Raw genomic sequence first — 115,343 nt, forward strand, 5'->3', positions numbered from 1 at the left:
ACGAGATCGGGGTCGGCGGCAAACCAGCGATGACATAAGTGTTATAGGGCGTTGGCTCTTTCAGGGAAGCACGGGTCAACTTGCCGTTGTAACGCTCACCGAGGCCGTAGATCACGGTAGGATCGGTCTGCAACAACATCCCCATCTGCAGGCGCCGGACAAAAACGCCGGCGATTTGCGCACGCTCCTGAGGCACGCCGGTTTCTTTTTCGACCAGCGAGGCCATGATCAACGCATGATACGGGTCGACATAAGGCACCTCAGCCGCACGTTTGGTCCACTCCTCCGCCAGGACTTCATCCAGGCGGTTGTACGCCTGCTTGAGCAAGTCGACGTCGCTCATGCCGCGTACGTAACGGTAGGTGTCAGGGAAGAAACGACCTTCAGGGAATACATCGGCGTGGCCCAGCCTGGCCATCAACTCCGTGTCGCTCAACCCGGCCAGGTTCTGCTCAAGCTTGAGCTGCTTGGCCAAGGCCGCACGGACCTGACGGAAATTCCAGCCTTCAACCAGTGTCAGGCTGTATTGCACCACCTCGCCACGATGCCACAACCCCAGTAGCGCCTTGGCATTCATTGCGGGTGTCATGCGGTATTCGCCGCTGTGGAACGATTGATCCGACAGATTAAAACGCCAGTAAAGACGCAACCAGAAGGCGTCCTTGATCACCCCGTCGGCCTGCAAACGATTAAGCACGCCAGTGGGCGTGGAGCCTGCGGGGACGTCGAGTAACTGTTCCTGAGTCAGGTTCAAGGGCTGCTTCAGCGCTGCATCCTGTTGCCAGACAGACAGGCCCAGCAGTAACCCTGCCAGGACCAGACAACCTTCGAACAACACCAATAATTTACGAATCACCGATCAAACATCCAGAAGCGCGCGAGCAATGCCCTGCAGTTTACGGGTGAGCGGGCCAACCGGCCAGTTCAGCCGTGCAACCCCTCGCACGGGCCACACACCGTAGACACTGTTGCTCAGAAAAACCTCGTCCGCCTGCTCCAGATCGAGCCACTGGATGTCGCGTTCTTCAGTGCCAATGCCCAGCGTCCGGGCTTGAGCCAGCAGTTCTGCGCGCATCACACCGGCCACGCCGCAACGGCTCAGGTCGGCGGTCAGCAGCACACCCTCCTTGATCAGAAAGACATTGCTGTACACACCCTCGATTATCCGCCCGGAGGTATCGCACATCAGCCCTTCGGCGTATGCGCTGTCCTGCCACTCGCTACGCGCGAGCACCTGCTCCAGCCGATTCAGATGCTTGAGCCCGGCCAACAGGGGTTGTTCAGATAAACGAGTAAGGCATTCAAACAGGCAGATACCCTGCTCGGCATGAGCCGCCGGATAGGCTGGCGCCGCGCCGCCCTGAAGGATGCGCCGTGGCTCGGCCATGGGTGCGGGTGCGTAGCCACGCAAGCTGTCGCCACGGGTGAGAATCAACTTCATCACGCCCTCGCCCAACTGCGCAGCAAACGCCAGCAATTCGCTGCGGATCAATGATTGATCCGCAGCAATCGCCAATCGACTGCAACCTGTCGCCAGGCGCTGCAGGTGACGTTCGAACAGCAAGGGTCGCCCGGCCTTGACGGCAATGGTTTCAAACAAACCATCGCCGTAAGCCAGACCCCGATCCGTCACGGGCAGGGTCTCAGCTGGACGACCATTGATCCAGCTCGGCATCAATCAGCGTACCGACGGAACACCAGCGAGCCATTGGTGCCGCCAAACCCGAAGGAGTTGGAGAGCACGACATCGATAGGCATGCTTCGAGCCTCGTGCGGGACAAAGTCCAGATCGCAGCCTTCGCCCGGCTCATCAAGGTTGATCGTCGGCGGCGCAACCTGGCCGTTGATCGCCAGAATACTGAAGATCGCCTCGACCGCCCCTGCGGCACCGAGCAAGTGGCCGGTCATCGATTTGGTCGACGTGATGGCCAGCTTGTAGGCATGGTCGCCAAAGACAGTCTTGATCGCCGATGCTTCGGCCAAATCGCCCGCCAGGGTCGATGTGCCGTGAGCGTTGATATGCTGCACTTCATCGACATTGATCCTGGCGTCACGCAGCGCGTTGGCAATGCAACGTGCAGCGCCGGCACCGTCTTCGGGTGGCGAGGTCATGTGATAAGCGTCGCCACTCATGCCAAAGCCGATCAGCTCTGCATAGATGGTCGCGCCACGCGCCTTGGCGTGTTCCAGCTCTTCAAGCACCAAGGCTCCAGCGCCATCGGACAAGACGAAACCATCACGGCCTTTGTCCCACGGACGGCTTGCCCGTGCAGGGTCGTCATTGCGGGTAGACAGCGCCCGCGACGCACCAAAGCCACCCATGCCCAGACCACAGGCAGCCATTTCCGCGCCCCCGGCGATCATCACGTCAGCTTCACCGTAGGCGATGTTGCGTGCGGCCATACCAATGCAATGGGTGCCGGTGGTGCACGCCGTTGCGATGGCGTAGTTAGGCCCCTGTGCACCCAGATGGATCGACAGGAAGCCAGAGATCATGTTGATAATCGAGCCCGGTACAAAAAACGGAGAAATCCGCCCCGGCCCTTGCTCATGCAAAGAACGACTGTTGTTCTCGATATTGGTCAAGCCACCGATGCCCGCACCCATGGCAACGCCAATGCGCTCACGGTTAGCGTCGGTCACTTCAAGCCCGGAGTTGCGCACGGCTTGAAAGCTCGCGGCCAAACCGTACTGAATGAAAAGGTCGAGACGCCGTGCCTCTTTGGGCGCCAGATATTCCTCAACGTTGAAGCCTTTTACCGAGCCGCCAAAACGGGTGGTAAAGGCCGAAAGGTCCGTGTGTTCGATCAGACCAATGCCACTGCGACCAGCCAGAATGCCCTGCCAGGAACTCGGAACGTCCGTGCCCAATGGCGACAACATACCCATACCGGTGACTACGACGCGTCTACGCGACACAGCACTCTCCTTTAATCTATTGACGACTCTTTACATCACTTCTAAAGAAAAAACCGCACGCCGTGATGGCAGTGCGGTTTTTCCCGACAGCAAGCGACGACTACAAACCATTACGCCTGGTGGGCAGTAACGTAGTCGATAGCTGCTTGAACGGTAGTGATTTTTTCGGCTTCTTCGTCAGGAATTTCGGTCTCGAATTCCTCTTCCAGAGCCATCACCAGCTCCACGGTATCAAGGGAGTCAGCGCCCAGGTCTTCAACGAAAGAAGCAGCATTTGTCACTTCCTCTGCCTTGACGCCAAGTTGCTCCATAACGATTTTCTTGACGCGCTCTTCGATGGTGCTCATACCTTGTTTTAACTCCTAGTGGACAAATTCAGGCAGCTGGCCGGTGGGTAAGTGTATCGAAGAGGTTTTACGCATTTCAAGCTCAATGCTCATCCTCTGTAACCACACCCGCCTTCCGCCTATTAATAGATTGCAGCTTTATAACGGATTTTAGACCGCCCGTATGACATTTTTTTGAAGCGATCCGTCACATTCAACTCATGTACATGCCGCCATTCACCGGGATTGTAGCCCCGGTAACGTAGGCCGCACCTTCAGATGCAAGAAAAGCGACCACGTGTGCGATCTCTTGCGCCTGCCCCAAACGTCCCAAAGGAATCTGGGTAATCAATGCGTCACGTTGCGCTTCTGGCAGCTCGCGAGTCATATCAGTATCGATAAAACCAGGCGCAACCGCGTTCACGGTGACCGCACGCGAACCGACTTCACGGGCCAGGGCCCGGCTGAAACCTTCCAGACCAGCTTTCGCAGCCGCATAGTTTACTTGGCCTGCGTTGCCCATGGCACCCACTACCGAACCAATACTGATAATTCGACCCCAACGAGCCTTGGTCATGCCACGCAAAACACCCTTGGACAACCGAAATAGACTGTTCAGGTTGGTGTCGACAACGTCATGCCATTCGTCATCTTTCATTCGCATCATCAGGTTGTCACGGGTGATACCGGCGTTGTTGACCAGAATCAACGGGGCGCCAACGCGTTCCTGAATCAATGCCAGTGTCGCACTGACCGACGCATCGCTGCAGACATCGAGCGCCAGCCCGAAGCCTTCAATGCCGTTTTCCTTGAAGGTCGCACTGATACGCTCGGCGCCGGACTCGGACGTTGCCGTCCCGACCACGGTCGCACCGTTACGTCCCAACTCAAGAGCAATGGCTTGGCCAATACCGCGGCTCGCACCGGTGACCAGTGCAACTTTACCTTGCAGGTTCATGCAAGCTTCTCCTAATCAGGCCAATGCCGCACGGGTGGCGGCGAAGGCGTCTGGGGTATTGAGGTTGTAGGTTGTCACACCTTCGGCGCAGCGCTTATTCAAACCCGCCAACACTTTTCCCGGCCCGCACTCGACCAACCGGGTCGCGCCATGGGCTGCCAGGAACTGGATAGATTCGACCCAACGCACAGGTTTGTACAATTGTTCTAACAGATCGCGCTTGAGGGTATCGAGGTCGGCCACCGATGACGCGCTGACATTCTGTACCAGCTTGATCTGCGGTGTCTGCCAGGCAATCGCCGCGATGGATTCGGCGAAGCGCTCAGCGGCCGGACGCATCAATTCGCAATGTGACGGCACACTCACAGGCAGTGGCAATGCACGCTTGGCGCCACGGGCCTTGCAGGCCTCAATGGCACGTTCGACAGCGGCGGCAGAACCGGCGATCACGACCTGGCCCGGCGAATTGAAATTCACCGCGCTGACGACATCGCCCTGGGCAGCCTCGGCGCACGCCGCCAGCACATCGGCATCGTCCAGCCCCAGAATGGCAGCCATACCGCCCTGGCCCGCAGGCACAGCCTGTTGCATCAACTGACCCCGACGCTCCACCAACTTGACCGCATCGCTCAAGGTCAGGCTGCCTGCCGCTACCAGCGCGCTGTATTCACCCAGGCTGTGCCCGGCGACATACGCAGGGCGCAAAGCGCTTTCAGACAACCACAGGCGCCACAGCGCCACAGAGGCTGTCAGGATCGCAGGCTGGGTTTTATCGGTTTGATTGAGTTGTTCTTCCGGCCCTTGCTGGGTCAGCGCCCAGAGGTCGTAACCCAAGGCTTCGGAAGCTTCACTGAAGGTCTCGAGGATCAGTTTGTGCTGAGCGCCCTGCTCGGCGAGCATGCCGAGGGACTGCGATCCTTGACCCGGAAAGACGAATGCGAGGGATGCAGACATTGATCAAGCCCCTAATGATTTGTCGTCGAAAATTGACGCCCGGCCAGGCCAGGCGCGAAACTCAAAATTAACTGTCCGTGAATGGACAGTTGGATGACTGACCAGTCACCAGCGTCACATTTGCGCAACTCGCGCCCGGAGACAGCCTAAAGCAGCCCCTCAAGACGCCCACCCAAGCGTTGCGGGAGGTTTTCCTGTATTTCGATCAGCGCTCGTTGAATCGCGCTCTGGAAGCCTTGCACGCCTGCGGCGCCGTGGCTTTTCACGACAATGCCCTGCAAACCCAAAAAACTCGCGCCATTATGCCGTGCAGGCGCCAGGTCGGCCCGCAAACGCTTGAGCATGGGCAACGCTAAAGCACCCACCACCCTTGTAAATACATTCTGCTGGAACAGCGATTCGATCCGTGCGCCGATCATTGTCGCCAGCCCCTCGCTTGACTTGAGCAGGATATTACCGACAAAACCGTCGCACACCACAACATCAGCCTCGCCACGGTACACCCCATCACCTTCGACGAAGCCGATGTAGTTCAAACCCGGCGCAGCCTGAAGCAGAGTAGCCGCCAATTTGACCTGCTGATTACCCTTGATGTCTTCGGTGCCAATATTGAGCAACGCCACCCGAGGCCGGGGAACACCCAAGGCCTCAGCCGCGACAGCACCCATGACGGCGAACTGATAGAGGTTTTCGGCACTGCAATCGACATTTGCTCCCAGGTCCAGCAACTGGCAATAACCACGCTGAGTCGGGATGGCTGCGATCATCGCGGGTCGATCAATGCCTGGCAAAGTCTTGAGCACAAAGCGTGACAGCGCCATCAGCGCCCCGGTATTACCCGCACTCACACAAGCCTGAACCTGGCCCTCGGCCAACAACCCCAACGCCACCCGCATCGACGAATCAGGCTTACTGCGCAAAGCCTGCGAAGGCCGCTCATCCATGGCGATCACTTCGCTGGCGTTTACAACACGCAGACGTGAGCGATCCACACCGGAATGGCGAGCAATCAATTCTTCAAGAAGGGGGGCTTGACCGACGAGGGTCAGGTGCAGCGAGGGCGTAGCGAACAAACAAGCGATACTGGCCTGCACAATGCTGCGGGGACCGAAGTCCCCACCCATTGCGTCAATCGCGATGATCGGAGCGGACAAGAAATTACTCGTCAGCGCCCTTGTCGATCACTTTGCGACCACGATAAACACCTTCCGGCGATACGTGGTGACGCAGGTGAATTTCACCTGTGGTTTTTTCTACAGACAGAGTGCTTGCCACAAGAGCGTCGTGCGAACGACGCATGTCACGGGCAGAGCGGGATTTTTTGTTCTGCTGAACAGCCATAATTGATTAACTCCTAAACGTTTGGGTCACGCTTTAACTGCGCCAATACACTGAACGGGTTGGACCGCGTTACCTCGTCCACGCTCGGCTCGGACTCGTTAAGGTCCGCCGGCTGCTGGCATTCTTCCGGATGATGAGCAGGCACAATGGGCAAGGCGAGCAACAGCTCCTCCTCGATCAATGCCAGCAGATCCAATGGATCTTCGCCCAGTTCCAGCACGTCATAACCTTTCGGTAACGACTGGGTATTCGCACCCTCTTTCACCACAGCGTAACTGCATTCGCTATGGATCGGCAGGGTGACCAGCTCAAGACAACGCTGGCAAACCATTTTGACCTCGGCGTCGATGGAACTGTGGATGACCACAGATCTGCGCTCGTCTCGCTCAAAAATGAATTTAGCCTGCACCGTACCGAGGTTATCGGAAAGCGGGTCGCAGAGTCTCTCCAAATCAGCCAGCAGTACTTCTCCCTGAAGAGTAGTGCCACGATCAGCTAATTTGCGCGGGTCAACGTGAGGTGGAATCGGGTCATTCAACATAGGCGCAGCATTCTAGGGACGAGCCCTCCCTCTGTCAAAGGAAATTCAGGCCTTTCAATCTGTTGAAACTACTGCACTCGGCAATGCTGCGTTGAGAGCAGGCTCGAAATGCTCATTTACAGCCCGTAAACTCCGCATTCTCGCCTGCTCTCGCCTTGCCTTGCCTTCGCTCGCTACGTTTCAGCAGACTGAAAGCTCAATATTGAGTGCTGACTAGAATGACCTTTCACCTTTCGGAGAACAGCATGCCGCCCCTGCTACTCGCATCGAGCTCGCCCTACCGCCGTGAATTACTGGCTCGCCTGCGCCTGCCGTTCACCTGCTGCTCACCTGATATCGATGAAAGCCGCCGACCTGAAGAGCCCGCGATCGAACTGGTTCAGCGCCTGGCTCGAGAAAAGGCGCTGGCGCTTGCCGACAGCCACCCAGACCACCTGATCATAGGCTCGGATCAGGTCGCGGCCCTCAACGGCCAGATTCTAGGCAAACCCCACACGTTCGAACGCGCCCTGGAGCAGCTGTCAGCAGCCCGCGGCGCCAGCGTGACGTTTCTGACCGGCCTGGCACTGCTCAACAGCCGTACAGGCCACTGCCAGGTCGATTGCGTGCCGTTCACCGTCCACATGCGCGATCTGGATCAGGCCAGCCTTGAGCGCTATCTGCGCGCCGAGCAGCCCTACGATTGCGCAGGAAGCTTCAAGGCCGAAGGGTTGGGTGTAAGCCTGTTTCGCAGCACCGAAGGCAGCGACGCTACCAGCCTGATCGGCCTGCCCTTGATTCGCCTGATCGACATGCTACTGATGGAAGGGATCGCGATTCCTTAATCGTTGAAATGAAGAAGCCCGACCAATGGCCGGGCTTCTTTGCACGTACCGCTGATTTCGTTAACGCAACGACGGCCCCTGGAAGCCCATCCACATCGCTATCTGGTTAGCCATGCTGACACCCAGCTTCTTGGAGAAGCGATCAAACGATGACTCTTCGATGGTGTAATCGACTATTTCCTTCTCACCGATGATCTCACGCGCCACATAGCTGGCACTGCCGAGACCATCAACCAGGCCTAGCTGTTGCGCCTGCTCACCGGTCCACACCAACCCGGAGAACAACTCGGGATGGTCCTTGTCCTTCAGGCGATCACCGCGACCCTGCTTGACGCTGGCGATGAACTGGCGATGAGTGGTGTCCAGCACGCCTTGCCAGAATTGAGTTTCATCAGCCTTCTGTGGCTGGAACGGATCAAGGAACGCCTTGTGCTCGCCCGACGTGTAGGTACGACGATCAACGCCCAGCTTGTCCATGATCCCGACGAAACCGAAGCCGGCCGCCGTCACCCCAATGGAACCCACGAGACTCGCCTTGTCGGCATAGATCTGGTCGGCGGCACTGGCAATGTAATAAGCACCCGAAGCGCCGAGATCGGTGATGACCGCATAAACCTTGATATCCGGCTTCTCGGCGCGCAGCCGACGTATTTCGTCATAGATGTAGCCGGACTGTACCGGGCTGCCGCCTGGACTGTTGATACGCAGGATCACGCCCTTGGTCTTCGAATCCTCGAATGCCGTACGCAGACTGCCAACGATGTTATCGGCGCTGGCCGTTTCCTTGTCCGCGATCATCCCCCGCACTTCAATCAACGCAGTATGGTTCTTCCCGCGAGAAACACCTTTTTCGACACCCATCAGCGGCGTAAACAACATCAACGCACCAATGAGATAAGCGAATGTCAGCAGCTTGAAGAAAATGCCCCAGCGTCGTGAGCGGCGCTGCTCTTGCACACCGGCCAACAAGGTCTTTTCCAGCAGTTTCCAGCTTTTGTCGTCGGAACTACCGCCCTCGACTTCAGCCTTGCTGCCTTTCCATTCGTCCGACATGTTCAATCACCCTAAAAAATCAGCGCGCGCCCAACCAGGCGTGCAACTCTGGAAAACTCTCGATAGCCAGACGCGGCTCGAATTCGCGCAGCGATGCCAGTGTTTGCGCACCGTAACCCACCGCCACCGAATCCATGCCAGCGTTACGCGCCATCAATAAATCAAACGATGAATCGCCGATCATCAGCGCTTCCTCGGGTGCGACGTCGCAGTGCCGAAGGATCTCGTGCAGCATCAAAGGGTCCGGCTTGCTCGCGGTCTCATCGGCGGCACGCGTGATCTCGAAGTAATCCTCCCAACCATGCGCGCTCAGCACCCGGTCCAGGCCACGGCGCGACTTCCCCGTGGCAACTGCAAGCTGATACCCCTGAACACGAAACGCCTCGAGCGACTGCACGACACCCGCGAACAACGGCGAAGGCTCGGCCTCCAGCGCGATATAACTTTGCGCATAGTGATCACGAAAAGCTGTCATCAGGCTCGGAGAAATTTCGGGGTACAACGTGCGAATCGCTTCAGGCAAACCCAGACCAATGATGCCCTTGATCGAAAAATCATCGCGCGCGGCCAGATCACTAAGATGCGCCGCAGTACGCATTGCCTCGACGATACGACCAATGGAATCGGCCAGCGTGCCGTCCCAATCGAAAATCAGCAATTTATAATCAGGGCGCACTCAAACGCTCCACGGTTTTGGCCCACATGTCATCGACTGGCGCTTGCAGCTTCAGCTCACCACCGTCGGGCAACGGCACGGTCAGCATGTAGGCGTGCAAGAACAGGCGCTTGCCGCCCAGATCACGAATTTCACGACTGAAGTCTTCATCGCCGTATTTGGTGTCGCCTGCGATGCAATGTCCGGCGTGCAAGGTGTGGACACGAATCTGGTGCGTACGCCCGGTGACGGGTTTAGCCTCGATCATGGTGGCAAAATCACCGAAGCGACGCAGCACCTTGAAAATCGTCAGCGCCTCCTTGCCCTCATCGTTGACCTCGACCATGCGCTCGCCGGACCGCAGGTTACTCTTGAGCAATGGTGCGTTTACGCGCTTCTGAGTCGTCTCCCAGTGGCCACGGACCAAGGCCATATAACGTTTATCAACACCATCACCGCGCAATGCTTCATGCAGATGACGGAGCATGCTGCGTTTTTTTGCAATCATCAGCAGGCCAGACGTGTCCCGATCGAGCCGATGGACCAGCTCCAGCTCCTTGGCGTCCGGACGCATCTGACGAAAGGCTTCGATCACCCCGTAATTCAGACCGCTACCGCCATGCACAGCGATGCCGGCAGGCTTGTTCAGCACGATCAGCGCCTTGTCTTCGTAGACAATGGCCGCCTCCAGGCGCTGTAACAGCCCCTGAGCCACAGGCACGGGTTCGTCACGCTCAGGCAGGCGCAAAGGCGGGACGCGAATGATGTCGCCACCTTTCAGCTTGTACTCAGGTTTGATCCGACCTTTGTTCACCCGCACTTCGCCTTTGCGCAAAATGCGATAAATCAAGGTCTTGGGAACGCCCTTGAGATAGGTGAATAGAAAGTTATCGATGCGTTGACCGGCAAGTTCCGGCGCAACCTCAACCAGCTGGACGCCGGAGGTTGGGGGGGCAATATTCGTCATGCGGCAAATCATAACAATTTTTATGGATTTGAAGCACTTAATGATTACTGTTATAGTCGCGAACGTCGCCAAAAGCGGCCTGGCCAGCGGACAAACGGTATAACCACCGGCCCTGACCATCGCAATTACAAGGACGCAAGGCCGTCCGACGGGGCTTTCGCTGGATAACGGAAGGTCTGGAAACGTAACGAGCGCAGGTGACATGAGGCCTGAAACAAGCCAGATCGCAGAGTTATCACTCGCCTTCGGAGCCCATATTCACGGCCAGTTCACAAAGTGCAGTCGTTTGCAGACACTCAGGCGAATGCTTCGGAAATAAAGCCTCTAGCAATGATGCGCGATCTTCCCTATCGAAGACCGCGGTAAATGCCAACCCGTTGCGGATTCTGCGCGCGGCAGCACCCGAATTATCAGGGATACGTGCGGGGTGGAGACGCACAACCATCGGACCGTGTAGCACTAGGCTTTATTCAAGACGCTTCATATCGTCCGCTGCCGATGGTTGATTCCTCCTCCTGACAAAGCTTTTGCTGACAGGGTGTCTTTTGTCACCACAGCAAGCAGGAAACGTCGTCGCGACTCCGACCCCTCTGGTCGAAACTCGTTAGACACGGAGTGGCCAACCACTCCTGACGCGCCCTGACACCGACCGTGAGAAGTCGTGTGTGCCGAACGCCGTTTCCGGCAGCCCGGAAACCGACGGTACTACATGAAAAGAATGCTGATTAACGCAACCCAACCCGAAGAGTTGCGTGTTGCACTGGTAGATGGCCAACGCCTCTACGACCTGGACATCGAATCAGGTGCGCGCGAGCAGAAGAAGGCCAACATCTATAAAGGCCGGATTACTCGCATCGAACCAAGCCTCGAGGCTGCCTTTGTCGATTTTGGCTCTGAGCGCCATGGCTTCCTGCCACTCAAAGAAATCTCCCGCGAATACTTCAAGAAAGCACCTGAAGGCCGCGTCAACATCAAGGACGTCCTGACCGAAGGCCAGGAAGTTATCGTTCAGGTCGAAAAAGAAGAACGTGGCAACAAGGGCGCAGCCCTGACCACCTTCATCAGCCTGGCCGGTCGTTACCTGGTGCTGATGCCGAACAACCCGCGTGCCGGCGGCATTTCGCGCCGCATCGAAGGCGAAGAACGCAATGAATTGCGTGAAGCGCTGAATGGCCTGATCGCTCCGGCCGACATGGGCTTGATCGTGCGCACTGCCGGCCTTGGCCGCAGCAGCGAAGAAATGCAGTGGGACCTCGACTACCTGCTGCAACTCTGGACCGCTATCAAAGAAGCGTCGCTTGATCGTTCCGCGCCGTTCCTGATCTATCAGGAAAGCAACGTCATCATCCGCGCCATCCGCGATTACCTGCGCCAGGACATCGGCGAAGTGCTGATCGACAGCGTTGAAGCTCAGGAAGAAGCCCTGACCTTTATCCGCCAGGTGATGCCGCAGTACGCCAGCAAGATCAAGCTCTACGAAGACAGCGTACCGCTGTTCAACCGTTTCCAGATCGAAAGCCAGATCGAGACCGCTTTCCAGCGGGTCGTCGAATTGCCTTCCGGTGGCTCCATCGTCATCGATCCGACCGAAGCTCTGGTGTCCATCGACATCAACTCGGCGCGCGCCACTAAAGGCAGCGACATCGAAGAAACCGCACTGCAAACCAACCTGGAAGCGGCTGAAGAAATCGCCCGCCAGTTGCGTCTGCGTGATATCGGCGGCCTGATCGTCATCGACTTCATCGACATGACGCCAGCCAAGAACCAGCGCGCCGTGGAAGAGAAAGTCCGCGAAAGCCTGGAACAAGACCGTGCCCGCGTCCAGGTGGGTCGCATCTCGCGTTTCGGCTTGCTGGAAATGTCCCGTCAGCGCCTGCGTCCATCGCTGGGCGAAAGCAGCGGCATCGTTTGCCCTCGTTGCAACGGCACCGGCATCATTCGTGATGTTGAATCGCTGTCGCTGGCAATCCTGCGCCTGATCGAAGAAGAAGCCCTGAAAGATCGCACTGCAGAAGTTCGCGCTCAGGTGCCAATCCCGGTGGCGGCGTTCCTGCTCAACGAAAAACGCAACTCGATCACCAAGATCGAACTGCGTACTCGTGCTCGCATCGTCATCCTGCCGAACGATCACCTCGAAACGCCGCACTTCGAAGTGCAGCGTCTGCGTGATGACAGCCCGGAAGCCCACACCAACCAGTCCAGCTACGAAATCGCTGCGGCTGCCGCTGAAGTGGAAGAAGTGCCGCCAGCCCCGGCCGCGACCCGCACCCTGGTTCGCCAGGAAGCTGCAGTCAAAACCGCTCCGCCGCGCGCCAACGCGCCGATGCCGGTTGAAGCCGTTGCCGTTGCACCGACACCTGCTCCCGTTGCTCACGAACCAAGCCTGTTCAAAGGTCTGGTGAAGTCGCTGGTCAGCCTGTTCGCCACCAAGGAAGAGCCTGCAGCACCGGTCGTGGTCGAAAAACCAGCCGCTGCTGAACGTCCTGCTCGCACCGAAGAGCGCCGTAACGGTCGTCAGCAGAGCCGCAGCCGCACTGGCCGCCGCGATGAAGAACGCAAACCACGCGAAGAACGCGCCCCTCGCGAGGCCCGTGAAGAACGCGCACCGCGCGAAGAGCGTGCCCCTCGTGAAGAACGTGCGCCACGTGAAGTGCGTGAAGTGCGCGAAGAGACTACAGCCCCTCGCGAAGAGCGCGCACCTCGCCCGCCTCGTGAAGAACGCGCTCCACGTGCGCCACGTGAAGATCGCAAGCCACGCGAAGAGCGTCCGGTCCGCGAACTGCGCGAGCCTCTGGATGCTGTTGCTCCAGTTGAAGTCCGTAGCGAAGAGCGTCCTGAGCGCGCACCGCGTGAAGAACGCCAACCGCGTGCACCGCGTGAAGAGCGTCAGCCACGTGCCGAACAGGCCGTAGCTGTCAGCGAAGAAGAAGTGCTGCCTAACGAAGAGCTGTTGCAGGATGACAATCAGGATGACACCGAAGGTGATCGCCCTCGTCGTCGTTCACGTGGTCAGCGTCGTCGCAGCAACCGTCGCGAGCGTCAACGTGATGCCAACGGCAATGTGATCGAAGGTTCGGAAGGCGCTGAAGAAAGCACCACCGAAGAAACCACCTCCGATCTGGCTGCCGGTCTGGCAGTCACTGCCGCCGTTGCCAGCAGCGTGATCAGCGCACCGGCCGAAGCCGATGCACACCGTCAGGCTGAACGCGCCACTGCCGCAGTAGAAGCAAGCGATGCGCCAGCCGTCGAGACCCCAGTGGTTGAAGCGCAGGCCGCAGACGTTGCACCGAGCGCAGCAGAAGCCGCTCCGGACGTTGAAGTCCAGGCTGTAGTACCACGCGAAGAGCCCCCAGCACCGGTTGAACAACCAGCAGCCGCTCAGGCTGAACTGTTCAGCGCACCGGTCGTCGAGCACGCAGCGTCGTACCACAAAGCACCCGTAGCGCCTGTTCAGGAAGAGGTTCAGGCAACTGAATCGTCAGCACTGCCGACCGAAGCACCTGCTGCGCCGGCCGTCGCTGAACCTGTCATCGCCGAACCCGTGACGCCTGCTCCGGAAGTCAAAGCCGAACCAGCACCTGAAGCAGTGGTTGAAGCCATCGCTGAAGAAGCCCCGGCTCTTCCAGTCAGCAGCACTGGCCGTGCGCCGAACGATCCTCGCGAAGTGCGTCGTCGCAAGCGTGAAGCCGAGCGTCTGCTGAAAGAAGCTGAAGAAGCAGCTGCCAACGCTCCACAGGTTGTCGCTGTAGAACCGGCTCCAGTCGTTGCTGAAATCGAATCGACCCAGCACGTTGAAAGCACCGAACAAGTGCCGGTCATCGATGAGAACCTGCGTTCGATTGAAGACGTTGTGAAGCAGCACCCTGAAGTACTGGAAGAAAGCAAAGAGCCTAAACCGCTCGCTTAATCCCGGCTGATGAAAAAGCCCCCACCTGCGCGAGCAGATGGGGGCTTTTTCATGCCTGCGAAACGGGTTTACCCAGCGGACGCGAAGGTGGTAATCCAGGCACATCAGTCAATCAAGGCGTGAACACCAACGATGCAGGTGTATCGACGTCCCACAGCACGCCGGGGTCGTCGACCGGCACTTCCCGCACCCGCCCAGCCTGAAACAAGCGTCTTGCGCCCCGCTCGCCCGCCAATGCCATCAACGGCAGGCAAAACTGACGGCCGAATGCTACGGGATGACCGTATTCTCCAGCGCTGACCGGCACACTGACGGACCCTTCTTCCAGCGAGCCAATCACCCGAACCAGGGTGTCGGGCAAGATAAATGGCATATCCCCCAACACAACCAGCCAACCACGATGATCGGGCTGAGCGGTAACCGCCGCCGCGATGCTGTCGCCCATACCGCCTGACGCCAGCAACTCCACCTGGCAGCCATAACGCAGTCCCAGCTCAATGACCTCAAGACGCTCGGGACGGGTCAGTAGCACACAGTTATCCACAGCCCCTTTATCCACAGCCGCTTGCAAGTTCAGCAACACCTGCTCAAGCACCGGGCGCACAATTCCGTCGCGCCCGACACACGGAGCCAGTAACTTATCTTGATCCGCACCGGCAACGGCCCGATAGCGACTGCCCTGCCCTGCGGCAAGCACCACAGCACACAGGGTTGTGCTCAATGCGCCGTCTCTGCGCTGAGGGGTTTTTTCTGCTTCAAGGGAATGCCGTTTTTAAGGGCCACGATCTCTGCCATCAATGACAGCGCGATTTCTGCGGGGGTATGGCTGCCAATGTGCAGACCGACAGGCCCATGCAAACGTCCGATAATCTCAGCATCCATGCCCAGTTGAGCAAGATTTTCCCGACGCTTCTGGCTGGTGGCCCTCGACCCAAGCGCGCCCACGTAGAACGCGTTGGAACTCAATGCCGTGAGCAGGGCCATATCATCCAGGCGCGGGTCATGGGTCAGGGCAACGATGGCGGTGCGCTCGTCGGGCTCGATGGTCAACACGGCATCATCCGGCATTCCGGGCACGAAGCGCGCTTGCTGATCCTCCCAACCGTAGGCAAATTCTTTGCGCGGATCACAGATCAGCACGTCGAAATCCAGCAGACGGGCGATCTCGGCGACATACCGCGACAATTGCCCCGCGCCAATCAACATCAAACGCCAGCGCGGCCCATAGATTGTGCGCAGGGTCTGCCCATCGAACGTCACCCCCTCTTCACGACTGGCCGGGTGCAGGCTGACAGCGCCAGACTGCAGATTCAGCTCGCGAGCGACGATCTGGTGATCCCCGCAGCGCTGCAATACGTCGGCAACCCACTGCACATCGCCGACCCACTCTTCGGCCAAACGCAGCGTGCCGCCGCACGGCAGACCAAATCGGGCGGCCTCTTCGCGGGTCACGCCATAGGTCACCAGGTGCACGCCATTACTGGCGTGTACACGCCCCTCCTGCAAGCGCGCGATCAGGTCGTCCTCGATGCAGCCACCCGATACGGAGCCGATGACTATGCCGTCTTCGCGCAAGGCCAGCATCGCGCCGGGTGGCCGAGGCGCGCTGCCCCAGGTCTGCACCACGCTGTACAACAGCACGCGATGCCCCGCGCGGCGCCATTCGAGCACGCTGCGCAGGACATTCAGGTCAACGCTGTCCATCAGACTTTGGCCTGTTTCGCCTGCCAGCCGTTGAGCTGATAGCGAATCGGCAGGCTGCGGATCCGTTGGCCTGTGGCGGCGAAGATCGCGTTGCACAAGGCCGGCGCAATCGGCGGTACACCTGGCTCGCCAACACCGCCCAACGGCACCTCACCGGCAGGCGTCACCAGATGCACGGCGACGTGCTTGGGCGCCAGCGACATGCGCGCAACTTCGTACATGTGGAAGTTGTCCTGCTGAACCTTGCCGTCCTTAAAGCTGATTTCCCCCAGCACTGCGTTGCCCAGGCCCATCACGCAAGCACCTTCGAACTGCGAGCGAATCCGCTCCGGGTTGATCTGCGGCCCGCAATCCACGGCGATGTCGGCTTTGTGCACGATCAAGGTCCCGTCATCCTTGACCTCGACCTCGATCACTGCCGCCACATAGGTGACGAAGCTGTAATGCGCGGCCAGGCCAAGGCCACGGCCCTTGGGCAATTTACGCCCCCAATCGGCTTCCTTGGCGGCCCGCTCGATCACTGCACGCAAGCGCGCGGTATCAATCGGGTAACGCTCTGGCGATTCACCGTAATTCCACTCTTCACTGAGGGTACGTGGATCGATCTGCCGATCCGGGCCCAGGAGTTTGAGCTGGTACTTCAAGGGGTCTTGCTTCGCTTTGGCTGCCAGTTCATCGATAAAGCTCTGCACCGCAAACCCGTGGGGGATGTTCGATACCGAGCGGTACCAGCCCACACGGGTATGCGCCACGGCCTCGGGGTTTTCCAGGCGGACATTGGGGATTGCGTACGGCATGTTGGTGAAGCCCATGCCCAGTTCGAACGCACCTTCGTTCTTGACCCCCGGCGCAAACAGCGCGGTGATGCTCGGCGCTACGGTGCGGTGCAACCAGCCAGACGGCATGCCGTCCTTATCGAGGCTGGCCTTGAGGTATTCCGCCGACACCGTGTGGAAGTAAGAGTTATGAACATCGTCTTCCCGCGTCCATTGGACCCGCACCGCTTTACCGGGCATGGCTTTGGCAAGGATCGCCGCTTCGATCACGAAGTCCGGTTTCGACTTGCGCCCGAAACCGCCGCCCAGCAGGGTGACATTGACCGTGACCTTGTCGAAGTGGATGCCCAGACGGTCCGCGATCCGCGTGCGGGTCACTTGCGGCGCCTGGCTCGGTGCCCAGGCTTCGCATACGCCATCCTGGAAACGGGCAATGGCAACCATCGGCTCCATCGGCGATTGCGCCAGATGCGGCAAGTAATACGAAGCGTCGAGCGTGCTATGAGCCTTGCTCAGGGCGGCGTCGATATCACCCGTGCTGCGGACCACTTTGCCTGATTTCTGCGCGGCAGCTTCAATTTCCTTGCGGTAAGCGACCGAGTCGTAACTGGCGTTGACGCCATCATCCCACTCGATTTTCAGCGCATCACGGCCTTTGATCGCAGCCCAGGTGTTGCTGGCGATCACCGCCACACCGCCCAGCGGCTGGAACTCGGAAGGCAGCGGGCTGCTCTCGATTTCCATGACTTTGATCACACCGGGCACTTTCAGGGCAGCGCTGGAGTCAACGGATTTAACCTTGCCGCCATACACCCGTGGCCGCGCAATGGTGGCGTAGAGCATGCCGTCGAAATGCACATCAGCGCCATAAATCGCCCGGCCATTGACGATGTCATCACCATCGAGGGCGCGCGTTGCTTCCTTACCGATATAACGGAACTCGGAAGGCTGCTTGAGGCGCAAGCTGTCACGGGCAGGCACGGCCAATGCACCGGCCGCCGTGGCCAACTCGCCATAGCCCAACTCACGGCCTGTCGGCCTGTGGATAACTTTATGCAGCTGCGCGTGGCATTCGGCCAATGGCACTTTCCATTGATCGGCAGCGGCTTGTTCGAGCATGGTCCGCGCGGCAGCACCGCAGCGGCGCATAGGCTCATACCAGTGGCGCATGCTGCGCGAACCGTCGGTGTCCTGGTTGCCGAAGCGTACCTCGTCGCCGGGTGCCTGCTTGACCTTGACCCGCGTCCAATCGGCTTCCAGTTCGTCCGCGACCACCATGCTCAGGCTGCTGCGAATACCCTGACCCATTTCGGAACGGTTGCACGTCACCGTCACAGTGCCGTCGGCGTCGATGCTGACGTAGACCTTCGGGTCATCGATCCAGCCGTGCGGCATGCCGTCGGCGCCGAACTTCTTCTCATCGGCGAAAGCATCCTGCCAACCCCAACTGGCAGCCAGTACCAGTGCGCTGGTTGCGCCGACACCTTTAAGGAAGCCGCGACGGCTCAAATTATTCAGGGCGAAATCGTTCAGGGACTGGCTCATGCCTTGGCCTCCTTCAGGTGAGTCGCGGCCTGATGGATCGCGGTTTTGATCCGGTTATAGGTACCGCAACGGCAGATGTTGCCAGCCATATAGTCTTCAATCTGGGCATCGCTAGGTGCCGGATTGCTCTTGAGCAAGGCGGTCGCGGACATGATTTGCCCACCCTGACAGAAGCCGCATTGGGCCACGCCATTATCGAGCCAGGCTTGCTGTACCACTTGACCGACCGGATCGCTGTGCAGGTTATCGATGGTGGTGACCGGTTGACCGACCACGCTGCCAATCGGGGTGACACATGAGCGCGCCGGCTCACCATTGATGTGGATGGTGCAGGCACCGCACACGCCCATGCCACAGCCGAATTTGGTCCCGGTGTAACCCGCGATGTCCCGGATAGCCCACAGCAGTGGCATATCGTCAGTCGCATCCAATTGGTGATCTTTGCCATTGAGATTCAGGGTAATCATGGAGCACGCCGCCTATTTATCAGGGGTTCGAGACGAGCGATCTTTCTCTGGATTCAGCTCTTTGGCTGAGGCAGATCGGCTCAGGCTAATACAGGACCGTGTCGCACAGCCCCTCGGTTCGGATGCATCAACAAGTCGCTCGCCTTACATCGATAGCAAGCTAACTAAAAAGCGTTTAAGCGAACGAGTCCGCCTCAGGGATTCTGATGGTTCTAATGAAACAGGAGCAAAGCGAGGGTAGAGAATAGCCCTAAAAACAACCGAACCTTAGTAAAGGTTCGGCTCCATTTCCAATTGCACGTTATAGCGCTGGGCAATGTCATTTTGAATACGTTGCGCCAGGTTCAGCAGCTGCAACCCGGTGGCGTTGCCATAATTGACCAACACCAGTGACTGCAGGCGATGTACCCCCGCCCCGTTGCCCGCGTCGCGATACCCTTTCCACCCCGCGTGCTCGATCAGCCAGCCCGCAGCCAGCTTCACTTGACCATCAGCCTGTGGATAAGCAGTCAGACCCGGATATTGGCGCTTCAGTTCAGCTGCCAATGAAGCGGGTACCAATGGATTTTTGAAAAAACTGCCCGCATTACCCAAGACGGCCGGGTCCGGCAGTTTTTCGCTGCGGATCGCACAGATCGCCAGACTGACATCCTTGGGCGTCGGCTGAACGATGCCCTGTTCATCCAGACGCTGACGTACAGGCCCGTATTCCAGATGCAGGTGCGCCGCGCGACTCAGTAAAAAGCGCACGCGCAGAATCACCCAGTGCCCCGTGTCGCGCTTGAACACGCTGTCGCGGTAAGCGAAAGCGCAGTCGCCAAGGGAAAACTCACGCAGCTCACCTGTCTGGCGGTCCAGCGCAGTCAGGCTGTGGAATACATCCTTGATTTCGACACCATAGGCACCAATGTTCTGCATCGGCGCAGCGCCCACGGTGCCAGGAATCAGGCTGAGGTTTTCCAGGCCGGACAGGCCCTGCTCAAGGCTCCACAGCACAAAGGGATGCCAAGCCTCACCCGCCTCGGCTTCCACGATGACCTGCTCGCCATCGTCGGCAAGTAGACGAACGCCGCGACTGGTCATGCGCAGCACCAGTGCCTGAATATCGGCCGTCAGCAACAGATTGCTGCCGCCGCCAATGACCAGCAATGGCAGCCCGTGTTCAGCCGAAAACGCCAATGCCTGGCGCACCTCATCGTCGTTGTGGGCTTCGGCGAACGCTTTGGCGCTCACGTCCACGCCAAAGGTGTTGAACGGCTTGAGGGAAACCGCGGACTGCACCTGCAAGGCCATCAAACCTCCAGCAAGCGGCGCACGCGCTCAAGGTCTTCAGCGGTGTCGACACCGGCTGGCGGCGCTTCCACTGCATCGGCGACGTGAATACGCACGCCATGCCACAGGGCACGCAGTTGCTCCAGGCTCTCTGTATCTTCCAGCCAGCACGGGCCCCAACTGACGAAGTCGTGAAGGAAACCCGCACGGTAGGCGTAGATCCCGATATGTCGGCGATACGGGACGCCGGCCGGCAACTGATCGCGATCCTTGGCCAGGGCGTCACGCGCCCACGGCAATGGTGCGCGACTGAACGTCAGGGCCAGGCCATTGAGATCAGCCACGACTTTGACCACGTTCGGATTAAACAGGCTGGCCACATCGTCGATCGGTTCGGCCAGGGTCGACATCCGCGCTTCCGGGTGTGCCGCCAGGTTGTCCGCCACTTGATCGATCACCGCAGGCGGGATCATCGGCTCATCACCCTGCACGTTGACCACGATGGCGTCGTGCGCCAGGCCCAGTTGAGCGGCGACTTCGGCCAGGCGGTCGGTACCGGAGTTGTGGTCGTCACGGGTCAGCAGCACTTCGGCGCCAAAAGCACGGCAAGCCTCGACGATGCGCGCATCATCAGTGGCCACTACCACGCGCTCAGCGCTGCTTTTACGCGCCTGTTCCCAGACGTGCTGGATCATCGGCTTGCCAGCGATCATTTTCAGGGGCTTGCCGGGGAAACGGCTGGAGCCGAAACGCGCCGGAATAACAACCGTGAACGCTGCAGTCATTTATCCAGACGCTCTTCGGTGGACAGGGTGCGCGCTTCGCTTTCCAGCATCACCGGAATGCCATCACGAATCGGATAGGCCAGGCCAGCGCCTTTGCTGATCAGCTCGGTTTTGTCGGCGCTGAGCTTGAGCGGCCCTTTGCAGATCGGGCAAGCGAGGATGTCGAGCAATTTGGTGTCCATAAAAAATCCTGTGATGTTGCTGTTATTTACGGAGAAAGTGGCGAAATGGGCAACAGGCGTAACAACTGCGAATCGAACCAACTGACGAAGGCGGCTGAAGGCTGCGCATCCACAGCCAGATACCACCAATCGTCAGCGGCGAAGGTCCGGCACTTCACGGCATCCTTCTCGGTCATGATCAGCGGCAACGACGGTGTGAACGTCAACGCCTGCGCACTGTAGACTGCGTGATCGGCGAACGCGTGGGGAACAGGCTGCCAGTGTAGCCCTTCGAGGGTGTTGAAGAAACGTTGTGGATTGCCAATTCCGGCCACCGCATGCAGCGCTTGTCCGGCCGGAAAGTGATCCAGCGGCAGACGCTCGCCGCTGCGCAGGTTGACCAGGGCGGTGGGTTTGAGAACAAATGCGAAGCCGTCCTCGCGGTCGCTGACGGCGCCGTTATAAAGCACCGCATCGACGCTATTCAGGCGCTCCATCGGTTCGCGCAAGGGGCCTGCGGGCAGGCAGCGGCGATTACCCAGGCCGCGAACGGCATCGATCAATACCAGTTCCAGATCCCGGGCCAGGCGATAATGTTGCAGGCCATCGTCGCTCAGGATCAGGTCCAGCGGCTCGGCATCGAGCAAGGCACGCACGGCGCGACTGCGGTCCGGGTCGATCATCAGGGCTACGCCGCTGCGCTGCACGATCAACAACGGTTCGTCACCGGTTTCGCTGGCACTTTGCCCGACACGGACCCGCCACGGGAAACTCGGCGGTGTAGCGCCGTACCCCCGGCTGACCACCCCGACCCGCAGACCCTGGTTGCGACAGTGCTCGATCAACCACAGGATCATCGGCGTCTTACCTGTACCGCCCACCGTGACGTTACCCACCACCAGCACCGGGACCGACGCCTTATAGATGTCGCCTTCACCGGCCAGGAAGCGCGCCCGTTTTTTCTGCACCACTCGCCGGTACACCCATTCCAGCGGGCGTAGCAGGCCAAGCGCAGGATGGCCGGTGTACCAGGCATTGAGTAAACGGTCGGTCAGCGCCATCAGTTAGCCGTTGGCGCCTCGACGGTGGTCATGCGCAGGTGGCTGAAACCCAGCTTGCCCGCTGCATCCATCGCTGTGATAACGGCTTGGTGAGGGGTTTTTCCGTCGGCGCTGATCGAGAGCGGCAGTGTCGTATCACCAGCCGACTCCTTCTGCAGCGCGTCGATCAGCGTTGGCAGATCATTCTTGGGCAGCAACCGGTTATTCAGCGAATAGACGCCATCGGCACTGATTGCGATGTCCAGGTGTTTAAGTTCTGAATCGGCTTCCGGAGTGCCGGTGACCGCTTGCGGCAATTCGACACGCAACTGGGTCTCACGGGTAAACGTGGTGGTGACAACGAAGAACAGCAGCAGGATAAACACCACGTCGATCAACGACACGAGGTTGATGTCGATGATCTCCCGCGGTTTACGGCGGCGGAATTTCACGCTTTACCCTCGGTCAGATCGACGTCACGGTCGCCCTGCACCACTTCGACCAGCTTGATCGCTTCCTGCTCCATGCCCACCACCAGTTCATCGACCCGACTTTGCAGGAACCGGTGGAAGAAGATGGCAGGAATACCGACCATCAGGCCGGAAGCGGTACAGATCAGCGCTTTGGATATACCGCCAGCCAGTATCGCCGCATTGGTAGTCATGCCTGAGTTCACGAACGAACCAAAGATATCGATCATGCCCAGCACCGTCCCCAGCAAACCGAGCAACGGCGCCATGGCAGCAATGGTGCCCAACGCACTCAGGTAACGCTCGAGTTCATGAATGACCCGCGCCGCAGCCTCTTCGATGCACTCTTTCATGATCTCGCGACCATGTTTGGAGTTCGCCAGACCCGCCGCGAGAATCTCGCCCAGCGGTGAGTCGGCGCGCAGCTCTTTGAGCTTGTCGCTGTTAAGTTGCTTGTCTTTGATCCAGCGCCACACCTGACCGAGCAAATGCGGCGGGGTGATGCGGCTGGCACGCAACGTCCAGAGCCGCTCGATAATGATCGCGACAGCAGCGATGGAACTCAGAATGATTGGCAGCATCATCCAACCGCCTGATTTGACCAGTTCCCACACAGTGACGACCCCTTGAAAAAAGTGGCGTCACTCTACCATAGGGCCGCCCGCACGCCGAACCCCGCGATGAATAACCGCCCTGATCAATCGCGCCAGAAGCGCCGTCGGGCACGCTCTCCTTGCGCCTCACCGAATACCCCCAGTTGCAGACGAATCGCGCCCAGTTCGGCGCTGTCATAAGGCTGCACGGCCAAGGCTGCATAGCGCGCCATTACCTGTGGGTGCGGGTGCCCGAACGCATTGTTGCGCCCACGGGAGATCAATACTCTTTCAGGCGCCACCGCCTTGAGAAACGCCGTGGATGAGGAACTGCGGCTCCCATGATGCGGCGCCTGCAACCAATGCGCGCGAACATCGAACCCGCTGTCGAGCACGGCACGTTCGGCTCCGGCTTCAATATCGCCAGTCAACAACAAACGCTCACCATTGGCCTCGACCCGCAGTACGCAGGAAGCCTCGTTACTCTCTGTCGCGTGTTCCCAGCGCCAGGTCGAGAAATGCACACCATCCCACTGCCATTGCTCACCGTTCTGACAGGACTGAGCCTGCAAGAGTGGCGGCAACTTGGCTACCTCGCCAGCCAGTACGCGGGCAACAGGCAAGCTTTTATAGACGGCCTGCGCCCCACCCGCATGGTCGGCATGCGCATGACTGATCAACATCAAATCGAGCTGGCGTACGCCGGTCTTGCGTATCGACGGCAGCACCACGCGCTGGCCAATATCGAAATCACCGAAGCGCGGGCCTGCGTCATACAACAGCGTGTGCTGGCGCGTCCGCAACACAATCGCCAGGCCCTGTCCCACATCCAGCTGCATCACCTCGACCTGACCATAGGGCACGCTCTTCACTGGCGGGAACACGCACAGCAGCAACAGCGGCCAGCCCAACAGACGCAATGGCACGCCCTTGGGCAGCAGCAACAAGACGCCGCCAAGCATGCTCAGCCACCACGCCCACCACGGCACCGCACTGCCGATCCAGGCCGGGACCCACCCAGCGACCCACGCCAACCCCTGAAACAGCCACCCCAGCAGACCTCCAGCCAGCCACAGCAAACCCTCGCCAATACCGGGCACCGGCAATAACACAGTGCCGAGCAGCGCCAGCGGCAACACGACGACGCTGATCCATGGCACCGCGAGCAAATTGGCCAATGGCCCGCTGAGACTGACCGGCAGGTTCAACGCGAGCACTACCGGGAGCAACCCGATGGCGATCAACCATTGCGCACGGGTCCAGCTTTGCAGCCAGCTCCAGGCGCCCAGCCGACCACTGAATACCAGAATCAGGATCGCGACGGCGGCAAAGGACAACCAAAAACCGGGTTGCAAACTGACCAGCGGTTCGACGACCAGTACCGCGTTGAGTGACAACAACAAGGGCCACCACACACCCAGGTGACGGAAGCGCAGACGCCAGAGCAGGACCATACCGATCATCGTGCAGGCTCGGCGCACCGGCACTTCAAAACCAGCCAGCAAGCCGTAACCGAGCGCTGCGGCAAACGCCAGGCCACACGCACAGGGCAACCACGGCAAACGGCGCGGCCACAGCCCCCAACGCGCCAGCCCGGCGACCAGCGCGTAAATCAACCCGGCCAGTAACCCGATATGCTGGCCCGAGATCACCAGCAGATGCACAGTGCCGGTGTCCTGCAGCACTTGCCAATCAGCCGGCGTCAGCCCTGAATCGTCGCCCAGCACCAGCGCCGCCAGCCCGCCTTGACGTCCTTGTGCATCGACTGCCAGCAACCGCTGACGCACCGCATCGCGCCAAGCTGAACGCGCAGGCGCGAGCAATTGCCCATCCGCCACGGTACCGGTCGCGCCAATGCGCTGCGCCAACAACCAGGCTTCGTAGTCGAATGAATCAGGATTAATCAGGCCCGCCGGACGCTTGAGCTTGACCGCCAGCCGCCAGTGCTCGCCGCTGCGCACACCAGAGCCGCCGTACCACGCCAGACGCATGTGCTCAGGCAACCGGGCACGACGTGATTGCGCACCGTCGAGTTGAAAACGCACCACGCCGTCACTCGACTGCGGCAAGCCGACCACCTTGCCTTGCACCCATAGCGTCTGGCCGTCGAGTCGAGGCAGCAGGCGATCATCCAGCGCCCATTGCGCCGACACACACGCCCAACTGAAGCCGAACAGAAAAAACGCCAGCGGATAACTTCGAAACGGCAACAGCATCAGCGCCAAGACGGGCGTCAACAGCAACAGCCAAAACGGTGGCAATGCCGGCATGAAACGAATAGCCAAAAGACCCAGCGCGAGCGCCACCATCCCTGTGCGCATAAGTCTGTCCTTGAGAAGTCCACCCCTTGGATTAGCGCACCCTGCCAGACCCCGCTTTTATTAATTGTCACAAAGTCTGAATTTGATGTAGGCAGAATCTAGGCATACTGACCCACACACCCGGGACGAGACCCCCTATGCCGCGTCGTCTATTCAAACGCTACATGCCTGACCCGACCCGCATCAGGGAACACAAATCCTTACGTTTTCTCGGTCGTCTTCTGCATGATCCGAACCTCTGGCACCTCAATCGCCACTCCGTCTCGCGTGCGATGGGCATCGGGCTGTTCGCAGCATTTATGCCCATTCCCTTGCAGATGTTGTTGGCGGCCATGCTGGCCATCGCGGTGCGCGGCAATATGCCGATTGGCGTCAGCCTGGTCTGGCTGACCAATCCAGTCACGATGCCTCCGGTGTTTTATTGCACGTACCGGATCGGTGCCTGGCTGATGCAATTGCCACCACGCCACCTGCCGCCTGAACTGTCCTGGGAGTGGATCAGCGGGCAGTTATCAACCTTGTGGCAGCCCTTCTTGCTGGGCTCTGTAGTGACAGGCATCGTATTTGGCACACTGGCATACGGCCTGACCCAGCTGTATTGGCGCTGGTGGGTCAGCAGGCAGTGGCGTTTGCGGAGGGAGAAGAGGAAGTGAAGCTGTCAGGCTGACGCAATCCGTGGGGGCAAATAAATTCGCTTCCACGGATTGAGTACACCGCCTGTACAGAGGAAGCCTACTGACGCATCCCGCGCCCGCTGATCAGCAGACGCGCACAGCCCAGGTACAAAATAACGGTCGCCACGACCATGAACGTCAGGGCGATGCTGATGCGGATGTCCGACACACCCAGGATGCCGTAACGGAAGGCGTTGACCATGTGCAGCACCGGGTTGGCCATGGACACGGTCTGCCAGAACGGCGGCAGCAGGTTGATCGAGTAAAACACCCCGCCCAGGTAGGTCAACGGCGTCAGGACGAAGGTCGGAATAATCGAGATATCGTCGAAGTTGCGCGCAAAGACGGCGTTGATGAAGCCCAGCAGCGAGAAAATCGTTGCCGTCAGCACGACCACCACTATCGTGATCCCCAAGTGATGGACCTGCAGGTCAGTAAAGAACATCGACAACAGGGTCACGATCAGGCCCACCATCAAACCGCGCAGTACGCCCCCAAGGGTGTAGCCGATCAGAATGGTGTGCGGCGAGACCGGCGAGACCATCAACTCTTCGATCGAACGCTGAAACTTGGCGCCGAAGAAGCTCGACACAACGTTGCCATAGGAGTTGGTGATCACCGACATCATGATCAGGCCCGGCACGATGTACTGCATGTAGGTGAAGCCACCCATGTCGCCAATCTGCCGGCCGATCAGGTTGCCGAAGATTACGAAGTACAACACCATGGTGATCGCTGGCGGCAGCAACGTTTGCGGCCAGATACGGGTGAAACGACGGATCTCGCGATAGACGATGGTTTGCAGGGCAATCAGGTTGGGACGCAGCTCGGAGCCAGGATTGGAACTCATACCGCCACCTTCGCCAGGTTTTTTTCCACCAGAGAAACGAACAGCTCCTCAAGGCGATTGGTTTTATTACGCAGGCTCAGCACTTCGACTTTCTGCGCGGCCAACTGACCGAACAGCGCGGTGATGCCAACGGTCTTGTCCACTTGCACTTCCAGGGTATGGCTGTCGACCAACTTCGCCGGGTAACCAATCAAGGTCGGCGCCACCTGATACGCATCCCTCAGATCAAGCAAAAACGTCTCGACGTGCAGCGTATTCAGCAGTTGCTTCATGCCCATGTTCTGGACGATGACGCCGTGATCGATGATCCCGATATTACGGCACAGGTGCTCAGCCTCTTCCAGGTAGTGCGTGGTGAGGATGATGGTGATGCCTTTCTCGTTCAGCTCGGTGAGGAAGGTCCACATTGAGCGACGCAGCTCAATGTCCACGCCCGCCGTCGGCTCATCAAGAATCAACAGACGCGGTTCGTGGATCAACGCCCGAGCGATCATCAGACGGCGCTTCATGCCGCCGGACAACGCACGCGATGGCACGTCGCGTTTGTCCCACAAGCCCAGTTGAGTCAGGTATTGCTCGGCCCGCTCTTTGGCGATTTTGGGTGGGATACCGTAGTACCCGGCTTGGGTTACCACAATGTCGAACGTCTTTTCGAACTGGTTGAAATTGAATTCCTGCGGCACCACACCGATGCACCGCTTGAGCGCTGCGGGCTCGCGATCCAGGTCATGACCAAAGATATTCACTGTACCGCTGGTTTTGTTGACCAGGGTCGAGATGATGCCGATGGTGGTGGATTTTCCGGCGCCATTGGGGCCGAGCAATGCGAAGAAATCACCTTCAGCGACATCCAGATCGATACCACTCAGGGCCTGGAAACCGTTGCCGTAGGTTTTGGTTAGCTGCCGGATGGACAGAGCGGAACTCATATCTGAAATACGCACCAAGAAGGGGGAAGGAAGAATAAATAAGGTCGAGCGCAATCAATAACAACTGCGGCCAACCGGACAATGGTGCTTGGCAACGCCGCGCAAGTACAGCGACATGTGTTGATAGTCAGTATTAACTCAACGCGGTCATCACTGCTTTTCGATAGGCCGGCCGCGCTTTCAAGCGCTCATACCAGGCTTGAAGATGGTGCATCGCGGGGCGTTCAATCGGCATCTCGAACCAGGCATATATAAAGCTGCCCAAGGGAATGTCGCCCATCCCCAACGCCTCTCCGGACAAGTAAGGCTGTTTGGCCAACGTGTCGTCGACGACGGCCAGCAACGCCTGACACGTTTTGATCGCACCGTTGATCTGCACCCAGTCCTGCTGATCCGCCGGGGTGCGCAACACGCCCCAGAACACGCTCTTGAAGGGGTCGGCAAACGTTGAGGTGGTCCAATCCATCCATTTGTCCGCCGACGCCCGCGCGGTCAGGCTGTCAGGGTACATGGCCGAGCCCGGCGCATAACGAGCGGCGAGATAGCGCACGATGGCGTTGGATTCCCAGAGTACGAAACCATCATCCTCAATGACCGGGATCCGGCCATTGGGGTTCATCGCCCGGTATTCGGGTTGATCGACAATGCCAAATGCGCCACCGGCATCAATGGCTTCATACGGCACCGCAACCTCTTCTGCACACCACAGCGCCTTGCGCACGTTGGACGAGTTTTTCCGACCCCAGATTTTCAGCATGCCATTCCCCTTGTCAAACCCGTGATGACTCAATCGTGCATCAGTTTAATCCGAGCACGCCCCTCTAAATCCAGCGATCTATTATAGAAATTGATCGCCTGCATCTCTGGGCTGGAGCTGAAACCGAGTTCATGCCCGGCGAACTCCGCCACGGCCGGGTGGTCACTATCGATGCACTCGCTGTTGTCGCCATCTTCACCTGATGCCGACTAAGCTCTTGATCGCGGATTTTTTGCCGCTGTCGTCACGGAGGATTACCTATGCTGTTGTTGTGGATACTGGTTCTGGTGGTCGGGGTTGCTTATCTGGCCCACCGACGCGTCGCACCCCTGCCCTGCTTGGGTGTGGTCGCTGTCTTTTTGCTGGCAATGGGCGCCTTCAGCCACGCGCCGGGTTGGCTGCTGGTAGTGCTCTGGGTGTTGTGGCTGGCAGTCGCAGTGCCGTTGGCCCTGCCAGATCTGCGCCGCACGTACCTCACTGCGCGGTTGTTCTCATGGTTCAAGAAAACCTTGCCACCTATGTCGCAGACCGAGCGCGACGCCATCGACGCGGGCACCGTCTGGTGGGACGGTGAACTGTTCAGCGGTCGCCCCGCCTGGAACACGCTGCTGGCCTACCCCAAAGTCCAGCTCACAGAAGAAGAACAGGCGTTCCTCGACGGCCCTACCGAAGAGTTGTGCGCGATGGTCAGTGACTGGCAGATCGGCCAGTCAATGGACTTGCCGCCTGAAGCCTGGGAACACATCAAGCAGCACGGCTTCTTCGCCCTGATCATCCCCAAAGAATATGGCGGCAAAGGTTTCTCGGCCTACGCTCACTCCCAAGTGGCGATGAAACTGGCCACCCGCAGCGGCGACCTGGCGTCCACGGTCATGGTGCCCAACTCCCTCGGCCCTGCCGAATTGCTGCTGCATTACGGCACGGACGAACAACGCAATCACTACTTGCCACGCCTGGCACGCGGCGACGACATTCCGTGTTTCGCCCTGACCGGCCCGCTGGCGGGCTCTGATGCCGGCGCCATGCCGGACACCGGGGTGATCTGCAAAGGCCAATGGCAAGGCAAAGAAGTCATCGGCCTGCGCCTGAACTGGGAAAAACGCTACATCACCCTCGGCCCGGTCGCCACCTTGCTGGGTCTGGCGTTCAAGGCATTCGACCCTGAGCACTTGCTCGGCGACAAGGAAGACCTGGGCATCAGCCTGGCGCTGATCCCGACCGATACCCCCGGCGTGGAAATCGGGCGCCGCCACCTGCCACTGGGCGCCGCGTTCATGAACGGCCCCAACAGCGGCAAGGACGTGTTCATCCCCCTGGACCTCCTGATCGGTGGTCAGGACATGCTCGGCAAAGGCTGGATGATGCTGATGAACTGCCTGTCGGTGGGTCGTTCAATCTCCCTGCCTGCGGTCGGCACTGGCGCAGCCAAGTTCACCAGCCTGGTCACCGGGCAATATGCGCAGGTGCGTGAACAGTTCAATGTGCCGCTGTCGGCTTTCGAAGGTATCCAGGAAGCCCTGGCGCGGATCGGCGGCAACGCCTGGCTGATGGACAGCGCGCGGATGCTCACCGCCAACGCCGTGGACCTGGGGGAAAAACCCTCGGTGTTGTCGGCGATCCTGAAATATCACCTGACCGAACGTGGCCGTGAATGCATCAGCCACGCCATGGATGTGCACGGTGGCAAGGGCATCATCATGGGCCCGAACAACTATCTGGGCCGCAGCTGGCAGGGGGCGCCAATCTTCATCACCGTAGAAGGCGCCAACATCCTTTCGCGCAACCTGATGATCTTCGGTCAGGGCGCGATTCGCTGCCATCCGTTCGTGCTCAAGGAAATGGCCCTGGCCGGCCGCGAGGATCACGAACGCGCGCTGGTGGAGTTCGATGGCCTGCTGCTCAAGCACATCGGTTTTGCGGTCGGCAACGCAGCCAGTACCTTCATTCTCAACCTTGGCCTTGGACGTTTCGAGACAGTACCGGGAGACAGCCTGAGCCAGGGTTACTTCCGCGCACTGAATCGCCAGGCCGCCGCTTTTGCCCTGCTGGCCGACTTGAGCATGATGCTCCTGGGCGGCGAGCTCAAACGGCGGGAACGGCTGTCTGCCCGTCTCGGCGATGTGCTGAGCCATCTGTACCTGGCCTCCGCCGCGCTCAAGCGTTACCACGACCTCGATTCGCCCGACCACATGCGCCCCCTGTTTCGCTGGGCGATGGAGGAAAGCCTTGGCGAGTCCGAGCGCGCACTGGATGAGCTGCTGAGCAACTTCCCGAGTCGAGTAATGGGTTGCCTGCTGCGTGTGGTGGTGTTCCCGTTCGGTCGTCGGCACACCGGGCCATCGGATGCACTGGATGCCGAGGTCGCCGAAGTGATTGGTCGCGCCAAAGGAGATCCGGCCCTGGAAGAACTGCTTGCTGGCTGCTATCGCCCGCAATCGATAGATGATCCGGTCGGCGCCCTGCAACACGCCAGTGACTTGCTGAAAGCCAGCCAACCGCTACAACAAAAGCTGCACCACGCACTGAAAAGCGGTCAGTTGAAACCGGCGGCAGGTGAGCACGTTATCGATGCCGCCCTGAGCGTCGGCGTGCTGCTACCGGCCGAAGCACAAACGCTACGCGTGGCAGAGGCGGCGCGGCGCACAGTGATCGATGTCGATGATTTCGATAAAGAGGAACTGACGCTGGCCGAGGGCAAGACTCGCTAGTTGACCAGAGGTAAGACAGCGGGCGCACAGGGCTTTATACTCGTGCGCCCGTTTTTGCTTTAGAGGACTCCATCATGGCCGACGCCACGCTCGACCACCAACTTGCCCTGCTCGCGCACCTGCGCAGCATCCTGGTCGCCCTTGGCGAGGCCGAACAAGTTCCCGAAGAAAGCCATGAGCTGTTCATGGAGCGCTTCGACGAACTGGTCGCGCTATTGCCGCAAGACCCCATCGAAAGCCAATACCTGGGCCAGGAAATGCTCTGCCAGGTCATTCAGCGCTACCCGCAAATTGCCCACCTGGTCCCCCGCGATCTGTTGTGGTTCTTCGCTGGCGACTGCCTGCACTTCATGCCCGATGATGAGATCGACCTGTATCAGGCACTCGAAGAACGCCGCTACGAAGCCGAGCAGAATGAAGAACCGTTCGACTGGAATCAGGAAAAACAACTGATGGCGCTCTCGCTACAAGACAGCAGGCACTGATTGATCGGCCTTCACCTTTGAGCGCCCACCCGCAATGAGCTGACGCGTAGTTACACGTCAGCTCCCGGGGCCACACCAAAAAACGCACACACAAAAACGCCGCTCAATGAGCGGCGTTTTTGTTTGTATATGGAGCGGGAAACGAGACTCGAACTCGCGACCCCGACCTTGGCAAGGTCGTGCTCTACCAACTGAGCTATTCCCGCAAATGGCGTCCCCTAGGGGACTCGAACCCCTGTTACCGCCGTGAAAGGGCGGTGTCCTAGGCCACTAGACGAAGGGGACGCTGCCCGAAACATACTAGGTATGTTCCAGTGTCCAAAACATGATCCGAAGACCGTGCCCTGGTTTCACCAGCCCTGCCCGAAAGCAAGACTGCTTAAAAATGGAGCGGGAAACGAGACTCGAACTCGCGACCCCGACCTTGGCAAGGTCGTGCTCTACCAACTGAGCTATTCCCGCAATGGCGTCCCCTAGGGGACTCGAACCCCTGTTACCGCCGTGAAAGGGCGGTGTCCTAGGCCACTAGACGAAGGGGACACACGTACAACTTCACTACTTATCTGCGTTTCGCTGTGTGCTTTACGCTGTAAGTGGCGCGCATTCTATGGATGCTGGGGCAAGTCGTCAACCCCCATCTATAAATATATCTAAATCAACGACTTCCCCGCGCATTGATATCTTGGCCCACACGCACAGGCGCCTGAATTACCACGCCGTTAGTTTGACGAACGACCGTTACACCTATCGGCAAAAATGCTTAACCACTACACTCGACACAAACTACCCGAATGAGGTTTCAACGGTGACACCACTCATGATCACCCTGCTGATAGTCGCTGGCATCGTCATTCTGATTGCCATCGGCTTCCTCAACCACGTATCCGAAAACAAGAAGCTGGAAAAGGCTCGCCTTAAGGTCGAGCTGAATGATCGTCTGCGCCGCTGCGGAGAGATCACCGAAACTTTTCCCGGCCAGTTGATGACGCCCGCTCTCAAGCTGCTACTGACGCGTCTGGAACTGAACGTGAACCAGCGCCTGCTCGCTCTGAACAAGGGCAACAGCGCGCTCAAGGCACGTATAGATGAACTCGCGACACTGGTGAATCAGGGCGACGCGATCCCGATCAGCAACCCACCCGGCCCGATCCTGACCGAAGCCAAGGCCAAGGACGTGCGCTTTCTATTAGAAGCCATACACGGCCAGGTGACACGCGCCGCACACGATGGCTTCTTGCCTACCAACGAAGCCAAGTACTGGATCAAGGAAATCCGCAATATTCTGGTGCTGCTGCACATCGAGTTCTTCAATAACCTGGGGCAACAGGCGTTCTCCCACGAGCAGCCCGGTCAGGCGCGACTGGCGTTCGAACGCGGCGTGCAGTACCTGCGTAAACAGCCTGACCCAGCCGTTTATCAGGAACAACTCCGGTACATGGAAAGCATGCTGGCCCGCGCGAACTCAATGGTATTGACCAATACCGCGCCTGCCGAAGGCGAAGTAAACGAATTGACCGACGGATTGAAGACTGTCGAAGCAGACGGCGACTGGAAAAAGAAAGTGGTCTACGACTGAGGCTATGACAACAAGGCAGACAGGCGCAAAGCCTGTCTGCCGATAAACTCACCGACTCTGCAACCGCCACACCATCAGGCAATCAATCGCACGTGGTCAGCCTGAGAAAGATGGCCACCAACTGTTCCATGCCTGCCTGATCCTGCTCGGAGAAGCGCCCAACACTTGGGCTGTCCAGATCCAGCACACCAATCAATCGCCCGCCCTTGACCAATGGCACCACCAGCTCGCTGTTCGATGCGCTGTCGCAGGCGATATGCCCGTCGAACGCGTGGACATCTTCGACCCGCTGAGTCTTGCGGGTCGCGGCCGCCGCGCCGCAAACGCCACGGCCGAACGGGATTCGCACGCAGGCGATTTGCCCCTGAAAAGGTCCCAACACCAACTCTTCGTTGCGCGCCAAATAGAAGCCAGCCCAGTTCAGGTCATCAAGCTGACTGAACAAAAAAGCAGAAAACTGTGCGGCATTGGCAATGAAGTCACGCTCGTCCGCCAGCAACGACTCCAACTGTGCGGCGAGCAAGCCGTAGCCGTTCAGGCCAGCGCCGGTGTTTTGTAAATCGATCATGCTTGTTGCTCCAACAATTTTAGCCCTACCCAATAACGCGCAAATTGATAAGCACAACGACCGTTGCGATTACCGCGCCCGGTCGCCCAACGGACCGCCGTGATATCCAGTGCCTCATCGCGCTGCCACTCAAGGCCCGACGCTGACGCCAATTGACCAATCCAGTGTTCGACCACGCTCAGAAAGTGTTCCTGAGTGAAGGGATAGAACGATAGCCACAGGCCAAAACGGTCAGACAAGGCAATCTTGTCTTCCACCGCCTCGCTGGGGTGCAGCTCGCCGTCGACCCGCTGCCAGTTTTCGTTATCGCTTTCCTTCTCCGGCACCAGATGGCGACGGTTGGACGTGGCGTACAACAGCACGTTGTCCGGCGCCTGTTCGAGCGAACCGTCCAGCACGCTCTTGAGCACGCGGTAATCGCTCTCGCCCGCTTCGAACGACAGGTCATCGCAAAACAGTACGAAGCGCTGAGGCAATTTCTGCAATTGCTCCACCACACGAGGCAGATCGCCCAGGTGATCGCGCTCAATCTCGATCAGACGCAAACCGCACTGATGATTTTCAGCCAACAATGCACGGACCAGCGATGACTTGCCGGTCCCTCGCGAGCCCCAGAGCAACGCATGGTTGGCCGGCAGACCATCAATGAACTGCCGGGTATTGCGCGCCAGTTGATCGCGCTGTTTATCGACACCGATCAGGTCAGACAAGCGTGTGTCCAGGCTGACGTGGAGTGGCATCAAGTAACCACTGCGACCTTCCTGCACCCAACGCGCGGCCAGGGAGTGCGCCCAGTCGACGGGACGACGAGGTGCCGGCAATAGCGGCTCCAGACGGGCCAGCACCGCATCGGCGCGTTCGAGAAATGCATTTAACCGAGAGTCCACGGTGTCTCCTTAATTAAACTGAATAAAGGCAAGGCCTGATCGGCTATGATTTCCCGGCGAAGAAACACGAGGAATGGCTTTACCCCATGGATATATCGTTCACCAACCGTCTGTCGTTCAAGCAAGCGCGCCTGACAGTGCTGGTCGGTTTCGCGCTGGGAACCGTGCTTAGCCTGATTCAAATCACCCTCGATTATGCCAGCGAAGACGCCTCCATCGATCGCGAAATTCGCTCCCTGCTGGAAATCAGTCACAACCCCGCCTCGCGAATCGCTTACAACATTGACGCCGAACTTGCTCAGGAACTGACCCAGGGCTTGCTGCGCTCCCCCGCCATCATGGGCGCGAAGCTCAGCGACAACAATAATGTGGTGCTTGCCGACGTCGAACGCCCACGGGCGGAGAGTCGCTACCGGATGATCAGCGACTTTCTTTTTGGCGAAAGCCGCCAGTTCGAAGATATCCTGCACCTGAACCACATGCCCAACGACTCGATCGGCACCTTGCACCTGGATGTCGACACCTTCGCGTTTGGCAGCCACTTCCTGCAACGGGCCGAAATCACCCTGATCAACGGGTTTGCCCGCAGCCTGCTGCTGAGCGGCATTTTATTAGCGATGTTTTATTTCACCCTGACCAAGCCACTGGTGGGAGTGATCCGCGCACTGAGCCGTAGCGACCCGCACAGCCCCGAGCAAACCCGGTTACCGTGCCCGCCGTGTCATGAGCAGGACGAGATTGGCGTTTTGGTGCAAGTCGCCAATGAGCAGCTTGAAACAATAGCCAGCGAACTCGCCCAACGCCGGACGGCAGAAAACCGCCTCACCGACCACCTGAGCGAGCTGGAAAACATCGTTTCAGCACGGACGACCGAACTCAAAGCCAGTAATACCCGGCTCAGCCAGTCCAACGAGGAACTGCAGATAGCGCGCAGCACCGCTTTGGACATGGCCCAGGCGCGCTCAGCCTTCCTGGCCAACATGAGCCACGAAATCCGCACTCCGCTCAACGGCCTGCTGGGCATGCTCGCGCTGTCTCTGGACAGCCCCCTCAACGCCGAACAGCGTCAACAGCTGTCCATTGCGCATGACTCGGGCAAGGTACTGGTGGAGTTGCTCAACGATATTCTCGACCTGTCGAAGTTTGATGCCGGCCAGCTGGAGCTTGAGCATATCCCCTTCGACCTGGGTGCTCTAATCGAGGACACCGCCAACCTGCTGTCGCAAAACGCAGCACCCAGCGTCGAGCTGACCTGCCTGATTGATCCGCACTTCCCGGCATTGGTACTCGGCGATCCCACCCGGGTTCGACAAATCGTCAGCAACCTGCTGTCCAACGCATTGAAATTCACCCGCCTTGGCCGCGTCGATGTGCGCCTGAGCACCCACGCTGACGGCGTACGGATCGAAGTCCGCGACACCGGCATCGGCATCGCCCATGACGCCCAGGCAAAAATCATCCAACCGTTCATGCAGGCTGCAGCGGGTATCACCCGGCAGTTTGGTGGCACAGGTCTTGGCCTGGCACTGACCCACAATCTATGCGGTGCCATGAAGGGCTATCTGAGCATTGAGTCTCAAGTCGGTTTCGGCAGCCAGTTCAGCGCCGAGCTACCCCTGCCCAGCTACGCCCCGGCACAGGTGTTCGCACCGATCAAAGGGCAAGTGATTGTCGTCAGTCCTGCAAGCAGCGGCTTGGCGGAGTTGCTGAGCAGCCTGCTGCCCAGCTGGGGCATCGCATACCGGCGCTATAGTATCGGAGACAGCCTTTATGGCCTTGAACCCGACCTGCTGATCACCGACTGTCCGGAATGTCTGTTCGGCCTGCGTCCCGCGATCAAAGCACCGATCCTGCTGATCACGGCATACGGTAACTTCATGCCCCGCGACCAAGTCATAGCCCTCGAACCCCTGCAACAACAAGCCCGCCCGCTGGCACGCAATGCGCTGTACCAGACCTTGCGACGGGTGCTGCACGCAGACGAATCCGGCCACCGCGAACTGTCGCTCGGGAATCAGGCAACGGCGCGCAGAGCGCGAATCCTGCTGGTCGAGGATAATCCGGTCAATCAACTGGTGGCCAAGGGCATCCTCAGCAAACTCGGCTGCGAGGTGGTTGTCAGCGGGCATGGTGCCGATGCGCTCGAACGGCTTGAGCATCAGACCTTCGATCTGGTGCTGATGGACTGCAACATGCCGGTGATGGATGGCTACGAAGCCAGTCGGCAGATTCGCCAGTCCGGGCGTTGGCAACAGCTGCCGATCATTGCCCTGACGGCCAACGCCATGCCCGAAGAACGCGAACACTGTCGCGCGGCGGGCATGAGTGACTACCTGGCCAAACCCTTCCGCCGCGAAGAACTGATCAGCCTGCTGGACAAGTGGCTGCCCGTCGCCCCTGGCGGAGCCCCTCTGTAGACACCGGCCTGCCTGCGCCCTACAGCAATGCTTCGATTTCGCTGGAGAGATCCTCTGGCTTGGTCAGGGGTGCAAAGCGTTTGACCAGCTTGCCGTCCTTGCCAATCAGAAACTTGGTGAAATTCCACTTGATGCGTTTCGAGCCCAGCAGGCCCGGCGCCTGTTTTTTCAACTGGACGAACAATGGGTGAGCGTCGCTGCCATTGACATCGACTTTCTTGAACAGCGGAAAACTGACCCCGAAATTCAATTCACAAAACTCGGAAATAGCCCCTTCGTTCCCCGGCTCCTGATGGCCGAACTGATTGCAGGGGAAGCCCAGCACCACCAAACCTCGGTCCTTGTAACGCTGCCAAAGCTGTTCCAGGCCTTTGTATTGGGGGGTGAAACCGCATTTGCTCGCGGTGTTGACCACCAATACGGCCTTGCCAGCAAAATCTGCCAACGTCTTTTGCTCGCCCTTGATGGTCGTGCACGGAATGGACAGTAAATTTTCGCTCATGGCAAAGCCCTCAAAGGCTGGAGTGTGGGGGAAACATAGTGCGCAATTTAATTGCGCGCAATCTAATTCACCTCATCAATATCACAGCATAGGCAAATAGCCCGGCGGCGCGTTACTCCCGAGGAACCAGGTCCAGGCACACCGAGTTGATGCAATAACGCAGGCCAGTCGGCGGCGGGCCATCAGGGAACACATGCCCCAAATGGGCATCGCATTTGGCGCAAACCACTTCGGTGCGAATCATGCCGTGGGTCATGTCGCGAATCTCGACGACTGCACTGCCCTCCAGGGGCGCGTAGAAACTTGGCCAGCCGCAACCCGAGTCGAACTTGGTCGAAGAATCGAACAATGCTTCGTTGCAGCACACACAGTGATAGACCCCTGCGGTCCTGGTGCTGTTGTACTTCCCGGAAAAGGGCCGCTCGGTCGCTTTCAGGCGACACACGTTGTACTGCTCTGGATCGAGCATCGCTTGCCATTCTTCACGGGTTTTTTCCAACTTTTCCACGGGTACACCTCCACAGCTTAAAAAGCCCGATCTGTATCTTTTCCGCTGATCGGGCGGCACGTATCATTGCGCCTCGTTAGACGTCAGTCTGGCATCCGTGTTTCGCGCATACAAATCCATTTTCATGGCGCTATGCTCGGCAACCCAGGCTATGTGAATACAGTGGATCGTCCATTTTCGGGATCAATCGCCATGCAGGTCAGCAAATCGAACAAGCTCGCCAACGTCTGTTATGACATTCGCGGCCCAGTGCTCAAGCACGCCAAACGCCTGGAAGAGGAAGGCCATCGCATCCTCAAGCTGAATATCGGCAATCCCGCGCCATTTGGTTTCGAAGCGCCGGACGAAATCCTCCAGGACGTCATCCGCAATCTGCCGACCGCACAGGGCTACAGCGACTCCAAAGGCCTGTTCAGCGCACGCAAGGCCGTCATGCAGTACTACCAGCAAAAGCAGGTAGAGGGTGTCGGCATTGAAGACATCTACCTGGGCAATGGTGTCTCCGAACTGATCGTGATGTCGCTGCAGGCCCTGCTCAACAATGGCGATGAAGTGCTGATCCCGGCACCCGACTACCCACTGTGGACCGCCGCCGTGTGCCTCGCAGGCGGCAGCCCGGTTCATTACCTGTGCGATGAACAGGCTTATTGGTGGCCTGACCTGCAAGATATCAAGGCCAAGATCACACCGAACACCAAAGCCATGGTGATCATCAACCCGAACAACCCGACCGGCGCGGTCTACCCCAAAGAAGTGCTGATGGGCATGCTGGAACTCGCGCGCCAGCACAATCTGGTGGTGTTTTCCGACGAGATCTACGACAAGATCCTTTACGACGACGCCGTGCACATCTGCACCGCTTCACTGGCGCCAGACCTGCTCTGCCTGACGTTCAACGGTCTGTCCAAGTCGTACCGCGTCGCGGGCTTCCGCTCAGGCTGGGTTGCCATTTCCGGGCCCAAGCACAACGCCCATAGCTACATCGAAGGCATCGACATGCTGGCCAACATGCGCCTGTGTGCCAACGTGCCGAGCCAGCACGCGATCCAGACCGCGCTGGGCGGCTACCAGAGCATCAACGACCTGGTGCTGCCACAGGGTCGCCTGCTGGAGCAGCGCAACAGGACCTGGGAACTGCTCAACGATATTCCCGGTGTCAGCTGCGTCAAACCGATGGGCGCGCTGTACGCCTTCCCGAGGATCGATCCGAAAGTCTGCCCGATCCACAACGATGAGAAGTTCGTTCTCGATCTGCTCCTGTCGGAAAAGCTCCTGGTGGTTCAGGGCACAGCCTTCAACTGGCCATGGCCGGACCATTTCCGCGTAGTGACCTTGCCGCGTGTCGATGACCTGGATCAGGCGATTGGGCGCATCGGCAACTTCCTCAAGACCTATCGCCAGTAAGCTAACGAGTCACGCACTGCCTTGCGTGGTCTGAACGGGCCACGCCGCCAGCCTACGGGGCTTTTCGCGCTAGCGGAGCCCTGGATCGCCTAGGTGTGGGCTATGCTGAATGGGCGAAGGGAACAGACAGATGACACAGTTTGAAATAGTCCCCCTGTTGAATAGCCGCGTGCATCCCCTTATATACCCCGCATCACGTTACATACTTTCATGAGGAGAACGTTTCAACCATGATGCGCATTTTGCTGTTCTTGGCCACTAACCTGGCGGTCGTGCTGATTGCCAGCATCACGCTGAGCCTTTTTGGCTTCAACGGGTTCATGGCGGCCAATGGGGTTGATCTGAACCTCTCTCAGCTGCTGGTTTTCTGCGCGGTATTCGGTTTCGCCGGCTCGCTGTTCTCGCTGTTCATCTCCAAGTGGATGGCGAAGATGAGCACCAGCACCCAGATCATTTCCCAGCCACGCACTCGTCATGAGCAATGGCTGTTGCAAACTGTTGAACAGTTGGCACGCGAAGCGGGGATCAAGATGCCTGAAGTCGGCATCTTCCCGGCCTATGAAGCTAACGCCTTCGCCACGGGCTGGAACAAGAACGACGCACTGGTCGCCGTCAGCCAGGGTTTGCTGGAGCGCTTTTCGCCCGACGAAGTAAAAGCAGTCCTCGCGCACGAAATCGGCCACGTTGCCAACGGCGACATGGTGACCCTGGCGCTGGTACAAGGCGTGGTGAACACCTTCGTCATGTTTTTCGCGCGGATCATCGGCAACTTCGTCGACAAGGTGATCTTCAAGAACGAACAGGGTCAGGGCATGGCCTATTACATCGCGACCATCTTTGCCGAACTGGTATTGGGCTTTTTGGCTAGCACCATCGTCATGTGGTTCTCGCGCAAACGCGAATACCGGGCGGACGAAGCCGGTGCACGCCTGGCAGGCACCAGCGCCATGATCGGCGCCCTGCAGCGCCTGCGCTCGGAACAAGGCGTGCCGGTGCAAATGCCGGACAGCCTGGCAGCATTCGGCATCAACGGCGGCGTTCTCAAGCACGGTCTGGCGGGTCTGTTCATGAGCCACCCGGCACTGGAAGACCGCATTGAGGCGCTCCGTCGTCGCGGCTGATAAGCTTCAGGCAGTGTTACGAGAGGGCGACGCGAGTCGCCCTTTTTGTTTTATCCGGATCAGAGAATAAACCGTCATGCGCTCGCGCTCGCTCGCCCTCGCCCTCGCCTGCATCACCGTGTTCGCCCTGAGCGGCTGCCAAAGCGCGTACTTCGCCGCCATGGAAAAAGCAGGCATCCCAAAACGGCAAATGCTGGTCAGCCGGGTTAATGACGCACGCGACGCACAACAAGATGCCAAGCAGCATTTCAGCAGCGCGTTGCAGAACTATCGCAGTGTGGTGCAACTTAATGGTGGCGACCTGGAGAAACGCTACAACGCGCTGAATGATGATTACCAAGCCAGCGAAAAAAGCGCCGCCGCCGTACACCACCGCATCGGCGCCATCGAAACCGTGGCCGATGCGTTGTTCGACGAATGGAATGACGAACTCGATCAACACAGCAACAAAGACCTGCGCGCCGCCAGCGCCAAGGAGCTGGCTCGCACCCAGACCGAATACCGAGAGTTGCTACAGAAAATGAAAACAGCTGAAAGCCGCATCGAGCCGGTACTGAGCGTATTACGCGATCACGTCCTGTTCCTCAAGCACAACCTCAACGCCCAAGCGATTGGCGCGCTCAAGGGTGAGCACAGCAACCTGCAAGGCAATGTCGACCAACTGCTCAAAGACATGCAGCGCTCAATCGACGACTCCGATGCGTTTGTTCGCCACCTACAGGGCAGTGCGACGCAGTAGGCGATAGGCCCGCTCCTCAAGCCGCGTAACGCCACCCTGCAAAAATCTCCAGCTCTTGCCCAGCACATCGCACTCATCAAGGGTATCCAGCTGCCAGTCGGCTGCCAGCAACTGCTGTACTTCAGCATCAGGCACTGAAAACGGTGGTCCGTCGATTTGAGTCTGATCGTAATCCAGGGTGATCAATAACCCTTGGCACCCGCGAGGCAAAATCTGCGCGAGGTGTCGCGTATAGCGTTGGCGCATCTCAGGTGGCAGCGCGATCAAGGCCGCACGGTCATAAAGCCCGACACACTCGCCGACGTCGTCCGCCGTGAGCGCGAAAAAATCGCCGCACCACAGCTCAATCGACTCAACGCTGTAGACCTTGAACGGCCCGCGCTGACTGATCTGCGCATCCAGGTGCTGTTCGCTAAAGAAGTCCTCCACGGCCTTTTCCGACAACTCGACACCCTGCACGTGAAATCCCTGGCCGGCCAACCAGGCCAGATCCAGGCTTTTACCGCACAGCGGCACCAGCACCCGAGCATGCTTTTTGAGTTCAAGGTCAGGCCAGAAGCGTTGTAAATAAGGATTAACCTCGCCAAGATGAAAACCGATCTGATTGAGTGCCCAGCGCTTGTGCCAAAAGTCCGGCTGCATAAATACTCCTGATAATTCGATAAAAAGACGCGAAAACTTATATTAGATTTAGATCAATGTTCTGCCTGAAGATAACCCCATCTTAACGCTCAGGACTCTCGCTATGTTCCCCAGCTTATTTATCTCTCATGGCTCGCCGATGCTTGCACTCGAACCCGGCGAAAGCGGCCCTGCACTCGCTCGCCTGGCCGCCGAGCTGCCCAGGCCGCGAGCCATTGTGATCGTATCAGCCCACTGGGAAAGCCAGGAGCTGCTGGTCAACGCCAACCCGCATCCGGAAACCTGGCATGACTTTGGGGGCTTCCCGCCGGCCTTGTTTGCCGTGCAGTACCCGGCACCCGGCTTACCCGAACTGTCAGCACAGGTGGTCGAACTCCTCACCGCTGGCGGCCTGGCGGCGAAAATCGACAATCAGCGACCGCTTGATCATGGCGTCTGGGTGCCATTGTCGTTGATGTACCCACAGGCCGATATTCCAGTGGTGCAGGTTTCGCTACCCACCCGCCAAGGGCCTGCCCTGCAAACCCAGGTAGGACGTGCACTCGCCAACCTGCGTGAGCTAGGTGTGCTGGTGATCGGTTCTGGCAGCATCACCCATAACCTGCGTGAACTGGACTGGCACGCAGGACCGGAAAGCGTCGAGCCCTGGGCCAAAGAGTTTCGCGACTGGATCATCGACAAGCTGAAGAACAACGACGAAACCGCTCTGCACGACTATCGCCGCCTGGCGCCCCACGCCGTTCGTAGCCACCCCAGCGATGAACACCTGCTGCCACTTTTCTTTGCCCGCGGTGCTGGCGGCGAATTCAGCATTGCGCACCAAGGCTTCACCATGGGCGCGCTGGGGATGGACATTTATCGGTTTGGTTGAGATAGAACCTGTGCAGGCTGAGCCACAGCGAAGCCCCGTATGGAGGGGCAAGCGTTTTTGGTTACTTTTTTGTGGTCCGGCATTCCGGCGCCTGTAAAAAGTGACCCTCCGTAAGGCCGGAACCGTAACCCCAGTACCCGCAAATGCTGGATATACACGCCGAATTCATCAATCCACAAACAAAAAAATCCCCGAACCAGTCGGGGATTTTTTTGTTCAGACGATCAGCTCAAGAGCAGATCAATCTTCGCGATAGCGACGCAGCTTCAACTGCTTGCCAGCAACGCGGGTGTCTTTCAACTTGGTCAGCAGACGCTCAAGGCCATCTTCCGGCAGTTCTACCAGACTGAAGCTATCACGCACCTGGATGCGGCCGATTGCTTCGCGGGCCAGGCCGCCTTCGTTGAGGATTGCACCCAACAGGTTTTTAGCAGCGATACCATCACGCGCACCCAGCGCGGTACGGCAACGAGCACGGCCTTCAGCCAATGGAACCGGAGCACGACGCTCACGATCAGCACCGCTGCGCTCAGGACGATCACCCGAAGATGAACGATCGCTACGCTCACGTGGCGCGCTGGTCGGAACCAGTGGGCGATCACGTTCGATGGCTGCCAGGGTCAATGCTTGACCGTTGGTAGCTTTGCGCAACAGAGCGGCGGCCAGGGCACGTGGGCTGCAACCGATATCGGCGGTCAGGCGATCAAGCAGATCACCGTGGGTCGATTCAGCATCAGCAACCAGTGGAGCCAGGCTGTTAGTCAATTTCTTGATGCGAGCATCGAGAACTGCTTGAGCATCCGGCAGGCGGACTTCAGCAACTTTCTGACCTGTAACACGCTCGATCACTTGCAGCATGCGGCGCTCACGTGGAGTCACCAGCAGCAATGCACGACCTTCGCGACCGGCACGGCCAGTACGGCCGATACGGTGAACGTAGGACTCTGGATCGTAAGGCATGTCCACGTTGAATACGTGGGTGATACGCGGAACGTCAAGACCACGGGCAGCAACGTCGGTCGCGACCACGATGTCCAGACGGCCATCCTTGAGCGATTCGATGACGCGTTCACGTTGGTTCTGAGCAATGTCACCGTTCAGCGCAGCGGCTTTGTAGCCTTTGGCTTCCAGGGCGCTGGCCAGATCCAGAGTCGCTTGCTTGGTCCGCACGAACATGATCAGTGCGTCGAAGTCTTCCACTTCCAGCAGGCTCAGAACAGCCGAGGTCTTCTGGTCAGCGTGAACCAACAGGTGAGCCTGTTCGATCGCGGTAACGGTCTGGGTCTTGGTCTGAATCTTGACGTGCTTCGGATCGCGCAGATGGCGCTCAGCGATGGCACGGATCGATTGAGGCAAGGTGGCCGAGAACAGAACGGTCTGGCGGGTTGCTGGCAAGGCCTTGAAGATAACTTCGAGGTCGTCCATGAAACCCAGCTTCAACATTTCGTCCGCTTCGTCGAGAACCAGGTGGTTCACGGTAGAGAGGACTTTTTCGTCACGGCGAAGGTGATCGCACAGACGACCCGGCGTGGCGACAACGATCTGCGCGCCATTACGGATAGCTTTCAATTGCGGGCCCATCGGCGCACCGCCGTAGACAGCCACAACCGTTACGCCCGGCATTTGCTTGGCGTAGGTTTCGAAAGCGGTGGCGACTTGCAGGGCCAGTTCGCGAGTCGGCGCAAGAATCAGCGCTTGTGGTTCGCGTTTGGCCGGGTCGATGCGATGCAGGATCGGCAGGGCGAACGCGGCGGTTTTACCCGTACCGGTTTGCGCCTGACCAATCATGTCGTGACCGGCCATGATGATCGGGATAGATTGCTGCTGAATAGCCGAAGGCTCTTCGTAGCCAGTCGCGATAACGGCTGCAAGAATATTAGGGTGTAGTTCAAAAGCGGCGAAGCCGCCGATTTCCTGGGTCATGGGTCTGCCTCTAGTGCATCCGCAAAGACCCATGTTCCAAAGCTGCGCGTGCCGTGTAAGACCCTAGAGTCGCCCTGGCTGCTTTGTCGGCGGGGATTTGCGAAAACGTTTGAATGAATGGATCGTCAAGGATAGTCCGCAGAGCGAACAAGCAGCCGAAGCTGGCTTCGGGAAATTGCAATACCTGTACGAGGGCCCTGTTAAAGGCCGGCGCGCACTATACCGGAATTACGCACGAAAGTGAGGGTTTTTTAACAAAATAATAGCTGCGCGTCCGTCCGTCGCAGGCTTTGCGCAAATCCATTGCAGTGTCTATTTTGCAAAGGCCCGGTATCGCGGGGCCACGCTGCTTAAACGGTTCACTGATCCAGGTGTTCACCGCACGTCCAATGCCACTCAGCGCACAAGGATTATGCCTATGCCCTCCTCCTCCACCGGCCGAGTCAGTCGCGAACAGCGGGGTCATATCATGTTGATCGGCCTGGATCGCGTCGCCAAACGCAACGCCTTTGATCTTGACCTGCTCAATGACCTGAGCCTCGCCTACGGGGAGTTCGAACGCAACGATGCGGCGCGAGTGGCCGTGGTGTTTGCCCACGGCGATCATTTCACGGCAGGCCTTGATCTGGCTGCGGCGGGACCGACCCTGGCCAGCGGCTGGGAAGTGCCCGAGGGCGGCTGCGATCCGTGGGGCGTGTTCATCGGCCCCAGGGTCAGCAAGCCGGTGATCGTCGCCGCTCAGGGTTACTGCCTGACCATCGGCATTGAGCTGATGCTCGCCTCGGACATCAACCTGTGCGCCAGCAACACCCGCTTTGCGCAAATGGAAGTGCAGCGCGGGATCTTTGCGTTTGGTGGCGCCACCTTGCGCCTGCATCAACGGGCGGGCTGGGGCAATGCCATGCGCTGGTTGCTGACTGGCGATGAGTTCGACGCACATGAGGCTTATCGAATGGGCCTGGTCCAGGAAGTGATGGCCAGCGAGGATTTGCTACCTCGCGCGATCAAACTGGCCGGACGCATCGCCGAGCAAGCACCGCTAGGGGTCAGGATTACCCTGGCTTCGGCCCGTCAGGCATTGCTGGAGGGGGAAACCGCAGCGGCGAAAAGCTTGCCAGAGCTCATTCGTAGCGTGATGGACAGCGAAGACGCCAAAGAAGGCGTACGGGCGATGCTGGAACGCAGGCCCGGCGACTTCAAAGGCAACTAGCAGCCCCGGACAATCACGTCGCCGGGCGGATGGCTTTGATCAACGGCAGCAGCGAATAACCGAGGCGCGGCGCGAGGGCTTCGGCGCGTTCGGTCAGATGCTGCAAGTCCAGCGTCTGCTCCAGATTCGCCGGCACCATCAGAATCACGTTGCCCTCCTTCACCGGCAGTTCCCAATAGTGGCGGTGATAAAGACCGCGCAACAGCGCAGCGCCCAAGGGTTTACCGTCATCGGTCGCCCATTGATTGATCACCAGCCAGCCACCCGGATTGAGGTGCTTCTGACAGTTTTCCAGAAATTGCCAGGCCAGATGGCCGACACCCGGGCCCAGATCGGTGTACAGATCCACGAAGATCAGGTCGGCGGTTTCGGCAGTGCCGAGCAATTCAAGGGCATCGCCAATGCGTATGTACAGGCGCGGGTCATCATCCAGACCGAGAAACTCGATGGCCAGCCGCGGTACGTCAGGGCGCAACTCGATGGCTTCGACGTCTTCGAGCGGCAAAAACTTGAGGCAAGCCTGGGTCAATGTCCCCGCGCCAAGGCCCAGAAACAGCGCGGTTTCCGGCGCTTCGTGGCACAACGCGCCAATCAGCATGGCGCGGGTGTAGTCGTACTCCAGCCAGCTAGGGTCGGCGGTGAACGTGCAGCTTTGCTCGATGGCGTCGCCGAATTCAAGGAAGCGATACTCGTCCACTTCCAGCACGCGAATCATGCCGAAATCATCGTGTACTTCAGCCAGTACACGCTCCACCCTCTCCTCAGTCATTGCCGCTCCTATCAAAAAACAAGTAACCAATTGAAAAATAAAGAATAAGTGCCATCAAATTCCCAGCAAAACGCTGCCCCCTGTAGGAGCGACCGAGACGTAGTCTTGTCTGCGATCTAGCCGGGGTCGCGTCCGACCGAAGCGCTAGCAAAAATAGTGAATTCACTGCCGTCGGAAGGTCGTTCCGACCTTTTCGCAGACAAGACTGCGCGTCCCGGTCGCTCCTACGCCCTCCGGGCAGAATCGAGACCGGGCTTGCTGTACGAAAGCGCGGATTGTCCGCGAACAAGGCCCGAGAGGTCACGTTAATTATTGATTGATCCTACGGCCCCTCCGCTGGCACCCAGGCACTGAACTGCTAACATGGCCGTCCGACCGTACTGACTTAGAGTTCACCATGAGCCAACCCTGGAGCCCCGACAGCTGGCGGGCAATGCCTATTCAGCAGCAACCTCAATACCCCGACGCCGCGCACGTGTTGCGTGTCGAGCAGAGCCTGGCCGGTTATCCGCCGCTGGTGTTCGCCGGGGAAGCCCGAGAGTTGCGGCGTCAGTTTTCCGAGGTGACCCAGGGTCGTGCGTTCCTGCTGCAAGGTGGCGACTGCGCAGAAAGCTTTGTCGAGTTCTCTGCAGCGAAGATTCGCGACACCTTCAAAGTGTTGCTGCAAATGGCCATCGTCATGACCTTCGCTGCCGGCTGCCCGGTGGTCAAAGTCGGACGTATGGCCGGCCAATTCGCCAAGCCTCGTTCCTCCAACGACGAAACCATTGGCGGCGTGACGCTCCCGGCCTACCGGGGCGATATCGTCAACGGCATCAGCTTCGATGAAAAAAGCCGCGTGCCCGACCCAGACCGTCTTTTGCAGGCTTATCACCAGTCCACCGCCACCTTGAACCTCCTGCGCGCATTCGCTCAGGGCGGTTTTGCCGACCTGCATCAGGTGCACCAGTGGAACCTCGACTTCATCGCTAATTCAGCGCTGGCCGAGAAGTACAGCCAGCTGGCCGGCCGCATCGACGAAACCCTGGCCTTCATGCGTGCGTGCGGCATGGACACCTCGCCACAATTGCGTGAAACCAGCTTTTTCACCGCCCACGAAGCCTTGCTGCTGAATTACGAAGAAGCGTTCGTGCGCCGCGACAGCCTGACCAATGATTACTACGACTGCTCGGCACACATGCTGTGGATCGGCGACCGCACGCGGCAACTGGACGGTGCGCATGTCGAGTTCCTGCGTGGGGTCAAAAACCCTATCGGGGTCAAAGTCGGCCCGAGCATGGACCCGGAAGACCTGATCCGCCTGATCGACACGCTCAACCCGGACAATGATCCAGGTCGCCTGAACCTGATCGCCCGCATGGGTGCGAATAAGGTTGGCGATCACCTGCCGCAACTGATTCGGGCGGTCGAACGCGAAGGTCGCAAGGTGCTGTGGAGTTCCGACCCGATGCACGGCAATACGATCAAGGCCAGCAGCGGCTACAAGACCCGTGACTTCGCGCAGATTCTCACCGAGGTCAAACAGTTCTTTCAGGTGCATCAGGCCGAAGGTACTTACGCTGGGGGCATCCATATCGAGATGACCGGGCAGAACGTCACCGAATGCATCGGCGGCGCACGCCCGATCACCGAAGACAGCCTGTCGGATCGCTACCACACCCACTGCGACCCACGGATGAACGCCGACCAGTCGCTGGAATTGGCGTTTTTGATTGCCGAGACATTGAAGCAGGTTCGACGCTGATTGATCCGTTTCTAATGTAGGCGCTGCCCAAGGCTGGGATCGACGCTGGCGGCTGGCGCCCGTTGAATCCCTGGGCGGCCAGCGCCATGCGCCGTGCCTGTGAGCGATAGACCTGCGGACATACAGAACCTCCTGTTCAGTCCACAACGCTACCTGATCGACCGCCGTGCTGTCAGCGTTTCATTGGGTCATTCCAGAACGGCAGCTCTGCCTCCTGCTGGATATCGGCACGACTCAAACCCAAGTCCTTCAAAGCAGCATCGCTCAGGCTCGTCAGCTGCTGACGTTGACGATGCAGTTCATACCAGCGCAACAACTGACGCTTGATCATGCTGATCAGGCGTGTACCCGATGAACTGCGATTCACGCTGCTCCGCACCCACACATAACCTTTTTGACCTTTCATCATCTTGCCCTCCAAGTGGGGATGACTTAAGTCTCGCGTCAGCGCTAAGATCAATCCAACGAATGTTTCTTATGCGCTGCATCTGGGAGATTGATGAATGGCCACCTACCCGAGCATCGACAGCGAGCTGTTGCGCACCTTTGTCGCGATTGCCGATGAGGGTGGGTTCACCCGTGCCGGAGAAGTGGTCAACCGCACGCAATCGGCGGTCAGCATGCAGATGAAACGCCTGGAAGAAGACATTCTTCAGCGCTCGCTCTTTCAAAAGGACGGTCGCACCGTCAGCCTCACCGTCGAGGGTCAGGTGCTGCTCGGTTATGCCCGACGCATCCTCAAACTGCACAGCGAAGTGTTCAACACCTTGCGCGAACCGCACATGGTCGGCGTGGTGAAAATCGGTTCACCGGACGATTACGTGATGCGGTTTCTACCGGGGATTCTGTCGCGCTTCGCTCAGGCCTATCCACTGGTGCAGGTGGAAGTTCACTGTGAACCCTCCAAGCAACTGCTACAGCGCCAGGACTTGGACTTGAGCATCGTCACCCGAGAACCGGGCACCGAAATTGGCCAGATTTTGCGTCAGGAGCGCTTCGTCTGGATGGAGGCGCGAGGTTTTTGCCCTCACGAGCAAACGCCGCTGCCGCTGGCGATGTTCAATACCGACTGTTTTTGTCGGATACGGGCCTGCAATGCGCTGGACGCGATGCAGCGCGAGTACCGTATCGCTTACACCAGCGCCAGCCTGTCGGCGATCAGTGCCGTGGTCACCGCAGGCCTGGCGGTGACTGCGCAACTCGAGAGCTTGCTCACCCCGGACCTGCGCATCATCGGCGAGGCCGAAGGAATGCCGCAGTTGCCGTCCGCCAGCATCGTGCTGCTGCGCAATCCGAAAAACACCTCGCCGGTCACCGAATGCCTGGCCGAACACATCGCTGACGGCTTCAAACTTTAAACGCGAGCACCACGGCGCAGATCACCAGAAAGCCGCAGAACAACGAACGCAGGCGTTTTTCCGGCAGCGAATGGGCGAGCCTCACGCCCCAACTGATGCTCAGCAGGCCACCCACTGCCAAGGGAATGCCCATCTGCCAGTTGACGTGGTCATGCACCGCGTAAGTGACCAACGTAATGGCGGTACTGGGCGCTGCCAACGCCAGCGCCAACCCTTGAGCCGCCACCTGTGTCGCGCCGAACACGCCGGTCAGAATCGGGGTCGCCACCACCCCGCTACCGACGCCGAACAGGCCGCCTGTCATCCCCGAGCCGACACCCAGCAGCCATAGCCATTTAACATGACGCAATTCGCTGCTGGCCTGGCCCTTGTGCCAATACATTTGAATCAGGTTAAACAGCGTCAGCACAATCAAGAACGCGACGAAGCCCAAACGCATAGTGTGCGCATCCAGGCGCACCGCCCACAACGACGTCAGCCAGGCGAAGCAAAAACCGGGAATGATCAGCATCAGGGCATTGCGCAGGGAAATCCGGTTGCGCTGGTGATAACGCAACAATGCCAATAACACGTTAGGCAAGACCATGAGCAACGCCGTGCCTTGTGCCATTTGCTGATTCAGACCAAACAACACCCCCAGCGCAGGAATCGCGACCAGACCGCCGCCGATGCCAAACAACCCACCCAACGTCCCCATGACGGTGCCCAACAAAACATACATCCCGATTTCAATCACACCGCGTCCCCAGTCAATCCATGGGCGCATGCTACGCAGTCCGATGACGTAGGGAAACGCAAAGGCAGCCGCAGCGCCTTCACATTCCATGCACAGAGGCTTCGCCTTTCATGAATGCGACGGCGACTGACGCTGAGCCGTAGAATTTATCTGGTGCATTAAAGATCGCGGCACTAAATTAGAGCGCATTACCGCACACAGGACTCTCACATGAGCGCTGACGACAGCTCCACCCCCAACGCAGACAATGGCAACCATCTGCTGCTCGACAGTCAGCTGTGCTTCACCCTGTACTCGACATCGCTGATGATGACCAAGGTCTACAAACCTTTGCTGCAAGCGCTGGGCCTGACTTATCCACAGTACCTGGCGATGATGGTGCTCTGGGAACACGACGGCATGACGGTGGGTGAAGTCAGCACGCGACTGCTGACCGACCCGGGGTCCCTGACCCCCTTGCTCAAACGCCTTGAAGGCGAAGGCCTGCTGAGCCGCACCCGGAGCAAGGAAGACGAGCGTGTTGTCCACCTGCACCTCACCGAGCAAGGCCGTACGCTGCGCGAAAAAGCCAAAAGCGTGCCCTCCTGCATCTTCGCCGCCACAGGCACAACACTAGACACACTGAAAAACCTGCAACGCGAACTGCTCGCCCTGCGCGGGAATTTGCACGACAACCTTTGATAAATCTGCAGGCGCTGACTTGTCTGCGAAGACCAGACTTCACCGATCAACGCATGCAAAAAAGCCCGACTCGATGGTCGGGCTTTCGTGTGTTGCGGAACAAGACAACGCTTATTTAGCGCGGCCTTTGTAAGAACCGCCATCACGTGTGTCGATCTCGATCCTGTCGCCGATGTTGACGAAGTCAGCAACGCTCAGCTCGGTACCGTTTTTCAATTTGGCTGGCTTCATCACCTTGCCCGACGTGTCGCCACGTGCGGAGCCTTCGGTGTAGTCAACTTCACGAACGATGGTGGTCGGCAGCTCAACGGAAACCAGACGGTCTTCGAAGAAGATCGCTTCGCAAACGTCAGTCATGCCTTCTTCGATGAACGGCAGAACGGCTTCCAGGTCTTCAGCGTTCAGCTCGTACATGGTGTAGTCGGTGGTGTCCATGAACGTGTAGGTATCGCCGCTGATGAAAGACAGCGTGGCGGCCTTGCGATCAAGGATCACGTCGTCCAGTTTGTCGTCGGCGCTGTAAACGATCTCGGTCTTGTAACCGGTCAACAGGTTCTTCAACTTGGTTTTCATGATCGCGCTGTTGCGACCGGACTTGGTGAATTCAGCTTTCTGAACCAACCAAGGGTCATTCTCGAGCCGAATCACGGTGCCGGGTTTCAGTTCTTTACCAGTTTTCATTACGAATATCCGAATTTGGATGGATTTACAAATATCTAGGCCGCGCATCATATCCAATTTCGGTAAAACTGTACTAGAGCCGCTGCAAGATCTACCTGCGAAGCCTGTTCCTGACACCAGTATTCGGCGTGCAGGGTGACTTCCGACCAGTGTTGCAGCACATCAGACCAGCTTTGACCCATGTCCTGTCCGGCATTCCAGGCTCGCCAAACATCCCTCAGTGCCTGGGCAGCCGCGGGCGAGAGGCCCTGGAGATAGAGATCGAGGAACGCGTCGAGCTTGACCCAGTGTGCATCGTCATCTTGTTCATAGATGTGCCAGAGGAACGGTCGACCGGCCCATTGCGCACGAACAAACGAGTCTTCCCCGCGCACGGCGTTGAAATCGCAGCACCACAGGAGACGGTCATAGTCCTCCTGTCGGACGAATGGCAGCACGTGGACCGTCAGCGAATCACGGACTTCCAAGGCTCCCGGCCGCAAACCCTCGACGCCCAGCCAACGCTGCAGGTCGCCCATAATCCGCCCTTCCGGCACCAACAAGTGGGTCGGTCGGCTATCGGCGGCCAATGCATCCAGCCAACTGGCGAGCCCGGCGTTTTCATAGGCGAACAGCGACATCAGGCGCGCGCCTTCGTCCGGAACCACGCCCAAGCCTCGTAAAAAGTTTCGCTGCAGGGCTTGGTCCTGCTGGAAAGCGTGGCGCTGATCGAGCAAGCCGGCTTCGCGTAACAAGCCCCCGGTCGCCTGACGAAACCCGGGAAAGAAGAAAATCTTGCGCAAGCCGTTGGATTGCGGTGATGGCAACGCATGGCAACCGGACACCCACTCCTCGGCGCTGAGGTAGTCCAGATTCAGCCACAGCGGCGGGCGCATGCGCTGAGGCATGGCGTCCCGATAAGCCTGTGGCAAACGGCAGGCAAACGACTCGATCACCACGTCCGCCGGTTCGGTAGGCTGCCAGTCTTTGGTCCAATGGCAGACGCTGACCCCCTCCTGCCACTGCTGCGCGGCATCCACCTGAGCCCCCGGACACAACCGCACAAAGGGCTGCAAATCATCCACCCACAAACGTACCGCGAAGGGGTACTCTGCCGCCAATTGCCGGGCCAGACGCCACGTAACCCCGATATCGCCGTAGTTATCGACAACGTTGCAAAAAATATCCCAGGAGACTTTCATGCCTGGTTCCCTAAAGAAGAAACGCTAAAGCTGCTGATTGTCTGTCATAACGGCCTGCAAGCTCCAGCTTCGGCCGTCTGTCGTGCGACAATCGTTGGCATCCGATGGTCACACCAGGAATTTTCAATGCTCTCTCACCCCCTGAAATTGATTATTTGCATTGCCGTGGGCGTCTGGCTCGGTTTCATTGCTATCGCGGTGACGGTGGGACTGGCTTACACCACGACGCTCGCCAGCCAGGTCAGCGCATTGAACAGCGTTGTCAGCCAGTTCAAGGCTTCTACCCTCGGCTCACGTCCTCCGGCGCAACCGGCGTCGGAAAACCCGATGTTCGACAAGTACAAACAAAACCTGCAGGACAGCCAGGCCCAGCAAGCCCAGGAACAGAATCAGGCCGCTCAGGAAAAACGCCTCAGCGCGCCGAAATGCCAATTCTGGTTACAGCAGGATCAAACTGCGCCCAGTGAAAAAACCCGGGCCAATGTCAGTCAGTTTTGTGGTTAGGCCTGATGCAATCAATCCTGAATAAGCAGTCTGTACTCGAACTGATCATCGCCAGACTCGTCATTGATCTGGACGTTGCGCAACGTGCAGCCCAGACCGCCTACGAAACCGCGACCCACGAAGAAAATATCGCCGAGAACAAGTACGACACCCTTGGCCTGGAGGCGTCGTACCTGGCAGCGGGTCAAGCACGGCGCGTCGAGGAAATCCGTCAATCACTGGTGCTGTTCCAGAACCTGAGCCTGCGACCTTTCGACGAGCAACGCGGGATTCAAATCGGCGACCTGCTCAGCCTGGAGGCCGGCAACGGCAGCCAGCAGCAATTGTTCCTCGGGCCCGATGCTGCCGGCTTGAAGATCTACCTGGGCGACGTATTGATCACCGTCATCACGACCCGCGCACCGCTGGGGCAAAACCTGCTCGGCAAAGCGGAGGGGGATGTTGTAGAAATCACCATCAACGGCGCGCGCCAATCGTTCGAAGTCACTCAAGTGATGTGAGACCTATCCGTTTGCAGGGTTGATCCCCCCAACTTTTTCTGGGTAAGGTGCACTGTCGCTACATCACCAGTGGCCTGGACAGACATCCGGGAACAAGGACTCAATACGCAAGGAGATTTTTCATGACGAACGTCATCACTTTCCCTGACGCCCATGAACGTGATCGCCTCAAGTCCGATGACCATCCTGGGTTGTTATATCTGAGTAAGAAAGAGCGCCTACTGATCGAGGAGCTGCGACTGACCAGCCATGCGGGTCGGCAATATGTGTACGACTATGCGCACATCATGCAGGTGTCCAAGCCCCTGCACCCTGATTAAGGCCGACCGGCGGTATCGGCTCGCCGGACATATCGAGGCGACTGGCGTGCGGCTATAGTGGCGGCAAGGGCGTTATTGCCCGTCCGTTTACTTGAGCATCAGGAATTTTTCATGACTGCCGCCACGCCCGACGCCCCCGTTTCCGATCCCGTCGCACCGATTGCGCCGAAGAAAGCGCAGGTCGATCATCTGCGCTTCCACAAGCAGCATGCGCACCTGTCGACAACCTTCGGCAACGACAGCTTTGCCCTCAAGGCTGAAGCATTCGCACGCTTCTTCGGCACGCCAATGTTTCTTGGCGGGCAAACGTTGATCGTTGTGTTGTGGATCGGGGTCAACCTGAGTGGCTTCACCCAATTCGACGTCTATCCGTTCATCCTGCTCAACCTGGCATTCAGCCTGCAAGCGGCCTACGCCGCCCCCTTGATCCTGCTCGCCCAGACCCGTCAGGCCGCACGGGACAAAGCCCACGCCGATGCCGATGCGCAGCACCGGGAAGCACTGGCGTTAGCCAATGAGCAACGCATGGCAATGGCCGCACAGAGCTCTGCGCAAATGCTCCAACTGCTTGAGCAGAACACCCGCCTGACCGAAATGACCAAAGCCCTGACCGAGCGAGTCGAGACCCTGACCGTGGAAATGCACGGGCACTTCGTCAAAAAGAAAGTGGACCCTGTGTAGCGCACTATTGCGCAGCAAAATCGGGCTGGATTCCGCCCAGAGAATCCAGCCATTTTGCGACTGCTGCGCAGCCGATCGCAGACAAGTCAGCTCCTACCTGTCAAAAGCATTGCAACTTGTCTGCGAAGACCTTCAACGAGGCCTGTCACTGCCAGCCGAAGCGTCGGATGTAGAAGCCTTTCACCGCTTGGGTCAGGCCCATGTAGGCCAGCAGAATCACCGGCAGGAAGACGAAGTACAGCGACGGCAACGCTTGCAGTTTGAAGTAATGCGCCAACGGTCCCATCGGCAGGAAGATCCCCACAGCCATGATGACGAAGGTCATCACCATCAGCGGCATGGCCGCGCGGCTTTGCAGGAACGGGATCTTCGGCGTGCGGATCATGTGCACGATCAAGGTCTGGGTCAGCAGCCCGACGACAAACCAGCCCGACTGGAACAGGGTTTGATGGTCTGGGGTGTTGGCGTCGAACACGTACCACATCAAGGCAAAGGTGGTGATGTCGAAGATCGAGCTGATCGGGCCAAAGAACAGCATAAAGCGCCCGACATCCGCAGGCTGCCACCGCTGCGGCTGTTTGAGCATTTCCTCATCGACGTTATCGAAGGGGATGGCAATCTGCGAAATGTCGTACAGCAGGTTTTGCACCAGCAGATGCATGGGCAACATCGGCAGGAACGGGATAAACGCGCTGGCCACCAGCACCGAGAACACGTTACCGAAGTTGGAGCTGGCGGTCATTTTGATGTACTTGAGCATGTTGGCGAAGGTCCGACGGCCTTCCAGTACGCCCTCCTCCAGGACCATCAGGCTTTTTTCCAGGAGGATGATATCCGCCGCTTCCTTGGCGATGTCCACCGCGCTGTCGACTGAAATACCGATATCAGCCGTGCGCAACGCCGGGGCGTCATTGATGCCGTCGCCCATAAAACCGACCACGTGCCCGTTGGCTTTGAGCATGCGCACAATGCGCTCCTTGTGCGCAGGCGTGAGCTTGGCGAAGACATTGGTGGTCTCCACCGCGACGGCCAATTCAGCATCGCTCATGCCCTCGACATCCCCTCCGAGCAGCAGCCCTTGTTGCTCGAGGCCCACCTCACGGCAGATTTTCGCGGTCACCAGCTCGTTATCGCCGGTCAATACTTTTACTGCTACGCCATGGGCGGCCAACGCCTTGAGCGCCGGAGCGGTGCTTTCTTTGGGTGGATCGAGGAACGCCACATAACCGATCAATGTCAGCTCTTGTTCATCAGCAAGACTGTACGCGTCTCGACCCGGCGCCATCGAGCGAGCAGCCACCGCCACAACCCGCAGCCCCTCTCCGTTGAACGCCGCAGTCACCTGCCGAATACGCGCCAGCAGTTCAGCGCTCAGCGCTTCATCCTCATCGCCATGGCGAACGCGCTTGCACACCGCCAGCACTTCCTCCACTGCGCCTTTGCAAATCAACACATGCGCCTGATCCTGCTCGGCCACCACCACCGACATGCGCCGGCGGGTGAAGTCGAAGGGGATTTCATCGACTTTCTGAAACGCGGTGGCGACTTTCAGCTCGCGGTGCACTTCAACGTGTTCCAGCACCGCCACGTCCAGCAGGTTTTTCAGGCCGGTCTGGTAATAGCTATTCAGATACGCCATTTCCAGAACGTCGTCCGACTCATCGCCCCAGACATCAACGTGGCGAGCCAGGAAAATCTTGTCCTGCGTCAGCGTGCCGGTTTTGTCCGTGCACAGCACGTCCATGGCGCCGAAATTCTGGATCGCGTCGAGGCGTTTGACGATGACCTTCTTGCGCGACAGGAACACCGCACCTTTGGCCAGGGTCGAGGTGACGATCATCGGCAACATTTCCGGGGTCAGCCCGACGGCGACGGACAGCGTGAAGAGCAGCGCCTGGGTCCAGTCGCCCTTGGTGAACCCGTTGATGAACAGCACCAGTGGCGCCATCACAAACATGAAGCGAATAAGCAGCCAGCTGACTTTGTTAACCCCGGTCTGAAACGAGGTCGGAGCACGGTCGGTAGCGCTGACCCGTTGAGCCAGCGCGCCAAAATAGGTGTTATTACCGGTGGTCAGAATCACCGCAGTGGCGGCACCGGACACCACGTTGGTGCCCATGAACAGAATATTTTCCAGGTCCAGCGGGTTGTGGGTGCCTGCATCCTGCTGACGGGCGTACTTCTCGACCGGCATGGATTCACCCGTCATCGCCGCTTGGCTGACGAACAGGTCCTTGGCGCTGAGCACCCGGCAATCGGCAGGGATCATGTCACCCGCCGACAACACAATCAGGTCACCGGGTACCAGTTGCTTGATTGGCAATTCGATCCGCGATGCTCCCTGGACCGCTGCTGCCGCACCATAGAACCTGGCGAACATCGGCGTCGCCTCTTTGCTGGTCCCCCGACGCATGACGGTCGCGGTGTTGCTCACCATCGCCTTGAGGGCATCGGCGGCCTTGTTCGACTTGGCTTCCTGCCAGAAACGCAGCAACGTCGAGAGCACCACCATCGAGAGAATCACGGTGGCAGCTTTCATGTCATCGGTCAGCCAGGAGATGACCGCCAGCAAGGTCAGCAGCAGGTTGAACGGGTTTTTATAGCAGTGCCACAGGTGAACCCACCATGGCAGCGGTTGCTCGTGCTCGACTTCGTTGAGGCCGTATTGCTCGCGCAGTACTTCAGCTTCGCTGTCGCTCAGACCTTCGTTGTGGCTGCCGAGCTTTTCCAGCAAAGCACCCACATCACTGTTGGCCCCCGCCACCAGGGTTTGTGCCAGGGTCGGCGGCACCTCGCGGCTGACCGGGGCATCGGTCAGGCTGTCCAGCAGTGCCAATCGACGGAAGTGCCGGGAGAAATGTCGAGTCCGCAGAAAGCCTGCGAAAAATTCTTTCAAAAGGGCGAGTTTCATCGCTATTCCCCTAACGGTTTACGGCAGGAACCTATTGGCAGGCTCGGCCGACCTTAAGCCCTGCTCGACTTGTCGGCAAGGCAGGTCTGGCCCGCATATCGAAAACGACACGCGCGTCCGCAGCACCGCGGTGATCGACTCGGGGCTGGTCGCGCCAAAACGCCCATATGAGCGCGATCCCCCCTGATACCGATCAGTCGATCAACGAATAAACCAACGCCGAAATCGCTACCAGACCGACCACGGTCACAAAAACGTTGGACGCCTTGCCAGCGTAACGACGCATCGCCGGGATTTTGTGGATGGCGTACATCGGCATCAGGAACAACAGCGCAGCAATGACCGGCCCGCCCAGGGTTTCGATCATGCCGAGGATGCTCGGATTCAAGGTCGCCACCAGCCAGCAGACCAGCAACATGAACGCCGCTGTCAGCCGATCCAGGGTGCGTGGCGCCGGACGATGCCCGGTTTTGACGACCAGGCCTTTAAGGCCTTCGCTGGCGCCGATGTAGTGACCCAGAAACGACTTGGTGATGGCGACAAAGGCAATCAGCGGCGCGACAAAAGCAATCGTCGGGTTGCTGAAGTGATTGGCCAGGTAGGACAGGATCGACAGGTTCTGCGCCTTGGCTTCGGCCAGCTGCAGCGGCGACAAGGTCAGCACGCAACTGAACACAAAGAACAGCACCATCACCACCATCAGCCCGTGGGCGCGCGCGAGAATCTGCGAACTGCGCACTTCGGCGTGGCGGCCGTACTGGCGTTTCTGGTCCACGGCGAAGGCCGAGATGATCGGCGAATGGTTGAACGAGAAGACCATCACCGGAATCGCCAGCCACAGGGTGTGCAGCAGCGCCGACGGTTCAGGCAGCGTGGTCGCGGTGGCCAGAATTCCGCCGTTCCAGTGCGGGATCAGAAACACCGCCAGGAACAGCAACGCAACGATGAAGGGGTAAACCATCAGACTCATTGCCTTGACGATTGCCTTCTCGCCACAGCGCACCACCGCGAGCAGCCCGACGATCAGCAAAAACGCCAGCAGCGCTCTGGGTGGCGGCTGCACATGCAGTTGATGCTCGAGAAAACTGCCCACGGTATTGGTCAACGCCACGCTGTAAATCAGCAGGATCGGGAACACCGCAAAGAAATACAGCAAGGTAATCAGCGCGCCAGCGGTCTTGCCGAAATGCTGCTCGACGACCTCGGTGATATCGGCACCTTCGCGTCCGGACAACACAAACCGGGTCAAGCCACGGTGGGCGTAGAACGTCATGGGGAACGCCAGCACCGCCAGAATCAACAGTGGCCAGAAGCCCCCGATACCGGCGTTGATCGGCAGAAACAACGTGCCCGCACCGATTGCGGTGCCAAACAGGCCCAGCATCCAAGTGGTGTCATGGTGGCTCCAAGAGGCAACGCCCGCTGGCACCGATTCAACGCGTTCATCGACGCTGGTGGCCTGGTCATTCATCCGTTCGACATCTCCGCTAGCCAGTCATTACTGCAAGGCCGGGGCGGATCACAACACTGTACAGTCAGCGCCCCCAACCTTAAGAGGGGCGCGATTGTCCGGGATTAGGCTTAAGAATCAAAGCCCTGCCTGAGGAACGGTCTTCAGCGCGTCAGTACAACAGTGCTCAACGATTCGCGAAAACCCCTTACATCCAGCCCAACCACTTCCAGTAGGTCGCGCCGAACACCAGCATCAGCAGGTACCCAATCAGCGTCACGACCAGGCCGACACGGGCAAATTGTTTGGCGGTGAAGGTTTCCGTGCCCAGGCACACCATGTTCTGCGGTGCATTGACCGGCAGGATGAAGCCATAGCTGACCGCAAAGCCCAGCAGCATGGTCATGCCCAGTCGATTGAAATCGCCGGGCAAGGTTTGCAGCACGGCAATCAGGATCGGCAACATGGCCGAGGTCAGCGCGGTCGCACTGGCGAACCCCAGGTGAATCAAAATCAGAAACGCCCCGAGGATTGCGAAGACGCCCAGCGGGCCTACTTGGTCCAGGCCGGTATGGCTGACCACCTGAGTGCCGAGCCATTGACCCGCGTGGGTGTTCAGGAGCGCCGTACCGAGGCTGATCCCCACCCCGAACACAATCACCGTGCCCCATGGAATCCGCGACTGCACGTCCTTCCAAGTCATGATCCCCCAGCGCGGCAGGAGCAAAATTACCAACCCTGCATAGGTCGTCGAGGTGGTGTCGAAGCTGTGCAGTTTGCCCTCGGTGGACCAAACCAGGAGCAGCAGTATCGAGACGGTCAACAGACGTTTCTGCGCGCCGGTCATGGGCCCGATATCGGCCAACGACTTGGCAACCGCCTCCTTGCCACCGGGAATGCTGTCGCTTTCAGGCGGGAGCATCTTCAGCACCAGAAACATCAGTACGCCAGACATGATGATTGCCCACGGAGCGCCGGCAATCAGCCAGTCGATCCAGGCCACGCGTTGGCCGAGCATCTTGTCCATGAACCCGGCTGTCAGCAGGTTCTGCGCGGCGGCGGTCTGAATCCCGACGTTCCAGATGCTGGTGCCCTGCGCCACGATGATCATGATCGCGGCGGCGATATTCGAGCGTTTATCCACACCGAATGCCGCGATGACCCCCATCATGATGGGTACGACACAGGCACTGCGCGCCGTCGCACTCGGGACCACAAGGCTCAGTAAAATCGTCACCACGATGGCACCGAGCATGATGCGTCGGGTGCTGGTGCCGATCCGCGACAGCGTGACCAGAGCAATGCGCCGATCCAGCCCGGTATGGGTCATGGCCGCCGCGATGAACAGCGCGCCCACGACCAGCGCCAGCGCAGAGTTGGAAAACCCGGTCAAGGCCATGGTAATCGCGGCAGAAGAGCCGTAAATCACCGAAGGGTCCTGAAGCGTCGGCGCCGTCCCCAGCAAAAACGCCATGAGCGAGGTAATCATGATCGCACTGGCTTCGTACGACACGGCCTCGGTAATCCAGACAACCACGGCGAACGCCAGAATCGCCAGCATCCGATGGCCTGCGACGGGCAAGTCGGTCGGCAACGGCAAGAGCAGCACGCCCACCATTACCAGCGCGGCGACCACCAACCCCACAGGAAATTTGATGCGGGCCGCAGGCTGCGCCGGCACGGTCTCGGGTGCGTTCATGTCCATCCCCCTGATCCTTCATGACCTGACTCAGACAGACATCCGCAACACCGCGAGCATCCAGCTACCGCGCGCAGAATAGCAGCACAGCCGCCGACAGGCCTTGACCCGAGTCAACGGGCCCGGACCTGAGCCCTGATCCATCAATGCAGGGGGCTACTCCGCCTGATTGCTCCGCAGTGGCACCCGCAGCTCGACGCGCAAACCATCCGGCTGACTGTCGAATGTCAGGGAGCAGGCGCAGCGCTGAACAATGGCCTGGACGATGGCCAGGCCCAGGCCGCTTCCAGGGCTTTTACCGTTGCGCCAGAAACGTTCGGTGAGGTGCTGCAGGTCCTCGCTCGCAATGCCAGGGCCGTGGTCGCGCACATGGAAGCAGGCGGTATGCACATCGGCCTCAAGGCTCAGCTCGACATGCGCATCGGCAGGCGTGTGGCGCAACGCGTTATCCAGCAGATTGCGCAACGCGGCAACGGCCAATACCGCGGGCATCTCCACCGCCGCGAGGGAGAGATTTTTCGGCATGTGCAGTTCGATGCGCGAACTATCGCCCGGGCTAGCGTCGTGGATGGCCAACCGCGCAACCTCTTCAGCACTGCACTGCACCCCATCATCAAACGACAGACTGCCCTCCACCCTGGCCAGTAACAGCAATTGCTCCAGGGTTCGGTGCAGACGGTCGGCCCCCTCTTCCGCGTGGGCCAATGAGCGATCCCGCACCGGACCTTCGGTCATGCGCGCCACTTGCAGGTGGGTTTTGATAGCGGTCAGCGGACTGCGCAGTTCATGGGCGGCATCGCCGGTCAGGCGGCGCTCGCGCTCAAGGGTCTGGGCGATGCGCTGGAACAATTGATTCTGGGTGTCCAGTAACGGCTGCAGCTCGCTGGGCAGATCGGGGACGTGCAACGGCTCGACGGAATCCGCACTGCGCCGCTTCAAGGCATCGCGCATTCGATTGAGCGGCGCCAAACCCTGACCAATGCCCAGCCACAGCAACGCCAGGCTACCGAACAAGGCCACCGCCACCGGCACCGACGCCGCGAGCAAGATGGAATGCTGGAGGGTGTCGCGTTCAGCCTGTCGATCCGCCGTGGTAATGCGCAGATCCCCCTGGGTCAGGGTGAAACTGCGCCAGTGTTCGTCATTGATCAATTGATCGTGAAAGCCGGACTGCTGGGCGTCGAGGGCCTGATCGGGGTCGGCATGACTGCGCACCAGCACCTCCCCCCGCAGCGAACTGACCTGGCACGCGAGCCCGCCGGGAATACCCAATTGCTCGGCACTCAGCGGCGTGCCGTCACTTTTGCCGGGGGTCGGCAACTGCTCGAGCAGACCGGCAACCATGTGCGCCGACGCGCCCAGACGCTGGTCGAGGGACAGCATCATCTGGCTGCGCAAATCGCAGAGCATCCAGGCCGCTGCCAGGGCCCAGATCAACACGAATACCGACCCGAGAATCAGGCTCAGGCGCACCCTTAAACTCATCATGGCGCCTCCGGCCCGGCGCTCTTGGCATCCGCAGGACCGAGTCGATAACCCAAGCCACGCACGGTTTCGACAATCGTGTGGCCCAGTTTTCGACGCAGGTGGTGAATGTGCACGTTGAGCGCATTGCTCTCCACGTCATCGCCGAAACCATAGACGCTGTCCTTCAGTTGCTCGCTGGACAACACCCGACCGCGGTTATGCAACAAGGCATGCAACAGCGCCTGCTCGCGACGGGAGAGGTCCACCGGCTGCCCGGCCAGCACGGTTTCGCGGCTGCTGGGGTCGTAGGTCAGGCAGCCGTGTTCGATCAGGTTCACCGAACGCCCCGCCACCCGACGGATCAGGGTGTGCAAGCGAGCGCTTAACTCGCGCAGATCGAAGGGTTTGAGCAGGTAATCGTCAGCCCCCGCCTGCAAACCGGCGACCCGATCAGTCACCGTGTCCCGCGCCGTGAGAATCAGCACGGGCAATTCAAGACCGTTCTGGCGCAGTTGGCGCAACAGCGTCAGGCCGTCTTCATCGGGCAAGCCGAGATCGAGAATCAACACATCGAACTGCGCCGCCAGCACCATCGCCCGCGCAGCCGCCGCCGTGGCGACATGGTCCACCGTCAGCCCTTGGGCATTAAGGCCCGCGACAATGCCGCTGGCGATCAAGTCATCGTCTTCGCAAAGCAATACGTGCATGGTGGACTCGGGAAAAAAAGCTATTAAAGCAGAACACGATTAACCCGCGATTAATCATCCCGTGTCCACCCACCCCTGTAGGAGACTCCGCAGCGTCGAAGACGGTGCCCACGCTCCGCCATTAACGCTCGCTTAATCGACATGCCGCATCCTTACCCCACCTGTCACTTCAAGGCTTTTTTGTTCATGCGGATTTTTTGGCTGTTTATCTTTTATCTGATACCCGCCCTGGCCCAGGCACTCCCGAGCACCGACCCTTTCGCTCAGGCGGACTTTCTGCCAGCGGACAAGGCGTTCACGTTCAGCTCCGAGCGCCTGGCCTCGGGCGAGACCCGCCTGCACTGGCGCATCAGTGAAGGGTATTACCTGTATCAGCAGCGCCTGAAGTTCGAGGGCTTGTCGCCGGATAACAGGCCCGTACTGCCTGAAGGCGAGCCCCACAGCGATGAGTATTTTGGCGCACAGGCCGTGTATCGCAACACCTTGGACTTGATGATCCCCGCCGCTGCCAGCGGGCAAGTGAAGCTGAGCTGGCAAGGGTGTGCCGACGCCGGGCTGTGTTATCCACCGCAAAACAAAGTGCTCGATCTGGGCGGCAACAACAACAACAACAACAACAACAACAACAACATCAATTCAGGCATTTCTCAGGCGCCGGACCAAGCACTGGCAAGTAGCCTGCAGCAACGCGCACTCGGCTGGAGCCTGTTGATTTTCTTTGGCCTGGGCTTGCTACTGGCCTTTACCCCCTGCTCGTTACCGATGCTGCCGATTTTGGCCGGTGTGGTGGTCGGCAGCGGTGCGAGCCCCAAACGCGGGCTCGCCCTGGCCAGCAGTTATGTGCTGAGCATGGCGCTGATCTACGCAGGTCTCGGTGTACTGGCTGCGCTACTGGGCGCCAACCTGCAAGCGCTGTTGCAACAACCCTGGCTACTCGGCAGTTTCGCCGCGCTGTTTGTGATACTGGCGCTGCCGATGTTCGGCCTTTTCGAACTGCAACTGCCCGCCGTCCTGCGTGATCGGCTGGAAAGTGCCGGGCGCCAGCGTCAAGGCGGGAGTCTGGTGGGTGCCGGGGTGTTGGGTGCCTTGTCCGGGCTGATGGTCGGCCCTTGCATGACCGCACCGTTGGCCGGCGCGTTGCTCTACATCGCGCAAAGCGGCAATGCGCTGCACGGCGGCCTGGTGTTGTTTGCCATGGGCTTGGGCATCGGTGTGCCACTCTTGCTGCTGGTCACGATGGGCAATCGCTTCCTGCCGAAACCGGGCGCCTGGATGAACCTGCTCAAAGGCGTGTTTGGCTTTCTGTTCCTCGGTACCGCATTAATCATGGTACGACCGCTACTGGATGAGTCGCTGTGGGTCGGTATGTGCGGTGTTCTGCTATTGGTCGCAGCCTATGCCGCCGTGATGCAGGCCCGGCAACTCAAGCGCGCCGCGATCCTGTTCGGCCCCGGCGGACTGGTGATCGGACTCTGGGGAGCCTTGATGCTGATCGGCGCGGCAGGCGGCGCCGAAGATCCGTTGCGCCCATTACAGGTGTACAACGCCACGCCGGGGGCTACGGTGCAGAACGCCGTTGAACATAACGCGTTCACCACAGTCAATGAACCCGAAGCCCTTCAGCGCGAACTCAACGCTGCAAAGGCGCAAGGTCAATGGGTGTTCCTCGACTACTATGCCGACTGGTGCGTGTCCTGCAAGGTCATGGAGAAACAGGTGTTCGCAAAAGCCGAGGTGCTGGCCGCATTGAAAGAGGTCCGCCTGCTACGCCTGGACGTCACTGCCGACAATGCCGCCAGCCGCGAACTTCTCAGTCGCTATCAAGTACCGGGGCCGCCGAGCCTGCTGTGGATAAGTCCTACGGGCGAAGAACGGCGTGACCGACGCATCACCGGCGAGGTCGACGCCCAGCCCTTTCTGCAACACTGGCAAGCAACCCGGGAGCGTGGCTGATGTTGAGTTTCTCGATTGGCCCCTTCGCCCTCGCGATGAACCACGTGCTGCTGATCGCCGCTCTAGGGTTGGCAACCCTGGTCGGCTGGCGTGTCGCCAAGCGTGGCGGGGTCAATCCCGAGTCGGCGCTATTCAGCCTGTTCGTGCTCGGTCTACTCGTCGCTCGGCTGGGGTTTGTAATCGCTTACTGGCCACAGTTCCGCGAAGAACTCTGGCAGATCGTCGACATTCGCGACGGTGGTTTTCTGATCTGGCCCGGCGTGCTCGCAGTGATACTGGGTGGCCTTTGGCGCGGCTGGCGTCAGCACGCGTTGCGCCGACCGCTGGGGCTGGGCTTGAGCAGCGGCTTGCTGTTCTGGTTGCTGGCAACCATGGGCCTGAATATCTACCAGGAAAGCGCGCGCCTGCCTCAGCTGACCTTGCGCAATGCCGCCGGAGAATCGGTGCAGTTGGCCGATTACGCAGGCAAACCGTTGGTAATCAACCTGTGGGCAACGTGGTGCCCCCCGTGTCGCCGGGAAATGCCGGTGCTGCAAAAGGCGCAGGCAGAACGTGAGGACGTGGTCTTCCTGTTCGTTAACCAAGCCGAAAGCCAGCAGACCGTCACCGGTTTTATCGCCGACCAAGGCCTGCATCTGCGTAACGTGTTGTTCGATGGCAGCGGCAAACTGGCGCAAAGCGTCGGCTCCATGGCCCTGCCCACCACCATTTTCTATACCGCCGATGGCCGCCTGCGCGGCAGCCACCTCGGCGAATTGTCCAACGCCAGCCTGGCGCGTTACCTCGATAACGTCGACAGCGATGCACCCTCTTCATACTCAAGGACTGCCCCATGACACTACCCCGTCACTTTTTAGCCGTCTCCATCAGCCTGCTCGCCCTGCAAAGCTCGCTGCTGCACGCCGAAACATGGCCCGAACCGATCCGGGCGATGGAAGCCAAGGGCGCGCGCATCGTCGGCAGTTTCGATGCCCCGGATGGCCTGCGTGGGTATGCCGCCGAGTATCAGAATCAAGGCATGGCGTTCTACCTGACAGCGGATGGCAAACATGTGCTGGCCGGCAATCTGTATGACGAAAAAGGCAAGGACTTGAGCAAGGCGCCGCTGGACAAGCTGGTGTATGCGCCGATGGCGAAAGAAGTCTGGAACAAGATGGAGAACAGCACCTGGATCGCCGACGGCAGCAAGACCGCACCCCGAGTGGTCTACCTATTCAGCGACCCGAATTGCCCCTACTGCAACATGTTCTGGGAACAGGCACGGCCGTGGGTCAAGGCCGGCAAAGTGCAGTTGCGGCACATCATGGTCGGTATCATCCGCGAAGACAGCGCCGCCAAATCCGCCACGCTCCTGGCCGACAAATCCCCCGAAGTCGCGCTGAACGCTCACGAAAGCGCTGGCAAAGGCAGCCCGCTCAAACCCCTGGCAACCATCCCGAAAGATATCCAGACCAAGCTCGACGCCAACCTGCAATTAATGACCGATCTGGGCCTGTCCGCCACCCCGGCCATCTTCTACCTCGACGACCAAGGCCACCTGCAACAGCAACAAGGCGCACCATCGCCCGAGACCCTGAACAAAATAATGGGCCCCAAATAAACCTGGCAGGATATGGAACTGACTTGCCTGCGAAAAAGCCGGGGTCGCGTCCGACCAGGAGGACCTTCATGCGATGGTGAACCCAGCTATTTTGCGACGGCTCCGCAGCCGATTCGCAGACAAGTCTGCTCCTACGGCCTAGCGGCCAGAGGCTGAGACAGTGTGGGCAATGCTTTTGATAGGTAGGAGCTGACCGGGACGCGTAGTTTTGTCTGCGAATAAGCCCGGCACGGGCTTCCAGCTAGCACGGCAGCGCGGGATTTCCCACAGAGGTCAGCGGCGTTTCAACGTCACCGACGGCAATTCACCAAATTGATTCTTGTAGTACTCGGCGAAGCGGCCCAGATGGAGGAAGCCGTAATCCAGAGCGATTTCGGTCAGGTTGCGCACGCCCTGGCTCGGGTCAGACAAACTGGCCTGAATTCGTTCGAGCTTTTTGCTGCGGATGTAGTTCATCGGGGTGGTGCCGGCATGGCGTTCGAACAGCGCATACAGCGAACGAATGCTCATGTGGCTCAACTGCGCGAGTGACTCGACGGTGATGTCTTGCTTGAGGTTCTGCGCAATGTACTGGGCCAGTCGTTCGAATGGCGCGGACTGCACGTCAAGCGTCTCACGGTTGACGTTGGTGCCCAGCAGCGAGAGCAGTTTGCTCGCAATGATCTGGGTGTAATGCTCACGAACCCGAGGCAACACCAAGTCCGTTTCCGCTTCCTGACAGACCAATCCCAACAGGCTCATAAAACCATCGAGTTCGGCCAGCTTATGGCGATTGGAGGCAAAACGAATGCCTTCGCTGGGCTTATGCCAGCGTAACTCGGCGCAGGTCAGGTCGAGCAAAGGCAGCGGCAACTTGAGAATGAATTTTTCGCAATCGGCGGAATACATCAGGTCCACCGGATCGTCCGGGTTAATCAACAGTAACTCGCCCGGCGCGAAGTAATGCTCCTGCCCATAGGATTTGGACAGGCACTGACCCCGCAGTAGAATTTGCAAGTGATAGATAGTTTCAAGCGCGGGAGACGTCACGTGAACACTGGCGCCATAACTGATACGGCACAGGTCGAGACTGGCGAACTTAGTGTGATTCAGACTGGCCTGCGGTCTTGATGTTGCAGGCAGCCGGATGCAGTGGGAACCGACGTGTTGATTGACGTATTCCGACACCGCGTAAGGGTCGGCGCGCTCAAACACCATGCTCTTTTCGTTAAGCAGAAGGCTTTGCATACACCGCACACCCATCTTGTTTTTATAGTTGCTCACAATGCCCGGAAGACCCGGGCATTGGCACTATCAAGAGGGTACTGGAGATAGCGGGCAAACAACAGACGACTGTCCGATCACCGAACACTCTCTGCAATCAACTGATAGCCGGGCAACTGTCCAGTGAATGTTTGATGCGACATGTTGCGCATCCATGTGAAAATGACATACACCATCTCACGAGCCCTAATCGGGAGGCTCCAGCAATGCGCTACTCGGAAGACCATAAAGCCCAAACTCATCAACGGATCGTCAACGAAGCGTCTGCGCGCTTTCGGCGTGATGGCATCGGCGCAACAGGCCTGCAACCGCTGATGAAAGCTCTGGGCATGACCCATGGCGGCTTTTATGCTCACTTCAAATCCAAAGATGACCTGGTTGAACAATCACTGCGCAAAGCTGCCGACGATGTGACTGTTCGTTGCAACGGCCTGTTCGCAGAGGAAAACCCGCTGGCAGCTTTTATAGACAGTTATCTGTCGTCTGAGCATCGCGCATCGCCAGATACAGGCTGCCCGCTGCCGACCATGTCCGCCGAGCTGGGCCAACGCGGACAGGCCAGTCCGACGACCGATGAATGTATCCAGTCCCGGCTCAAGTCCATCGAAAACACCCTTCCCGATCAAACCAATGCCAGAGAACAAAGCATCGTCATGCTCTCGACCTTGGTCGGTGCATTGCTACTGTCGCGTAGCGCAAATGACCCCGCGCTATCCGATCGAATCCTCGACACCACGCGTGAGTGGCTTAAGCAGCAAGCCACCGCATGACGATTCACTTACACCCACTCAATCATGCCAACGCCGAAACAGTACGCTCGCATTGACCCCGCCAAACCCAAACCCGTTGGACAAGGCATATTCAATGGCCATCGGTCGTGCCGCGCCATGGACAATATCCAGGCCCTGCGCCGCTTCATCGGGATTGTCGAAATTGAGGGTGGCTGGCGCAATTTGATCGCGAATCGCCAATGCCGTAAAAATCGCCTCGATCCCGCCTGCCGCGCCGAGTAAATGCCCGGTGGCTGACTTGGTCGACGTCACTGCAATCGACGCCTGATCACCAAACACCGCCTTGATCGCCGCCATCTCACCCAAGTCACCCACCGGCGTGGACGTGGCGTGCGCATTGAGATGCTGGATCTCGGAAGGTTGAATCCCCGCCTGACGAATCGCCGCCTGCATCGAGCGCCGAGCCCCACTGCCATCTTCCGGCCCGGCGGTCAGGTGATAGGCATCAGCCGTGGTGCCATACCCCACCAACTCGACAATCGGCTTGGCCCCACGCGCCAACGCATGTTCCAGCGACTCAATCACCAAAATCCCTGCGCCCTCCCCCATCACAAACCCATCGCGATCACGATCAAACGGACGCGACGCACGCTCCGGCGTGTCATTGAACGCACTGGACAGCGCCCGTGCCGCTGCAAATCCGCCAAGGCTCGCGCGATCAATCGCCGCCTCTGCACCGCCACAGACCGCTATATCCGCCTCACCGCAACGAATCATCCGCGCTGCATCGCCAATCGCCTGAACACCCGCCGCGCACGCAGTCACGGGTGCGCCCAACGGCCCCTTGAAACCATGCTGGATCGAAACATTGCCCGCCGCGAGATTGACCAGAAACGAAGGGATCGTGAACGGCGACAAACGGCGCGGGCCACGGCTGTCCGTGATCCTCACCGCCTCTGCAATCGCACTGAACCCCCCCACGCCAGAACCAATGATGGTCGCCGTGCGCTCCTGAGCTTCTTCGCTGTCAGCAACCCAACCCGCCTGAGCCACCGCCTCCTTGGCCGCCGCCAGCGCGTACAGAATGAAGCGGTCCATCTTCTTCTGCTCTTTAGGAGGCGCAGCAGCGTCCACATCGAACCCAGCCTCGGCGTCATCGGCAATTAACGGCACAACCCCACCGACCTTGCCCGGCAAATCGGCCACCACCTCTTCCGGTAACCGAATCACCCCGGAGCGGCCCGCCAACAAGCGTTGCCACACCACCTCCACGCCACAGCCCAAAGGTGACACCAGGCCCATGCCCGTCACTACAACTCGGCGTTCGCTCATGCAATAACCCTCAACGTTGAAATAGAAGCTCAAGCAACCGGAGCTTCGTAACGAGCCGCATCAAGCTGAATCATACGATCCAGATCGCGCGCAACTAACAACAAATCGTAGCCGCGTTTGGCGAAACGGTCGGCATAAGTGTCGATTGTTTGATAGGAGGCCTCGCCTTGTCGCACAGCAAACACAACCTCGATTCTGCCCCGCGGGCGTAGGAGCTGACTTGTCTGCGAATAAGGGCGGCACGACCTTCATCCGGTGGTAAACCCAACCATTTTGCGACTGCTACGGTCGGACGCGAGGTGTCTTCTGACTTTTTTTGATAAAACCATGCAACAACCCCATTTCACACACCCATTAAAAAAGGCCAGTCAAAAGACCAGCCTTTCATCCACCGACGCCTGTTTAGTTAATGCTGACCTTGTCGCGATTTTTTTCAAGGATCGCTTTGCCGATGCCTTTCACCTCAAGCAGCTCATCAATCGACGCAAACTCGCCGTTGGCTTCACGGAAAGCCACGATGGCTTTGGCCTTGGCTTCACCCACTCCAGCCAATTCACGCTGAAGCATCTCGGCATCCGCAGTGTTGAGATTGATTCTTTCACCCTGCTCGGCCTGCATCATGGCTGGAGCGCTGGCAGGGACCGGCGCGGAAACCTCGGCAACAGGCGCGGCACTCACAGCGACCGAAGCAGTGGTGAACAAGGCAAACAAGAAGGACGAGAGGACAGAATTACGCATAAGTGACGCTCCATGTTATCCAGGGTGAGGGCAGCTTTCCGAAGCTGCCTCTCAAAGGTAGCCGAGCCCCGCCCCCCGTCAAAAACCGAAGCGTTACCGAATATTTGAACGCGCATGCAAAGCCGTAGCGAACATCAGCCCCGCCCAAAAGCGCCCTTCGAGGTCACTTGAAACAATTATTTCTCAAACAAACGCTTTCTTCTGCTTGAGCGACGTAATTATGTCGAAGCATGACAACCCAACATCTTCCCGCGCTAGCACCATGAAATCATTCATTAAAAAAAATGCCAAAAAACCGCCAAAACAGAAAAACGTCAACTTACCGACAACCACACAACTTCAACCCAAAAAAAACAAACGGAAGCCATTTTTTTGACGAAAAAACAATGGCTTTCAGCTTGAACAACTTAATTTTAGAGGTAAATTTAGTTCGGGAGTTTTTTGACGCTCAGCAAAAAAGGCTCGAATCCGCGGTTGTTCGAACAAAGAAATACCGAATCAGGAGTAGCAAAATGGTCACTTTTTTTCTGTGCTGGGGCGCTGCTTCGGTAGTCGGCACTTTAATCGCACTGAGCCTTATCTGGAGCGGGAAACGCACCAGTCAAGAAAGCAGCGAACTATCATCACGTACTGCCGCTAATTCGGCGGTGGCGCCAAGAACGTTGCGGGCCTGAACTGTTGGCTCAATTGATCGAAAAGAGCATGGCCAGTCCGAACGTCTTGGCGATACTGCTGACATACCAAGTATGTCGACGAATTACCGCTGCATCGTTTCGAGACGGTGTTGAATCGACACGGTATCGATATCCCGCGTCAATCCCTAGCCCGCTGGGTTATCCAGCGCAGTGAACACCTCCAACCGCTACTGAGCGCTGATGCGCAACCGGCTGCTGGAAAGTCCGGTCATCCATCGCGATGAAACCCGCGTCGAAGTCCTTAAAGAACCGGATCAAGACCTGACCAGCCAATCCCGGATGTGGTTACAAGCCAGTGGGCCGCCAGATCGAAAAGTCGTGCTATTCGACTACACCTCCGGCCGTGCGCAGGTGTGCGGTTGCGCTTGCTGGACAGTTATCGCGGCTATGTGATGACGATGATTACGCAGGCTATAACGCCTGGGGCGCGCAGCCGGGCGTCACACGACTGGCTTGTCTGGCGCACGTTCGTCGAAGCCTAAAAAGTGCAACCCAAAGGCAAAACTGCCCGTACCAATATAGCCATCACGATGATAAACAAGCTGTACGGTATCGAGCGCGAGATGAAAGACGTGAACGATAAACCACGTTCGGTCGTCAGAAACATAGCCTGCCGATGTTAATGCAATTTAAAAGTCGGCTGGAGAAAATATTTCTCCATATTATGCCGCAGAGCGTCCTCCGCCAAGCCGTCAGTTATTTGGCCAAACGACTGGAGCAAACTTGATCGTTACACAGAGACCCGCTTCCGGCCTATCGATAACAACAATGCTGATCGAGCGATGTGATCAGCCTTAAGGCTTGACTGTTCAGCGGCACTCCTAAAGACGCCACCGCGAGTGCTCAGATCGAAAGACTGCTCGAGACCGCCAAGGTCAACGGCCAATAACCCAACACGTGGCTACCACTGCGCAGTCAATTGAAGACTATGAAGCCTTGCTGCAGTGGAACTGATCGCCAGAGATTCCAGGGTAAACCGTTAACTCACCTTTGGTAGGTGGGGTTCGCGGGCAGATTATGTTAAATAAAATTTACGTTAAAATTGCACACAAGCTCTGCGGGAGAGCAGACGTATGCTCTGACAGCCTAAACACTGTATTATGTCGCGAAAACCTCTGGCTATGATTTCAGATACTAAGGATTCAAGTGGAAATAATAAGCACTTCTGCTGCGGCTGTGGCTATTCTTGTTGCGCTACTGTCAACTCATTTAATATCTAATAAGATTGTTACTCCGTCTCCCCATGGTCGTTTTTTAACAATTGATGGTTTACGCGGATACCTAGCATTTTTTGTTTTTTTACATCATTCGTGCATCTGGTATTACTACTTGAAGTCTGGTGTTTGGGTCGCACCGCCCTCTCAGCTTTTTGTCCACTTTGGACAGGCAGGCGTCGCACTGTTCTTCATGATAACGGGATTTCTATTTTTTTCGAAATTATTGGATGACCGTGATTGCGGTGTGGACTGGCTCCGATTATACGTGTCCCGTTTTCTAAGACTAACTCCGCTTTATGTGTTCTCTATTTTTTTATTACTTTTGATTGTTTGGATTTTAACAAAAAATGGACCGGCAGCTCCGACTTCAGAAATAATCACTAGCATCATAAAATGGTTGAGCTTTACTATTTTCGGGGCGGCTAATGTTAACGGTTTTACTGGAACCAACCTCATTAATGCAGGTGTAACATGGTCCTTGCCCTATGAATGGTTCTTCTACATGGTGCTCCCCATCATTGCTTTCGTGATTGGTATTCGGCCTCCAGCTAAGTACGTTATCATAAGCGCTTTGTCAGCTGTAGCGTTTAGCTTTTATTATTTGGGTGATGGCTACTACTGGCTTTTCCTCGGAGGCATTGTCGCAGCAATTTTGGTGCGATCTGCGCGCTTCAGAAAATTTGCAGTGTCGAAGTTAGCCACACTACTTGTAGCTACCCTTGTTATATACACCGTAGCTAACTACTCATCAGTATACGGGAGCTCAAAGGCAAAATTCTTCCTGACGATAGCATTCTGCCTCATTGCAGGGGGTAATAGTATTTTTGGTACGCTTAAAAGTAAGTTATCCCGGGCGATGGGTGAAATGGCGTACAGCATTTATCTCCTACATGGCATTCTTCTTTTCGTGATTTTCAATTTCGTGATTGGTACTTCTCTCGCGAGCAAACTGACACCAATCCAGTATTGGGGAGTAATCGTACTACTTACTCCTTTTTTGATTTTGGTCTGCGGCATAACTTTCAGGCTCATAGAGAAGCCAGCAATTAAGAAGACAGGGGTATTGACGGAGTGGATTAGAGCGCAGAAAATCACGCACGCGAGCCATCTCTAAAATAAGTTTCTAACCTGAGCTATGTTTGTGTGGTTGAGTCAGTGCTAGAAGTGATCACATGAACTCTCAAGACATCGTGCTCAGTGAAAAAGAACAAATTGAACTGAGTCGGCGCATAGTATCCGATCCATGAACTACACCTACCCCAGACTACAGCCTCGTTTACCGTAGCATCTCTGGCGAGCAGTTCCATGGCAATAGCGCTTCGTAGTCGGCCACCGACTGCGCATGCGGCAGTCGTTCCAGTACGTGGCGCAGCCACGTATAGGGCTCTTGGCCGTTGACCTTGGCGGTCTCGACCAAGCTGTAGATCTGGGCACTCGCGTTGGCGCCCTTGGGTGTGTCGCTGAAAAGCCATGCTTTGCGGCCTATTACAAACGGTTTTATTGCGCGCTCAGCCCTGTTGTTGTCTATCGGTAAAAAACCAGCCTCCACGTAACGTTCCAGCCGGCTCCAGTTGCTGGCCAGATAACTGACGGCTCGGCCCAGCACGCTCTGCGGCGTAATCTGGGGATGTGTTTTCTCCAGCCAGCTTTTCAGTTGCGCCGTATCCGATCCATGAACCACACCTACCGCCAGACTACCGCCTCGTTTACCGTGGCATCTCTGGCGAGCAGTTCCACGGCAACAACGCTTCGTAATCCGCTACCGACTGCACATGCGGCAGTCGTTCCAGTACGTGGCGCAGCCACGTATAGGGCTCCAGCCGGCTCCAGTTGTTGGCCAGATAATTCACTGCCTTGCCCAGCACGCTTTGTGGCATTACCTGCGACTGCGTTTTCTCCAGCCAGTTTTTTAGTTGGCTCAGGATCGGCAGGCTCTTTTCCTGACGGCCAGTAAAACGCTGTTCATCGCTGACGTCCTTGAGTTCACGCTCGATGCCATACAGCTTGTTGATCATCGTCAGCGCGAGATCGGCACGTCCCGTCTTGCCCTTGGGCTGCACTTTTTGCGCGTCCACGAACTTGCGTCGCGCATGGGCCATGCACGCCAGACGCTCCACGCCCGGTTGCAACGCCAACGCGTTATAACCTGCGTAATCGTCAGTCATCACGTAGCCTCGATAACTTTCCAGCAGGCGCAACGGTACTTCCTGCGCACGGCTGGAGGTGTAGTCGAACAGCACGACTTTTCGATCTGGCGGCCCACTGGCTTGCACCCACATCCAGGATTGGCTGGTCGGGTCTCGACCTGGCTCCTTGAGTACCTGGACGCGAGTTTCATCGCAGTGGATGACCGGGCTTTCCAGCAACCGATCACGCATCAGATTCAGCAACGGTTGCAAGTGCTCGCCGCATTGGATGATCCAGCGCGCCAGGGCTTGACGCGGGATATCGATACCGTGTCGGCTCAGCGCCGTTTCAAAACGATGCAGCGGTAATCCGTCGACATACTTGGTGGTCAGCAGCATCGCCAAGACGCTAGGACTGGCCATGCTCTTTTCGATCAACTGAGCGGGTTTGTCAGCAGTGACCGGAGCGGTTTCACAACCACGGCAACCGTAGACTTTACGGATGTGTTTGATCACCCGAATCTGCATCGGCACGATATCCAACTGCTCACTGGTTTCTTCGCTGATCACATGCTTGCGGCAACCGCAGGCACAGGTCAGTTCGTGCTCAGGCAATTCGTGGATGACTTCGATACGCGGCAGATCAGCAGACAGTGGCTTGCGTTTGCCACGGCGTGGAGCTGGAGCAACGACTTCTTCGTCAGCGTCGCCGATTGAAGGCATCGGCTCACTTTCGGGCTCGTTGAACAGTGCCAGTTGCGGCGTGTTGGGTTCGACCGTTTGTTCGGACTTACGGCCAAATATACGGTCACGCAGTAACTTGATCTGCTCTTTCAGATCAACGATATGGGTCTGGTAAGCCTCTTTGACTTCCTGATCACGTGCACGCGCTTCGTACGTCTCAAGCAGCATCTGCTTGAGAAGCACGGGGTCATCAGGGAGGTTGTCAGGCATGGAAATGTCGGGTAGCCCCAGATCATTACTGATCCGGGGCCCCCTTAGAACCGTACGTGCGAGTTTCCCCGCATACGGCTCAAGCTTACGAAAGCCAGTCTATTACTGGCCGGTCACGCGGAAGGTGGTTTTTGCAAACCGCTATGCTTAAGTGGCTCCTTGAATCCCTGCTTGTGGCACTGTAAGTGGCAGTCGGGATGGAGCAGTACACGGTTATTTAGTTTATCCGGGCCGCCATCCACCCGCCTGACAACGTGGTGATCGTGCCAGCCGGTATCCTTGCTGATGGCATGCCCGCATAAAGCACATTTACCCTGTTGCCGCCTGAAAAGACTCAGTACCTGCCGCCGATACCGGAGCTTATGTAGCATCCGTTGAACCCTTAATGCTTCCCACTTGAACTCCTGTTCTGCATCGTACGGCTGATACGCACCCGGCAAGCACTTGTGACGGACGATTACGGTATCCGCCAGCATGTATAGCTGGCGAAACTTCACTGTCCCGTCGATCCCCTTTACTGGGTATACAAATGCCCGGTGAATTCCGGAACAGTAATATCGTCGTTTAAGCCAACCAACAGACTTCCTCGGATGCCGACGCTTTGCCCACCTCAAGATCCGCCAGAAGATAAGGTTGTCCAGCTTGTTAAAGGTGGCTTTCGCCACAACCGGGGAGTGATATTGCGCCCACCCTCGCAGCACTGGGTTCAGTCGCCCCATCAGTGCGCCCTGAGTAAGGGTTCCGCTGTTTTTTATAATATCTCGCACTTTCCGATAGAACGTTGAAACATTCTTCTTCGCAGGCTTGATAAACAGCTTTGTCTTTCTGTGCGGCGACTTCGGGACGTACTTCCTAAAATTCCACCCAAGAAAATCAAAGCCTTGATGGATGTGTGCGATGCGCGTTTTTTCTTGCGATAATGCAACCCCTCGTACAGACAGAAATTGCTCTATCCAAGGCTTGATTTCGTTTTCAAGCAACTCTTTCGAGTTTGCCAAAACCACAAAGTCATCTGCATAGCGCACAACCTGAACCTTGGTTTTCTTCGCTTCTATGGTGCCAAAGCGTTTTTTCAAGTGATCTTTCAGCAAAAGCTCCAAACCATTCAAGGTGGCGTTTGCCAGACAGGGAGAGATGATACCGCCCTGTGGCGTGCCTGCCTCCGTAGCAACAAATTGCCCCCGGTCAACAACCCCGGTTTTCAGCCATTTGCGCAGTATCGTCTTATCCATTGGGATATTTTGACAAAGCCAATCATGGCTGATGTTATCGAAAAAACCTTTGATGTCCCCTTCCAGAATCCAGACAGGGGCTACTTGGGCGGCCAGCAAATGAAACAGCTCTACCATTGCGTCGGCCGTCGAGCGATCCGGTCGGAAGCCGTAGCTTCGGGGGTCGCTCTGGCTCTCTACAACAGGTTCAATTGCCAGCAGATGAAGCGCTTGCATGGCCCGATCCAACATCGTGGGAATTCCGAGTGGGCGTTTCTCCTGTTTACCAGGTTTCGGTATCCATACCCGCCTCAACGGTTTAGAACAGTAACCCCGCTTGATCGATAGACACATCACCCCTCGAAGTTTGGCTTGGGGCGTCTCCCACGTTTCGCCATCGACCCCCGGCGTCCTGCGACCCCGGTTCTCCGTGACTCGCCGCACAGCTAAGCATCGCCCATGAAACGAGTGAGTCAGCATGCGTTGCAGGCGCTTCACCTTTCGCCAGTCGGCCTTCCTTGTTGCCTGCGCAATTTTCAACTGTGTTTTCCGAACAGAGGTTTGAATTCTGGCCCAATCGAGACCGTACCAATTCATAGCCCCATCCGAGGACGCAGACGTAACCGAAGTCGGTGGTTGCGTATTCATACAGTCCTGCTCGAAGTTAGAAACTGTTTGCACAGGATCTCTTAGCGTGTACCCGTGCCAACTTCATAGTTCGACGGAATCAACAGTTGTATTTGCGCTCGTAAACCAGATGCACGTCAGCCAGGGTTGCCCCTGCCGGTAATGTTGAAACCGGTATGCCATCCGTTACAGACGGCCCTTTGCTTTTTGCATCCTCCTATTCCCCACACTCATCAACGTCCCTTGCGGAAAGTCTGCCTTGCCGATGTGGCTGGTAAGGCAAGTGGTCGGGATTGCCACGTTCCCTGAATCGCATCAATTCCCCGTTTAGGCTTCGTCTATCCCCCGGCAGCGCTTCTAGTACCGCATCCCATTACATGACAGGAATGGCTGGCTGCAATGCCATTTTGGCTGGGGCCGATAATTGCCGTAGGCCCGTCAATCCTTACGAGGGTTCTGTCGACGATTCACATATGTTAGCCATGCGGGTTGGGTCACTAGTCCCCGTACTACCGTGCAATTCGGTTGTGCTGCGCATCCCGTTACCGGGTTGCACTCTCTTGCGGGAGGGACATTGTTGATCGGGCTTCACACCCCAAGATTGGCTCCTGACGCATGCCGATCTAGTGAACTGACGGATACACGTCAGGCTCGTTACTCCAGAAAGCGGAGTTGAGCAATGAGATCCAGAGCTTACGACTCGTGTTTGACTGCTAACCTATTGAAGTTAAAAAGTTGAACACGCGATCTCGTGTCGCACCATGCCGCGGATTATAACCTTTAGGCGACAAATCTTGGAGTCAAAACCTGATGGGGGCGGTTACGCCACAGATCAAAACCGTCGAGTAACCAGTTCAATTCCTGGACGCTTAACACGATGGCCTCGTCGGTGGCATCGGGCGATGTTTTGAAACGTTCCGACTCCAGGCGCTTGAGCCAAAGGCAAAAGCCATTGCGCTCCCAATAAAGTATTTTCACTCGGTTACGGTGGCGATTCAGAAAGACAAAAAGCACGGGGTCGAACACGGCAACTTTAATATCCAGTTCGACCAAGGCGGCCAGGCCATCAATGGATTTTCGGAAGTCCACAGACTTGGGGTAGAGGTAGACTTTCTCGACTTTGGCGTCGGGTCGCATCATGACGTGCTGGCTCCTGAGAGAATTCGGGAGCACAGCATCGGAGATCAGATGACGGCTTTGAATGTGGGGTTCATGGATCCCTTACGAGCGATGAACCACGCTTTGTCGGTCGACAGGAAAAGAGTTTGCCGGTCCTGGCGCAACTGAAAAGCTGGCTGGAGAAAACACATCTCCAGATTACGCCGCAGAGCGTGCTGGGCCGAGCCGTCAGTTATCTGGCCAGCAACTGGAGCCGGCTGGAACGTTACGTGGAGGCTGGTTTTTTACCGATAGACAACAACAGGGCTGAGCGCGCAATAAAACCGTTTGTAATAGGCCGCAAAGCATGGCTTTTCAGCGACACACCCAAGGGCGCCAACGCGAGTGCCCAGATCTACAGCTTGGTCGAGACCGCCAAGGTCAACGGCCAAGAGCCCTATACGTGGCTGCGCCACGTACTGGAACGACTGCCGCATGCGCAGTCGGTGGCCGACTACGAAGCGCTATTGCCATGGAACTGCTCGCCAGAGATGCCACGGTAAACGAGGTGGTAGTCTGGCGGTAGGTGTAGTTCATGGATCGGATACTGTTAATGCCGCTCCTTCCCACTAAAACGAGTGTAGCGATGGGTCACTTACCATTTAATTAATCTGGACCATCTACCACTTGGTTACACTTGGAAGTAAAAAACTCCAAGACCGAGCTGACGACGGCAAATACATATATGTAACTAAAAACCAGATAGTACTCAGCCTGTGTAAATGTATTATTGAAGAAAAACAATATTGCACACGCAGAAAAGTGAACAGTAAAAGCCACCTTGTATTTCCCACTCAAAGAGAAAATACCAATAAGATAGAATAATAATAGCGATAGCGAGTGCACAAGCACTCCGAAAACCCCTGCATATTTTACCGACAATCCAAATCCTGAGGCAACGTTTAAATGGGGCATTACATAATCCGGCTCAGGACGCACAACATCAAGTCTTGTGTATAAAAATTCAGGTACAAATATATTTACCAGCAATACCTTTACATCATCTATTCTGATCTCAAAAATATCATGACCCTTGAAGTTGTAGGATAAGTTATATATTGGGCATACAATATAAAGCCACATCCAATACAATGACGATGGAACCTGTAGGCCTTTATCATTTGCACCTCCTACTTTCAGTATATAATCACCATCACCTGACTCTCTTATATTGCCAAGCATTCCAAAAAGCACAGAGACCAAGGCGCACATTGTTACAATATGCCAAGCTTTTAGCTTCCCCCTTGACGTAAGAGAAATAATTAACACAAGAAAAGAATACATCATTAATTGTCGCGTCATCATTAGCGCCCCAAGGGTGGATGACACGATAAATATTAGCACTGATGGCTTTAAAGATTTAAGGGTTGATGACTTTACGTTTAGATAAAATAGAAACCCATAAAATAGGACATGCCAAGTCTTGACACCCGTAAACTCAGAGCGATCTAATCCAAGTAACGGTATGCCATAAACCCCGAGTTCCACTAAAAAATAAATAAAAACAAATAATGTTTGTATATAGAAAATTGAGTATTCCTTCGGTGTTGGTGCGGGCAGACTGCCTAGTTTACTAAAAGGGGCTGCCATTATAAATGTACATACTACAATTACCAACACAGCAAGAGAGGGTAATAAATCCACCTCATCATAAAAATATGAAAGCCTAAAAGTAGCTAAAAACAAACTAAGTGAAAACGCTATGATGATACCAGCTGGAAACAAGGTAAGACGATTCATTGTACTCACTAGTTTAGTTAGATTTTGCAGCCTGGAGGAAATAGACAACAAAATCGCAGTATTTTATAGATACTGCATAAATATGAATTTTTGAGTTTTATCATCGCTCGCTCCCCCATCTACTCGCCTACCCAACAGCTCTTATATCTATAAAAAAACGCTAGCTCTCTAGTTCTAGGGTTCGAGACGGTGCTGTAAAAATATCCAATCAACAATTTCACCTTCTGGTGTGTATCCGCTTACCGTTTCACGTAATATCTGTCGAACTTTGCTATAGTCATCGCGATCTACAGCGACAAGAAGTTCCGAGAGTTTTTCTTTCAGCGTATCCCATGGAAGAAAATCTTCATTTGCGCTCATGATCATTGGGTGTCTTGTCGCTGCGACGTTGTCGCCAATCAGTAGTTCCTCGTAAAGTTTTTCACCAGGTCGTAATCCACTGAACTCTATAGCTATGTCGCCATGGGGAGTTTTCTCTGAGCGAACGCTAAGGCCAGAGAGATGAACCATTTTCTCTGCCAGTTCAACAATTTTCACTGGCTCCCCCATATCCAACACGAACACATCTCCCCCTTGCCCCATTGAACCAGCTTGGATCACTAACTGCGCGGCCTCAGGAATGGTCATGAAATATCGGGTAATTTTTGGATGAGTGACAGTTAGCGGTCCACCTGACTTGATTTGCTTATGGAACAGAGGAATCACGGAGCCTGAAGACCCTAATACATTCCCAAATCTCACCATGGTGAATCGCGTTTTGTTTACCTGAGAAACTTTCACTTTGTCGCCAAACATAACAGGAGCAAGCTCTCTGCTTAAGGCTTGCAACGTGAGTTCTGCAAGTCGCTTTGTGCTTCCCATTACATTCGTTGGCCTAACCGCTTTATCAGTAGAGATTAATACAAAATTAGCTACACCTGCCTGCAACGCTGCTTGCGCAGTGTTCAGAGTACCTACCACATTATTCAAAACACCTTCGGCAATATTGTGTTCGACCATCGGGACATGCTTATAAGCAGCAGCGTGATAAACCGTGTTCACGCTCCAAGCTTTCATCACATCAAGAAGTTTTGATTGATTACGGACCGAACCTAAGATTGGTAAAAGTTTAACTGGCAAAGATTCACGCGCAATACGTTGTTCGAGTTCAGAGAGAATGGTGTAAAGATTGAACTCACTATGTTCAAATAGCAAGAGCGTGATCGGCCCTAGCGATAGTATCTGTCGGCATAACTCGGAACCTATCGAGCCTCCAGCCCCCGTCACAAGTACGGATTGACCTTTAACACAAAGCTCAAGTAGGTCTTCTTGAGCAGGCACAGTATCTCGGCCCAACAAGTCAGCAATATCAACCTCTTGAATATCATCTACCTTAACCCTGCCGCTGGCCAGATCCATGAATCCTGGCACACTCCTTACGTGTAGCGGGAACCCTTCTAAATAACCAAGAATTTCTCTACGACGGCCACGTGAGCAGGAAGGAACGGCCAGTAGAATTTCCTGCGCGCCCGTTACATCGATCAATCGCTGGATATGCCTTGGCTTATAGACTTGCAAACCAGAAATGACACGGTTCGAAATGCTATCATCATCATCTATAAAAGCAATAGGTCGCATCAGCCTACCCATGCGCAAGGCTGCCACGAGCTGGTTGCCAGCAGCACCAGCACCGTAGATCGCGACCTTGGGCAGACCGTCATCACGATTCGTAAACGGAACATGTTGAGCCGCCGCGAACCAATCGCCCAGAAAATACTGCCGCATGGCTAAGCGCAGACCGCCAATCATCACCAAGCTTAACCACCAATAATTAAACATGATTGAACGAGGCACTACGGGCTGGTGATTACTATACCAGTAAACAATAAAGCCTAGGATCAGTGCGGAAAGGCTAACGGCTTTAATGATAGCGATTAACGCATCGTTACCAAAATAGCGCATGACGGCGCGATACATGCCGAAGCGGATGAACAATGGAATGGCTACGACAGGGGCTGTTAGAAAAAGCCAAAGATGGTTAATGAATGGATTGACCATCTCGTCTATCCCAAGACGCACCATAAACGCAAGCCACAGGGCAACCCAGACCAAAAATACATCGGCAATGACCTGAATGAACCGTTTCTGACGGCGTGGTAGCCCTAGCAACAATGCTCGTAATTTGTCCATGGTTTCTTCGAACACCTTGTATCGCTCCCAAAACAAATCTCACACGCCTATTTTACGTATCTTGAACCAATTAGCACTTTATAAAAATGAATGCCTAAATCGGACCCGAAATCGAATGGACTTCTTCTAGCTCACCCGCGCGATATTTGACTGCCAATATTACTAATGGCACGTAGGCAACAATTAGACCTACCGCGCCGTCCACCCCCATTAAAGTCACACATAATGCAATAGGCAGAAGCCAAAAAAAATTGATTGCGCCAACCGCCAACGTCACCGGCAAATGTTTACCCCACTGGCGCGATGCAAACTGATAAGCATGGCTACGGTGAGCCTCGTAGACCTTGTCTCCGCGCAATAAACGGCGCATAAGGGTAAAGGTTGCATCAACAATGAATACGCCCAGAAGGATCAACCAGCTCCAGAGAAACTGAGGAGAAACCCACGCAGCCTGCAGAGAGATAACACCTAGGGCAACTCCTAAAAATCCACTCCCTGCATCCCCCATAAAAATTCGGGCGGGCGGGAAATTCCAGAAAAGGAAGCCAGTTACAGCCATGGCCAATACGAACGGTAGCCAAATAAGTCCGAAAAATCCATTGAGCCAATAAAGTAGGCATGCTCCAAGGCAGGAACAAATAGCTTCGATACTTGCGATACCATCTATACCATCCATGAAGTTGTAGAGATTGAGCATCCAGACCAGATAGACGGCGGCAATAATATGGCCAAACCAGCTGAGATCTACGGTCATGCCAAATATGCTGACGGCAGGTAGTCCCCCCAACCAAAATAACGACCATGCCGCAGCACTGAAATGGCCTAATAACCGCCACCGTGCTGCAATATGACCATGATCATCCATAAATCCAATGACCGCGACCAAGATCCCGGCACCACCCAAAGCTATCAGGATAGTACCAGGGACGAATCCCGCCCAACCTAAAACTGGAAGGGCCAGGGAAAACGCGACAACAATAGCAACGCCCCCTCCACGAGGAGTAGGGATTGAATGCGAGCTACGCGCATTTGGAACATCCATCAAGCTTCGAGCCAAAGCATACCGGCGTAAAGCCGCAGTTAGAACAAAAGAAAAACAAGCTACAGCGGGAAGGAGCCACCAATGGATCATTATTTTTGACGTTCCTGAAAATACAATGCTGTGCTCTTAAGAGCCCTATGGACACTAATAGGTGGCGTCCACCCTAATAGTGATCGAGTTTTACCTATATCTACTTGTAATGAGCCGCATAGGCGCTGAGTGACCGCTTCTTTGCCTAGCAGCGTCGCGCAGTTCTGTAAAAGCTTCTGAGGCAAGGGTAGCAGACGCGCAGGCTTATCTAGAGCAATCGCCATGCGGCGCATAAGCTCGGTTGTGGACAAGTCTTCGCCATCACTGACCAGAAAAATTTGATTCGCCGCCGCTGGGTGGTCGATACACGTCACAATAAGGTCGACTAGATTATCAAGCGCTACCAAGCTTCGACGATTATCAATAGAGCCAAAAGGCATCGGCAAGCCCTTGGCCAACCAACGCATCATGGTAAGAAAATTAGCTTTAACTCCCGGACCATAGACCAACACTGGTCTAATGATAACTACCTCGAGCCCCGTTTCATCCGCTATTCTCTTTAAACCTAATTCAGCCTCCATTTTGGAGACGCCGTAAGGGTCTACCGGTGCAGGGACGTCATCCGCGGAGTACGCGGTACCAGGTAACGTACCCTCGCCGTTAACTTTGATAGAACTAATAAAGACAAAACGCTTGACCCCGCAAGCTGCCGATTGAAGGGCCAAATTCAGAGTGCCTTCAACATTTATTTTTCGAAACTCATCTATTGGACTAACTGCGGCATCATCCATGACATGGACGCGCGCTGCAGCATGCACGACAATGTCGGTGCGCTTAACTGCGCTCGTCCAATCGACGGAAGATGAAAGCCCCTCGATTTTGAACAGTTGTACCGACGCAGGACGATCAAAGGCTTCATGACGAGCAGCAGCACAAAGTTCTACTCCCTCTTTCCGGGCCAAAACGTCAAGAAGTCTTGAACCGATAAACCCCGACGCCCCCGTTATCAAAATGCGCATGGTACATTCCTTAAGCTTTGGACCACACAGTTCGATTAATATAATCAGTATAGCTATGAACAATCCGAACGATTTTTTTGGACACGGGCCCGCCCAGATAATCTTTCACCACAGAAACGACTCTTGTATTCCTGTCATGCTGACTTGTTACAATCCGGACAGCGTCAAGAACACGATCAGGCTTAAGACCGCACATGATCAACGTTCCATCATCCATTCCCTCAGGACGTTCGTGCGCATTACGAATAGTCACCGCAGGCAGGTTCAGCAATGATGCCTCTTCGGTGATCGTCCCACTGTCAGACAGAACACAAAACGATCCCATCTGTAATTTTATATAGTCAAGGAGCCCATACGGTTTCACAAATTGTATAAGTGGATGATCGAGTTTCTCGCCAAGTGCTTCTAATCTTTTACGGGTGCGCGGATGCGTCGAAACAATTATCGGATATTGGTACTTATCCGCCAAAGCGCGAAGAGACGCCAAAAGGTCTCGAAGATTATCAGGGGTATCGACATTTTCTTCTCGGTGCGCACTCACGACAAAATATTTACCGTCCTCAAGGCCCTCCCGACAAAGAACATCAGAGGCCACTATTCGTGGCATATAATATTCGAGAACCTCTTCCATATGAGACCCGGTTTTAATGATAGTCTCAGGGCGAATACCTTCATCCAATAGGTAGCGACGAGCATGCTCGGTAAGCACCAAGTTAATGTCGCTTAAATGATCAAGTACTTTACGATTGAGTTCCTCGGGAACACGTTGATCAAAGCAGCGATTACCGGCCTCCATATGAAATACTGGTATTTTTCTGCGTTTCGCCGCGATTATTGCAAGGCAAGTATTGGTATCACCATAAAGTAACAGTGCGTCAGGTGCTTCACGTTCGAAAATCTCATCCGCTTTGGAGATAACCTCAGCAATAGTTTTAGCAACCGTCTCACCCACTGCACCCAAAAAATGATCAGGTTTGCGAATTTCCAGGTCGTCAAAAAAAACTTGATTCAGTTCATAATCATAATTCTGTCCAGAATGGACCAAAATATGATAGGTCTGCTTGTCAAGCTCAGCAATCACACGGCTCATCTTGATGAGTTCAGGTCGCGTGCCAACTAAGGTCATCACCTTAAGCATTAAGTTGTTCCTTAATGTAATCAAGTTTCAGAAGAAGCTTTTTGACACCTGCGACATTGAGACGTTCCGTATTATGAGACGTATAATCGTCAAATTCAGCGATTTTCTGCTCTCCTTCGACAAAGTACTTATTATAATTTAGATCCCGATTATCTGCGGGTATACGGTAATAGCGCCCCATATCCTCTGCTTTTGCCATTTCTTCACGAGACACAAGTGACTCATATAACTTCTCACCGTGACGTGTACCGATCACCTTCACTTCATTGCTTTTACCGAAAAGCTCCCTGAGCGCCAATGCGAGATCCCCCACAGTAGACGCGGGAGCTTTTTGAATAAAAATATCACCTTGCTTACCGAATTCGAAAGCGTGTAGCACAAGGTCGACTGAGTCTTCGAGCGACATCAAAAACCTGGTCATTTCCGGATCAGTGACAGTCATGTCCTCGCCGCTACGAATTTGATTAACAAACAGAGGTATCACCGAGCCTCTTGAAGCCATTACGTTTCCATAACGAGTGGCACATATTACCGGCCCACTATCTGGAATCATTCTCGACTTCGCTACAACCAGCTTCTCACCCATTGCTTTAGAGATGCCCATTGCATTAATCGGATAAACCGCTTTATCCGTGCTCAGGACTACGACGCGCTTCACGCCTGAGGAGATAGCGGCGTTCAGGACATTTTCTGTCCCCAATACATTTGTACGAACTGCCTCCATCGGGTAAAACTCACAGGAGGGGACTTGCTTGAGGGCTGCTGCGTGGAAGATATAATCGACACCCACCATCGCCTGCTGGAGACTGTCGAGATTTCTGACGTCTCCAATATAAAATTTTACCTTATCGTTGGCTAAAGCAATGCGCATATCTTCTTGCTTTTTCTCATCACGACTAAAGATCCGGATTTCTTTCACGTTAGTATTCAAAAACCGCTTAAGCACTGTGTGGCCGAATGATCCAGTCCCACCGGTAATCATCAAAACTTTATTATCGAACATAGTATATTCCATAGCTAATAATTACCTTGAACTGTGCATCAACTGAATAAGTGCAGGCCATGCTGGCGCATTGTAACCAGTCGCATGTTTAAATCGCTCACTCACCAAGGATCGATCAATCTTAAATGAATCGTCCTCTATTATGTCTATTTTTTTATCGTATATTTCAGCGACAAGTTTCAGTAAAGAGAACTTTGAAATAGGCTCAACTGAAACATGATAAAGACCATTTAGACTAGGATTTGGTAAAACAAAATCCTTTATCACGCGAGCAAGTTCAATCGTGGGCAGACCCGAAAAAATAGCCCTGGAAAAACCTTTAACCGCCTTGTCCTGTGATAAAAACCAGTCCACAAGCGCGTAGTGGCTAGCGAGTTCATGACCAATTATAGAGGTGCGCAATGTAATCGCATGGTCAATGTCTTGTAACTCGCCAATAAATTTTGATTTCCCATAGAGATCATCTGCATCGGAAGTGTCACTTTCTGTATACTGCCCTTTACGCCCGGAAAAAACACAATCGGTGCTAATATGAACTAATCGAGCACCCACCATTCCACACAGGAGGGATAATCTGTGGGGCAGCATCGCATTAATGGGTAAAACCGATAGTGGATTATTGGCATCTGCAAGCTGCTTTATTAAACCCACGCAGTTAATCACAACGTCCGGCTTGATCCGATTAAAAACAGAGACAATTGAATCAAAGTCACTGACATCTACACCGCTGATCAAGTTCCCCCTTGTCTCTGGCGCAAAGTACCTAGCACCAGAAGCATTACGAAGAGTTCCCCAAACCTCGTAACGCGAGTCGCTACAGAAGGCCCTATAGGCGGCATTGCCCAGCATGCCTGTTACGCCAAGCAGTAAAACTTTCATTATTCATTCTCTCTTGATTTTTTAAGTTTTTCCTGAAGAATATTAACTAAATTGTGTACTTGCTGGCGCATCTCGAAATTTTTCTCATAGAATTGTTTACCTGACACACCCAAGTGCTGGCGCTCCACAGGATCCAAATCCATCATCTTTTTAATACATAAAACAAGTTCTTCCGCGTTTTCTGGTGCACATGAAAACCCTGCGCCAGCATCTTTAACCACCTGAGCCCCTTCACCTCTAAGTGAAGCGATGACTGGACGGCCAGCTGCGAGATAACTTTGTATTTTGCTAGGTATTGTATACGAAAAGATCTCGTCATCTTTTAAAGATACAAGCAGCGCAGATGCCTTTTCAAAAATTGACGGCATCATTGCTGCTGGAAACCTACCAGGTAATATAAGATTGTCTAATTTATCTGATTCTTTGCACGCTTTGACCCAGTCTAACCGGCTCCCGCTCCCCACCATAAAAAGTTTAAAATCACTATCACCTTTTAAACGCCTGCACGCCTCGATAAGTGTTTCAACTGCCTGCGCTGTTCCAATATTTCCCGCGAAAACCAAATTAAATCCAGAAGATAGTTTCTCTTGCAACTCCGCAGGTAGCATCCCATTTTTCTCATCTAGCGAGCTCGATAGAAGTGAATTTGGATAATACAAAATTTTATTACGAGCAGCAAATTTTGCCACCGGCTCCACAAATGATTTCGATTGAACGAGTAAGGTGTCGCAATATGAATATATTGCTCTAACGCCCCAACCTACTACCTTTAAGGCCATTTTATTCTTTATAAATCCGGTAGCAGCCAAGCTTTCCGGCCATAGATCCTGCACCCAAACAGCCAGATGAGCGCGCTTAATTTTTTTCAATAATAAAGCGGGTATAACCTGCAAAATAGGTGAAGGTGCAAATACGAAAATCACATCGAACTGCTTACCTTTTAATAGCTTAGGAAAGTACCACAGCCCATAACATACAAAAGAGAAATAATTTTTCAACAAATTAACAGCGCCCCCCTTACCTCTAGGATATAAAGGTACTCGCACTACCTCGATATCATCGAACCAGGTATCACGCATGACACCATCCTTTGAGTACCCCGGGAAAATTTTTCCATCTGGATAGTTTGGTTTGCCTGTAGCAACTACAACCTCATTACCCTGAGCTGATAGTACTTTAACAAAGTCATTAATAATAAAGTTTTCAGGCCAAAAATACTGAGATAGAACCAAAATCTGCATATCACCCCTATAGATCGGATACGAAATCCAACTCAAGCCAAGTTATTGAACAAATCACGGTTTGCTTGAATACTTTCTGGATTTGCTAATCTTTCAGCAATTTTTGACTGAACCAACTTCCGATGCTGGAATCGCGACGCAGGGGTGCGCGAGGCAAGATCAGCTATAGCATCGGTCATCTCAGCATGTGAGTCCAAAGGGATATCCCATCCCAAACCGTCTCGCGCCAGACCCTTCCAAGGTGTCTGATCGCTGATGAGTACAGTAGTTCCCGCGCACAACGACTCTGCAATTACATGTCCATAGTTTTCACCTCTTGTCGGAAAGAAGAACAAATCATACTTAGAAAATGTACTGCTCACGTCATCGGGTGCAACAGGGCCGCAATAATTTACCTTAATGTTTTTTGGGAGAGTCTCTATTAATGCTGAACACACCTCCCAATAAGCAACATCCTCGATAGGTCCGTAAATATCAAAAACGATATCAACGGTAGAGTTGTGCAACATCTTTAAAGCAAAATCCAGGTTTTTCATTGGTGAAATACGCGAAAGAAAGACGACCCTTAGCACCGACTCAGTTACTAATTTGTGCGGCTCTGCTGCGAGATGTTCGCAAGTGCCTTTACCCGGTAAATCGATAGCAATTTTTACAGGAGGTTCAACATAACTCATAATATCTTTAATGTAGTTAGCCTCAAACTCACTTGAGGCTTGAAATGTCACACCCTTGTATATCCTTAGAGATTTTGAAACATGTAAATATATTTTTTTCTTCAGACTTTTCAAACTCAATGCCCCTGGCGAAAACTCTCCCCGTGGTGCAAGGACTACCGGACGCTTAGCGGCAGTGTTTAGCAAAGCGTTTGCAAGCAGAGGTTTAATTGAAAAATCGACATCAAAAAAACTATTCAAATACAAAATATCGTAATCTGTTCTAGACAAAAGCCCTTTGAAGAAACTAACTGACGCATCCCTCTCAGGTAAATAATATAATTTAGCTCCCTGAACATCTAGCCATTCATTGCAAACAATATCAGGGTAAACATTTTCCTCACCAATATCATGATCGCGTGTAACTATGAGGAACTCAAATTCGTCACTTAAGCTACTCACCATATTCATAATAGTGCGTAAAGGCCCACCACTTTTATAGCCAGGCAGATAAAATCCAACAAAAGTTAATATTATTTTTTTTCGAACCGAACCTGTGCCAGACAGCTTAGATTTCACAACATTACAAGGGACCATATTCCCGCCTTTTAAATTTTTCTTTCGGCGCAGCACTCATATCAACAATAGATCACATGTAATAAACTATCTTAACGCAACCAAAACCGTTTAACGTCCGTCTAGAAGCATGAATAAGAGAAAGAAGAAGGTATAACTTTTTTTTTCTTTCCAGTAGGGAATCACATTATTTTTCAAAAAAACAAACCTACCCGAGGCAACTCTTAGATCAATATATGATTCAGTTCTATATTCCGATAGACATTGTTGCATTGCTGAATTTTGATTAATACAACCGATCACCGATTTTCTCACATTGGATAGAAGCTTCTTAATCGAAATCAATTTTCCGAAAAAATTGCTTCCGGCCCCTCCAACAACATTATTCGCGTGCTGCCTGTAATAAATCGTACTTGAATCAACATATACAACGGCTCCCGTGTGCAGTGCTATCAAACACAACCACTGGTCGTGCATGGGAACGCCAGAAGGCAAAGGCAGGGCCTGCATCAGTAGTGCTCTGTTAACTATTACAGTGCAACCATAAACTGTAGAGCGCCATGACAGATACTTGATATCCAAGTTATGTATAGGGTTTAGCTTATTACTCTCGTAAAAGCTTTCCTCAGTGACGCTGCCTTTCTCGTCAACGAGACAGAGATCCGAGAATGCTAAAACTGGTTTTTCTGCGCCCACCTCTAACTCTTTTTCTTTTATCGCAGCGAGCATACTTGAAATCTTAGCAGGCATCCAAATGTCGTCCTGATCACAAAACATTATATGATCAGACTTCGAAAAGCTCAGCGCCTTATCGAAGTTTTTTACCACACCCCCTTGGCGATCGGTATTAACTACGGTTATCCTTGAATCTTTTAACATATAATCTTTTGCAATTTTAACTGTATTATCAACCGACCCATCATCGCTAACATACAGTTTCCAATTTGTATGGGTTTGCAAAAGAAGAGACTCTAGCTGTGCCACTAAATACCTTTCGCCATTGTAGGTCGCCATTACGATATCAACGCAGTCCATTAGAGCCTCTCTCAACTTTAATGATCTGTCGCGACGCTAGGTCCAAAGCTACATAATCGACAAACACCCTAAACGACCAAGCGATAGCGGCACCGACCAAGGACAACTCTTTCACCAAAAAAAACATGAGTAATACATACGGGACAATTTCTGCAAGGTGTATGAGCGCTGTTATTTTAGAGTGGCCGCCCGCCTGGATTTTTGCAAATGGTATTTGTGCAATTGAATTAAATACAAACCCTACAGCCAAAATCCGTAGTACGGTTACCGACTCTCCAATATAGTCTGGCCCCATCCATAGCAATAATATTTCATTCGCCAATATAAATACAAAAATTGCCATCACAACGCTAAAGACAAGCAGTAACTTAAATGCAAAATCGGTCTGAACATTAGCATTCTCATGCTTAGCACTCAGCATGGGGAATATCACTTTAGAAATAGCCATAGGGATCAATAACATTCTCGCGACGGCCTCGGCTGGAGCAGTATAAAAGGCAACGGACTGTGCACCTAAGGCATTCGAAATAAAGAACCTATCAAAATACACCATCACAGGACTCAATATATTACTAACCGTTATCCATCCACCAAACCTGAGTAGCTCTTTTAAAGTCTGCATATCTACAGTTACTATATCTTTCCTGAACCGGCCCAATCCATAACCGTAGGCTACTAGCGCTGTGAATAATCGACCCAAGACCAAACCAATAACAGCTGACTTAAAACTCACCTGATAAAAAACAACAACAACAGGCATTATAGCGATTGCCACACCAGTGATTACTTTAAGCGTATTTAATTTCAAAAACTCACTTTCCCCTTCTAGATATGAAAACCAAATCGTACTAAGCAGAAGTGGAACAACTGCAAAACTCAACCATTGAAACCCTTCAACTGCATCAGCACTAAACGCCTCTGAAACCGATAAATAGAATGTGATGTTTTTAGCATTTAGATACAAAAGCAACGAGGCACATATACTTAACCCCAAAACAAAGACAGTTGAGGTACCTAAAATCTCTCCTAGCTTTTTATCCTGATCACGGTGCATAGCCACGGCTCTGATCACCGCCCGTGAAAGACCCGCATCAAAAATGCTCGCATAACCAACGACCGCATAAGCAAGTGTGAATAACCCGAATCTTTCAACACCTAATACCCGAGCCAAATACCCTATAGCAGGTATAGCTATAACAATAGGGATGGCAAATCCAGCGATATTCCAAAAACTATTTTTAATCAAACTCATATAATTATATGCTGACCAAAGGAAAATCTGCAAGACAGGGTGCGCCTGCATCTTTTTCATTAATTATTATCGCTACGTCTAACTCTGGCCATTTAATGTTTATACCAAGATCATTCCATAGCAAGTTTCTTTCATGGCGCGGAGAGTAGTAGTCTGTTGCTTTGTACAAAAACTGGGTATCATTTTCTAACGCTAAAAACCCATGAGCAAAACCTTCAGGAATCCAGAACATTCGCTTATTTAGTGCACTCAACTCAACGCCTACCCACCGACCAAAAGTTGGCGACCCTTCACGGATGTCGACAGCAACGTCATAGGCAGCACCTTGAACAACACGAACCAATTTTCCTTGGGCGCAGGGTGTGGTTTGATAATGCAACCCTCTGAGTACACCCTTCCTAGATACAGAATGGTTATCCTGAACAAAAGGTCGTGGCTTTGGCAAAGATAAAAACTCTAATTGCTCGTAAAAAGATCGTTCGTTAAAGCTTTCAAAAAAAAAGCCTCGCTCATCTTCAAACACGGAAGGCTCAATTATTAGCAATCCTGAAATATCGGTAACCACAATATTAATACTCATTCGCAACCCAACAAAGCAATTCGATTTGGGCCGCAGCCACTTTTTCTTGATCGGGCCAGCGTTGTTTTTACTATGCCCAATCGGTTTATCAGAGAACGATAACTGAATATCAATAGAGTATTATGCGAACAGACACGCTACCGCCCCAGGATTTACCGTTGGTTTCCTGAGAACGCCGTGTTCACTAACATGTCTGGCCAGGGTCATTAGGACCGAGGTGATTTACTCGTTGCTGCAGATGCTTGCCATAGGCACGCTAATTTGCTGCTGACGATTGAGGAGGTTGATCAACAGAATGACCCGCTCATCTCCATCCATCGCCATAAAAATTGCATCGAGCTCAGCGAACCCATCCTCGGTAATTCGCACATTATCGCCTGGCTTTAGCTCCGGTTTTGCGTCGATTTCTGCTCGTGCCTGAAGCTGTTTGATGAGGCTGTCGCTCACTGCCACGGGCACGCCACCAAAGCTAACCACACGACTTACTCCTCGAGTCGAGCGAAGCGGTCCCCAGTTTGACTCTGTGGGTAGATTGATAAACAAGTAACCCGGAAATAATGACTCCACCGCCCACTGACGCTGCCCACGAATCAGCCTCTGATACCGGCATTTCGGGCGAGAAATCTCATAACCCTGACGCGCCAGATTGTCTTCAGCACGCTCATCCTGACGTGGTTTGCATTGCACGAGGTACCAGCTTTTCTGCTGAACGCAGATTGAAGCGCCTTCGTCATTATAAATATTCATCTCCAATCCATCACTGACATCGCATCCATTGCATTGGGCATTGACCGCAAAGACTCTTACGACGACCGCTGCTGCTCCGCGCCAGCCTGGACTGTCTATGCCGCACAGGCTGGCGTGGTATTTTAACTACCCGCTATTAGCACGGCTAACTCGTGGCCTTTCAGTTGGGACTTCCTAAGCAAGACAGCCTGAAGCGCTTTTTTGGCCTGCGCGTCACCATGTACCAGCCTTACCTCTGACGGCCAATCTGCCATGTCAGTTACAAATTCTACCAAACCTTTCTGATCCGCATGAGCGGAATAGCCGCTAATCGTGCTCACGCCCGCAACAATGGGATAGCGCTCACGGTCCAGCTCGACATAACCACCCATCTGACCATGCTGCTGAATAGCCGCGCCCGGCGTGCCTTTGGCTTGATAGCCCACAAAAAGCACATTATGCCTGCTGTCACCGAGCATGGCTTTCAGGTAGTTGACGATTCGACCACCGGAGCACATGCCGCTGCCCGCGATGACGATAGCGGGTCGGCCGGTGCTGGCAAGGTAGTTGACCGTTTGCATATGCTTTGCATGGGTGTCGATGGTAATCAGTTGGTCGAATCGTAGCGGCTTGCGCCCGTTGTCTAGTCGCTGTTTAGCTTCGGCATCCCAGAAGTCATCAAGTTCCTGATAGACCTTGGTAAAACGGCTGGCCAAGGGTGAATCCAAGATGATCGGTAGCTGAGGCCAATCGATGGATAGGGAGCTGCCTGGATCTTGCTCGGATGCGGGGCTTTCAAACGCCACCCCCTCATTGGCGGTGTTTGGGTTCCGCAGCGCTTTGCGATGGAGAATATCTTCGATTTCGTAGAGCAATTCCTGAGTGCGCCCGATGCTGAATGCGGGAATCAGTACCGTGCCATGATCTGCCAAAGCCCTGTCAATGACCTCTTCCAGTCGCGACAGGCGTGTAGCTCGGTCTTCATGCAGGCGATCACCATAGGTGCTTTCCAGCACCAGTAAGTCCGCGCGTTCTGGGGATTTTGGACGAGATAACAGTGGCGTGTGCGAGGCGCCCAGATCACCCGAGAAAACGATACGCTTATTGCGGCTTTCGACGGGGTAGTCGATATCGCATTCGACATAAGCCGAACCAAGAATATGCCCAGCACGCTGCAGACGAACTCTGCAAGAAAGCTCAGGGGTTTTTGCCAGGCTAAACCAGGTGTCGAAGGGCAGCGCAATGATCCTCGACTCGATTAGCTTGAGATAGCGCTCGACGTGTTGTTCGTCTCGCCCGTATTCGAGCGTGTAGGCGTCTTCCAGCACCAGCGGCAACAATTTAGCCGACGGCTCGCTGCAGAGAATCGGACCTTTAAAGCCAGCGGTCAGGAGATTAGGGATACGCCCGACATGGTCAGCGTGCACGTGCGTAACGATCAGGGCTTTGATGGTTTCGATGGAAAAGTCGATGGCCGATGAATCGGCCCCGACGATACCCTGCTTGCTGGTTTCCAATCCCTGAAATAAGCCGCAGTCGATCAGCAGGCTGCTTGTTGCATCCAGTTGCAGTTGATGGCAAGAGCCTGTGACACCGTCAATGGCGCCGTGGTGGATGATTTCCGGGTAAAGCATGAGAGTCCCTCTCGGTCTTGCTACATGAAAGACGATGTTCGCCCATAAAAAAACGGTCCAGCTTAGCCGGACCTTGGGCGTTGATCAGTCTTTAACGTTTTGCAAACCTTGTCCGTTGCTGCCTTGCAGGGTGCCATTCAATGCAGGTGCGAGCGCCTGATGATGAACAACCGATAGGCGTCGTGTGCTGACGAAATGGCGGATCAATGCCAACAGTACACCCAGCATCGCGCCCACTATCAGGCCAAGAATGACAATCAATACCTTTTTAGGTTTGACGGGCCGTTGAGGCTCCAGTGCCTTACGGTCGATTGTGACCAATTTGAGATTCTGCAGATCGATGTTCAAGTTACGCAGGCGTGCACGCTCTTCACGTAGAGGCTCGATGCCGGTCAAGAAAATGTCTTCGTTTTCACGCTTGCTCAGCACTTCAACCTGGCGGTTGTTCTGCAGCAGTAGCAGTTCCTTGGCGATCTCGGCAATTCGGTCTTCGGTGAAATCGTCAGATTTACGCTGCTGCAAGGCATTACGCTCCGCCTCCAAGGCTTCTGTGCCCATGAAGTACAGGGGGATTTGCTGATTATTGACTTCCGTACGCATAACACTGTTAGGGCCTGTGCGCTCAGTGTCACCCAACGAGGACGGAGTGGTAGGTCGCTTGATACCCAATGATTTGGCAATACCTATGGCTTCACTCAACTGAGCCATTCGATCACCGCGCTGGGTTTTTAACTGCAAGCGTAGGGCTTTTAGCTCGTCCTGCAGTTGCGCACGCTTTAGGTTATCCGCCTCAAGCAGCACCGCGATTTTCGATTCTTTGTCGGTATCGTAGCTGGCACGCGCGGCATCAATTTTGCCTTTCAACTCATTCAGACGGTTATTGACGATCACATCCATGTCCTCCGAAATCTGCTCACGCTCAGCCTGAATCCCGTAGTCAATAAAGCCGTTCAGGATTGCAACACCATCGACACCTTTCGGATAGTTCAGCTCCAGGCCAATAGAAGCGCTGAGGACATCCACTCGCTTGGGGTCTGGCAAAACCAGCCTGATTGAGTCGCGGTTGAACTCCTCAAAGCTTTGCTCAAGGGTTTGACCTGGGCGCTTGAATTCTTTGAATAATCCTTGATTTGCGCGGAAAAAGCCTAAACGTGTGTCATAAGAGTCCAACGAAGCCCCCACTTTGAGAAGGGCATCTTTAGGAGGAAGCTTGTAGATATCCGAGCGGTTCAGGGCATCGAGTTCGTTGATCGCCGCCGGGCGCAGAACGCTGCTGACTTGATATTCCGGGGTGGTAAGGAACGCGTAGGCTGCGGCGATCAGACCGGCGACGATAGCCACTGAGACGATCAGCGCTTTCTGACGCCAGATGGCATGAACTAACGCAAATAGATCGATTTCATCGTTAGGGGTAGTCAAGGGAATACGGGTAATGCTACTCACAACCAAGGCCTGCCTTCAAAAGAGAAACTGCGGGCTCGTTATTCAGACAGATAGCTAAGTGCTAGTAGTTATTATTAATTCTGGTCATTGACGCGAGCTTCATGCTCGCGTCAATGACGCACAAAAGACTGACTGGTAATCGAGAACTTGCGGCATTCTGCCACTAACCTAGTTCATTACAAGTCTTGACAATTTTTAGGATAGTTCCTACAAAACGAATCGGCATGAGGATTTGAGTCTAGATGCTTCAAACCCTACCTTTCCTGGTCAGTACGAAATGGCGAACCAGCGCGATCATGAAACCCACCATGCCACCCACGACCAGCCCTAGCAGTATGATGAGGCCTTTTTTGGGTTTGATGGGACGATCAGGCTGCTCAATGGGGCCATCCTGGCGGTAGACAGAGACGGTATCTGGGCTTACCTGTAAATCCGTGTAAAAGCTTTGCTTGATCTGCAGTGCTCTTAGCTTCCCTATAAAGGGATCATCAGATTTACGAGTTTCAAGGTTCTGAATCTCGGCCTTTAGCGCTTTACTGCCGCGCATGTACGTCAGCTGCCCATCCATGCCAGCAGAGACCTCCGCGGAAAGATTGCCCGAAACGATGGGCGGATTTTGCAGGCCAATGGCCTCAGCAATCGTCAGCGCTTCGCGCAATTGGGTGATGGAGTCTTGGCGAATTCGGCTTTGTGTTTCTTGTAAGGTAGTGATCTGCTGGCCAAGGTTACGCGCCCGCACTTCGGCTTCACGGGTCGCGTTGCTGATCATTTCTTTTTCCGCTGCGGCACCCGCTCTGGCTGCAAAAGCCTTCACCCAATCGGCGGCTTGGGCAGGATCCTCGCCTTCAACGATAACGGAATAACGATCTGGCTGCTCTTTGCTCGGAAGACCTATGGTCAATGTTCTTAAAAAATTGGCGTACAACACATCTTGCGACCCGTTACGCACGGACGCTGGTAGCGAAGGCAAATAAACTTCATTGAAGAAGGCTCGTCGCAATGATTCACTCTGTAAGTTACGGGTGAATACCTCGTACACATCTTTGGTCGTAAAGGGCGTGAGCTCTGCATCTCTGGTTCGGCCGTAGTTGAAATCAGCGATGCCGTTCAAGGTTGGCGGCTGCAAATAAACACGCGCTTCATAAATAGGCTTACTGAGAAAAGCATACGTCGCCGCTGCCAGGGTTGCGACCAAAGCGACACTGATTATCAGAAGCTTCTGAGCCCATAACGCCACAACCAATTCAAACAGGTCGATCTCATCCGCGTCCTGCGTCGTTGCCGGGGTGTTCGCCATATCAGGTCTAACCTTTTCAATTTTTATAGTGGGTTGGTCGACGCGCTGAATATCTTGAGCGTCCTTGCCAAGCATGACTATTTGAGGTTAGACAATACTTTGATGTTCTGAGTGTCGAAGGTGTAAACAATTGAGATCTCTTGAAGAGAACCCGGAAAAAGTGCGCACTCCGCGCCCTCTTTCTCTTTCCGCTCGCTGATCATCCAGAATCCGGACTGAACTCAAACCAATCGAGGCGGTTTTTGTTTTCTCCGGAAGCTCACAATCCAGCCAAGCAGCGGGCCGATCATCATCCCGATCAGCAAGGCTACAATCACAGGGACAGCCACCGACAGCTCTGGCGCTGACCAGCCGAGAAAGACCAGGGAAACAGGTTGCTGATTTTCCAGCACGAACACTACCGTCGCCAAAACGATCAGCAGGATGATTACGACCAACATTACGCGCTTGAAGTTCCGCATCTGCCGCTCCTTTTGTTGGGGGCGTTAGACGCCCTCTTCTTCGTCTTCGTTGACTCGATCACGCAATTCTTTGCCCGGTTTGAAGTGAGGGACGAATTTGCCGTCAAGGCTCACGGATTGGCCGGTTTTTGGGTTGCGCCCTACGCGCGGTGAGCGGTAGTGCAGAGAAAAGCTGCCAAAGCCCCGAATCTCGATGCGATCACCGGTGGCGAGGCATTGAGACATTTGCTCAAGCATGGTCTTGATAGCCAGCTCGACATCCTTGGATGAGAGCAGCCCTTGATGGGTAACAATTCGATCGATCAACTCCGACTTCGTCATATTTTTCCCTTCTTTTTCAAGCAGCTAGATAAGCGCTCCGAAGGTTTTAGCATGACTGGAAGGATTTGAACAGTCCGAGTATTGACTTATGTGAAGGATGATTGGCGGCCCGTGAAGTTCCCTTCATTTATGACATTTTCTGGTGCATATCCAGGATTAAAACGCTCAATTACAGACCACGAGCATGCTCCTGGTGAAATAGCCGGCTGGATTCCACCCGAATGGATAGTCCTCTGGATCTTCTTTGACGTCGCTGGATTTGCCGAGGACTTTAAAGCCGCCCGGTTTGCATTCACGGGTAGCGCGGGCGTAGCAACTGTCCCAACTGGAGTTCATGCCGGAGCATTCGACCATCAATCCGCTTTGACCACGTATTACTTTGGTTTTATGGGAGGTGGCACAGCCTGTGAGGGCCAGCATGGCGACAACAATGATGATGCGGCGCATGTATTTCCTTATGCGGGGCGCGTGCCCTGCGACAGCTCGTAGACGATTCAGTCTAGTCTCGGCTTGAAGGGCTTGTCTTGTTGAAAAGACAGGAGGGGGTGATGTGTTGGTGGTATGACCGTGTGGGGCAATGACAGACGCGAAAGATATGGTGCATTTCACGGCGAAAATCACCTATGGCAGGAGGTTGATCGGGATCGAGGGGCAGCAGGTAGACCGCGCCGCATGGTCTTCGCAGACAAGTCTGCTCCTACGGCCTTGCGGCCAGAAGCGGAGACCGTATGGGCAATGATTTTGATAGGTGGGAGCTGACTCGTCTGCGAATAAGCACGGCACGGGCTTCCGGCGGGTTTGGGTTTGACCCTGCCCCTCGATCTGGATCGAGGGGCAGCAGGCAGACCGCGCCGTATGGTCTTCGCAGACAAGTCTGCTCCTACGGCCTTGCGGCCAGAAGCGGAGACCGTATGGGCAATGATTTTGATAGGTGGGACTGACCGGGACGCGTAGTTACGAGTCAGCTCAGCGGCTGGGATAGTGTGATGTTAAAGCCATATGGCGTCCCACAGTGGGTAGTCACCTATTCGCTTGACCAGCCCGGCTCGCAGGGGGTTTGCGACGATGTAGCGGGCGAGTTTTTTCAGGTCGTTTTCGGTGCGGAGGGTTGTATCGTGGTATCCGCGTTGCCATACACGGTTTTGGCTTTGGGTGGCTTTGTTGATTGCGATAGCGCTTCGGGCTTTGATTTGTTGCATGACGCGGGAAAGGGAGTTTTGCTTTAGCTCGATGAGCCAGTGCAGGTGATCGGGCATCACTACCCAGGCTAATGACTGAACCAGGCTTTGCTCTTCGGCGCGTTTTAGTTCGGAGACGACCAACCGTCCCAGGCGCCAGTCTTTGAAGAGGGGGTGGCGGTTTTGGGTGACGGTGGTTAACAGGTGTATGTCCCAGATTAGCCAAGTGTGGGGTGTGGTGTGCAGGGAGGTGTGTTTGGCGAGGTGTGTCAGGGGGGATCGTGATGGGCTTTTCGCAAGCACAAAAAAGGGCGACCGAAGTCGCCCTTTTTCTATGGTCAATCAGAACTTAGTTCTGTTTTTCCATTTGTGCGCGAAGCAGGTCACCGATGGTGGTAGGACCTGTGCTTTCCGCAGTTTCTGGCTTGGCGCGCAGGCTTTGGATAGCTTCTTTCTCGTCTTCAACGTCTTTCGACTTGATGGACAATTGGATTACGCGGCTCTTGCGATCAACGCTGATGATCTTGGCTTCAACTTCTTCGCCTTCTTTCAGAACGTTACGCGCGTCTTCAACGCGGTCACGGCTGATTTCGGAGGCTTTCAGAGTAGCTTCGATGTCGTCGCCCAGAGTGATGATGGCGCCTTTGGCGTCAACTTCTTTAACGATACCGCGAACGATAGCGCCTTTGTCGTTGACCATCACGTACTCGGAGAACGGATCGCTTTCCAGCTGTTTGATGCCCAGGGAGATGCGTTCACGCTCTGGATCAACAGACAGGATCACGGTGTCGAGCTCATCGCCCTTCTTGAAGCGACGTACGGCTTCTTCGCCCACTTCGTTCCAGGAGATGTCGGACAGGTGAACCAGGCCGTCGATGCCGCCGTCCAGACCAATGAAGATACCGAAATCGGTGATCGACTTGATGGTGCCGGAGATTTTATCGCCCTTGTTGAACTGGCCAGAGAAATCTTCCCATGGGTTAGATTTGCACTGTTTGATGCCGAGGGAGATACGACGACGCTCTTCGTCGATGTCCAGAACCATAACTTCCACTTCGTCGCCAACTTGTACGACTTTCGAAGGGTGGATGTTTTTGTTGGTCCAGTCCATTTCGGAAACGTGTACCAAGCCTTCAACGCCTTCTTCCAGCTCAGCGAAGCAGCCGTAGTCAGTCAGGTTGGTAACACGGGCTGTTACGCGAGTGCCTTCTGGGTAGCGAGCTTTGATAGCGACCCATGGATCTTCGCCCAACTGCTTCAGACCCAAGGAAACACGATTGCGTTCGCGATCGTACTTCAGGACTTTTACATCGATCTCATCGCCAACGTTGACGATTTCCGATGGATGCTTGATGCGTTTCCAAGCCATGTCGGTAATGTGCAGCAGGCCATCGACGCCACCCAGATCGACGAATGCGCCGTAATCGGTGAGGTTTTTGACGATACCTTTGACTTGCTGACCTTCTTGCAAGGATTCCAGCAGAGCTTCGCGCTCAGCGCTGTTCTCGGCTTCAAGGACGCTACGGCGGGAAACGACAACGTTGTTGCGTTTCTGGTCGAGTTTGATGACCTTGAATTCGAGCTCTTTGCCTTCCAGGTGAGTCGTGTCACGCACTGGGCGGACATCAACCAGAGAACCAGGCAGGAACGCACGGATGCCGTTAACGTCGACAGTGAAGCCGCCTTTAACCTTACCGTTGATAACGCCCTTGACCACTTCTTCAGCTGCGAAAGCCGCTTCCAGAACAATCCAGCACTCAGCACGCTTGGCTTTTTCGCGGGACAGCTTGGTTTCGCCAAAGCCATCTTCGACCGCGTCCAGTGCAACGTGCACTTCGTCGCCGATCTTGATGGTCAGCTCGCCAGCGTCGTTGTGGAACTGCTCCAGCGGGATGAGGCCTTCAGATTTCAGACCGGCGTGAACCGTAACCCATCCAGCCTGGTAATCGATATCAACGATGATCGCGGTGATGATCGAACCGGCCTGAAGGTTGAGGGTCTTTAGGCTTTCTTCAAAAAGTTCTGCAAAGCTTTCGCTCATTTTAATTCCTGTTGATCAAGGGCGAAGAATACGCCCATCTGCCACGTTCCAGACAACGTGGGTTTCGTTCAAATAAAAGAAGGCCTGTGGGACTATGCCTGGTCTCCCACACGCTTCCTTGTCATCCGGCGAGATCGCGAAGTGCGATTTCACTCAAAATGCGTTCCAGCACCTGCTCGATGGATAATTCAGTGGAATCCAGCTGTATGGCGTCATGCGCCGGCTTGAGCGGGGCTACCGCTCGCTGGGTGTCACGCTCATCGCGTGCACATATCTCATCTAGCAGACTCGACAGACTAACATCATCGCCTTTTGCCTTCAACTGCAAGTAACGGCGACGTGCACGTTCCTCGGCGCTGGCGGTCAGAAAAATCTTCAGCGGCGCATCCGGGAACACCACAGTGCCCATGTCGCGACCATCGGCTACCAGGCCCGGCGGCTCCTGAAACGCGCGCTGGCGCTGGAGCAAGGCATCGCGCACCGCGGGCAGTGAAGCCACTTGCGAGGCGCCATTGCCGATCTGTTCGTTGCGGATGGCGTGGGTGACATCTTCGCCTTCCAGAGTAATCCGCTGCCCGTGATCATCGGTGCCGACGTTGAACTGCACATCCAGATGAGCGGCCAGCAGCTTCAGGGCCTCTTCATTCGTCAGGTCGACGCCGTGGTTACGCGCGGAGAACGCCAGCAAACGATAGAGCGCTCCGGAATCCAGCAGACACCAACCCAGATGCTTGGCCAACCGGCCAGCAACGGTGCCCTTGCCTGAACCGCTAGGTCCATCGATGGTGATGACTGGCGCTCGAACTCTCATGACTGCGCCTCTTCTGCTACACGCATGCCGACTTGAGCGCAAAGCGCGAGGAAGTTGGGGAATGAGGTCGCGACGTTGGCGCAATCATGGATGCGGATCGGTGCCGATGCGCGCAGGGAGGCCACGCTGAAAGCCATGGCAATCCGGTGGTCGCCGTGACCGTGAACTTCGCCGCCGCCGATCAGGCCGCCATCGATAATGATGCCGTCCGGGGTCGGCTCGACTTTGACGCCCAGCGCCAGCAAGCCGTCAGCCATGACCTGGATACGGTCGGATTCCTTGACCCGCAGCTCTTCGGCGCCGCGCAGGACGGTGCGCCCTTCTGCACAGGCTGCCGCCACGAACAATACCGGAAATTCGTCGATTGCCAGCGGGACCAACTCTTCAGGGATTTCGATACCCTTGAGTTTGGCGGCGCGTACACGCAGGTCCGCCACGGGTTCGCCGCCGACTTCGCGCTGGTTTTCCAGGGTGATGTCGGCGCCCATCAGACGCAGAATATCGATGACGCCGGTACGCGTCGGGTTGATACCGACGTGCTCAAGCAACAGGTCAGAGCCTTCAGCAATAGAAGCCGCGACTAGGAAGAAGGCTGCCGAGGAGATATCAGCAGGCACTTCAATGTGGGTCGCGGTGAGCTTGTGACCCGACTCTACGGAAGCGGTGCTGTTCTGAACGCTGACCGGGTAGCCAAAGCCGCGCAGCATGCGTTCGGTATGGTCACGCGTCGGTGCAGGTTCGGTGATGCTGGTCTTGCCATCGGCATACAGGCCAGCCAGCAGCAGGCAGGATTTCACCTGTGCGCTGGCCATTGGCAAGGTGTAGGTCAGGCCGGTCAGACGATGGCCGCCGCGAATGATCATCGGTGGACGACCTTCAGCGGCGGTCTCGATCACGGCGCCCATTTCACGCAATGGATTGGCGACGCGGTTCATCGGCCGCTTGGACAGCGAGGCATCGCCGGTCAAGGTGCTGTCGAAACTCTGCGCGACCAACAAACCGGAAAGCAGGCGCATCGAGGTGCCGGAGTTGCCCAGATAGATTGGGCCCGGCGCGGCTTTCAAGCCATGCAGGCCAACACCGTGGATGGTCACGCGGCCATTTTGTGGGCCTTCGATCACAACACCCATGTCACGGAACGCCTGCAAGGTTGCCAGCGCGTCTTCACCTTCGAGGAAGCCCTCGACTTCGGTCGTGCCTTCGGCCAGCGAGCCGAGCATGATCGAGCGGTGGGAAATCGATTTGTCGCCTGGAACGCGGATACGTCCGCAAACGCGTCCACCAGGATTAGCCAGGAAAATCAGGTCGTTGGTGTTCATAGCGTCCACATAAGCCCGGCGGGCAAGGATTTTACTGAAATGCTCGCGAGCAACACGGGCGCGAGTGAATACGCCCAGTAATTGAAGCCCATCCCCTGCATCGACCGCGTCGCGCAAGGCGTCGAGGTCTGTGCGAAATGTATCCAATGTGCGTAACACCGCCTCGCGATTAGCGAGAAAAATGTCGTGCCACATCACCGGGTCACTGCCCGCGATCCTTGTGAAATCGCGGAAACCGCCCGCTGCATATCTAAAGATGTCCAGATTCTCGTTGCGCTTGGCCAGTGAGTCCACCAGGGCAAACGCCAGCAGATGCGGCAAATGACTGGTCGCCGCCAACACTTCATCGTGGCGCTCGACCTGCATGTGCTCGACATCCGCGCCCAGCTCAGACCATAAACGGTCAATCAGGGCCAACGCTGCCGGATCGGTTTCGGCCAGCGGTGTCAAAATCACTTTATGCCGACGGAACAGCTGGGCGTTAGAGGCTTCCACCCCGCTCTGCTCGGACCCGGCAATTGGATGTCCCGGCACGAAACGCGCGGGCAAACCGCCAAACGCCAGACGCGCAGCGCGCACCACGTTGCCCTTGGCACTGCCGACATCGGTCAGCACAGCATTGCCAAGATCAAGGGTCGCCAACAACGTCAGTAACTTTTCCATTGCCAGAATAGGCACAGCGAGCTGGATAACGTCAGCGCCGCGACAGGCGGCAGCGATATCTTCCTCGCACCGGTCGACCACGCCCTGCTCTACCGCCAGCTGGCGCGAGCGCGAATTCAGATCGACACCCACCACTTCCCGGCACAGGCCACTTTCACGCAGGCCTTTGGCGAACGAACCACCGATCAAGCCGAGGCCGATCACCACCAGGCGCCCGATCATAGGTTGAGTTGATTGCACGGGCATGACATCAACCACGTGCCAGAACCTTGGCCAAAGCCTCAAGGAAGCGTGCGTTTTCGCCCGGCAGACCGATGCTGACCCGCAGGTGGTTTGGCATCCCATACCCCCCGACCGGGCGCACGATCACGCCTTCACGGAGCAGGTCTTGATAGACCGACGCGCCTTCGCGACCGAGATCAATGGCAAGGAAGTTGGCCTTGGACGGAATCCAGCTCAGGCCCAACAGACGCAGACCTTGTTCAAGCTGTTGCATCCCGGCTTCGTTCGCGCGGCGACTTTGGGCCACGTACTCGACGTCATCCAGCGCAGCACAAGCCGCCGTCAGCGCAAGACTGTTGACGTTGAACGGCTGACGTACACGGTTCAGCACATCAGCAACAACCGGCGAAGACACGCCATAACCGACGCGCAGCGATGCCAGGCCATAGGCCTTGGAGAAGGTGCGCGATACCAGCAGGTTTGGGTAATCCGCCAGGTAGTTCAGGCCATTTGGCAGTTCCGCGCCTTCGGCGTATTCGATGTAAGCCTCGTCCAGCACCACCAACACGTTTTCCGGCACGGCGGCGAGGAAGTCAGCCAAGGCACTCGGACCGAACCAGGTCCCGGTCGGGTTGTTCGGGTTGGCGATAAACACGACGCGGGTGTTGCTATCGATAGCCGCGAGCATTGCCGGCAGGTCATGACCCCAGTCTTTGGCGGGCGCAACGCGAGCGTCGGCGCCAACAGCCTGAGTGACAATAGGATAGATGGCGAACGCATGCTCACTGAACACCGCATTCAGGCCCGGCGCCAGATACGCACGAGCGACCAACTCCAGAATGTCGTTGGAGCCATTACCCAAGGTGACTTGATTGGCTTGCACACCGCAGCGCTCTGCAAGACGCGCCTTGAGATTGAAACCATTACCGTCCGGGTAGCGGGTCAACTCGGCAAGTTCGTCGCGAATCGCGGCCAAGGCCTTAGGGCTGGCACCCAGCGGGTTTTCGTTACTGGCCAGCTTGATGATCCGGGCCGGATCGATGTCCAGCTCGCGCGCCAGTTCGTCCACGGGCTTGCCCGGGACGTAAGGCGAAAGTTTTTGCACGCCCGGCTGAGCCAGGGCGAGGAAGTCGACGCTCATGTAGTGCTAACCCCTTTAGAGAACCGCTTTCGGGTAGGAACCCAGCACCTTGAGTGCCACTGCTTCCTGACTGATCTGTTCCAACACGGCCTTGATCAATGGATCACGGTGATGGCCGACGAAGTCGATAAAGAACACATAGGTCCATTTACCGCTGCGTGAAGGTCGGGTTTCGATACGGGTCAGGTCGATTCCGTTCTCATGGAAGGGCACCAGCAATTCATGCAGCGCGCCTGGTTTGTTGCTCATCGACACGATGATCGAGGTCTTGTCGTCGCCAGTCGGCGGGACTTCTTGACTGCCGATGATCAGGAAACGCGTGGCGTTATCCGGGCGGTCTTCGATTTTTTCTGCGATACGGGTCAGGCCGTACAGCCCTGCCGCCATATCGCCGGCGATGGCCGCCGAGTTCCACTCACCCTTGACCCGCTTGGCCGCTTCGGCGTTGCTGGCAACGGCGATGCGCTCGACATTCGGGTAATGCGCGTCCAGCCACTTGCGGCACTGGGCCAGCGACTGGGCGTGGGAGTAGATGCGGCTGATGCTGTCGGTCTTGGTATTTTCACCGACCAATAAATGGTGGTGAATACGCAATTCGACTTCGCCACAGATGACCATGTCGTGTTCGAGAAAGCTGTCGAGGGTGTGGTTGACCGCGCCTTCGGTGGAATTTTCCACCGGGACCACGCCAAAATTCACCGCGCCGGCTGCGACTTCACGGAACACTTCATCAATGGCACCCATCGGCAAGCTGATGACAGCGTGACCAAAGTGCTTCATGGCTGCAGCTTGGGTGAAGGTGCCTTCCGGACCGAGGTAAGCCACTTTCAGCGGCTGCTCCAGCGCCAGGCAAGAGGACATGATTTCGCGGAACAAACGCGCCATTTCCTCGTTGCCCAACGGCCCCTTGTTGCGATCCATGACACGTTTGAGCACTTGGGCTTCGCGTTCTGGACGGTAGAACACCGGCACTTCGCCTTCAGTGAGCGTGGCCATTTTCACCCGCGCAACTTCTTGCGCACAGCGCGCACGCTCACTGATCAATTCCAGGACTTTCTCGTCCAGGCTGTCAATGCGGATGCGCAGCGCCTTGAGTTCTTGCTCAGACATTAGCCGTGTTCCTTCTCGAACTCTGCCATGTACGCCACCAGGGCGTTGACCCCATGGATGTCGACGGCGTTGTAGATGGAGGCACGCATGCCGCCAACCGAACGATGGCCCTTGAGGTTGAGCAGACCACGTGCTTCGGCGCCGACCAGGAACGGCTTGTCCAGACGATCATCGGCCAGACGGAACGGCACGTTCATCCACGAGCGATCGGTTTTGTTGATCGGGTTGCTGTACAGGCCGCTGGCGTCGATGAAGTCGTACAGAGTGCGCTGTTTGATGTCATTGAGCTTGCCGATGGCTTCGACGCCACCCTGCTCTTTGAGCCATTCGAACACCAGTCCGGACAGGTACCAGGATAGAGTCGGCGGGGTGTTGTACATCGACGCGTTGTCGGCGGCGACTTTGTAGTTGAGCATGGTCGGACAGATTGTACGGGCACGACCGAGCAGGTCTTCGCGAATGATCACGACGACAATACCGCTCGGGCCGATATTTTTCTGGGCGCCCGCGTAGATCATGCCGAACCTGGAAACGTCCACGGGGCGCGACAGGATGTCCGAGGACATGTCAGCCACCATCGGGATATCGCCGGTTTCAGGAATCCAGCTGAATTCCAGGCCGCCAATGGTTTCATTGGGTGCGTAGTGAACGTAGGCAGCGTCTTTGGACAGCTTCCACTCGTTCTGGCCAGGAATGGCGAAATAGTCGTAAGGCTTGGCGCTGGCAGCGATGTTGACGTTGCCGAAGCGCGATGCTTCTTCAATTGCTTTCTGCGACCAGATACCGGTGTCGATGTAATCGGCACTGGCGTTTTCCGGCAAAAGATTGAGCGGAATCTGGGCAAATTGCTGGCTTGCGCCGCCTTGCAGAAACAGCACTTTATAGTTTGAGGGGATGCTCATCAGGTCGCGCAGATCTTGCTCGGCCTTGTTGGCAATGGAGACGAACTCATCACTGCGATGACTCATTTCCATGACGGACAGGCCTTTGCCATGCCAGTCCAGGAGTTCTGCCTGGGCACGCAGCAGAACAGCTTCAGGGAGCGCAGCAGGACCTGCGCAGAAGTTAAAAGCTCGCTTGCTCATATCCACTCTCGTCAATGCTTGGGTCTGTACGCGTTGCACGTGTATCAAATCTGTAGGAGCTGACTTGTCTGCGATAGGGGCATACCTGATAGATACACCGCGTCAAACCATTCGCAGACAAGTCTGCTCCTACAGGTATCGCATTACTCTTCTTCTGGTGCGTCGGCTTGCTGGGATTCGTCGATGTCGCTGACATCCAGCACTTCACCTTCAAGCACTTCGCCTTCCAACACCTCACCTTCTTCGAACTCTTCGCCTTCGACTTCCGATGGCTCCTGAACACGCTCCAGGCCGACCAGTTTTTCGTCGCTGGCGAGTTTGATCAAGGTTACACCCTGGGTATTACGACCCAAACTGGACACTTCATCAACACGGGTACGAACCAAGGTGCCCTGGTCGGAAATCAACATGATTTCTTCGCCATCGAGCACTTGTACCGCGCCGACCAAACGGCCATTACGGTCGTTGCTGACCATGGCGATAACGCCCTGACCGCCACGCTTGTACTCAGGGAACTCGGTAATCGCAGTGCGCTTGCCGAAACCACGCTCGGAGGCGGTGAGAATCTGGCTGCCTTCTTCCGGGATCAGCATGGAAATCAGCTTCTGACCTTCTGGCAGACGCATGCCGCGCACACCGCGAGCGGTACGGCCCATGGCGCGAACGTCGGACTCTTTAAAGCGTGTCACTTTGCCGCCGTCGGAGAACAGCATGACTTCGCGTTCGCCGTCAGTGATAGCGGCGGAAATCAGGATATCGCCTTCGTCCAGCTCCAGCGCGATCAGGCCAACACTGCGTTGACGGCTGAATTGCACCAGCGGGGTTTTCTTCACGGTGCCGTTGGCAGTCGACATGAAGATGAACGGAGCTTTCTTCCGGTCTTCCGCCTTGATGCGGGCCTTTCTGTCTTCTTCGCTCTCGTCGCTTGCTACGTCGTCCAGTTCTGGAGTGATGACATCGTCACCGCCTTCTTCTTCGGACTTCTTGCGCATGGCTTCCATGTCTACCGGCAGCATGGTGGTGATGTATTCACCCTCACTCAGCGGCAACAGGTTGACCAACGGACGACCACGGGCAGCACGCGATGCTTCCGGAATTTCGTATGTCTTGAGCCAGTACACCTTGCCTTTGCTGGAGAACATCAACAGCGTGGTGTGACTGTTGGCGACCAGCAGGTGAGCAATGTAGTCCTCATCTTTGACGCCGGTAGCCGATTTGCCTTTACCGCCACGGCGTTGAGCCTGGTAGACGGCCAACGGCTGAGTCTTGGCATAACCACCATGAGAGATAGTAACGACACGCTCTTCTTCGGTGATCAGGTCGCCAAGGGTCAGGTCCAGACGCGCATCGAGAATCTCGGTGCGGCGCACATCGCCGTATTCAGCGCGGATCAGCTCCAGCTCTTCGCGGATGACTTCCATCAGACGTTCGGCGCTGTTGAGAATACGCAGCAGTTCGCCGATCTGGGTGAGGATTTCCTGGTATTCGGTCAGCAGTTTTTCGTGTTCGAGACCGGTCAGACGGTGCAGACGCAGTTCCAGAATCGCCTGAGCCTGTTCCGGCGACAGGAAATACTTGCCGTCACGCAGGCCATATTGCGGGTCAAGGTTGTCCGGACGGCAGGAATCTGCGCCGGCACGCTCAACCATTTCCACAACAGCACTGGATTCCCACGGTGTTTCGATCAGCGCTGCCTTGGCTTCAGCCGGTGTCGGCGAGGCTTTGATCAACGCGATAACCGGGTCGATGTTCGACAGGGCGACCGCTTGACCTTCGAGCAGGTGACCACGTTCACGGGCTTTACGCAGTTCGAAAACGGTACGGCGGGTGACGACTTCGCGACGGTGGCGAACGAATGCTTCCAGCAGATCCTTAAGGTTGAGGATCCGCGGACGGCCATCGATCAGCGCTACGATGTTGATACCGAAAACGCTTTGCAGCTGGGTCTGGGCGTAGAGGTTGTTGAGGATCACCTCAGGCACTTCGCCACGACGCAGCTCGATCACTACGCGCATGCCGTCTTTGTCGGACTCGTCGCGCAGTTCAGTGATGCCTTCGAGCTTTTTCTCTTTGACCAGCTCGGCGATCTTCTCGATCAGACGTGCTTTGTTCAGCTGGTACGGGAGTTCGGTGATGACGATCTGCTGACGACCACCGACCTTGTCGATGTCTTCGACCATCGAGCGGGCACGCATGTAAATGCGCCCACGACCGGTGCGATAGGCTTCGACGATACCGGCACGACCGTTGATGATCGCGGCCGTCGGGAAGTCAGGACCCGGGATGTATTGCATCAGCTCATCGATGGTCAACTCAGGGTTGTCGATGAGCGCCAGGCAACCGTCGATGACTTCACCGAGGTTGTGCGGCGGAATGTTGGTCGCCATGCCCACGGCGATACCGCTCGAGCCGTTGACCAGCAAGTTGGGGATACGGGTCGGCATGACCGCAGGGATCATTTCGGTGCCGTCGTAGTTCGGCACCCAGTCCACGGTTTCTTTATGCAGGTCGGCCAGCAGTTCGTGGGCCAGCTTGGTCATCCGGACTTCGGTGTATCGCATGGCTGCGGCGTTGTCGCCGTCCACCGAACCGAAGTTGCCCTGGCCGTCTACCAACAGGTAGCGCAGGGAGAATGGCTGAGCCATCCGTACGATAGTGTCGTAAACAGCAGTATCACCATGCGGGTGGTACTTACCGATAACGTCGCCGACCACACGGGCAGATTTCTTGTACGGCTTGTTCCAGTCGTTACCCAGTTCGCTCATCGCGAAGAGTACACGCCGATGCACGGGCTTCAAGCCATCACGCGCATCCGGCAGTGCCCGTCCGACGATTACGCTCATCGCGTAGTCGAGGTAGGACTGTTTCAGCTCGTCTTCGATATTGACCGGGAGGATTTCTTTGGCCAGTTCGCCCATGAGAAGCCTGATTCCTTTTTCTGGTGAAACCTCGTCACATCCATGCGGGACGAACGAAGCTCGCCGCTGCAGGCATTTGCCATGCAACGACTTACGACAAATCAACGAGTTATGCCATGGATCTGCGCAGTAAAGGCAGGCGCATCGCGCTACCCTGGAAACCGCCGAATGTTATCACAAACGCGATCAGGGACCTATCCCCTGGATAGCCTGCCAAAACACTAATCGACCAACGATCGGCCTTTATAGCGCCTCTGAGGGCCCTGCATGCGTTTTGACGATCCCGCCCTGTGTCGATTTCGATTCTGATCGAAGGTCTGCAGGAGGGCCCATATAAGATCAATGCAACCGCTTGCGGCACATCAGTTGCGCCATTTTGGCGGTGTCGGGGCGCTCGACGATGCCTTTCTCGGTCACGATGGCGTCGATCAAGTCTGCCGGCGTCACATCGAACACCGGGTTGAACGCGTCGACATCAGCCCCTACACGCTGGCCGCCGAGCTCCAGCAACTCTCGACCGTCACGCTCTTCGATGGGGATGTCTTCACCACTGGCCAAGGCCATGTCGATGGTCGAACTCGGCGCCACTACCATGAAGCGCACGCCGTGGTGCATGGCGGCAACGGCCAGTTGATAGGTGCCGATCTTGTTCGCCACGTCACCGTTGGCGGTGATGCGGTCGGCGCCGACGATGACCCAGGTAATGCCTTTGGTGCGCATCAGGTACGCCGCGGCCGAATCGGCAGTGACGGTGACAGGGATGCCCTCATTCGCCAGTTCCCAAGCCGTCAAACGCGAGCCTTGCAGCCATGGCCGGGTTTCATCGGCGTAAACGCGCTCGATCATGCCTTCTAGGTACGCCGCACGGATCACCCCCAGCGCGGTGCCGAAGCCGCCAGTCGCCAGCGCGCCCGTGTTGCAGTGGGTCAGCACGGTTTGCAGATTGCCCTGATGCTTGCGGATCAGGTCGGCACCGAGCTGGGCCATAGTCAGGTTGGCTTCGCGATCACTCAAGTGAATCCCCACTGCTTCCGCTTCGAGCGCCGCCAAAGGTGATTCGCTGCCCTTCAAGCGCTGCAGACGGTCGCGCATGCGATTCAACGCCCAGAACAGGTTGACGGCGGTGGGCCGCGACTCGGCAAGCAGGGTGAAGTCTTCTTCCAATGCTGCCTGCCAGTCGCCGCCGGCGGCAAAACGCTCGCGCGCTGCCAACACCACGCCATAGGCCGCACTGATACCGATGGCGGGCGCACCGCGCACGACCATCGAGCGAATGGCCTCAGCCACGCCCGCCGCGCTGGTGTACGTGTGCCAGGTTTCCTCGAAGGGCAACACGCGCTGATCAAGCAGATGCAGAGCGCCATCCCGCCAATCGATGGCCTTCACCTTCTCCGCAGCCAATAGTCGATCGCGCATTCCACACCCCATGTACTTAAAAATAGAAAGCCAAGATCGAGAGCAAAGCATAAAAAGCCGCTGATTATAGCGAGCCGCCCAAGAAGACGCTCGGGTATACTTCGCCGGCCCTGAATATAAGCTCTGGATGTCCTGCCATGCCCAATCCTGCTGCCCCGCTCGACCTGCTGCTCCTGCCCACCTGGCTGGTGCCGGTCGAACCTGCTGGCGTGGTCCTCAAAGAGCACGGCCTGGGCATTCGCGACGGCCTTATCGTGTACATCGGCCCCAGAGCCGAAGCGTTGAAGCAAACCGCGCTGCAGGTGCGCGAACTGCCTGGCATGCTCCTCAGCCCTGGTCTGATAAATGCCCACGGGCATGCTGCCATGACCTTGTTTCGCGGTCTGGCCGACGACTTGCAACTGATGACCTGGCTGGAGCGGCATATCTGGCCTGCCGAAGCCAAATGGGTCGATGAAGCCTTCGTCCGCGATGGTACTGACCTGGCGATTGCCGAGCAGTTGAAAGGCGGCATCACCTGCTTCTCTGATATGTATTTCTTCCCCAAGGTGGCCAGCGAACGTGTGCACAACAGCGGCATCCGCGCACAAATCACCGTGCCGGTCCTGGACTTCCCTATTCCCGGCGCACGCACCCCCGAGGAAGCACTGCACACTGGCGTCGAGTTGTTTAACGACCTCAAGCATCACCCACGAATAAACGTCGCCTTCGGCCCCCATGCACCCTATACCATCAGCGATGAAAACCTGGAAAAAATCCGGGTCCTGGCTGACGAACTCGACGCGATGATTCACATGCACATGCATGAAACCGCGTTCGAAGTTGAGCAATCCGTCGAGCACCGCAATGAGCGGCCTCTGGCACGTCTGGGCCGACTGGGTCTTTTGAGCCCACGCTTTCAAGCGGTACACATGACCCAGGTCAGCGATGAGGACATGGCTTTGCTGGTAGAAAGTAACGCCAGCGTGATCCACTGTCCGGAATCGAACCTGAAACTCGCCAGCGGCTTTTGCCCGGTAGAGCGCTTGTGGCAGGCTGGAGTCAATGTCGCGGTGGGCACCGATGGCGCAGCCAGCAACAACGACCTGGACCTGCTCGGCGAAACCCGCACTGCGGCCTTGCTGGCCAAGGCTGTCGCGGGGTCGGCTACCGCACTGGACGCGCACCGCGCCCTGCGCATGGCCACCCTGAACGGCGCCCGCGCCATGGGTATCCAGGCGCAAACAGGCTCGTTGGAGATCGGCAAGGCTGCGGATCTCGCCGCCTTCGACCTGTCCGGGCTGGCCCAGCAACCGGTGTATGACCCGGTATCGCAGCTTATATATGCCACCGGGCGCGACTGCGTAACCCACGTCTGGGTCGCTGGCAAGCAACTGCTCGAGGACAAGTGCCTGACGCGGATGGATGAACAAGCGCTTATTGAAACGGCTAAAAGCTGGGGCCAGCGCATTCATGGCCATAAAGAGCAGCAGAAAACAGAATAAAGACCGTCCGAACCCTCGTTCGAACGCTCGCCAGCATTATCAAGTTTAAGAGGACATCCCATGAGCAACGTTGACCACGCTGAAATCGCCAAATTCGAAGCACTGGCCCATCGCTGGTGGGACCGCAACAGCGAATTCAAGCCGCTGCATGACATTAACCCGCTGCGGGTCAACTGGATTGACGAGCGCGTCCAGCTGGCCGGTAAAAAGGTGCTGGACGTCGGTTGCGGCGGCGGCATTCTCAGTGAAGCCATGGCCCTGCGTGGCGCCACGGTAATGGGCATTGACATGGGCGAAGCGCCGTTGGCGGTCGCGCAGTTGCACCAATTGGAATCGGGCGTGACCGTCGACTATCGGCAGACCACCGCCGAA

At 56.1% G+C, this 115,343-nt stretch carries 103 protein-coding genes, 4 tRNA genes and 4 pseudogenes (2 of these 111 cut by a window edge); 29 read left to right on the top strand and 82 right to left on the bottom strand.

Translation table 11 applies throughout. The annotated features are described in order from the left end of the window. The 9 genes from mltG to ACVBEG_RS18845 form a co-directional block, all read right to left on the bottom strand. A protein-coding gene (gene mltG, locus ACVBEG_RS18805; RefSeq protein ID WP_323565953.1) for an endolytic transglycosylase MltG crosses the window boundary here: on the bottom strand, window positions 1–856 show its 5' portion. It extends 278 nt beyond the left edge of the window; 856 of the gene's 1,134 nt are visible here — the first part of the coding sequence; the start codon lies at window positions 854–856; its stop codon lies off the left edge, out of view. A 3-nt stretch (window positions 857–859) separates the two neighbouring features. Continuing rightward, window positions 860–1,675 carry an aminodeoxychorismate lyase gene (gene pabC / locus ACVBEG_RS18810; protein WP_322180824.1) on the bottom strand — a complete coding sequence of 272 codons (816 nt, stop codon included), beginning with the start codon at window positions 1,673–1,675 and terminating at the stop codon, window positions 860–862. Next, window positions 1,675–2,919: a beta-ketoacyl-ACP synthase II gene (gene fabF, locus ACVBEG_RS18815; RefSeq protein ID WP_322180826.1), complete on the bottom strand. Its 1,245-nt coding sequence runs from the start codon at window positions 2,917–2,919 to the stop codon at window positions 1,675–1,677. The genes pabC and fabF (ACVBEG_RS18815) overlap by 1 nt, the downstream gene beginning before the upstream one ends. A 110-nt stretch (window positions 2,920–3,029) precedes the next feature. Further along, the gene (gene acpP / locus ACVBEG_RS18820; RefSeq protein WP_219061625.1) at window positions 3,030–3,266 is read right to left on the bottom strand and encodes an acyl carrier protein; all 237 of its coding nucleotides are present in this window, start codon (window positions 3,264–3,266) and stop codon (window positions 3,030–3,032) included. Window positions 3,267–3,459: 193 nt separating this feature from the next. Continuing rightward, window positions 3,460–4,203: a 3-oxoacyl-ACP reductase FabG gene (gene fabG, locus ACVBEG_RS18825; RefSeq protein ID WP_322180829.1), complete on the bottom strand. Its 744-nt coding sequence runs from the start codon at window positions 4,201–4,203 to the stop codon at window positions 3,460–3,462. Window positions 4,204–4,218: 15 nt separating this feature from the next. Then, window positions 4,219–5,157, bottom strand: coding sequence for an ACP S-malonyltransferase (gene fabD / locus ACVBEG_RS18830; protein ID WP_322180831.1), 939 nt, complete (start codon window positions 5,155–5,157; stop codon window positions 4,219–4,221). Window positions 5,158–5,303: 146 nt separating this feature from the next. Continuing rightward, window positions 5,304–6,311, bottom strand: coding sequence for a phosphate acyltransferase PlsX (plsX, locus tag ACVBEG_RS18835; RefSeq protein ID WP_322180833.1), 1,008 nt, complete (start codon window positions 6,309–6,311; stop codon window positions 5,304–5,306). A gap of 4 nt (window positions 6,312–6,315) precedes the next feature. Next, the gene (rpmF, locus tag ACVBEG_RS18840; protein ID WP_219061629.1) at window positions 6,316–6,498 is read right to left on the bottom strand and encodes a 50S ribosomal protein L32; all 183 of its coding nucleotides are present in this window, start codon (window positions 6,496–6,498) and stop codon (window positions 6,316–6,318) included. Between the two features lie 13 nt (window positions 6,499–6,511). Then, a complete protein-coding gene (locus ACVBEG_RS18845; RefSeq protein ID WP_219061630.1) occupies window positions 6,512–7,039 on the bottom strand; it encodes a YceD family protein in 528 nt (175 codons plus the stop codon). A gap of 245 nt (window positions 7,040–7,284) precedes the next feature. Between ACVBEG_RS18845 and ACVBEG_RS18850 the strand changes: the two genes are divergently transcribed. Next, complete coding sequence (locus tag ACVBEG_RS18850) at window positions 7,285–7,863, top strand: Maf family protein (protein WP_447108183.1); 579 nt, start codon at window positions 7,285–7,287, stop codon at window positions 7,861–7,863. A gap of 60 nt (window positions 7,864–7,923) precedes the next feature. Here the strand turns inward: ACVBEG_RS18850 and sppA are convergent, their stop codons facing one another. From sppA to rluC, 3 genes are read right to left on the bottom strand one after another with little or no spacing between them, the layout of a single operon-like run. Beyond that, window positions 7,924–8,916, bottom strand: coding sequence for a signal peptide peptidase SppA (gene sppA, locus ACVBEG_RS18855; RefSeq protein ID WP_447108184.1), 993 nt, complete (start codon window positions 8,914–8,916; stop codon window positions 7,924–7,926). A 19-nt stretch (window positions 8,917–8,935) separates the two neighbouring features. Further along, entirely contained in the window at window positions 8,936–9,592 is a 657-nt protein-coding gene (locus tag ACVBEG_RS18860; RefSeq protein ID WP_322180840.1) for an HAD-IA family hydrolase, read from the bottom strand. Further along, window positions 9,582–10,538 carry a 23S rRNA pseudouridine(955/2504/2580) synthase RluC gene (gene rluC, locus ACVBEG_RS18865; protein ID WP_447108185.1) on the bottom strand — a complete coding sequence of 319 codons (957 nt, stop codon included), beginning with the start codon at window positions 10,536–10,538 and terminating at the stop codon, window positions 9,582–9,584. Before rluC ends, ACVBEG_RS18860 begins: the two co-directional genes overlap by 11 nt. Before the next feature lie 709 nt (window positions 10,539–11,247). Between rluC and rne the strand changes: the two genes are divergently transcribed. Next, the gene (gene rne, locus ACVBEG_RS18870) at window positions 11,248–14,445 is read left to right on the top strand and encodes a ribonuclease E (protein WP_323565952.1); all 3,198 of its coding nucleotides are present in this window, start codon (window positions 11,248–11,250) and stop codon (window positions 14,443–14,445) included. Between the two features lie 112 nt (window positions 14,446–14,557). On the opposite strand, the gene ACVBEG_RS18875 is transcribed toward rne, so the two are convergent. From ACVBEG_RS18875 to ACVBEG_RS18930, 12 genes and pseudogenes are all read right to left on the bottom strand, one after another. After that, window positions 14,558–15,166, bottom strand: a complete 609-nt coding sequence (locus tag ACVBEG_RS18875) for a nucleotidyltransferase family protein (RefSeq protein WP_322217403.1) — start codon at window positions 15,164–15,166, stop codon at window positions 14,558–14,560. After that, complete coding sequence (locus ACVBEG_RS18880; protein ID WP_447108186.1) at window positions 15,163–16,149, bottom strand: XdhC family protein; 987 nt, start codon at window positions 16,147–16,149, stop codon at window positions 15,163–15,165. Before ACVBEG_RS18880 ends, ACVBEG_RS18875 begins: the two co-directional genes overlap by 4 nt. Continuing rightward, window positions 16,149–17,768, bottom strand: a complete 1,620-nt coding sequence (locus ACVBEG_RS18885; protein WP_416194642.1) for a xanthine dehydrogenase family protein molybdopterin-binding subunit — start codon at window positions 17,766–17,768, stop codon at window positions 16,149–16,151. Before ACVBEG_RS18885 ends, ACVBEG_RS18880 begins: the two co-directional genes overlap by 1 nt. Before the next feature lie 204 nt (window positions 17,769–17,972). Next, window positions 17,973–18,404, bottom strand: a pseudogene (locus ACVBEG_RS18890) (molybdopterin cofactor-binding domain-containing protein); the annotation flags it as partial. A gap of 62 nt (window positions 18,405–18,466) precedes the next feature. Then, the gene (locus ACVBEG_RS18895) at window positions 18,467–18,937 is read right to left on the bottom strand and encodes a (2Fe-2S)-binding protein (RefSeq protein ID WP_219061639.1); all 471 of its coding nucleotides are present in this window, start codon (window positions 18,935–18,937) and stop codon (window positions 18,467–18,469) included. A gap of 267 nt (window positions 18,938–19,204) precedes the next feature. Then, window positions 19,205–20,230 carry a UDP-N-acetylmuramate dehydrogenase gene (gene murB / locus ACVBEG_RS18900; RefSeq protein WP_330201742.1) on the bottom strand — a complete coding sequence of 342 codons (1,026 nt, stop codon included), beginning with the start codon at window positions 20,228–20,230 and terminating at the stop codon, window positions 19,205–19,207. Then, window positions 20,230–20,994 carry a 3-deoxy-manno-octulosonate cytidylyltransferase gene (kdsB, locus tag ACVBEG_RS18905; RefSeq protein ID WP_322217415.1) on the bottom strand — a complete coding sequence of 255 codons (765 nt, stop codon included), beginning with the start codon at window positions 20,992–20,994 and terminating at the stop codon, window positions 20,230–20,232. The genes murB and kdsB overlap by 1 nt, the downstream gene beginning before the upstream one ends. Further along, on the bottom strand, window positions 20,991–21,176 hold the full coding sequence (locus tag ACVBEG_RS18910; protein WP_058437370.1) for a Trm112 family protein: 186 nt from the start codon (window positions 21,174–21,176) through the stop codon (window positions 20,991–20,993). Before ACVBEG_RS18910 ends, kdsB begins: the two co-directional genes overlap by 4 nt. Before the next feature lie 26 nt (window positions 21,177–21,202). After that, window positions 21,203–22,216 (bottom strand): tetraacyldisaccharide 4'-kinase, encoded by a 1,014-nt coding sequence (gene lpxK, locus ACVBEG_RS18915; protein ID WP_322217418.1) that lies wholly within the window; start codon window positions 22,214–22,216, stop codon window positions 21,203–21,205. Beyond that, window positions 22,216–22,647, bottom strand: coding sequence for an ExbD/TolR family protein (locus ACVBEG_RS18920; protein WP_323569283.1), 432 nt, complete (start codon window positions 22,645–22,647; stop codon window positions 22,216–22,218). Before ACVBEG_RS18920 ends, lpxK begins: the two co-directional genes overlap by 1 nt. Further along, window positions 22,644–23,279, bottom strand: coding sequence for a MotA/TolQ/ExbB proton channel family protein (locus ACVBEG_RS18925; protein ID WP_322180865.1), 636 nt, complete (start codon window positions 23,277–23,279; stop codon window positions 22,644–22,646). The genes ACVBEG_RS18920 and ACVBEG_RS18925 overlap by 4 nt, the downstream gene beginning before the upstream one ends. An 83-nt stretch (window positions 23,280–23,362) precedes the next feature. Next, on the bottom strand, window positions 23,363–25,579 hold the full coding sequence (locus ACVBEG_RS18930; protein WP_447108187.1) for a DNA internalization-related competence protein ComEC/Rec2: 2,217 nt from the start codon (window positions 25,577–25,579) through the stop codon (window positions 23,363–23,365). A gap of 137 nt (window positions 25,580–25,716) precedes the next feature. On the opposite strand from ACVBEG_RS18930, the gene ACVBEG_RS18935 reads away from it, so the two are divergent. Then, complete coding sequence (locus tag ACVBEG_RS18935; protein WP_322180869.1) at window positions 25,717–26,232, top strand: DUF2062 domain-containing protein; 516 nt, start codon at window positions 25,717–25,719, stop codon at window positions 26,230–26,232. A 79-nt stretch (window positions 26,233–26,311) separates the two neighbouring features. Here the strand turns inward: ACVBEG_RS18935 and ACVBEG_RS18940 are convergent, their stop codons facing one another. The 3 genes from ACVBEG_RS18940 to ACVBEG_RS18950 form a co-directional block, all read right to left on the bottom strand. Continuing rightward, the gene (locus ACVBEG_RS18940; protein ID WP_322180871.1) at window positions 26,312–27,103 is read right to left on the bottom strand and encodes an ABC transporter permease; all 792 of its coding nucleotides are present in this window, start codon (window positions 27,101–27,103) and stop codon (window positions 26,312–26,314) included. Beyond that, window positions 27,100–28,032, bottom strand: a complete 933-nt coding sequence (locus ACVBEG_RS18945; protein ID WP_322180873.1) for an ABC transporter ATP-binding protein — start codon at window positions 28,030–28,032, stop codon at window positions 27,100–27,102. The genes ACVBEG_RS18940 and ACVBEG_RS18945 overlap by 4 nt, the downstream gene beginning before the upstream one ends. Window positions 28,033–28,165: 133 nt before the next feature. Next, a complete protein-coding gene (locus tag ACVBEG_RS18950) occupies window positions 28,166–28,789 on the bottom strand; it encodes a glutathione S-transferase family protein (protein ID WP_323565946.1) in 624 nt (207 codons plus the stop codon). 260 nt (window positions 28,790–29,049) lie between these two features. Here ACVBEG_RS18950 and ACVBEG_RS18955 point away from each other — a divergent pair, with 260 nt between their 5' ends. After that, a complete protein-coding gene (locus tag ACVBEG_RS18955) occupies window positions 29,050–31,497 on the top strand; it encodes an acyl-CoA dehydrogenase (protein WP_322180878.1) in 2,448 nt (815 codons plus the stop codon). Between the two features lie 74 nt (window positions 31,498–31,571). Then, window positions 31,572–31,982: a PA2817 family protein gene (locus tag ACVBEG_RS18960; protein WP_219061650.1), complete on the top strand. Its 411-nt coding sequence runs from the start codon at window positions 31,572–31,574 to the stop codon at window positions 31,980–31,982. A gap of 130 nt (window positions 31,983–32,112) precedes the next feature. Here ACVBEG_RS18960 and ACVBEG_RS18965 read toward each other — a convergent pair. The 4 genes from ACVBEG_RS18965 to ACVBEG_RS18980 form a co-directional block, all read right to left on the bottom strand. After that, window positions 32,113–32,188: transfer RNA gene (locus ACVBEG_RS18965), tRNA-Gly, on the bottom strand. A 3-nt stretch (window positions 32,189–32,191) separates the two neighbouring features. Beyond that, window positions 32,192–32,267: transfer RNA gene (locus ACVBEG_RS18970), tRNA-Glu, on the bottom strand. 101 nt (window positions 32,268–32,368) lie between these two features. Then, window positions 32,369–32,444 (bottom strand) — tRNA-Gly (locus ACVBEG_RS18975). A 2-nt stretch (window positions 32,445–32,446) separates the two neighbouring features. Then, window positions 32,447–32,522: transfer RNA gene (locus ACVBEG_RS18980), tRNA-Glu, on the bottom strand. A gap of 277 nt (window positions 32,523–32,799) precedes the next feature. Here ACVBEG_RS18980 and ACVBEG_RS18985 point away from each other — a divergent pair. Further along, the gene (locus tag ACVBEG_RS18985; RefSeq protein ID WP_322180882.1) at window positions 32,800–33,558 is read left to right on the top strand and encodes a hypothetical protein; all 759 of its coding nucleotides are present in this window, start codon (window positions 32,800–32,802) and stop codon (window positions 33,556–33,558) included. A gap of 82 nt (window positions 33,559–33,640) precedes the next feature. Here ACVBEG_RS18985 and ACVBEG_RS18990 read toward each other — a convergent pair whose 3' ends face one another. Both ACVBEG_RS18990 and ACVBEG_RS18995 read right to left on the bottom strand, forming a co-directional pair. After that, a complete protein-coding gene (locus tag ACVBEG_RS18990) occupies window positions 33,641–34,126 on the bottom strand; it encodes a GAF domain-containing protein (protein WP_322180884.1) in 486 nt (161 codons plus the stop codon). Beyond that, entirely contained in the window at window positions 34,123–35,013 is an 891-nt protein-coding gene (locus ACVBEG_RS18995) for an ATP-binding protein (RefSeq protein ID WP_322180886.1), read from the bottom strand. Before ACVBEG_RS18995 ends, ACVBEG_RS18990 begins: the two co-directional genes overlap by 4 nt. Window positions 35,014–35,099: 86 nt before the next feature. Here ACVBEG_RS18995 and ACVBEG_RS19000 point away from each other — a divergent pair, with 86 nt between their 5' ends. Continuing rightward, entirely contained in the window at window positions 35,100–37,430 is a 2,331-nt protein-coding gene (locus ACVBEG_RS19000; protein WP_322180888.1) for a response regulator, read from the top strand. A 19-nt stretch (window positions 37,431–37,449) separates the two neighbouring features. Here the strand turns inward: ACVBEG_RS19000 and ACVBEG_RS19005 are convergent, their stop codons facing one another. Together ACVBEG_RS19005 and msrB are read right to left on the bottom strand one after the other, a co-directional pair. Continuing rightward, complete coding sequence (locus ACVBEG_RS19005; protein ID WP_219061655.1) at window positions 37,450–37,932, bottom strand: glutathione peroxidase; 483 nt, start codon at window positions 37,930–37,932, stop codon at window positions 37,450–37,452. A gap of 112 nt (window positions 37,933–38,044) precedes the next feature. Then, window positions 38,045–38,440 carry a peptide-methionine (R)-S-oxide reductase MsrB gene (gene msrB / locus ACVBEG_RS19010; RefSeq protein WP_322217422.1) on the bottom strand — a complete coding sequence of 132 codons (396 nt, stop codon included), beginning with the start codon at window positions 38,438–38,440 and terminating at the stop codon, window positions 38,045–38,047. A gap of 192 nt (window positions 38,441–38,632) precedes the next feature. On the opposite strand from msrB, the gene ACVBEG_RS19015 reads away from it, so the two are divergent. The 3 genes from ACVBEG_RS19015 to ACVBEG_RS19025 all read left to right on the top strand — a co-directional run bounded on the left by ACVBEG_RS19015 (window position 38,633) and on the right by ACVBEG_RS19025 (window position 41,704). Further along, window positions 38,633–39,844, top strand: a complete 1,212-nt coding sequence (locus ACVBEG_RS19015; protein ID WP_323565997.1) for a pyridoxal phosphate-dependent aminotransferase — start codon at window positions 38,633–38,635, stop codon at window positions 39,842–39,844. Window positions 39,845–40,074: 230 nt separating this feature from the next. Continuing rightward, window positions 40,075–40,965, top strand: coding sequence for a protease HtpX (gene htpX / locus ACVBEG_RS19020; RefSeq protein ID WP_322180896.1), 891 nt, complete (start codon window positions 40,075–40,077; stop codon window positions 40,963–40,965). A 76-nt stretch (window positions 40,966–41,041) separates the two neighbouring features. Next, a complete protein-coding gene (locus ACVBEG_RS19025; protein ID WP_447108188.1) occupies window positions 41,042–41,704 on the top strand; it encodes a DUF2959 domain-containing protein in 663 nt (220 codons plus the stop codon). Here ACVBEG_RS19025 and ACVBEG_RS19030 read toward each other — a convergent pair. Next, window positions 41,681–42,346, bottom strand: coding sequence for a thiopurine S-methyltransferase (locus tag ACVBEG_RS19030; RefSeq protein ID WP_323565995.1), 666 nt, complete (start codon window positions 42,344–42,346; stop codon window positions 41,681–41,683). The two genes, ACVBEG_RS19025 and ACVBEG_RS19030, sit on opposite strands and share 24 nt — an antisense overlap. A gap of 103 nt (window positions 42,347–42,449) precedes the next feature. On the opposite strand from ACVBEG_RS19030, the gene ACVBEG_RS19035 reads away from it, so the two are divergent. Continuing rightward, entirely contained in the window at window positions 42,450–43,217 is a 768-nt protein-coding gene (locus tag ACVBEG_RS19035) for a DODA-type extradiol aromatic ring-opening family dioxygenase (protein ID WP_322217425.1), read from the top strand. 240 nt (window positions 43,218–43,457) lie between these two features. Here ACVBEG_RS19035 and ACVBEG_RS19040 read toward each other — a convergent pair whose 3' ends face one another. Next, window positions 43,458–45,173, bottom strand: coding sequence for a DEAD/DEAH box helicase (locus ACVBEG_RS19040; RefSeq protein ID WP_322180904.1), 1,716 nt, complete (start codon window positions 45,171–45,173; stop codon window positions 43,458–43,460). 385 nt (window positions 45,174–45,558) lie between these two features. Here ACVBEG_RS19040 and ACVBEG_RS19045 point away from each other — a divergent pair, with 385 nt between their 5' ends. Continuing rightward, a complete protein-coding gene (locus ACVBEG_RS19045; RefSeq protein WP_322180906.1) occupies window positions 45,559–46,350 on the top strand; it encodes a crotonase/enoyl-CoA hydratase family protein in 792 nt (263 codons plus the stop codon). A gap of 13 nt (window positions 46,351–46,363) precedes the next feature. Here the strand turns inward: ACVBEG_RS19045 and ACVBEG_RS19050 are convergent, their stop codons facing one another. Beyond that, window positions 46,364–47,119, bottom strand: coding sequence for a spermidine synthase (locus ACVBEG_RS19050; protein WP_322180908.1), 756 nt, complete (start codon window positions 47,117–47,119; stop codon window positions 46,364–46,366). Window positions 47,120–47,516: 397 nt separating this feature from the next. Between ACVBEG_RS19050 and ACVBEG_RS19055 the strand changes: the two genes are divergently transcribed. Then, window positions 47,517–48,863 carry a class II 3-deoxy-7-phosphoheptulonate synthase gene (locus ACVBEG_RS19055; RefSeq protein ID WP_323565993.1) on the top strand — a complete coding sequence of 449 codons (1,347 nt, stop codon included), beginning with the start codon at window positions 47,517–47,519 and terminating at the stop codon, window positions 48,861–48,863. A 172-nt stretch (window positions 48,864–49,035) separates the two neighbouring features. Here ACVBEG_RS19055 and ACVBEG_RS19060 read toward each other — a convergent pair whose 3' ends face one another. Further along, complete coding sequence (locus ACVBEG_RS19060; protein WP_443690708.1) at window positions 49,036–49,272, bottom strand: DUF1127 domain-containing protein; 237 nt, start codon at window positions 49,270–49,272, stop codon at window positions 49,036–49,038. Between the two features lie 94 nt (window positions 49,273–49,366). On the opposite strand from ACVBEG_RS19060, the gene ACVBEG_RS19065 reads away from it, so the two are divergent. Continuing rightward, window positions 49,367–50,221, top strand: a complete 855-nt coding sequence (locus ACVBEG_RS19065; RefSeq protein WP_447108189.1) for a LysR substrate-binding domain-containing protein — start codon at window positions 49,367–49,369, stop codon at window positions 50,219–50,221. Here the strand turns inward: ACVBEG_RS19065 and ACVBEG_RS19070 are convergent. Further along, window positions 50,211–50,957 (bottom strand): sulfite exporter TauE/SafE family protein, encoded by a 747-nt coding sequence (locus ACVBEG_RS19070; RefSeq protein WP_322182792.1) that lies wholly within the window; start codon window positions 50,955–50,957, stop codon window positions 50,211–50,213. The two genes, ACVBEG_RS19065 and ACVBEG_RS19070, sit on opposite strands and share 11 nt — an antisense overlap. A 210-nt stretch (window positions 50,958–51,167) precedes the next feature. Here ACVBEG_RS19070 and ACVBEG_RS19075 point away from each other — a divergent pair, with 210 nt between their 5' ends. Further along, window positions 51,168–51,638: a MarR family winged helix-turn-helix transcriptional regulator gene (locus ACVBEG_RS19075; protein ID WP_322180918.1), complete on the top strand. Its 471-nt coding sequence runs from the start codon at window positions 51,168–51,170 to the stop codon at window positions 51,636–51,638. 111 nt (window positions 51,639–51,749) lie between these two features. Here the strand turns inward: ACVBEG_RS19075 and ACVBEG_RS19080 are convergent, their stop codons facing one another. Beyond that, a complete protein-coding gene (locus ACVBEG_RS19080) occupies window positions 51,750–52,319 on the bottom strand; it encodes an elongation factor P (protein ID WP_322180920.1) in 570 nt (189 codons plus the stop codon). Between the two features lie 47 nt (window positions 52,320–52,366). Next, entirely contained in the window at window positions 52,367–53,500 is a 1,134-nt protein-coding gene (gene earP / locus ACVBEG_RS19085; protein ID WP_447108190.1) for an elongation factor P maturation arginine rhamnosyltransferase EarP, read from the bottom strand. Window positions 53,501–53,626: 126 nt separating this feature from the next. Between earP and ACVBEG_RS19090 the strand changes: the two genes are divergently transcribed. The 4 genes from ACVBEG_RS19090 to ACVBEG_RS19105 all read left to right on the top strand — a co-directional run bounded on the left by ACVBEG_RS19090 (window position 53,627) and on the right by ACVBEG_RS19105 (window position 55,505). Next, window positions 53,627–54,004 (top strand): hypothetical protein, encoded by a 378-nt coding sequence (locus ACVBEG_RS19090; RefSeq protein WP_443690603.1) that lies wholly within the window; start codon window positions 53,627–53,629, stop codon window positions 54,002–54,004. A gap of 17 nt (window positions 54,005–54,021) precedes the next feature. After that, window positions 54,022–54,504: a GreA/GreB family elongation factor gene (locus ACVBEG_RS19095; RefSeq protein WP_322182794.1), complete on the top strand. Its 483-nt coding sequence runs from the start codon at window positions 54,022–54,024 to the stop codon at window positions 54,502–54,504. Window positions 54,505–54,626: 122 nt separating this feature from the next. Then, complete coding sequence (locus ACVBEG_RS19100) at window positions 54,627–54,824, top strand: hypothetical protein (protein WP_219061673.1); 198 nt, start codon at window positions 54,627–54,629, stop codon at window positions 54,822–54,824. Window positions 54,825–54,935: 111 nt separating this feature from the next. After that, window positions 54,936–55,505: a DUF1003 domain-containing protein gene (locus ACVBEG_RS19105; protein ID WP_322180927.1), complete on the top strand. Its 570-nt coding sequence runs from the start codon at window positions 54,936–54,938 to the stop codon at window positions 55,503–55,505. Between the two features lie 145 nt (window positions 55,506–55,650). Here the strand turns inward: ACVBEG_RS19105 and mgtA are convergent, their stop codons facing one another. The 5 genes from mgtA to ACVBEG_RS19130 all read right to left on the bottom strand — a co-directional run bounded on the left by mgtA (window position 55,651) and on the right by ACVBEG_RS19130 (window position 63,739). Further along, window positions 55,651–58,416 carry a magnesium-translocating P-type ATPase gene (mgtA, locus tag ACVBEG_RS19110; protein WP_323565988.1) on the bottom strand — a complete coding sequence of 922 codons (2,766 nt, stop codon included), beginning with the start codon at window positions 58,414–58,416 and terminating at the stop codon, window positions 55,651–55,653. A 193-nt stretch (window positions 58,417–58,609) separates the two neighbouring features. Beyond that, window positions 58,610–59,887: a serine/threonine transporter gene (locus ACVBEG_RS19115; RefSeq protein ID WP_322180931.1), complete on the bottom strand. Its 1,278-nt coding sequence runs from the start codon at window positions 59,885–59,887 to the stop codon at window positions 58,610–58,612. 187 nt (window positions 59,888–60,074) lie between these two features. Beyond that, window positions 60,075–61,565, bottom strand: a complete 1,491-nt coding sequence (locus ACVBEG_RS19120; protein WP_322217431.1) for a DASS family sodium-coupled anion symporter — start codon at window positions 61,563–61,565, stop codon at window positions 60,075–60,077. Between the two features lie 156 nt (window positions 61,566–61,721). Further along, window positions 61,722–63,053 (bottom strand): ATP-binding protein, encoded by a 1,332-nt coding sequence (locus tag ACVBEG_RS19125; RefSeq protein ID WP_322180935.1) that lies wholly within the window; start codon window positions 63,051–63,053, stop codon window positions 61,722–61,724. After that, window positions 63,050–63,739 (bottom strand): response regulator, encoded by a 690-nt coding sequence (locus ACVBEG_RS19130; protein ID WP_322180937.1) that lies wholly within the window; start codon window positions 63,737–63,739, stop codon window positions 63,050–63,052. The genes ACVBEG_RS19125 and ACVBEG_RS19130 overlap by 4 nt, the downstream gene beginning before the upstream one ends. A gap of 186 nt (window positions 63,740–63,925) precedes the next feature. Between ACVBEG_RS19130 and dsbD the strand changes: the two genes are divergently transcribed. The 3 genes from dsbD to dsbG are packed head-to-tail and all read left to right on the top strand — an operon-like array spanning window position 63,926 to window position 67,292. After that, a complete protein-coding gene (dsbD, locus tag ACVBEG_RS19135; protein ID WP_447108191.1) occupies window positions 63,926–65,692 on the top strand; it encodes a protein-disulfide reductase DsbD in 1,767 nt (588 codons plus the stop codon). Next, a complete protein-coding gene (locus ACVBEG_RS19140; RefSeq protein ID WP_447108192.1) occupies window positions 65,692–66,528 on the top strand; it encodes a prolipoprotein diacylglyceryl transferase family protein in 837 nt (278 codons plus the stop codon). Before dsbD ends, ACVBEG_RS19140 begins: the two co-directional genes overlap by 1 nt. Beyond that, a complete protein-coding gene (dsbG, locus tag ACVBEG_RS19145; protein ID WP_322180946.1) occupies window positions 66,525–67,292 on the top strand; it encodes a thiol:disulfide interchange protein DsbG in 768 nt (255 codons plus the stop codon). The genes ACVBEG_RS19140 and dsbG overlap by 4 nt, the downstream gene beginning before the upstream one ends. A 273-nt stretch (window positions 67,293–67,565) precedes the next feature. On the opposite strand, the gene ACVBEG_RS19150 is transcribed toward dsbG, so the two are convergent. Further along, window positions 67,566–68,519, bottom strand: coding sequence for an AraC family transcriptional regulator (locus ACVBEG_RS19150; RefSeq protein WP_322217438.1), 954 nt, complete (start codon window positions 68,517–68,519; stop codon window positions 67,566–67,568). A 242-nt stretch (window positions 68,520–68,761) separates the two neighbouring features. On the opposite strand from ACVBEG_RS19150, the gene ACVBEG_RS19155 reads away from it, so the two are divergent. Continuing rightward, on the top strand, window positions 68,762–69,325 hold the full coding sequence (locus tag ACVBEG_RS19155) for a TetR/AcrR family transcriptional regulator (protein WP_447108193.1): 564 nt from the start codon (window positions 68,762–68,764) through the stop codon (window positions 69,323–69,325). A gap of 18 nt (window positions 69,326–69,343) precedes the next feature. On the opposite strand, the gene fabF (ACVBEG_RS19160) is transcribed toward ACVBEG_RS19155, so the two are convergent. Both fabF (ACVBEG_RS19160) and ACVBEG_RS19165 read right to left on the bottom strand, forming a co-directional pair. Further along, on the bottom strand, window positions 69,344–70,618 hold the full coding sequence (gene fabF / locus ACVBEG_RS19160; protein WP_447108194.1) for a beta-ketoacyl-ACP synthase II: 1,275 nt from the start codon (window positions 70,616–70,618) through the stop codon (window positions 69,344–69,346). A gap of 402 nt (window positions 70,619–71,020) precedes the next feature. Beyond that, window positions 71,021–71,356: a ComEA family DNA-binding protein gene (locus ACVBEG_RS19165; protein WP_447108195.1), complete on the bottom strand. Its 336-nt coding sequence runs from the start codon at window positions 71,354–71,356 to the stop codon at window positions 71,021–71,023. A 781-nt stretch (window positions 71,357–72,137) separates the two neighbouring features. Here ACVBEG_RS19165 and ACVBEG_RS19170 point away from each other — a divergent pair. From ACVBEG_RS19170 to ACVBEG_RS19180, 3 genes and pseudogenes are all read left to right on the top strand, one after another. Next, entirely contained in the window at window positions 72,138–72,275 is a 138-nt protein-coding gene (locus ACVBEG_RS19170) for a hypothetical protein (protein WP_447108196.1), read from the top strand. Continuing rightward, window positions 72,232–72,634 (top strand): annotated as a pseudogene (locus ACVBEG_RS19175) (IS66 family transposase). The gene ACVBEG_RS19170 and the pseudogene ACVBEG_RS19175 overlap by 44 nt, the downstream one beginning before the upstream one ends. Before the next feature lie 563 nt (window positions 72,635–73,197). Then, complete coding sequence (locus tag ACVBEG_RS19180; protein WP_447108197.1) at window positions 73,198–74,382, top strand: acyltransferase family protein; 1,185 nt, start codon at window positions 73,198–73,200, stop codon at window positions 74,380–74,382. Between the two features lie 162 nt (window positions 74,383–74,544). On the opposite strand, the pseudogene ACVBEG_RS19185 reads toward ACVBEG_RS19180, so the two are convergent. From ACVBEG_RS19185 to tnpB, 4 genes and pseudogenes are all read right to left on the bottom strand, one after another. After that, window positions 74,545–74,925 (bottom strand): annotated as a pseudogene (locus ACVBEG_RS19185) (IS66 family transposase); the annotation flags it as partial. A 49-nt stretch (window positions 74,926–74,974) separates the two neighbouring features. Then, on the bottom strand, window positions 74,975–76,348 hold the full coding sequence (gene tnpC, locus ACVBEG_RS19190) for an IS66 family transposase (protein WP_447108198.1): 1,374 nt from the start codon (window positions 76,346–76,348) through the stop codon (window positions 74,975–74,977). Between the two features lie 113 nt (window positions 76,349–76,461). Further along, window positions 76,462–78,207: a group II intron reverse transcriptase/maturase gene (gene ltrA / locus ACVBEG_RS19195; protein ID WP_447108199.1), complete on the bottom strand. Its 1,746-nt coding sequence runs from the start codon at window positions 78,205–78,207 to the stop codon at window positions 76,462–76,464. A gap of 759 nt (window positions 78,208–78,966) precedes the next feature. Then, window positions 78,967–79,326 (bottom strand): IS66 family insertion sequence element accessory protein TnpB, encoded by a 360-nt coding sequence (gene tnpB / locus ACVBEG_RS19200; protein WP_447108200.1) that lies wholly within the window; start codon window positions 79,324–79,326, stop codon window positions 78,967–78,969. An 86-nt stretch (window positions 79,327–79,412) separates the two neighbouring features. Here tnpB and ACVBEG_RS19205 point away from each other — a divergent pair. Continuing rightward, window positions 79,413–79,847 (top strand): annotated as a pseudogene (locus ACVBEG_RS19205) (IS66 family transposase); the annotation flags it as partial. 103 nt (window positions 79,848–79,950) lie between these two features. On the opposite strand, the gene ACVBEG_RS19210 reads toward ACVBEG_RS19205, so the two are convergent. The 28 genes from ACVBEG_RS19210 to mtnA all read right to left on the bottom strand — a co-directional run bounded on the left by ACVBEG_RS19210 (window position 79,951) and on the right by mtnA (window position 113,487). Continuing rightward, complete coding sequence (locus tag ACVBEG_RS19210; RefSeq protein WP_447108201.1) at window positions 79,951–81,084, bottom strand: hypothetical protein; 1,134 nt, start codon at window positions 81,082–81,084, stop codon at window positions 79,951–79,953. Between the two features lie 174 nt (window positions 81,085–81,258). Then, complete coding sequence (locus ACVBEG_RS19215) at window positions 81,259–83,253, bottom strand: polysaccharide biosynthesis protein (RefSeq protein WP_447108475.1); 1,995 nt, start codon at window positions 83,251–83,253, stop codon at window positions 81,259–81,261. A gap of 94 nt (window positions 83,254–83,347) precedes the next feature. Beyond that, a complete protein-coding gene (locus tag ACVBEG_RS19220; protein ID WP_447108202.1) occupies window positions 83,348–84,385 on the bottom strand; it encodes an MraY family glycosyltransferase in 1,038 nt (345 codons plus the stop codon). Next, window positions 84,385–85,344 carry a UDP-glucose 4-epimerase family protein gene (locus ACVBEG_RS19225; protein WP_447108203.1) on the bottom strand — a complete coding sequence of 320 codons (960 nt, stop codon included), beginning with the start codon at window positions 85,342–85,344 and terminating at the stop codon, window positions 84,385–84,387. The genes ACVBEG_RS19220 and ACVBEG_RS19225 overlap by 1 nt, the downstream gene beginning before the upstream one ends. A gap of 10 nt (window positions 85,345–85,354) precedes the next feature. Beyond that, a complete protein-coding gene (gene wecB / locus ACVBEG_RS19230) occupies window positions 85,355–86,482 on the bottom strand; it encodes a non-hydrolyzing UDP-N-acetylglucosamine 2-epimerase (protein ID WP_447108204.1) in 1,128 nt (375 codons plus the stop codon). Further along, entirely contained in the window at window positions 86,475–87,485 is a 1,011-nt protein-coding gene (locus ACVBEG_RS19235; RefSeq protein WP_447108205.1) for a polysaccharide biosynthesis protein, read from the bottom strand. Before ACVBEG_RS19235 ends, wecB begins: the two co-directional genes overlap by 8 nt. A gap of 21 nt (window positions 87,486–87,506) precedes the next feature. Continuing rightward, the gene (locus ACVBEG_RS19240; protein ID WP_447108206.1) at window positions 87,507–88,364 is read right to left on the bottom strand and encodes a dTDP-4-dehydrorhamnose reductase family protein; all 858 of its coding nucleotides are present in this window, start codon (window positions 88,362–88,364) and stop codon (window positions 87,507–87,509) included. Further along, window positions 88,364–89,605 (bottom strand): glycosyltransferase family 4 protein, encoded by a 1,242-nt coding sequence (locus ACVBEG_RS19245; RefSeq protein ID WP_447108207.1) that lies wholly within the window; start codon window positions 89,603–89,605, stop codon window positions 88,364–88,366. Before ACVBEG_RS19245 ends, ACVBEG_RS19240 begins: the two co-directional genes overlap by 1 nt. Before the next feature lie 32 nt (window positions 89,606–89,637). Next, window positions 89,638–90,891, bottom strand: a complete 1,254-nt coding sequence (locus ACVBEG_RS19250) for a glycosyltransferase (protein ID WP_447108208.1) — start codon at window positions 90,889–90,891, stop codon at window positions 89,638–89,640. Window positions 90,892–90,945: 54 nt separating this feature from the next. Beyond that, window positions 90,946–91,848, bottom strand: a complete 903-nt coding sequence (locus ACVBEG_RS19255) for a glycosyltransferase family 2 protein (RefSeq protein WP_447108209.1) — start codon at window positions 91,846–91,848, stop codon at window positions 90,946–90,948. A gap of 7 nt (window positions 91,849–91,855) precedes the next feature. Next, window positions 91,856–93,181 (bottom strand): flippase, encoded by a 1,326-nt coding sequence (locus tag ACVBEG_RS19260; protein WP_447108210.1) that lies wholly within the window; start codon window positions 93,179–93,181, stop codon window positions 91,856–91,858. Then, the gene (gene rfbC / locus ACVBEG_RS19265; protein WP_447108476.1) at window positions 93,126–93,695 is read right to left on the bottom strand and encodes a dTDP-4-dehydrorhamnose 3,5-epimerase; all 570 of its coding nucleotides are present in this window, start codon (window positions 93,693–93,695) and stop codon (window positions 93,126–93,128) included. Before rfbC ends, ACVBEG_RS19260 begins: the two co-directional genes overlap by 56 nt. A gap of 228 nt (window positions 93,696–93,923) precedes the next feature. Further along, the gene (gene rfaH / locus ACVBEG_RS19270; protein WP_447108211.1) at window positions 93,924–94,448 is read right to left on the bottom strand and encodes a transcription/translation regulatory transformer protein RfaH; all 525 of its coding nucleotides are present in this window, start codon (window positions 94,446–94,448) and stop codon (window positions 93,924–93,926) included. 122 nt (window positions 94,449–94,570) lie between these two features. Further along, window positions 94,571–96,061: an MBL fold metallo-hydrolase gene (locus tag ACVBEG_RS19275; RefSeq protein WP_447108212.1), complete on the bottom strand. Its 1,491-nt coding sequence runs from the start codon at window positions 96,059–96,061 to the stop codon at window positions 94,571–94,573. 84 nt (window positions 96,062–96,145) lie between these two features. Beyond that, complete coding sequence (locus tag ACVBEG_RS19280) at window positions 96,146–97,504, bottom strand: Wzz/FepE/Etk N-terminal domain-containing protein (RefSeq protein WP_447108213.1); 1,359 nt, start codon at window positions 97,502–97,504, stop codon at window positions 96,146–96,148. 247 nt (window positions 97,505–97,751) lie between these two features. Then, on the bottom strand, window positions 97,752–98,876 hold the full coding sequence (locus ACVBEG_RS19285; RefSeq protein WP_447108214.1) for an LPS O-antigen chain length determinant protein WzzB: 1,125 nt from the start codon (window positions 98,874–98,876) through the stop codon (window positions 97,752–97,754). A 146-nt stretch (window positions 98,877–99,022) separates the two neighbouring features. After that, complete coding sequence (locus tag ACVBEG_RS19290; protein WP_322180995.1) at window positions 99,023–99,262, bottom strand: LapA family protein; 240 nt, start codon at window positions 99,260–99,262, stop codon at window positions 99,023–99,025. A gap of 24 nt (window positions 99,263–99,286) precedes the next feature. Further along, window positions 99,287–99,583 (bottom strand): integration host factor subunit beta, encoded by a 297-nt coding sequence (gene ihfB / locus ACVBEG_RS19295; RefSeq protein ID WP_322180997.1) that lies wholly within the window; start codon window positions 99,581–99,583, stop codon window positions 99,287–99,289. Between the two features lie 165 nt (window positions 99,584–99,748). After that, the gene (locus ACVBEG_RS19300; protein WP_322180999.1) at window positions 99,749–100,030 is read right to left on the bottom strand and encodes a hypothetical protein; all 282 of its coding nucleotides are present in this window, start codon (window positions 100,028–100,030) and stop codon (window positions 99,749–99,751) included. A 542-nt stretch (window positions 100,031–100,572) separates the two neighbouring features. Beyond that, complete coding sequence (locus ACVBEG_RS19305; RefSeq protein WP_447108478.1) at window positions 100,573–101,007, bottom strand: REP-associated tyrosine transposase; 435 nt, start codon at window positions 101,005–101,007, stop codon at window positions 100,573–100,575. A gap of 103 nt (window positions 101,008–101,110) precedes the next feature. Continuing rightward, complete coding sequence (rpsA, locus tag ACVBEG_RS19310) at window positions 101,111–102,802, bottom strand: 30S ribosomal protein S1 (protein WP_219063883.1); 1,692 nt, start codon at window positions 102,800–102,802, stop codon at window positions 101,111–101,113. Between the two features lie 121 nt (window positions 102,803–102,923). After that, window positions 102,924–103,613, bottom strand: a complete 690-nt coding sequence (gene cmk, locus ACVBEG_RS19315; protein ID WP_219063884.1) for a (d)CMP kinase — start codon at window positions 103,611–103,613, stop codon at window positions 102,924–102,926. Continuing rightward, the gene (locus tag ACVBEG_RS19320) at window positions 103,610–105,817 is read right to left on the bottom strand and encodes a bifunctional prephenate dehydrogenase/3-phosphoshikimate 1-carboxyvinyltransferase (protein WP_447108479.1); all 2,208 of its coding nucleotides are present in this window, start codon (window positions 105,815–105,817) and stop codon (window positions 103,610–103,612) included. Before ACVBEG_RS19320 ends, cmk begins: the two co-directional genes overlap by 4 nt. 28 nt (window positions 105,818–105,845) lie before the next feature. Next, window positions 105,846–106,958: a histidinol-phosphate transaminase gene (gene hisC / locus ACVBEG_RS19325; protein WP_322217489.1), complete on the bottom strand. Its 1,113-nt coding sequence runs from the start codon at window positions 106,956–106,958 to the stop codon at window positions 105,846–105,848. Window positions 106,959–106,973: 15 nt separating this feature from the next. Continuing rightward, complete coding sequence (pheA, locus tag ACVBEG_RS19330) at window positions 106,974–108,068, bottom strand: prephenate dehydratase (RefSeq protein ID WP_322181003.1); 1,095 nt, start codon at window positions 108,066–108,068, stop codon at window positions 106,974–106,976. Next, window positions 108,068–109,153, bottom strand: a complete 1,086-nt coding sequence (gene serC / locus ACVBEG_RS19335; protein ID WP_447108215.1) for a 3-phosphoserine/phosphohydroxythreonine transaminase — start codon at window positions 109,151–109,153, stop codon at window positions 108,068–108,070. The genes pheA and serC overlap by 1 nt, the downstream gene beginning before the upstream one ends. 143 nt (window positions 109,154–109,296) lie before the next feature. Beyond that, complete coding sequence (gyrA, locus tag ACVBEG_RS19340; RefSeq protein ID WP_447108216.1) at window positions 109,297–112,071, bottom strand: DNA gyrase subunit A; 2,775 nt, start codon at window positions 112,069–112,071, stop codon at window positions 109,297–109,299. A gap of 339 nt (window positions 112,072–112,410) precedes the next feature. After that, window positions 112,411–113,487 carry an S-methyl-5-thioribose-1-phosphate isomerase gene (mtnA, locus tag ACVBEG_RS19345; RefSeq protein WP_447108217.1) on the bottom strand — a complete coding sequence of 359 codons (1,077 nt, stop codon included), beginning with the start codon at window positions 113,485–113,487 and terminating at the stop codon, window positions 112,411–112,413. 137 nt (window positions 113,488–113,624) lie between these two features. On the opposite strand from mtnA, the gene ACVBEG_RS19350 reads away from it, so the two are divergent. Both ACVBEG_RS19350 and ubiG read left to right on the top strand, forming a co-directional pair. Continuing rightward, a complete protein-coding gene (locus ACVBEG_RS19350) occupies window positions 113,625–114,971 on the top strand; it encodes a TRZ/ATZ family hydrolase (protein ID WP_322181011.1) in 1,347 nt (448 codons plus the stop codon). Window positions 114,972–115,031: 60 nt separating this feature from the next. After that, window positions 115,032–115,343 carry the beginning of a bifunctional 2-polyprenyl-6-hydroxyphenol methylase/3-demethylubiquinol 3-O-methyltransferase UbiG gene (gene ubiG / locus ACVBEG_RS19355; protein ID WP_322181013.1) on the top strand. 387 nt of this gene lie beyond the right edge of the window, so 312 of the gene's 699 nt are visible here — the first part of the coding sequence; its start codon is at window positions 115,032–115,034; the stop codon falls past the right edge of the window.

It is taken from the genome of Pseudomonas sp. GG8 (genome assembly GCF_052976945.1).

Coding starts and splice junctions, on each gene's coding strand:
- pabC (WP_322180824.1), bottom strand. CDS start 1,675: ATGCCGAGCTGGATCAATGGTCGTCCAGCTGAGACCCTGCCCGTGACG.
- acpP (WP_219061625.1), bottom strand. CDS start 3,266: ATGAGCACCATCGAAGAGCGCGTCAAGAAAATCGTTATGGAGCAACTT.
- fabG (WP_322180829.1), bottom strand. CDS start 4,203: ATGAACCTGCAAGGTAAAGTTGCACTGGTCACCGGTGCGAGCCGCGGT.
- fabD (WP_322180831.1), bottom strand. CDS start 5,157: ATGTCTGCATCCCTCGCATTCGTCTTTCCGGGTCAAGGATCGCAGTCC.
- rpmF (WP_219061629.1), bottom strand. CDS start 6,498: ATGGCTGTTCAGCAGAACAAAAAATCCCGCTCTGCCCGTGACATGCGT.
- ACVBEG_RS18845 (WP_219061630.1), bottom strand. CDS start 7,039: ATGTTGAATGACCCGATTCCACCTCACGTTGACCCGCGCAAATTAGCT.
- ACVBEG_RS18850 (WP_447108183.1), top strand. CDS start 7,285: ATGCCGCCCCTGCTACTCGCATCGAGCTCGCCCTACCGCCGTGAATTA.
- sppA (WP_447108184.1), bottom strand. CDS start 8,916: ATGTCGGACGAATGGAAAGGCAGCAAGGCTGAAGTCGAGGGCGGTAGT.
- rluC (WP_447108185.1), bottom strand. CDS start 10,538: ATGACGAATATTGCCCCCCCAACCTCCGGCGTCCAGCTGGTTGAGGTT.
- rne (WP_323565952.1), top strand. CDS start 11,248: ATGAAAAGAATGCTGATTAACGCAACCCAACCCGAAGAGTTGCGTGTT.
- ACVBEG_RS18880 (WP_447108186.1), bottom strand. CDS start 16,149: ATGGACAGCGTTGACCTGAATGTCCTGCGCAGCGTGCTCGAATGGCGC.
- ACVBEG_RS18885 (WP_416194642.1), bottom strand. CDS start 17,768: ATGCTCTACGCCACCATTGCGCGGCCACGGGTGTATGGCGGCAAGGTT.
- ACVBEG_RS18895 (WP_219061639.1), bottom strand. CDS start 18,937: ATGATTACCCTGAATCTCAATGGCAAAGATCACCAATTGGATGCGACT.
- murB (WP_330201742.1), bottom strand. CDS start 20,230: ATGGCCTTGCAGGTGCAGTCCGCGGTTTCCCTCAAGCCGTTCAACACC.
- kdsB (WP_322217415.1), bottom strand. CDS start 20,994: ATGACTGCAGCGTTCACGGTTGTTATTCCGGCGCGTTTCGGCTCCAGC.
- ACVBEG_RS18910 (WP_058437370.1), bottom strand. CDS start 21,176: ATGGACACCAAATTGCTCGACATCCTCGCTTGCCCGATCTGCAAAGGG.
- lpxK (WP_322217418.1), bottom strand. CDS start 22,216: ATGGCGCTGACCGACCGTTTACTCAATGCCTGGTACACCGGCCATCCT.
- ACVBEG_RS18930 (WP_447108187.1), bottom strand. CDS start 25,579: ATGCGCACAGGGATGGTGGCGCTCGCGCTGGGTCTTTTGGCTATTCGT.
- ACVBEG_RS18935 (WP_322180869.1), top strand. CDS start 25,717: ATGCCGCGTCGTCTATTCAAACGCTACATGCCTGACCCGACCCGCATC.
- ACVBEG_RS18940 (WP_322180871.1), bottom strand. CDS start 27,103: ATGAGTTCCAATCCTGGCTCCGAGCTGCGTCCCAACCTGATTGCCCTG.
- ACVBEG_RS18945 (WP_322180873.1), bottom strand. CDS start 28,032: ATGAGTTCCGCTCTGTCCATCCGGCAGCTAACCAAAACCTACGGCAAC.
- ACVBEG_RS18950 (WP_323565946.1), bottom strand. CDS start 28,789: ATGCTGAAAATCTGGGGTCGGAAAAACTCGTCCAACGTGCGCAAGGCG.
- ACVBEG_RS18955 (WP_322180878.1), top strand. CDS start 29,050: ATGCTGTTGTTGTGGATACTGGTTCTGGTGGTCGGGGTTGCTTATCTG.
- ACVBEG_RS18960 (WP_219061650.1), top strand. CDS start 31,572: ATGGCCGACGCCACGCTCGACCACCAACTTGCCCTGCTCGCGCACCTG.
- ACVBEG_RS18985 (WP_322180882.1), top strand. CDS start 32,800: ATGATCACCCTGCTGATAGTCGCTGGCATCGTCATTCTGATTGCCATC.
- ACVBEG_RS18990 (WP_322180884.1), bottom strand. CDS start 34,126: ATGATCGATTTACAAAACACCGGCGCTGGCCTGAACGGCTACGGCTTG.
- ACVBEG_RS19000 (WP_322180888.1), top strand. CDS start 35,100: ATGGATATATCGTTCACCAACCGTCTGTCGTTCAAGCAAGCGCGCCTG.
- ACVBEG_RS19005 (WP_219061655.1), bottom strand. CDS start 37,932: ATGAGCGAAAATTTACTGTCCATTCCGTGCACGACCATCAAGGGCGAG.
- ACVBEG_RS19015 (WP_323565997.1), top strand. CDS start 38,633: ATGCAGGTCAGCAAATCGAACAAGCTCGCCAACGTCTGTTATGACATT.
- htpX (WP_322180896.1), top strand. CDS start 40,075: ATGATGCGCATTTTGCTGTTCTTGGCCACTAACCTGGCGGTCGTGCTG.
- ACVBEG_RS19025 (WP_447108188.1), top strand. CDS start 41,042: ATGCGCTCGCGCTCGCTCGCCCTCGCCCTCGCCTGCATCACCGTGTTC.
- ACVBEG_RS19030 (WP_323565995.1), bottom strand. CDS start 42,346: ATGCAGCCGGACTTTTGGCACAAGCGCTGGGCACTCAATCAGATCGGT.
- ACVBEG_RS19035 (WP_322217425.1), top strand. CDS start 42,450: ATGTTCCCCAGCTTATTTATCTCTCATGGCTCGCCGATGCTTGCACTC.
- ACVBEG_RS19040 (WP_322180904.1), bottom strand. CDS start 45,173: ATGGGTCTTTGCGGATGCACTAGAGGCAGACCCATGACCCAGGAAATC.
- ACVBEG_RS19045 (WP_322180906.1), top strand. CDS start 45,559: ATGCCCTCCTCCTCCACCGGCCGAGTCAGTCGCGAACAGCGGGGTCAT.
- ACVBEG_RS19050 (WP_322180908.1), bottom strand. CDS start 47,119: ATGACTGAGGAGAGGGTGGAGCGTGTACTGGCTGAAGTACACGATGAT.
- ACVBEG_RS19055 (WP_323565993.1), top strand. CDS start 47,517: ATGAGCCAACCCTGGAGCCCCGACAGCTGGCGGGCAATGCCTATTCAG.
- ACVBEG_RS19060 (WP_443690708.1), bottom strand. CDS start 49,272: ATGATGAAAGGTCAAAAAGGTTATGTGTGGGTGCGGAGCAGCGTGAAT.
- ACVBEG_RS19065 (WP_447108189.1), top strand. CDS start 49,367: ATGGCCACCTACCCGAGCATCGACAGCGAGCTGTTGCGCACCTTTGTC.
- ACVBEG_RS19075 (WP_322180918.1), top strand. CDS start 51,168: ATGAGCGCTGACGACAGCTCCACCCCCAACGCAGACAATGGCAACCAT.
- ACVBEG_RS19080 (WP_322180920.1), bottom strand. CDS start 52,319: ATGAAAACTGGTAAAGAACTGAAACCCGGCACCGTGATTCGGCTCGAG.
- earP (WP_447108190.1), bottom strand. CDS start 53,500: ATGAAAGTCTCCTGGGATATTTTTTGCAACGTTGTCGATAACTACGGC.
- ACVBEG_RS19090 (WP_443690603.1), top strand. CDS start 53,627: ATGCTCTCTCACCCCCTGAAATTGATTATTTGCATTGCCGTGGGCGTC.
- ACVBEG_RS19100 (WP_219061673.1), top strand. CDS start 54,627: ATGACGAACGTCATCACTTTCCCTGACGCCCATGAACGTGATCGCCTC.
- ACVBEG_RS19105 (WP_322180927.1), top strand. CDS start 54,936: ATGACTGCCGCCACGCCCGACGCCCCCGTTTCCGATCCCGTCGCACCG.
- mgtA (WP_323565988.1), bottom strand. CDS start 58,416: ATGAAACTCGCCCTTTTGAAAGAATTTTTCGCAGGCTTTCTGCGGACT.
- ACVBEG_RS19115 (WP_322180931.1), bottom strand. CDS start 59,887: ATGAATGACCAGGCCACCAGCGTCGATGAACGCGTTGAATCGGTGCCA.
- ACVBEG_RS19120 (WP_322217431.1), bottom strand. CDS start 61,565: ATGAACGCACCCGAGACCGTGCCGGCGCAGCCTGCGGCCCGCATCAAA.
- ACVBEG_RS19125 (WP_322180935.1), bottom strand. CDS start 63,053: ATGATGAGTTTAAGGGTGCGCCTGAGCCTGATTCTCGGGTCGGTATTC.
- ACVBEG_RS19130 (WP_322180937.1), bottom strand. CDS start 63,739: ATGCACGTATTGCTTTGCGAAGACGATGACTTGATCGCCAGCGGCATT.
- dsbD (WP_447108191.1), top strand. CDS start 63,926: ATGCGGATTTTTTGGCTGTTTATCTTTTATCTGATACCCGCCCTGGCC.
- ACVBEG_RS19140 (WP_447108192.1), top strand. CDS start 65,692: ATGTTGAGTTTCTCGATTGGCCCCTTCGCCCTCGCGATGAACCACGTG.
- dsbG (WP_322180946.1), top strand. CDS start 66,525: ATGACACTACCCCGTCACTTTTTAGCCGTCTCCATCAGCCTGCTCGCC.
- ACVBEG_RS19150 (WP_322217438.1), bottom strand. CDS start 68,519: ATGCAAAGCCTTCTGCTTAACGAAAAGAGCATGGTGTTTGAGCGCGCC.
- ACVBEG_RS19155 (WP_447108193.1), top strand. CDS start 68,762: ATGCGCTACTCGGAAGACCATAAAGCCCAAACTCATCAACGGATCGTC.
- fabF (WP_447108194.1), bottom strand. CDS start 70,618: ATGAGCGAACGCCGAGTTGTAGTGACGGGCATGGGCCTGGTGTCACCT.
- ACVBEG_RS19165 (WP_447108195.1), bottom strand. CDS start 71,356: ATGCGTAATTCTGTCCTCTCGTCCTTCTTGTTTGCCTTGTTCACCACT.
- tnpC (WP_447108198.1), bottom strand. CDS start 76,348: ATGCCTGACAACCTCCCTGATGACCCCGTGCTTCTCAAGCAGATGCTG.
- ltrA (WP_447108199.1), bottom strand. CDS start 78,207: ATGAATACGCAACCACCGACTTCGGTTACGTCTGCGTCCTCGGATGGG.
- tnpB (WP_447108200.1), bottom strand. CDS start 79,326: ATGATGCGACCCGACGCCAAAGTCGAGAAAGTCTACCTCTACCCCAAG.
- ACVBEG_RS19210 (WP_447108201.1), bottom strand. CDS start 81,084: ATGAATCGTCTTACCTTGTTTCCAGCTGGTATCATCATAGCGTTTTCA.
- ACVBEG_RS19215 (WP_447108475.1), bottom strand. CDS start 83,253: ATGGACAAATTACGAGCATTGTTGCTAGGGCTACCACGCCGTCAGAAA.
- ACVBEG_RS19220 (WP_447108202.1), bottom strand. CDS start 84,385: ATGATCCATTGGTGGCTCCTTCCCGCTGTAGCTTGTTTTTCTTTTGTT.
- ACVBEG_RS19225 (WP_447108203.1), bottom strand. CDS start 85,344: ATGCGCATTTTGATAACGGGGGCGTCGGGGTTTATCGGTTCAAGACTT.
- wecB (WP_447108204.1), bottom strand. CDS start 86,482: ATGCTTAAGGTGATGACCTTAGTTGGCACGCGACCTGAACTCATCAAG.
- ACVBEG_RS19235 (WP_447108205.1), bottom strand. CDS start 87,485: ATGTTCGATAATAAAGTTTTGATGATTACCGGTGGGACTGGATCATTC.
- ACVBEG_RS19240 (WP_447108206.1), bottom strand. CDS start 88,364: ATGAAAGTTTTACTGCTTGGCGTAACAGGCATGCTGGGCAATGCCGCC.
- ACVBEG_RS19245 (WP_447108207.1), bottom strand. CDS start 89,605: ATGCAGATTTTGGTTCTATCTCAGTATTTTTGGCCTGAAAACTTTATT.
- ACVBEG_RS19255 (WP_447108209.1), bottom strand. CDS start 91,848: ATGGCGACCTACAATGGCGAAAGGTATTTAGTGGCACAGCTAGAGTCT.
- ACVBEG_RS19260 (WP_447108210.1), bottom strand. CDS start 93,181: ATGAAAAAGATGCAGGCGCACCCTGTCTTGCAGATTTTCCTTTGGTCA.
- rfaH (WP_447108211.1), bottom strand. CDS start 94,448: ATGAATATTTATAATGACGAAGGCGCTTCAATCTGCGTTCAGCAGAAA.
- ACVBEG_RS19275 (WP_447108212.1), bottom strand. CDS start 96,061: ATGCTTTACCCGGAAATCATCCACCACGGCGCCATTGACGGTGTCACA.
- ACVBEG_RS19285 (WP_447108214.1), bottom strand. CDS start 98,876: ATGCTTGGCAAGGACGCTCAAGATATTCAGCGCGTCGACCAACCCACT.
- ACVBEG_RS19290 (WP_322180995.1), bottom strand. CDS start 99,262: ATGCGGAACTTCAAGCGCGTAATGTTGGTCGTAATCATCCTGCTGATC.
- ihfB (WP_322180997.1), bottom strand. CDS start 99,583: ATGACGAAGTCGGAGTTGATCGATCGAATTGTTACCCATCAAGGGCTG.
- ACVBEG_RS19300 (WP_322180999.1), bottom strand. CDS start 100,030: ATGCGCCGCATCATCATTGTTGTCGCCATGCTGGCCCTCACAGGCTGT.
- rpsA (WP_219063883.1), bottom strand. CDS start 102,802: ATGAGCGAAAGCTTTGCAGAACTTTTTGAAGAAAGCCTAAAGACCCTC.
- cmk (WP_219063884.1), bottom strand. CDS start 103,613: ATGAGAGTTCGAGCGCCAGTCATCACCATCGATGGACCTAGCGGTTCA.
- ACVBEG_RS19320 (WP_447108479.1), bottom strand. CDS start 105,817: ATGATCGGGCGCCTGGTGGTGATCGGCCTCGGCTTGATCGGTGGTTCG.
- hisC (WP_322217489.1), bottom strand. CDS start 106,958: ATGAGCGTCGACTTCCTCGCCCTGGCTCAGCCGGGCGTGCAAAAACTT.
- pheA (WP_322181003.1), bottom strand. CDS start 108,068: ATGTCTGAGCAAGAACTCAAGGCGCTGCGCATCCGCATTGACAGCCTG.
- serC (WP_447108215.1), bottom strand. CDS start 109,153: ATGAGCAAGCGAGCTTTTAACTTCTGCGCAGGTCCTGCTGCGCTCCCT.
- gyrA (WP_447108216.1), bottom strand. CDS start 112,071: ATGGGCGAACTGGCCAAAGAAATCCTCCCGGTCAATATCGAAGACGAG.
- mtnA (WP_447108217.1), bottom strand. CDS start 113,487: ATGCGCGATCGACTATTGGCTGCGGAGAAGGTGAAGGCCATCGATTGG.
- ACVBEG_RS19350 (WP_322181011.1), top strand. CDS start 113,625: ATGCCCAATCCTGCTGCCCCGCTCGACCTGCTGCTCCTGCCCACCTGG.